The sequence below is a fragment of the Leisingera aquimarina DSM 24565 genome (assembly GCF_000473165.1).
Taxonomy (GTDB): domain Bacteria; phylum Pseudomonadota; class Alphaproteobacteria; order Rhodobacterales; family Rhodobacteraceae; genus Leisingera; species Leisingera aquimarina.
In genome coordinates this window covers 110756-220564 of the sequence record NZ_KI421504.1, presented here as the reverse complement: position 1 = coordinate 220564, position 109809 = coordinate 110756, and the positions used below count along the sequence as shown (strand labels likewise).

The 109809-nt window shown below is 62.4% G+C and carries 113 protein-coding genes and 10 pseudogenes (2 of these 123 only partly in view); 74 read left to right on the top strand and 49 right to left on the bottom strand.

Annotated features, from left to right (window positions below; all coding sequences use genetic code 11):
• From AQUI_RS0104970 to AQUI_RS31805, 5 genes and pseudogenes are all read left to right on the top strand, one after another.
• On the top strand, positions 1–91 hold the 3' portion of the coding sequence (locus AQUI_RS0104970; RefSeq protein ID WP_027256525.1) for a cbb3-type cytochrome c oxidase subunit I. It extends 1370 nt beyond the left edge of the window; 91 of the gene's 1461 nt are visible here — the last part of the coding sequence; the start codon falls outside the window, past its left edge; its stop codon occupies positions 89–91.
• Positions 91–690, top strand: a complete 600-nt coding sequence (locus AQUI_RS0104965; RefSeq protein WP_027256524.1) for an SCO family protein — start codon at positions 91–93, stop codon at positions 688–690. Before AQUI_RS0104970 ends, AQUI_RS0104965 begins: the two co-directional genes overlap by 1 nt.
• Positions 687–1247 (top strand): hypothetical protein, encoded by a 561-nt coding sequence (locus AQUI_RS0104960; protein WP_027256523.1) that lies wholly within the window; start codon positions 687–689, stop codon positions 1245–1247. Before AQUI_RS0104965 ends, AQUI_RS0104960 begins: the two co-directional genes overlap by 4 nt.
• Positions 1248–1253: 6 nt before the next feature.
• On the top strand, positions 1254–1463 hold the full coding sequence (locus AQUI_RS31810) for a hypothetical protein (protein ID WP_245596860.1): 210 nt from the start codon (positions 1254–1256) through the stop codon (positions 1461–1463).
• Positions 1436–2256, top strand: a pseudogene (locus tag AQUI_RS31805) (formate/nitrite transporter family protein). Before AQUI_RS31810 ends, AQUI_RS31805 begins: the two are co-directional and overlap by 28 nt.
• A gap of 195 nt (positions 2257–2451) precedes the next feature.
• Here the strand turns inward: AQUI_RS31805 and AQUI_RS0104950 are convergent.
• The 3 genes and pseudogenes from AQUI_RS0104950 to AQUI_RS0104930 all read right to left on the bottom strand — a co-directional run bounded on the left by AQUI_RS0104950 (position 2452) and on the right by AQUI_RS0104930 (position 4902).
• Positions 2452–2778 carry a hypothetical protein gene (locus tag AQUI_RS0104950; protein WP_156916774.1) on the bottom strand — a complete coding sequence of 109 codons (327 nt, stop codon included), beginning with the start codon at positions 2776–2778 and terminating at the stop codon, positions 2452–2454.
• 154 nt (positions 2779–2932) lie between these two features.
• Positions 2933–3674: pseudogene (locus AQUI_RS29735) on the bottom strand (transposase).
• A 199-nt stretch (positions 3675–3873) separates the two neighbouring features.
• Positions 3874–4902 carry a LacI family DNA-binding transcriptional regulator gene (locus AQUI_RS0104930; RefSeq protein ID WP_027256519.1) on the bottom strand — a complete coding sequence of 343 codons (1029 nt, stop codon included), beginning with the start codon at positions 4900–4902 and terminating at the stop codon, positions 3874–3876.
• Positions 4903–5033: 131 nt separating this feature from the next.
• On the opposite strand from AQUI_RS0104930, the gene AQUI_RS0104925 reads away from it, so the two are divergent.
• The 11 genes from AQUI_RS0104925 (at position 5034) to AQUI_RS0104875 (ending at position 14044) form a co-directional block, all read left to right on the top strand.
• Positions 5034–5219, top strand: a complete 186-nt coding sequence (locus AQUI_RS0104925) for a hypothetical protein (RefSeq protein WP_027256518.1) — start codon at positions 5034–5036, stop codon at positions 5217–5219.
• Positions 5220–5242: 23 nt separating this feature from the next.
• Positions 5243–6388, top strand: a complete 1146-nt coding sequence (locus AQUI_RS0104920) for a TRAP transporter substrate-binding protein (protein WP_027256517.1) — start codon at positions 5243–5245, stop codon at positions 6386–6388.
• A gap of 112 nt (positions 6389–6500) precedes the next feature.
• The gene (locus tag AQUI_RS0104915) at positions 6501–7013 is read left to right on the top strand and encodes a TRAP transporter small permease (RefSeq protein WP_027256516.1); all 513 of its coding nucleotides are present in this window, start codon (positions 6501–6503) and stop codon (positions 7011–7013) included.
• A gap of 11 nt (positions 7014–7024) precedes the next feature.
• Complete coding sequence (locus AQUI_RS0104910) at positions 7025–8353, top strand: TRAP transporter large permease (protein ID WP_027256515.1); 1329 nt, start codon at positions 7025–7027, stop codon at positions 8351–8353.
• A 10-nt stretch (positions 8354–8363) separates the two neighbouring features.
• Complete coding sequence (gene hisD / locus AQUI_RS0104905) at positions 8364–9671, top strand: histidinol dehydrogenase (protein WP_027256514.1); 1308 nt, start codon at positions 8364–8366, stop codon at positions 9669–9671.
• A complete protein-coding gene (locus AQUI_RS0104900) occupies positions 9664–10425 on the top strand; it encodes an SDR family NAD(P)-dependent oxidoreductase (protein ID WP_027256513.1) in 762 nt (253 codons plus the stop codon). Before hisD ends, AQUI_RS0104900 begins: the two co-directional genes overlap by 8 nt.
• Positions 10422–11402 (top strand): alcohol dehydrogenase catalytic domain-containing protein, encoded by a 981-nt coding sequence (locus AQUI_RS0104895; RefSeq protein WP_027256512.1) that lies wholly within the window; start codon positions 10422–10424, stop codon positions 11400–11402. Before AQUI_RS0104900 ends, AQUI_RS0104895 begins: the two co-directional genes overlap by 4 nt.
• 30 nt (positions 11403–11432) lie before the next feature.
• A complete protein-coding gene (locus AQUI_RS0104890) occupies positions 11433–11843 on the top strand; it encodes a universal stress protein (RefSeq protein WP_027256511.1) in 411 nt (136 codons plus the stop codon).
• A gap of 37 nt (positions 11844–11880) precedes the next feature.
• Positions 11881–12387 (top strand): sulfopyruvate decarboxylase subunit alpha, encoded by a 507-nt coding sequence (gene comD, locus AQUI_RS0104885; protein WP_027256510.1) that lies wholly within the window; start codon positions 11881–11883, stop codon positions 12385–12387.
• Entirely contained in the window at positions 12384–12938 is a 555-nt protein-coding gene (gene comE, locus AQUI_RS0104880; protein WP_027256509.1) for a sulfopyruvate decarboxylase subunit beta, read from the top strand. The genes comD and comE overlap by 4 nt, the downstream gene beginning before the upstream one ends.
• Complete coding sequence (locus AQUI_RS0104875) at positions 12938–14044, top strand: alpha-hydroxy acid oxidase (protein ID WP_027256508.1); 1107 nt, start codon at positions 12938–12940, stop codon at positions 14042–14044. The genes comE and AQUI_RS0104875 overlap by 1 nt, the downstream gene beginning before the upstream one ends.
• A 733-nt stretch (positions 14045–14777) precedes the next feature.
• Here AQUI_RS0104875 and AQUI_RS31165 read toward each other — a convergent pair.
• Positions 14778–15122 carry a hypothetical protein gene (locus AQUI_RS31165; protein ID WP_027256506.1) on the bottom strand — a complete coding sequence of 115 codons (345 nt, stop codon included), beginning with the start codon at positions 15120–15122 and terminating at the stop codon, positions 14778–14780.
• On the opposite strand from AQUI_RS31165, the pseudogene AQUI_RS27200 reads away from it, so the two are divergent.
• Positions 15073–15828 (top strand): annotated as a pseudogene (locus AQUI_RS27200) (IS91 family transposase); the annotation flags it as partial. The gene AQUI_RS31165 and the pseudogene AQUI_RS27200 overlap by 50 nt on opposite strands.
• 653 nt (positions 15829–16481) lie before the next feature.
• On the opposite strand, the pseudogene AQUI_RS32420 reads toward AQUI_RS27200, so the two are convergent.
• Positions 16482–17483: pseudogene (locus tag AQUI_RS32420) on the bottom strand (transposase); the annotation flags it as partial.
• Here AQUI_RS32420 and AQUI_RS0104845 point away from each other — a divergent pair.
• Positions 17469–18601 (top strand): IS3 family transposase gene (locus tag AQUI_RS0104845; RefSeq protein WP_156916773.1). Its coding sequence is split into 2 segments (ribosomal slippage): positions 17469–17745 and positions 17745–18601, totalling 1134 coding nucleotides; the frame shifts between segments, so codons are not numbered across the junction. The pseudogene AQUI_RS32420 and the gene AQUI_RS0104845 overlap by 15 nt on opposite strands.
• Positions 18602–18624: 23 nt before the next feature.
• On the opposite strand, the gene AQUI_RS27190 is transcribed toward AQUI_RS0104845, so the two are convergent.
• Both AQUI_RS27190 and AQUI_RS27185 read right to left on the bottom strand, forming a co-directional pair.
• A complete protein-coding gene (locus AQUI_RS27190) occupies positions 18625–18984 on the bottom strand; it encodes a hypothetical protein (RefSeq protein WP_084294284.1) in 360 nt (119 codons plus the stop codon).
• A gap of 219 nt (positions 18985–19203) precedes the next feature.
• Positions 19204–19435 (bottom strand): annotated as a pseudogene (locus AQUI_RS27185) (transposase); the annotation flags it as partial.
• A 144-nt stretch (positions 19436–19579) separates the two neighbouring features.
• On the opposite strand from AQUI_RS27185, the gene AQUI_RS29725 reads away from it, so the two are divergent.
• The 4 genes and pseudogenes from AQUI_RS29725 to AQUI_RS30605 form a co-directional block, all read left to right on the top strand.
• Positions 19580–20146, top strand: coding sequence for an ImuA family protein (locus tag AQUI_RS29725; protein ID WP_084294283.1), 567 nt, complete (start codon positions 19580–19582; stop codon positions 20144–20146).
• A complete protein-coding gene (locus AQUI_RS0104830; RefSeq protein ID WP_027256504.1) occupies positions 20088–21566 on the top strand; it encodes a Y-family DNA polymerase in 1479 nt (492 codons plus the stop codon). Before AQUI_RS29725 ends, AQUI_RS0104830 begins: the two co-directional genes overlap by 59 nt.
• Positions 21563–24946: an error-prone DNA polymerase gene (locus AQUI_RS0104825; RefSeq protein WP_027256503.1), complete on the top strand. Its 3384-nt coding sequence runs from the start codon at positions 21563–21565 to the stop codon at positions 24944–24946. Before AQUI_RS0104830 ends, AQUI_RS0104825 begins: the two co-directional genes overlap by 4 nt.
• Before the next feature lie 339 nt (positions 24947–25285).
• Positions 25286–25515: pseudogene (locus tag AQUI_RS30605) on the top strand (transposase); the annotation flags it as partial.
• Positions 25516–25860: 345 nt separating this feature from the next.
• On the opposite strand, the pseudogene AQUI_RS31795 reads toward AQUI_RS30605, so the two are convergent.
• The 3 genes and pseudogenes from AQUI_RS31795 to AQUI_RS31780 all read right to left on the bottom strand — a co-directional run.
• Positions 25861–27005, bottom strand: a pseudogene (locus AQUI_RS31795) (IS91 family transposase); the annotation flags it as partial.
• Positions 27006–27020: 15 nt separating this feature from the next.
• A pseudogene (locus AQUI_RS32335) lies at positions 27021–27691 on the bottom strand (tyrosine-type recombinase/integrase); the annotation flags it as partial.
• A 256-nt stretch (positions 27692–27947) separates the two neighbouring features.
• The gene (locus tag AQUI_RS31780) at positions 27948–28136 is read right to left on the bottom strand and encodes a hypothetical protein (RefSeq protein ID WP_027256502.1); all 189 of its coding nucleotides are present in this window, start codon (positions 28134–28136) and stop codon (positions 27948–27950) included.
• A gap of 286 nt (positions 28137–28422) precedes the next feature.
• Here AQUI_RS31780 and AQUI_RS31775 point away from each other — a divergent pair, with 286 nt between their 5' ends.
• On the top strand, positions 28423–28581 hold the full coding sequence (locus AQUI_RS31775) for a hypothetical protein (protein ID WP_169730826.1): 159 nt from the start codon (positions 28423–28425) through the stop codon (positions 28579–28581).
• A 604-nt stretch (positions 28582–29185) separates the two neighbouring features.
• Here AQUI_RS31775 and hemC read toward each other — a convergent pair.
• Positions 29186–30145 carry a hydroxymethylbilane synthase gene (gene hemC, locus AQUI_RS0104795; RefSeq protein WP_027256500.1) on the bottom strand — a complete coding sequence of 320 codons (960 nt, stop codon included), beginning with the start codon at positions 30143–30145 and terminating at the stop codon, positions 29186–29188.
• Positions 30146–30342: 197 nt separating this feature from the next.
• Here hemC and hemE point away from each other — a divergent pair, with 197 nt between their 5' ends.
• Both hemE and AQUI_RS31145 read left to right on the top strand, forming a co-directional pair.
• The gene (gene hemE / locus AQUI_RS0104790; RefSeq protein WP_027256499.1) at positions 30343–31377 is read left to right on the top strand and encodes a uroporphyrinogen decarboxylase; all 1035 of its coding nucleotides are present in this window, start codon (positions 30343–30345) and stop codon (positions 31375–31377) included.
• An 85-nt stretch (positions 31378–31462) separates the two neighbouring features.
• Positions 31463–31630 (top strand): hypothetical protein, encoded by a 168-nt coding sequence (locus tag AQUI_RS31145; RefSeq protein ID WP_027256498.1) that lies wholly within the window; start codon positions 31463–31465, stop codon positions 31628–31630.
• Between the two features lie 2 nt (positions 31631–31632).
• On the opposite strand, the gene AQUI_RS0104780 is transcribed toward AQUI_RS31145, so the two are convergent.
• A complete protein-coding gene (locus AQUI_RS0104780) occupies positions 31633–32718 on the bottom strand; it encodes a CaiB/BaiF CoA transferase family protein (RefSeq protein WP_027256497.1) in 1086 nt (361 codons plus the stop codon).
• Positions 32719–32762: 44 nt separating this feature from the next.
• The gene (locus AQUI_RS0104775; protein ID WP_035919801.1) at positions 32763–33623 is read right to left on the bottom strand and encodes a helix-turn-helix domain-containing protein; all 861 of its coding nucleotides are present in this window, start codon (positions 33621–33623) and stop codon (positions 32763–32765) included.
• Positions 33624–33728: 105 nt separating this feature from the next.
• Here AQUI_RS0104775 and pobA point away from each other — a divergent pair, with 105 nt between their 5' ends.
• A complete protein-coding gene (gene pobA / locus AQUI_RS0104770) occupies positions 33729–34910 on the top strand; it encodes a 4-hydroxybenzoate 3-monooxygenase (protein ID WP_027256495.1) in 1182 nt (393 codons plus the stop codon).
• 252 nt (positions 34911–35162) lie between these two features.
• Here the strand turns inward: pobA and AQUI_RS0104765 are convergent, their stop codons facing one another.
• Positions 35163–35837: an NAD(P)-dependent oxidoreductase gene (locus AQUI_RS0104765; RefSeq protein ID WP_027256494.1), complete on the bottom strand. Its 675-nt coding sequence runs from the start codon at positions 35835–35837 to the stop codon at positions 35163–35165.
• Between the two features lie 214 nt (positions 35838–36051).
• On the opposite strand from AQUI_RS0104765, the gene AQUI_RS0104760 reads away from it, so the two are divergent.
• The 11 genes and pseudogenes from AQUI_RS0104760 (at position 36052) to AQUI_RS0104705 (ending at position 45785) form a co-directional block, all read left to right on the top strand.
• On the top strand, positions 36052–36591 hold the full coding sequence (locus AQUI_RS0104760) for an SRPBCC family protein (protein ID WP_027256493.1): 540 nt from the start codon (positions 36052–36054) through the stop codon (positions 36589–36591).
• A gap of 112 nt (positions 36592–36703) precedes the next feature.
• Positions 36704–37663 carry an ABC transporter ATP-binding protein gene (locus tag AQUI_RS0104755; protein WP_027256492.1) on the top strand — a complete coding sequence of 320 codons (960 nt, stop codon included), beginning with the start codon at positions 36704–36706 and terminating at the stop codon, positions 37661–37663.
• On the top strand, positions 37660–38421 hold the full coding sequence (locus tag AQUI_RS0104750; RefSeq protein ID WP_027256491.1) for an ABC transporter permease: 762 nt from the start codon (positions 37660–37662) through the stop codon (positions 38419–38421). Before AQUI_RS0104755 ends, AQUI_RS0104750 begins: the two co-directional genes overlap by 4 nt.
• A 247-nt stretch (positions 38422–38668) precedes the next feature.
• On the top strand, positions 38669–39466 hold the full coding sequence (locus AQUI_RS0104745) for a S49 family peptidase (RefSeq protein WP_027256490.1): 798 nt from the start codon (positions 38669–38671) through the stop codon (positions 39464–39466).
• A gap of 171 nt (positions 39467–39637) precedes the next feature.
• Entirely contained in the window at positions 39638–40594 is a 957-nt protein-coding gene (locus AQUI_RS0104735; protein WP_027256489.1) for a calcium/sodium antiporter, read from the top strand.
• 30 nt (positions 40595–40624) lie between these two features.
• Positions 40625–41404 (top strand): annotated as a pseudogene (locus tag AQUI_RS0104730) (SDR family oxidoreductase); the annotation flags it as partial.
• Positions 41405–41703: 299 nt separating this feature from the next.
• Positions 41704–43605: an excinuclease ABC subunit UvrC gene (gene uvrC / locus AQUI_RS0104725; RefSeq protein WP_425411809.1), complete on the top strand. Its 1902-nt coding sequence runs from the start codon at positions 41704–41706 to the stop codon at positions 43603–43605.
• 71 nt (positions 43606–43676) lie between these two features.
• Entirely contained in the window at positions 43677–44288 is a 612-nt protein-coding gene (locus tag AQUI_RS0104720) for a DUF922 domain-containing protein (RefSeq protein ID WP_027256486.1), read from the top strand.
• 129 nt (positions 44289–44417) lie between these two features.
• Positions 44418–45089 carry a CDP-diacylglycerol--glycerol-3-phosphate 3-phosphatidyltransferase gene (gene pgsA / locus AQUI_RS0104715; protein ID WP_027256485.1) on the top strand — a complete coding sequence of 224 codons (672 nt, stop codon included), beginning with the start codon at positions 44418–44420 and terminating at the stop codon, positions 45087–45089.
• The gene (gene moaD, locus AQUI_RS0104710) at positions 45089–45334 is read left to right on the top strand and encodes a molybdopterin converting factor subunit 1 (RefSeq protein ID WP_027256484.1); all 246 of its coding nucleotides are present in this window, start codon (positions 45089–45091) and stop codon (positions 45332–45334) included. Before pgsA ends, moaD begins: the two co-directional genes overlap by 1 nt.
• A gap of 4 nt (positions 45335–45338) precedes the next feature.
• The gene (locus AQUI_RS0104705) at positions 45339–45785 is read left to right on the top strand and encodes a molybdenum cofactor biosynthesis protein MoaE (RefSeq protein ID WP_027256483.1); all 447 of its coding nucleotides are present in this window, start codon (positions 45339–45341) and stop codon (positions 45783–45785) included.
• Positions 45786–46124: 339 nt separating this feature from the next.
• Here the strand turns inward: AQUI_RS0104705 and AQUI_RS0104700 are convergent, their stop codons facing one another.
• The 3 genes from AQUI_RS0104700 to ubiA are packed head-to-tail and all read right to left on the bottom strand — an operon-like array spanning position 46125 to position 49351.
• Positions 46125–46439, bottom strand: a complete 315-nt coding sequence (locus tag AQUI_RS0104700; protein WP_027256482.1) for a hypothetical protein — start codon at positions 46437–46439, stop codon at positions 46125–46127.
• Positions 46439–48328, bottom strand: coding sequence for an OmpA family protein (locus tag AQUI_RS0104695; RefSeq protein ID WP_027256481.1), 1890 nt, complete (start codon positions 48326–48328; stop codon positions 46439–46441). Before AQUI_RS0104695 ends, AQUI_RS0104700 begins: the two co-directional genes overlap by 1 nt.
• Positions 48329–48388: 60 nt before the next feature.
• A complete protein-coding gene (gene ubiA / locus AQUI_RS0104690; RefSeq protein ID WP_027256480.1) occupies positions 48389–49351 on the bottom strand; it encodes a 4-hydroxybenzoate octaprenyltransferase in 963 nt (320 codons plus the stop codon).
• 12 nt (positions 49352–49363) lie between these two features.
• Here ubiA and AQUI_RS0104685 point away from each other — a divergent pair, with 12 nt between their 5' ends.
• From AQUI_RS0104685 to AQUI_RS0104670, 4 genes are all read left to right on the top strand, one after another.
• The gene (locus AQUI_RS0104685; protein WP_027256479.1) at positions 49364–50086 is read left to right on the top strand and encodes a 16S rRNA (uracil(1498)-N(3))-methyltransferase; all 723 of its coding nucleotides are present in this window, start codon (positions 49364–49366) and stop codon (positions 50084–50086) included.
• Entirely contained in the window at positions 50087–51067 is a 981-nt protein-coding gene (locus AQUI_RS0104680) for a hypothetical protein (RefSeq protein WP_027256478.1), read from the top strand.
• Positions 51064–51591: a hypothetical protein gene (locus AQUI_RS0104675; RefSeq protein ID WP_027256477.1), complete on the top strand. Its 528-nt coding sequence runs from the start codon at positions 51064–51066 to the stop codon at positions 51589–51591. The genes AQUI_RS0104680 and AQUI_RS0104675 overlap by 4 nt, the downstream gene beginning before the upstream one ends.
• Positions 51592–51656: 65 nt before the next feature.
• Positions 51657–53027 (top strand): glutamate--cysteine ligase, encoded by a 1371-nt coding sequence (locus tag AQUI_RS0104670; RefSeq protein WP_027256476.1) that lies wholly within the window; start codon positions 51657–51659, stop codon positions 53025–53027.
• Between the two features lie 50 nt (positions 53028–53077).
• On the opposite strand, the gene AQUI_RS29145 is transcribed toward AQUI_RS0104670, so the two are convergent.
• From AQUI_RS29145 to AQUI_RS0104635, 6 genes are all read right to left on the bottom strand, one after another.
• Complete coding sequence (locus AQUI_RS29145) at positions 53078–53950, bottom strand: DUF805 domain-containing protein (RefSeq protein ID WP_051371820.1); 873 nt, start codon at positions 53948–53950, stop codon at positions 53078–53080.
• Between the two features lie 96 nt (positions 53951–54046).
• The gene (locus tag AQUI_RS31770) at positions 54047–54373 is read right to left on the bottom strand and encodes a fatty acid desaturase (RefSeq protein ID WP_027256475.1); all 327 of its coding nucleotides are present in this window, start codon (positions 54371–54373) and stop codon (positions 54047–54049) included.
• Positions 54374–54731: 358 nt separating this feature from the next.
• Complete coding sequence (locus AQUI_RS0104650) at positions 54732–55124, bottom strand: hypothetical protein (RefSeq protein ID WP_027256473.1); 393 nt, start codon at positions 55122–55124, stop codon at positions 54732–54734.
• Between the two features lie 18 nt (positions 55125–55142).
• Positions 55143–55517, bottom strand: coding sequence for a hypothetical protein (locus AQUI_RS0104645; protein ID WP_156916772.1), 375 nt, complete (start codon positions 55515–55517; stop codon positions 55143–55145).
• 116 nt (positions 55518–55633) lie between these two features.
• On the bottom strand, positions 55634–56170 hold the full coding sequence (locus AQUI_RS0104640; RefSeq protein WP_027256471.1) for a GbsR/MarR family transcriptional regulator: 537 nt from the start codon (positions 56168–56170) through the stop codon (positions 55634–55636).
• Between the two features lie 122 nt (positions 56171–56292).
• Positions 56293–56766 (bottom strand): YHS domain-containing (seleno)protein, encoded by a 474-nt coding sequence (locus AQUI_RS0104635; protein WP_027256470.1) that lies wholly within the window; start codon positions 56764–56766, stop codon positions 56293–56295.
• A 240-nt stretch (positions 56767–57006) separates the two neighbouring features.
• On the opposite strand from AQUI_RS0104635, the gene lfb1 reads away from it, so the two are divergent.
• Positions 57007–57357 (top strand): LIC10280 family protein, encoded by a 351-nt coding sequence (lfb1, locus tag AQUI_RS0104630; RefSeq protein WP_027256469.1) that lies wholly within the window; start codon positions 57007–57009, stop codon positions 57355–57357.
• On the opposite strand, the gene AQUI_RS0104625 is transcribed toward lfb1, so the two are convergent.
• The 6 genes from AQUI_RS0104625 to AQUI_RS0104600 are packed head-to-tail and all read right to left on the bottom strand — an operon-like array spanning position 57347 to position 61399.
• A complete protein-coding gene (locus AQUI_RS0104625) occupies positions 57347–57619 on the bottom strand; it encodes a hypothetical protein (protein ID WP_027256468.1) in 273 nt (90 codons plus the stop codon). The genes lfb1 and AQUI_RS0104625 overlap by 11 nt on opposite strands.
• Positions 57616–58221: a glycerol-3-phosphate 1-O-acyltransferase PlsY gene (gene plsY, locus AQUI_RS0104620; RefSeq protein ID WP_027256467.1), complete on the bottom strand. Its 606-nt coding sequence runs from the start codon at positions 58219–58221 to the stop codon at positions 57616–57618. The genes AQUI_RS0104625 and plsY overlap by 4 nt, the downstream gene beginning before the upstream one ends.
• Positions 58221–59531, bottom strand: coding sequence for a dihydroorotase (gene pyrC / locus AQUI_RS0104615; RefSeq protein ID WP_027256466.1), 1311 nt, complete (start codon positions 59529–59531; stop codon positions 58221–58223). Before pyrC ends, plsY begins: the two co-directional genes overlap by 1 nt.
• Complete coding sequence (locus tag AQUI_RS0104610; protein ID WP_027256465.1) at positions 59528–59911, bottom strand: hypothetical protein; 384 nt, start codon at positions 59909–59911, stop codon at positions 59528–59530. The genes pyrC and AQUI_RS0104610 overlap by 4 nt, the downstream gene beginning before the upstream one ends.
• Positions 59911–60444, bottom strand: coding sequence for a hypothetical protein (locus AQUI_RS0104605; RefSeq protein WP_027256464.1), 534 nt, complete (start codon positions 60442–60444; stop codon positions 59911–59913). Before AQUI_RS0104605 ends, AQUI_RS0104610 begins: the two co-directional genes overlap by 1 nt.
• A 4-nt stretch (positions 60445–60448) precedes the next feature.
• On the bottom strand, positions 60449–61399 hold the full coding sequence (locus AQUI_RS0104600) for an aspartate carbamoyltransferase catalytic subunit (protein ID WP_027256463.1): 951 nt from the start codon (positions 61397–61399) through the stop codon (positions 60449–60451).
• 207 nt (positions 61400–61606) lie between these two features.
• Between AQUI_RS0104600 and AQUI_RS0104595 the strand changes: the two genes are divergently transcribed.
• From AQUI_RS0104595 to AQUI_RS0104570, 6 genes and pseudogenes are all read left to right on the top strand, one after another.
• Positions 61607–62371 (top strand): uracil-DNA glycosylase, encoded by a 765-nt coding sequence (locus AQUI_RS0104595; RefSeq protein ID WP_027256462.1) that lies wholly within the window; start codon positions 61607–61609, stop codon positions 62369–62371.
• 15 nt (positions 62372–62386) lie between these two features.
• Positions 62387–62986, top strand: coding sequence for a metallophosphoesterase family protein (locus AQUI_RS0104590; protein WP_027256461.1), 600 nt, complete (start codon positions 62387–62389; stop codon positions 62984–62986).
• A complete protein-coding gene (locus AQUI_RS0104585; RefSeq protein WP_027256460.1) occupies positions 62983–63603 on the top strand; it encodes a LysE family translocator in 621 nt (206 codons plus the stop codon). The genes AQUI_RS0104590 and AQUI_RS0104585 overlap by 4 nt, the downstream gene beginning before the upstream one ends.
• Position 63604: 1 nt before the next feature.
• Positions 63605–64148 (top strand): annotated as a pseudogene (gene moaB, locus AQUI_RS27165) (molybdenum cofactor biosynthesis protein B).
• A 128-nt stretch (positions 64149–64276) separates the two neighbouring features.
• The gene (locus AQUI_RS0104575) at positions 64277–65731 is read left to right on the top strand and encodes an efflux RND transporter periplasmic adaptor subunit (protein WP_027256459.1); all 1455 of its coding nucleotides are present in this window, start codon (positions 64277–64279) and stop codon (positions 65729–65731) included.
• A 5-nt stretch (positions 65732–65736) separates the two neighbouring features.
• Positions 65737–69132 carry an efflux RND transporter permease subunit gene (locus AQUI_RS0104570; RefSeq protein WP_027256458.1) on the top strand — a complete coding sequence of 1132 codons (3396 nt, stop codon included), beginning with the start codon at positions 65737–65739 and terminating at the stop codon, positions 69130–69132.
• Here AQUI_RS0104570 and AQUI_RS0104565 read toward each other — a convergent pair.
• Together AQUI_RS0104565 and AQUI_RS0104560 are read right to left on the bottom strand one after the other, a co-directional pair.
• Entirely contained in the window at positions 69102–69563 is a 462-nt protein-coding gene (locus AQUI_RS0104565; RefSeq protein WP_027256457.1) for an NUDIX hydrolase, read from the bottom strand. The genes AQUI_RS0104570 and AQUI_RS0104565 overlap by 31 nt on opposite strands.
• Positions 69560–70381, bottom strand: a complete 822-nt coding sequence (locus tag AQUI_RS0104560) for a protein-disulfide reductase DsbD domain-containing protein (RefSeq protein WP_425411832.1) — start codon at positions 70379–70381, stop codon at positions 69560–69562. The genes AQUI_RS0104565 and AQUI_RS0104560 overlap by 4 nt, the downstream gene beginning before the upstream one ends.
• A gap of 81 nt (positions 70382–70462) precedes the next feature.
• Here AQUI_RS0104560 and AQUI_RS0104555 point away from each other — a divergent pair, with 81 nt between their 5' ends.
• Positions 70463–71119, top strand: a complete 657-nt coding sequence (locus AQUI_RS0104555) for a YqgE/AlgH family protein (protein WP_425411831.1) — start codon at positions 70463–70465, stop codon at positions 71117–71119.
• A gap of 67 nt (positions 71120–71186) precedes the next feature.
• On the opposite strand, the gene AQUI_RS0104550 is transcribed toward AQUI_RS0104555, so the two are convergent.
• Positions 71187–72137 (bottom strand): L-threonylcarbamoyladenylate synthase, encoded by a 951-nt coding sequence (locus tag AQUI_RS0104550; RefSeq protein ID WP_027256454.1) that lies wholly within the window; start codon positions 72135–72137, stop codon positions 71187–71189.
• A 142-nt stretch (positions 72138–72279) separates the two neighbouring features.
• On the opposite strand from AQUI_RS0104550, the gene AQUI_RS0104545 reads away from it, so the two are divergent.
• From AQUI_RS0104545 to AQUI_RS0104525, 5 genes are all read left to right on the top strand, one after another.
• A complete protein-coding gene (locus tag AQUI_RS0104545) occupies positions 72280–73983 on the top strand; it encodes an acyl-CoA dehydrogenase (protein ID WP_027256453.1) in 1704 nt (567 codons plus the stop codon).
• Positions 73984–73986: 3 nt separating this feature from the next.
• Complete coding sequence (locus tag AQUI_RS0104540) at positions 73987–75033, top strand: MBL fold metallo-hydrolase (RefSeq protein ID WP_027256452.1); 1047 nt, start codon at positions 73987–73989, stop codon at positions 75031–75033.
• 25 nt (positions 75034–75058) lie between these two features.
• Entirely contained in the window at positions 75059–75511 is a 453-nt protein-coding gene (locus AQUI_RS0104535) for a DUF6173 family protein (protein WP_027256451.1), read from the top strand.
• A 186-nt stretch (positions 75512–75697) separates the two neighbouring features.
• A complete protein-coding gene (locus AQUI_RS0104530) occupies positions 75698–75832 on the top strand; it encodes an aa3-type cytochrome c oxidase subunit IV (RefSeq protein ID WP_027256450.1) in 135 nt (44 codons plus the stop codon).
• A 24-nt stretch (positions 75833–75856) separates the two neighbouring features.
• On the top strand, positions 75857–76474 hold the full coding sequence (locus AQUI_RS0104525) for a hypothetical protein (RefSeq protein ID WP_027256449.1): 618 nt from the start codon (positions 75857–75859) through the stop codon (positions 76472–76474).
• A gap of 40 nt (positions 76475–76514) precedes the next feature.
• Here AQUI_RS0104525 and AQUI_RS0104520 read toward each other — a convergent pair whose 3' ends face one another.
• Both AQUI_RS0104520 and AQUI_RS0104515 read right to left on the bottom strand, forming a co-directional pair.
• Entirely contained in the window at positions 76515–76844 is a 330-nt protein-coding gene (locus tag AQUI_RS0104520) for an AzlD domain-containing protein (protein ID WP_027256448.1), read from the bottom strand.
• Positions 76841–77569: an AzlC family ABC transporter permease gene (locus AQUI_RS0104515; RefSeq protein WP_027256447.1), complete on the bottom strand. Its 729-nt coding sequence runs from the start codon at positions 77567–77569 to the stop codon at positions 76841–76843. The genes AQUI_RS0104520 and AQUI_RS0104515 overlap by 4 nt, the downstream gene beginning before the upstream one ends.
• A 64-nt stretch (positions 77570–77633) precedes the next feature.
• On the opposite strand from AQUI_RS0104515, the gene AQUI_RS0104510 reads away from it, so the two are divergent.
• The 5 genes from AQUI_RS0104510 to AQUI_RS0104490 are packed head-to-tail and all read left to right on the top strand — an operon-like array spanning position 77634 to position 82300.
• Positions 77634–78509, top strand: a complete 876-nt coding sequence (locus tag AQUI_RS0104510; RefSeq protein ID WP_245596971.1) for a formate dehydrogenase accessory sulfurtransferase FdhD — start codon at positions 77634–77636, stop codon at positions 78507–78509.
• Positions 78506–79048 carry a hypothetical protein gene (locus AQUI_RS0104505; RefSeq protein ID WP_027256445.1) on the top strand — a complete coding sequence of 181 codons (543 nt, stop codon included), beginning with the start codon at positions 78506–78508 and terminating at the stop codon, positions 79046–79048. The genes AQUI_RS0104510 and AQUI_RS0104505 overlap by 4 nt, the downstream gene beginning before the upstream one ends.
• Positions 79045–79683 (top strand): molybdenum cofactor guanylyltransferase MobA, encoded by a 639-nt coding sequence (mobA, locus tag AQUI_RS0104500; protein WP_027256444.1) that lies wholly within the window; start codon positions 79045–79047, stop codon positions 79681–79683. Before AQUI_RS0104505 ends, mobA begins: the two co-directional genes overlap by 4 nt.
• The gene (gene mobB / locus AQUI_RS0104495) at positions 79680–80171 is read left to right on the top strand and encodes a molybdopterin-guanine dinucleotide biosynthesis protein B (RefSeq protein WP_027256443.1); all 492 of its coding nucleotides are present in this window, start codon (positions 79680–79682) and stop codon (positions 80169–80171) included. Before mobA ends, mobB begins: the two co-directional genes overlap by 4 nt.
• The gene (locus AQUI_RS0104490; protein WP_027256442.1) at positions 80168–82300 is read left to right on the top strand and encodes a molybdenum cofactor synthesis domain-containing protein; all 2133 of its coding nucleotides are present in this window, start codon (positions 80168–80170) and stop codon (positions 82298–82300) included. Before mobB ends, AQUI_RS0104490 begins: the two co-directional genes overlap by 4 nt.
• Before the next feature lie 149 nt (positions 82301–82449).
• Here AQUI_RS0104490 and AQUI_RS0104485 read toward each other — a convergent pair whose 3' ends face one another.
• The 3 genes from AQUI_RS0104485 to AQUI_RS0104475 form a co-directional block, all read right to left on the bottom strand.
• Entirely contained in the window at positions 82450–83481 is a 1032-nt protein-coding gene (locus tag AQUI_RS0104485) for a hypothetical protein (protein WP_027256441.1), read from the bottom strand.
• Between the two features lie 23 nt (positions 83482–83504).
• Positions 83505–83975 (bottom strand): transcription elongation factor GreA, encoded by a 471-nt coding sequence (gene greA, locus AQUI_RS0104480; protein ID WP_027256440.1) that lies wholly within the window; start codon positions 83973–83975, stop codon positions 83505–83507.
• Positions 83976–84224: 249 nt separating this feature from the next.
• Positions 84225–84605 carry a VOC family protein gene (locus AQUI_RS0104475; protein WP_027256439.1) on the bottom strand — a complete coding sequence of 127 codons (381 nt, stop codon included), beginning with the start codon at positions 84603–84605 and terminating at the stop codon, positions 84225–84227.
• Positions 84606–84703: 98 nt separating this feature from the next.
• On the opposite strand from AQUI_RS0104475, the gene soxR reads away from it, so the two are divergent.
• The 4 genes from soxR to AQUI_RS0104455 all read left to right on the top strand — a co-directional run bounded on the left by soxR (position 84704) and on the right by AQUI_RS0104455 (position 89662).
• On the top strand, positions 84704–85183 hold the full coding sequence (soxR, locus tag AQUI_RS0104470) for a redox-sensitive transcriptional activator SoxR (RefSeq protein WP_027256438.1): 480 nt from the start codon (positions 84704–84706) through the stop codon (positions 85181–85183).
• A 169-nt stretch (positions 85184–85352) separates the two neighbouring features.
• A complete protein-coding gene (locus AQUI_RS0104465) occupies positions 85353–87002 on the top strand; it encodes an electron transfer flavoprotein-ubiquinone oxidoreductase (RefSeq protein WP_027256437.1) in 1650 nt (549 codons plus the stop codon).
• Positions 87003–87138: 136 nt separating this feature from the next.
• A complete protein-coding gene (locus AQUI_RS0104460; RefSeq protein ID WP_027256436.1) occupies positions 87139–88851 on the top strand; it encodes a tetratricopeptide repeat protein in 1713 nt (570 codons plus the stop codon).
• Positions 88841–89662 carry a 4-(cytidine 5'-diphospho)-2-C-methyl-D-erythritol kinase gene (locus tag AQUI_RS0104455; RefSeq protein ID WP_027256435.1) on the top strand — a complete coding sequence of 274 codons (822 nt, stop codon included), beginning with the start codon at positions 88841–88843 and terminating at the stop codon, positions 89660–89662. The genes AQUI_RS0104460 and AQUI_RS0104455 overlap by 11 nt, the downstream gene beginning before the upstream one ends.
• Before the next feature lie 183 nt (positions 89663–89845).
• Here the strand turns inward: AQUI_RS0104455 and AQUI_RS0104450 are convergent, their stop codons facing one another.
• Positions 89846–90844 (bottom strand): polyprenyl synthetase family protein, encoded by a 999-nt coding sequence (locus AQUI_RS0104450; protein ID WP_027256434.1) that lies wholly within the window; start codon positions 90842–90844, stop codon positions 89846–89848.
• A gap of 57 nt (positions 90845–90901) precedes the next feature.
• Here AQUI_RS0104450 and AQUI_RS0104445 point away from each other — a divergent pair, with 57 nt between their 5' ends.
• From AQUI_RS0104445 to AQUI_RS29705, 3 genes are all read left to right on the top strand, one after another.
• The gene (locus tag AQUI_RS0104445) at positions 90902–91117 is read left to right on the top strand and encodes a putative signal transducing protein (RefSeq protein ID WP_027256433.1); all 216 of its coding nucleotides are present in this window, start codon (positions 90902–90904) and stop codon (positions 91115–91117) included.
• Positions 91114–91881: a tRNA1(Val) (adenine(37)-N6)-methyltransferase gene (locus tag AQUI_RS0104440; RefSeq protein WP_027256432.1), complete on the top strand. Its 768-nt coding sequence runs from the start codon at positions 91114–91116 to the stop codon at positions 91879–91881. The genes AQUI_RS0104445 and AQUI_RS0104440 overlap by 4 nt, the downstream gene beginning before the upstream one ends.
• A gap of 235 nt (positions 91882–92116) precedes the next feature.
• The gene (locus AQUI_RS29705; RefSeq protein ID WP_024088941.1) at positions 92117–92290 is read left to right on the top strand and encodes a YdcH family protein; all 174 of its coding nucleotides are present in this window, start codon (positions 92117–92119) and stop codon (positions 92288–92290) included.
• Positions 92291–92414: 124 nt separating this feature from the next.
• Here the strand turns inward: AQUI_RS29705 and yddG are convergent, their stop codons facing one another.
• Together yddG and AQUI_RS0104425 are read right to left on the bottom strand one after the other, a co-directional pair.
• Positions 92415–93278: an aromatic amino acid exporter YddG gene (yddG, locus tag AQUI_RS0104430; RefSeq protein ID WP_027256431.1), complete on the bottom strand. Its 864-nt coding sequence runs from the start codon at positions 93276–93278 to the stop codon at positions 92415–92417.
• Positions 93275–94222, bottom strand: a complete 948-nt coding sequence (locus AQUI_RS0104425; RefSeq protein ID WP_027256430.1) for a transcriptional regulator GcvA — start codon at positions 94220–94222, stop codon at positions 93275–93277. The genes yddG and AQUI_RS0104425 overlap by 4 nt, the downstream gene beginning before the upstream one ends.
• Before the next feature lie 112 nt (positions 94223–94334).
• Here AQUI_RS0104425 and AQUI_RS31140 point away from each other — a divergent pair, with 112 nt between their 5' ends.
• Positions 94335–94484: a hypothetical protein gene (locus AQUI_RS31140; RefSeq protein ID WP_169730773.1), complete on the top strand. Its 150-nt coding sequence runs from the start codon at positions 94335–94337 to the stop codon at positions 94482–94484.
• Positions 94485–94591: 107 nt separating this feature from the next.
• On the opposite strand, the gene phbB is transcribed toward AQUI_RS31140, so the two are convergent.
• The 8 genes from phbB to AQUI_RS0104380 all read right to left on the bottom strand — a co-directional run bounded on the left by phbB (position 94592) and on the right by AQUI_RS0104380 (position 101081).
• Entirely contained in the window at positions 94592–95314 is a 723-nt protein-coding gene (phbB, locus tag AQUI_RS0104415) for an acetoacetyl-CoA reductase (RefSeq protein WP_027256429.1), read from the bottom strand.
• Positions 95315–95502: 188 nt separating this feature from the next.
• Positions 95503–96678 carry an acetyl-CoA C-acetyltransferase gene (locus AQUI_RS0104410; RefSeq protein WP_027256428.1) on the bottom strand — a complete coding sequence of 392 codons (1176 nt, stop codon included), beginning with the start codon at positions 96676–96678 and terminating at the stop codon, positions 95503–95505.
• Between the two features lie 540 nt (positions 96679–97218).
• Positions 97219–98058, bottom strand: coding sequence for an EAL domain-containing protein (locus tag AQUI_RS0104405; protein ID WP_027256427.1), 840 nt, complete (start codon positions 98056–98058; stop codon positions 97219–97221).
• Between the two features lie 128 nt (positions 98059–98186).
• Positions 98187–99119 (bottom strand): sterol desaturase family protein, encoded by a 933-nt coding sequence (locus AQUI_RS0104400; protein ID WP_027256426.1) that lies wholly within the window; start codon positions 99117–99119, stop codon positions 98187–98189.
• On the bottom strand, positions 99116–99514 hold the full coding sequence (locus AQUI_RS0104395) for a hypothetical protein (RefSeq protein WP_027256425.1): 399 nt from the start codon (positions 99512–99514) through the stop codon (positions 99116–99118). The genes AQUI_RS0104400 and AQUI_RS0104395 overlap by 4 nt, the downstream gene beginning before the upstream one ends.
• 122 nt (positions 99515–99636) lie before the next feature.
• Positions 99637–99978, bottom strand: a complete 342-nt coding sequence (locus AQUI_RS0104390; RefSeq protein WP_027256424.1) for a hypothetical protein — start codon at positions 99976–99978, stop codon at positions 99637–99639.
• 90 nt (positions 99979–100068) lie between these two features.
• A complete protein-coding gene (locus tag AQUI_RS27160) occupies positions 100069–100323 on the bottom strand; it encodes a hypothetical protein (RefSeq protein WP_035919797.1) in 255 nt (84 codons plus the stop codon).
• A gap of 170 nt (positions 100324–100493) precedes the next feature.
• Positions 100494–101081, bottom strand: coding sequence for a TlpA disulfide reductase family protein (locus tag AQUI_RS0104380; protein WP_211235994.1), 588 nt, complete (start codon positions 101079–101081; stop codon positions 100494–100496).
• A gap of 22 nt (positions 101082–101103) precedes the next feature.
• On the opposite strand from AQUI_RS0104380, the gene argH reads away from it, so the two are divergent.
• The 5 genes from argH to AQUI_RS0104350 all read left to right on the top strand — a co-directional run bounded on the left by argH (position 101104) and on the right by AQUI_RS0104350 (position 107519).
• Complete coding sequence (gene argH / locus AQUI_RS0104375) at positions 101104–102498, top strand: argininosuccinate lyase (protein ID WP_027256422.1); 1395 nt, start codon at positions 101104–101106, stop codon at positions 102496–102498.
• Between the two features lie 36 nt (positions 102499–102534).
• Positions 102535–102711, top strand: coding sequence for a hypothetical protein (locus tag AQUI_RS31135; RefSeq protein ID WP_169730772.1), 177 nt, complete (start codon positions 102535–102537; stop codon positions 102709–102711).
• A gap of 91 nt (positions 102712–102802) precedes the next feature.
• Positions 102803–102955 (top strand): hypothetical protein, encoded by a 153-nt coding sequence (locus AQUI_RS29700; RefSeq protein ID WP_169730771.1) that lies wholly within the window; start codon positions 102803–102805, stop codon positions 102953–102955.
• A 645-nt stretch (positions 102956–103600) separates the two neighbouring features.
• Positions 103601–104866, top strand: a complete 1266-nt coding sequence (gene lysA / locus AQUI_RS0104355) for a diaminopimelate decarboxylase (protein WP_027256421.1) — start codon at positions 103601–103603, stop codon at positions 104864–104866.
• A gap of 37 nt (positions 104867–104903) precedes the next feature.
• Positions 104904–107519, top strand: coding sequence for a TIGR02302 family protein (locus AQUI_RS0104350; protein WP_035919795.1), 2616 nt, complete (start codon positions 104904–104906; stop codon positions 107517–107519).
• A 65-nt stretch (positions 107520–107584) separates the two neighbouring features.
• Here the strand turns inward: AQUI_RS0104350 and AQUI_RS0104345 are convergent, their stop codons facing one another.
• Positions 107585–108526, bottom strand: a complete 942-nt coding sequence (locus AQUI_RS0104345) for a zinc-ribbon domain-containing protein (RefSeq protein WP_027256419.1) — start codon at positions 108524–108526, stop codon at positions 107585–107587.
• A gap of 222 nt (positions 108527–108748) precedes the next feature.
• On the opposite strand from AQUI_RS0104345, the gene AQUI_RS0104340 reads away from it, so the two are divergent.
• Together AQUI_RS0104340 and AQUI_RS0104335 are read left to right on the top strand one after the other, a co-directional pair.
• Complete coding sequence (locus AQUI_RS0104340) at positions 108749–109426, top strand: cell division ATP-binding protein FtsE (protein ID WP_027256418.1); 678 nt, start codon at positions 108749–108751, stop codon at positions 109424–109426.
• A protein-coding gene (locus tag AQUI_RS0104335) for a cell division protein FtsX (RefSeq protein WP_027256417.1) crosses the window boundary here: on the top strand, positions 109423–109809 show its 5' end (the start). Its footprint extends 513 nt past the window's final position; the window shows 387 of its 900 coding nt (coding positions 1–387); it begins with the start codon at positions 109423–109425; its stop codon lies off the right edge, out of view. Before AQUI_RS0104340 ends, AQUI_RS0104335 begins: the two co-directional genes overlap by 4 nt.

Sequence of the window (109809 nt, the reverse complement as noted above, 5' to 3'; positions counted from 1 at the left end):
TATCGGCACCGCGTTCAGCGTGCTGGTGGTGCTGGGCACCCTGGTCTTTGTGCTGCGCTTCGTGGCACGGCTCGGGCGGAGCGAGAGCTGATGCTGGCCCGTGTTCTCCCCCCGGTTCTCGCCGCTGTCATTGGCGGCGGGATTCTGTGGCAGGCCACAGACGGGGCGCAGGCCTTCACCAGCGAGGCGGCCCGGCGGCTGGATGTTGCCCGGTCGCCCCGCCCGGTCCCCGCGGTGATGCTGGAGGATATGACCAGCCGCCAAGTACCATTGCTGCCGCAAGCGGGCGAGGTTGTGCTGGTCGAGTTCATCTACACGGTTTGCGGCGACATCTGTCAGATCGCGGCGGCGGATTTTGCCGAGATCCGCGACCGGCTGCAGGCGCAGGGAGTAACGGCCCGGCTGATTTCTGTCAGCTTTGACCCGGAGCGGGACACGCCGGAGCAGATGGCCATTTACGGCGATGCCCACGAGGCGGATGGCGCAAAATGGACTGTTGCCCGGCCTGAAGAGAGTGACTTGGACGGGCTTCTGAAGCTGTTCGATGTAACAGTCATCCCGGACGAATGGGGCGGCTACCAGCACAATGCGGCAATCCATGTGATTGATGGCAGCGGCCGGTTCTCGGCTGTCTTTGATACCGATGCGGTGGAGGCGGTGGCCGCCCATGTGCATGAGGTGCAGCCATGAGGATGATCTGCTTGGGACTGCTCGCATTGGCCGAAGCCGTCGCTCTGCAGGAGGCGGCTGTGAGCAATCCGATCCAGCATGTGCTGTTGCAGATGCCCTTGCTAGTGCTGGCCGGTGCCTTAGCGGGCTGGCATTTGAAAGTGCCCCGCCACTGGGCAGTACCGCTGTTGCTGACGGCGCTCACAGCCTTTCTGTTCTGGATGCTGCCGCGCAACGTGGACTGGGCGCTGACGCCTGTGGGAGAGCTGGCCAAACACACCACACAGCCGTTGCTGCTGGGATTGCCCCTGCGGCTGTCCTGGCCCTGGCTTGATCCCATTCTGCGCGGCTTCCTCAAGGCCAATGCGTTGTCGATGCTGGGCGTTCTGGGGTTCCTTTACACCCATGCGCCGGTGCGGATCTGCAATTCCTACCTGGTGTCCGCCCAGCAGGACTTGGGCTTTGCCTTCCTCTATCTCGCCGCGGCGCTGGCCTGCCTTTGGGCCTTCCCGCTGCTGTTCGGACAGCTGCGAAGTATGCCGGTTGGCACGGCGGGGTGCACCAAATGCGGAGTTTGATCTGAAATGGCCTATGCCGATACTGTTCCGGGCTTTGCCAAAGTGGCGCGAAACAAGAGCGCCAGCCTGCGGGGTGATCCGCTGGCCTTTCTGATCCTGGCCCTAAAGGCCGGCGCCTTTGTCGGCGCGGGCATCCTGCTGATCTTCTCGGTCGGGCAGGGGGGGAGGGCGCCATCCGCCCCCTCGTCATGGGCGCAAGCTTCGGCATCGCGCTGACGCTAGTGGTGTTTGCGGGGACCGAGCTGTTCACTGGCCACACCATGTACATGACCCACGGGCTGCTGACCGGACAAAGCGGGTTGGGCGATCTCTTTCGCTGCTGGCGGCCTTGTTCGCAGCAGGCGGCGGCGGACTGATCCTGGGCGCGGGCGAGGACGCGCTGCCGTACAAGGTTGCAGCCAAGAAGATGCACGGAACCGGCGTACAGCTCTTTGCCAAGGCGGTGCTGTGCAACTGGCTGGTCTGCCTTGCCTTATGGTGTTCGGCCCGGGGCAAGGATGACGTGACCAAGTGCATCGTGATCTTCTGGTGCCTCTACGCCTTCATTGCTGCCGGTTTCGAGCACAGCGTGGCCAATATGACGGTGTTTTCGGTGGCGCTGATGTCGGATCACCCGGACAGCATCTCCCTGGCCGGTGCGGCCTATAACCTGGCCTTTGTCACCCTGGGCAATACTTTTGCCGGCGCGGTGATCATGGGCTGGGGCTACTGGCGCGCAGCTTCCCGCCCGCGGGCGGAAGCTGCTGCTGAACCCCGGTCAGCTGCAATTTCCCGCTGTATAGGTGTGACGAGCAAGGTGTGGCGGCAATGTATGGCGCTGCCTTCGGTTTGCTCCCGCATCTTGTGTGAGAGACGTGCCAGGAACGCCGGAGAATTAAGCCCGTATGCACTCGATTTCAAAGCCACGGTAAAGGGCTGCGCCCACCTATTTGGTAAGTTTTCATGTCTGCTTGCTGGAAGGGCGCAATTGCGCCTGCAACATCTGATCCAGGGAACGAAGGTCACTTAATGCTCTGCCCCAAAAACCGCTGCAATTGGAGGGAAACTCCGTTTTCGAAACGCCGCATCGCTGGACTGTGGTGCAGGAAGCCTCCAGCAATGGCATGTTTGCGTTGGGCGCAACGGTTGATTTTGTTGTGATGTCCTAAGCTCATAGTGTCCGTTCACTTCACAATTTTGCCGTTACCTGTGCATTTCTATGCAGCTATACATTTGCGGAGAGGACCGGTAGAATACGGCGGTTGCCTGTTCCCGTAACCAACACTAATTCTCCATACATATCAAAGGCTTCGGATGAACCGCCCGGGGCCTTCTTCGTATTTAGGCCTTCCACACCCGCCGCATGAAGCAACAGCCCAGCCAGATCGCCCTCAAGGGTCAGACCCAGGCCAGTGCCCTCCGCCGCAGGCGGCAGTACGATCCGCTCCACCAGCGCCTCCTTGGCTTCTTCCATGCCTTCGGCGGACCTAAGGCTCCGGATCAGCCGCGACACCCGCTCCCGGTAGGCCTCCGCCATCGACGGGTGAAACACCACCGTGTCCGGTGAGTAGCCCCCCTTGAGTGGTCCAAATTGAAAGTTAGTGCATGGTTGGCCTTTGGTCCATCAGGACGATGGCCTCTGGCGCAGGCGGGTGGTAGCCCGGAGGGTAATCCCCCCATTTTTGCGGGGGCTTGGTCATAGTATTTTACGCGGCCAATCTTAGTTTCTGTGCAGGTGTCATCCCGCCGTTGCCCATGTTGGGGCGTTCGTTGTTGCAGGACCACAGCCACCCGGTGGCAATCTGCTGCACCTCCTCGATGCTTTCGAAGATGTAGGGGCCAAGCCATTCGTGCCGGACCGTCCGCTTGCAGCGCTCGACATAGGCGTTCTGCTGAGGCTTTCCGGGCTGGATGTAGGCCAGGGTGATGCCCCTGTTCTCAGCCCACTCCATGAGCGTTCCGCTGACATGCTCCGGGCCGTTATCGACTCGAATTGTCCTGGGTGCGCCGCGCCATTCGATGATCTGGTTCAGCGCGCGTACAACCCGCTCAGCCGGTAGCGAGAAGTCCACCTCTATGCCCAGCACGTCTCGCTGATGCCGAACGCCCGGCACGCCAGCGCGATGCTGACCCCCTTCATCGCCACCGCTTTCACGGCCAACTCTCGGCGCTGAGCCGACCGTATCATTTTTTTCCAAGAGCCTCCTTCAGCAAGTCGTTCTGCATGCTGACGTCGGCGGACATGCGCTTCAGCCGGCGGTTCTCCTCGGCCATTGCCTTCATCTCGCTGATAAGGCTGGCAACCATGCCACCATACTTGGCGCGCCATTTATAGACGGTGGCGCTGCTCATGCCGTGCTCCCGGCACAGCCCGGACACCGGCACCCCATGCTCCATCTGCTGCAGGATGCCCATGATCTGGGCCTCAGTGAAACGTGTCTTCTTCATCGGAAACTCCTCAGTCATCCTGCCGAGAAAATTCCACTTCCGCATCCCCCTAAGATCGGGGGATTACCCGTTGAGTTGGAGAGATTCATATGAACCGATAAATGTGACGGCGATTCTGGATACTGGTCAGTGTCCACGTGCCAGAGCTGCCGTCAAAAGGCGCGTTTCGATTGCTCGAACCTTTCCTGCGTGATTTTTCCTATGAACAATAAGAGGGCTCTGCCAGTGAGTGGCGGATAACAAGCTTCGTATTAATGCAGACCGACCGGCCTTCCGATTTGCCTTCAACCATTGCTGTAAGTTCGAGCGCCGCCTTGCGGCCCATTTCCCGATGAGGAACATGAACGGTAGTCAGGGCAGGGCTGACAATCCCTGCCAATTCGATGTCATCGAACCCCGTCACCGAGACCTGCTCCGGCACTTGAATTCCCAGTCTGTGCGCCTCGCGCAGGGCACCGGCGGCCAGAACATCGTTGCCGCACATGACCACCGTTGGGCGTGGCGCCAGGGCCATTAGCCGCCCAAAGGCTTCGGCGCCCATATCAATTTCATAAGGCGTTTCGATCAGCGTCAAGGTGGCGGAGTCTAGGCCGTCCGCCTCCATCGCCTGCCTGACGCCTTCCACCCGGCTTTTCGCCCGGTCGTTACCCTGTGTCACCCCCGAGATCATGGCGATCCGCCGGTGGCCGGCCGCAATCACGCTCCGCGCCAGCTCCCCCATGGCGCTTGTGTTGCTGAAGCCGACAGACGGCCGCTGCGCCTCCGGGTCGTAGGACCAGGCAATCAGTGAAGGAACCTGATGGCACTCCAGGTACGCATAGATATCTGCATCGCGTTCATGCCCGATCAGCAGCAGCCCGTCGGCACCGCGGGCAACCAGGGTGCGGATCTGTTCGCGTTCGGCCGCGGGATCATAGGCCGAGCTGGACACCAGCAGCGTATAGCCGTCTTCGCGCAGCTGATCCTGAAAGGCCTGCAAGCCCCGCGCAAAGATCGCATTGTCCATGGTCGGGATAATCGCTCCGATGGTGAAGCTGCGCTTGGCCGCCATCACCCGGGCCGCGAAATTCGGCGTGTAGCCCAGTGATTCGACCGCATGCATGACCCGCTCACGGGTTGCCTCGATCACCTGCTCTGGAGAATTCAGGCAGCGGGAAACCGTGGCGGTCGAAACACCCGCCGCCTTTGCAACATCGTTAAGTGTCGGAGCTGAACGGGTTTTTCCCATGTGATGCCTGCCAATCCTTTGCCCTAGGTCATAACACAAAACGCAGCCGTTGCCATCCACCCATGTAAACGCTTGCATTGTTGATGTAAGCGCTTACAAATGGTGTTGGGATAATAACTCGGGATCTATTGATGTTTCTCTTCGCTGCAGTGGCTGTCTTTGCCGTGTTCTTTACCAATGTCGCCTTGGGCGCCTTTGGCGGCGGCAGTTTTCTGAGTGACGTTGGAGAGATGGTGGTCCTGTTTGCAGCCTCGATCCTGTTTGTGGCTGCAATTCTCAAACGAGAGGCTGACCAGAAAAACAAAAACGGCGGCTGACTGAAATCCAAGGGAGGAAGACAATGACGAATGGCAAGGATGGCCTCAAATCTGCTGAGCGCCGCAATTTTCTGAAACTGGCCTCAACCGGCTCCTTCACCGCCGCGCTGGTGGCCGGTGCAGGCGGCATGCTTTGGTCGTCCGAGGCAGTTGCGCAGACTGCCAAGGAGGAAAAGGAGCGTGAACGCGCGGCAGAACATATCATGACTGTGGCCACGGCATATGTGCTGGGCGCGTCGCGCAGCTATCCGATCATGCAGCTGGACCTCAAGGAGAACATCCAGAACGCCACCAACGGCAAGATCTATGTCAAGCTGGCCCCGGGCGGCCAGCTGGGTGCAGGCGGCGCGCTGGTGCAGAAGGTTCAGGGCGGCACCATCCAGGCGGCACAGCATTCGCTGTCGAACTTCGCGCCTTTTGCCTCTACCGTTGACCTGATCAACATGCCCTACCTCTGCGGCTCCAACCAGCGTTTCACCAATCTGGTGAACTCCGATTTCTGGAAGGCCGAAGTGCATCCCAAGGTGGAGGCCAACGGCTTCAAGGCGCTGTTTTACGTAAATATCGACCCCCGCGTGGTGGCTGTGCGCAAAGGTGGCAATGCGGTGATGTCGCCCGGCGACATGTCCGGTGTAAAATTCCGGGTGCCGGGATCGAAAATGCTTCAGCAGTATTACCGCATGGTCGGCGCCAACCCGACACCGGTGGCCTGGGGCGAAACACCCTCGGCGATCAAACAGGGGGTGGCGGATGCGCTCGACCCGTCCGTCGGCGCGCTTTATGTCTTTGGCTTCAAGGACATCCTCAGCCATGTGACCTTCACCCAGGCGGTCCCGGACAGCCAAGTCTATTCATGCAATCTGGAATGGTTCAACTCCCTGCCTGCCGACGTGCAGGATGGTGTGATGTGGGGCGCTGAACTGACCGCGCATCAGAACCTGGCCAAAGTGCCCTCCGCCCGCGGCTATGCGATGGCAGAGCTTGCCAAAGCAGGCGTGGAATTCCATGCGCTGAACGGCGACCAGCTGGGCGAATGGCAGGAGGCCGGCGGCTACCAACGTAGCGAATGGGATCCCTTCAAGACCGAGCTGGCCGGATCGATGGACAATTTCGCCAAGCTGGAAGAGGCCGCCGGCACGCAGGGCAAATACTACGTCCACGACGCCTGAGCCGGTCAGGGACGCGGGGCCAAAGCCCAGCGCCCTGCCCTTATGACAACAGCCGCCTTCGCAGCAGCCCGCCGGGCTGGCTGCGGGGCGTGCCTGAACCTTGGGAATGGCAATGAACATCCTGCGGACAATAGATAAGAACGCAGAGCGCTGGCTGCTTCTGGTGTTCTACGTGATGCTGGTCATCACCATGGCGATTGAGGTGATCAGGCGCGAGCTGTTTGCCTTTTCCTCGATCTGGGGGGAGGAGATAGTCCGCTATTCCTTCATCTATCTTGCCTGGATCGGCGCCGCGGCTGCGGTCAAGGAACGCGCCCATATCCGGATCGATGTGCTCCTGCATTATCTCGGCCCGCGCCCCAAGGCTCTGATGTATATCTTCGGCGACCTGGTGATGTTCGTGGTTGCCCTGATCGCGCTCTACTGGTCGTTTGAAACGGTTCTGGTCTCCGCCAAATTCGGCTCTGTCAGCCACGGGCTGCGCATCTCCATGGTCTGGTTCCTGATGGCGGTGCCGGCGGGCTTTGCCCTGATGACCTGGCGCCTGCTGCAATCCTTCCTGCGCGACTACCGCAGCCTTCGCGACGGCACCCCCGTCTTCGAAGGCGACAAGCTGTTTGATTGAGGGGCTGAGGCATGCTGTGGAATTCACTCAATCAAACAGTCGAGCTGGGCTGGGACTTCTACCTTCCGGTGATCATGTTCGTAGGGCTGATCGCGCTGGCTGTGCCGGTCTGGGCCGCCATCGGTGCTGCGGCAATCACCATGCTGGTGATGTCGGGCGACCTGCCGCTCAGTGCCATCGGCGAGAGCCTGTTCACCGGCATCGACGCCTTTGCGCTGACAGCGGTGCCGCTGTTCATCCTGACAGGCGACGTGCTGGTCCGCACCGGGCTCAGCAAGAAATTTCTTGATGTTGCAGAGGCGCTGACATGCTGGACGCGCGGCGGCTTCGGCTCTGCCACGGTGCTGGTCTGCGGCATGTTCGCGGCGATCTCCGGTTCTGATGCCGCGGGTGCTGCGGCAGTCGGCCGGATGACCATCAACCGGCTGGTCGAAAGCGGCTACCCGCGCCCCTATGCCTGCGCGCTGGTGGCGGCAGGGGCCTGCACCGGCATCCTGATCCCGCCCTCAATCGCCTATATCATCATCGGCCTGGTGCTGGGCATTTCAGCCTCCACCTTGTTCCTGGCGGCGCTGATCCCGGGCCTTGCGATCCTGGTGTCGATTCTCGTCACCAATATCATCATGAACCGGCTCTATACCTATGAAACCGGCGGCAACATGGGGTTTGGCGAATGGCTGGGCAACCTGGGCCATTCGCTGAAATCCGGCTGGTATGCCTTTATCGTGCCGGGGATCATCTTTTATGGCATCTTCTCCGGCCGCCTGACGCCGACCGAGGCCGGCGCCACCGCAGTTGTCGTCACCATCCTGATGGGCTTCATTCTGGGCACTCTGAAACTGTCGGATTTTCCGGCCATGCTGGTCAGCTCTGCCAAGGTGAACGGGGTAATCCTGCCGATCATCGCCTTCTCCGCCCCGCTTGCAGAGGCACTGGCGGTCATGGGCGTGCCGCAGGGTTTTGTGACCGCGGTAACCGGGCTGACCGATGATCCGTCGCTGCTGATCCTCCTGATGATCTGCATCCTGATCGCCGCCGGCTGCGTGATGGAGACAACGCCCAACATCGTGATCCTGGCGCCGATCCTGAAGCCGCTGGCCGACAACATCGGCATGAACGAAATCCAGTTCTGCATCACGATGATCACCGCGCTGGGAGTGGGGTTCATCACCCCGCCGCTGGGCCTCAACCTCTTTGTTGTCTCCGGCATCACAGGCGAGTCCATCCTCAAGATCGCCGCCCGCGCCGTGCCCTTTGTTCTGACCATGCTGATCGTAGCGCTGCTGATTGCCTACCTCCCGGCACTTTCGACCACGCTGCTTCCTGATATCTACAAGTAGGACCCCCGAAATGACCCGTGAATACCTGAAGAAAGCCGCCCTGACCCCCAAGTCGGATGCGTCCGAGACCCACAAGATTGTCCAGGGCATCCTGAACGACATCGAGGCAGGTGGCGACGCCAAGGCGCTGGAGTATGCCGCCAAGTTCGACCGCTACGTGGGCAATGTGCTTCTGACGGACGAGGAAATTGAGGCGGCTTGCGCCTTGGTGCCGGAAAAACTGAAGGCCGATATCCGCTTCTCCCACGACAATGTGCGCCGCTTTGCCGAGCTGCAGAAAGGCACGATGCAGGATGTGGAAACTGAAATCTCCCCCGGCTTCGTCACCGGGCAGAAGGTCATTCCGGTGGACGCGGCGGGCTGCTATGTGCCGGGCGGGCGCTACAGCCATATCGCCAGCGCCATTATGACAGTGACCACCGCCAAAGTGGCCGGCTGCAAGCACATTACCGCCTGTTCACCGCCACGCCCCGGCGTCGGCGTTGCCCCTGCCATCGTCTATGCCGCCCATATCTGCGGTGCGGACAAAATCATGGCGATGGGCGGTGTGCAGGGGGTTGCGGCGATGACATTCGGCCTCTTTGGTCTGCCCAAAGCCAACATCCTGGTTGGACCCGGCAACCAATTCGTGGCTGAGGCCAAGCGCATCCTGTTCGGTCGCGTCGGCATTGACATGATTGCAGGCCCCACCGACAGCCTGATCCTGGCCGACAGCACCGCCGACGCCCATATCGTCGCCACCGATCTCGTCAGCCAGGCCGAGCATGGCTACAACTCCCCGGTCTGGCTGGTCACAGATGACCGCAAGCTGGCCGAAGAAGTGATGCGGCTGGTGCCGGGCTACATCGGCGATCTGCCGGAAGTGAATTGCGAAAACGCCACCGCGGCCTGGCGCGACTATGCTGAGGTGATCCTCTGTGCGGACCGCGAGGATATGGCGGCCTGTTCCGACGAATACGCGCCCGAGCATCTGACCGTACAGGCAGAGGATCTGGACTGGTGGCTGCAGCGGCTCACCTGCTACGGCTCGCTGTTCCTGGGCGAGGAGACCACCGTCTCCTACGGCGACAAGGCGGCGGGTACCAACCACGTGCTGCCGACCTCGCGCGCGGCCAGCTACACTGGCGGGCTGTCGGTCCACAAATACATGAAGATCGTCACCTGGCAGCGCGCCACCCGCGAGGGTTCCAAACCAGTGGCCGAGGCCACGGCGCGGATTGCCCGGCTGGAGGGGATGGAGGGCCACGCCCGCGCCGCTGATGTGCGGCTGGCCAAGTATTTCCCAAACGAAACATTTGACCTGACCGCAAATGGCTGACCCGCGAGCCCTGTTTGACCTGGCAGGCCGCACTGCCTGCATCACCGGCGCCAGTTCCGGACTGGGGCGGCGGGCGACGGTGGTTCTTGCGGCAGCCGGAGCGCAGGTGGTGGCGGTGGCCCGCCGGTCGGAGGCTTTGGAAAGCATCTGTGCTGAGATCGGGCCAAGCGCGGCTTATGCGGTGGCGGATGTGGCGGACCGCAGCGCGCTGAAGGCGCTGCGGGACACTGTCACGGCCCCCTTCGGGGCGCCGGACATCCTGATCCACGCGGCCGGTGTCAACACGCGTCAACCCGCAGATGAAGTGACGGCAGAGGGCTGGGATCAGACTCTGGCGCTGAATCTTTCGGCGCCCTTCTTCCTCAGCCAGGCCTTGGTGCCGGCGATGAAGGCGCGGGGCTGGGGTAGGATCGTCAACTTCGCCTCGCTGCAGACGGCGCGGGCGTTTCCCGGCGGCATTGCCTATGGCGCCAGCAAAGGCGGCATCGGCCAGCTGACCCGTGCGATGGCGGAAGCCTGGTCGCCCCATGGCATCACCGCCAATGCGATCGGACCGGGGTTCTTCCCGACTGAGCTGACACAGGCGGTTTTCGGCGATGAACCACGTGCGACTCGCAATGCGGCGCAGACCTGCATTGGCCGCAATGGCAGGCTGGAGGATCTCGACGGGCCGCTGCTGTTCCTCTGCTCAGAGGCATCTTCTTATGTGACAGGACAGATCCTGATGGTTGACGGAGGGTTCACTGCGAAATGAAAGCCTTGGTTTATGAAGGGGTTGAGACGCTGTCGTTCCGCGACGTGCCGATGGCGGCGGGCCGGTCAGGCGAACATCTGATCCGCATCCAAGCCTCTGGCATCTGCGGGTCCGACATGCATGCCTATCTCGGCCACGACAACCGCAGGCCCGCACCCCTGATCCTGGGGCACGAGGCAGCGGGTGTGATCGAGGACGGCCTGCAGGCAGGCCGCCGGGTGGCAATAAACCCGCTGGTGACTTGCGGCACCTGCACCGCGTGCGCATCGGGGCGCGAGAACCTCTGCGCCAGCCGCCAGATAATCTCAATGCCGCCGCGCGAAGGGGCCTTTGCCCAGTTTGTGGCAATGCCGGACAGCAACCTTGTCACCGTGCCGGACGAGGTGCCGCTGGAGAAGGCCGCACTGGCAGAGCCGCTGGCGGTCAGCTGGCACGCCGTCCGTCTGGCGCTGGAGGCGCTGCATCCTGAGATGGAACGCCGCGCGCTGGTGATCGGCGGCGGCGCCATCGGACTGGCGGCAATCCTGGCGCTGCGGGCAATGGGGGTGGCGGACGTCGCCATCCAGGAACCCAACGCAGCGCGCCGGGCCTTCCTGGCGGACCGTTGCGGCCAGCAGGCAGTTTCCGAGTTTCAGGGCACGGTGCCGCTGGTGGTGGACGCGGTGGGCTATGCCGCCACCCGCGCTGCCGCCTCAGCAGCCGCCGCGCCCGGCGGAGTGATTGCCCATGTCGGCTTGGGCGAGGACACCGGAGGTTTGGATATCCGTCGCATGACGCTGCAGGAAATCACCTTTATCGGCACCTACACCTATACCGCGCAGGACTTCCGCGACACCGCGCAAGCGATCTTTGACGGCCGCCTAGGCCCGCTGGACTGGCCTGAGCAGCGGCCGCTGTCAGACGGCGCCGCTGCCTTCCGCGACCTGCGCAGCGGCGCGGTGGCCGCGCCCAAGATCATCCTCGACCCCTGGGCCTGAACCCGCGCCCCAAACAAACGGAGATCAACCATGTATGACAATATCCTGGTTCCCATGGCCCTGGATCACGGGGTGTCCGGAACAACGCTGAAGGCCGCCGCCACCCTGTGCAGCCCCGGCGGGCAGATCACCGCGCTGCATGTCTATGAGCCGCCGCACAGTTCGGTCACCGCTTACCTGGACGAAGACACCGTGCGCGAAGGCTTCGAAAAAGCCCGCCAGGCACTGGCCAGTAAAACCGCAGGCCACGGCAATGTCACGGCAGAGATCGTCAAGGGCCGGTCCTACCGCGCCATCGTCGAATACGCCGAACAGCACGGCATGGACTGCATCGTCGTGGGCTCCCACAAACCGGGCCTCAGCGACTTTTTCCTCGGCTCGACAGCCGCCCGCGTGGTCCGCCACGCGCCCTGCGCGGTGCATGTCTGCCGCACCTCCTGACCCCGAAACAAGACTTCCGAAGCAAAGGCAACCGACTATGAATATCGACAAGAGGATCGCTGACGATCTGGCAGCCAACGGCGTCTCCTTCGTCACGACCGTGCCCTGCAAGCAGCTGGCCGGCGTGATCGAGGAGATCGACCAGCGCGACGACATCTTCCATATCCCCTCCAACAAGGAGGATGAGGGCATGGGGCTGTGCGCCGGCGCCTGGATGGGCGGCAAGCGCCCGGCCATCATCATGCAGAACACCGCCATCGGGGTCACCATCAACACGCTGGCGACGCTGATCCAGTACTACCGGATGCCGCTGCCGATGCTGATCTCCTACCGCGGTGAGCTGCGCGAGCCGGTGGCCTGCCAGGTGGAAATGGCAGTGCATACCAAGGCGCTCTTGGCGCAGCTCAACATCCCCACCTACCACTTCCACTGGCAGAAGGACGTCGAGGAGCTGGACAACATCCTGAAATACACCTTCATGTGCAACAAGCCCGTTGCCATCCTGACCGACGCCAACTTCTGGGGAGGCTATGGCGACCAATGATCCGTTCCGAAATCCTGAAAGAGATCGCACCCATCCTGCGCACCCAGCTGGTAGTCTGCAACATTGGCATTCCGTCACAGGAGCTGCATGCAATCGATGACCAGCCCAGCAATTTCTACATGCTGGGCACCATGGGGCTGGCCTCCTCCATCGGGCTGGGCCTGGCGCTGGCGCAGCCGAAACCGGTGATCGTGATCGACGGCGACGGCTCGATCCTGACCAACCTCGGCACCCTGCCCACCATCGGCAACAACGCGCCCGGCAATTACATCCTGATGATCATCGACAACGGCTCCTATGGCTCCACCGGCGATCAGCCGACCTATACCAGCCAGCGCACCGATCTGGCCGCCATGGCCCGCGCCGCCGGCTGCACCCGGGTGGTGGAGGTGCAGGACAAGGACACCGGCCCTGCGCTGGAGGAGGCGCTGGCCAGCGGCGAGGCCACGGTGCTGGTGGTCAAATGCGACAGCGGCAACGCCAAGATGCCGGTGATCACGATGGACCCGGTGGTGATCCGCGACCGCTTCATGAAGGCTGTGGCCGGCTGATGGGCGCAGGCGCCATCCATTCCGCTGAGGACGCCCGCCGCCTGGCCCGGCGGCGGCTGCCCTGGATGGTGTTTGACTATATCGACGGCGCCGCCGGGCAGGAAGCCGGGGCGGCGCGCAACCGCGCCGCCCTGGATGCCATTACCCTGCGGCCCCGCATCCTGCGGGATGTCAGCCAGCGCTCTCTGACCACCCGGATTTTTGGCGCTGAGGCAGACCGGCCCTTTGGGATTGCGCCGATGGGCATGTGCAACCTGTCGGCTCCCGGCGCCGATTTGATGCTGGCGCGGCTGGCCGCGCGCTACCGCGTGCCGCATGGGGTCTCTACCGTGGCCTCCACCCCGCTGGAGCAGATCATCGAGACCGCAGAGGGATACGCCTGGTTCCAGCTCTATTTCAGCGGCGACGGCAGCAGCGCCTTTAAACTGGCCGAGCGCGCCAGGGCCGCCGGTTATCAAACCCTGGTGCTGACAGTGGACGTGCCCGAAGTCGGCCGCCGCCCGCGCGAATTGCGCCATGGCTTCAAAATGCCGTTCCGCATCGGCCCCCGCCAGTTCATCGACTTTGCCCTGCACCCGCGCTGGTCGCTGGCCACCCTCCTCAAAGGGAAGCCGGGAATGGCGAATTTTGAGAGGGAAGGCTACGACTTCGATCGCACCGAAAGCCGCGCCCGCGCCACCTGGGACACGCTGGCACGGCTGCGCGATGCCTGGCCTGGAAAACTGGTGGTGAAGGGTGTTCTGGATGTTGAAGATGCCCGCATGCTGGTTGCGGCGGGCGTTGATGCGATCCAGGTCTCCAGCCACGGCGCCCGCCAGTTGGAGGCCGCACCGGCCCCGATAGACATGCTCGCAAAAATCCGCGCGGCGCTCGGACCGGAGTTCCCCCTGTTCTACGACAGTGGTCTGCGGTCGGGTGAGGACGTCCTCAAGGCGCTGTCCGCCGGAGCGGATTTCACGTTCTTCGGGCGGATCCTGCAATTTGCAATCGCGGCGGGCGGCGAAGCAGGGCTGGAACATCTGTGGGAAGCCCTGGGCGAAGAATTGAGCATCGCTATGGCACAGACGGGGCTGACCTTGTTAACCGGTGGCAGTTTGCAGAGTTAGTACCGACGCAAATCAACTAAATTCCCGCCTATGATAACGGTCTTTAGCAACTTGGGCCTGGCGTGCGGCTCCTGTGTTGCAAGCCTGTTGGCAAGGACGTTGCTTTCGGACAAAGACTTGGCCAATGAGTTGGCCAAACTGAGGCAAAGGTTTAAACTCTTGCCCTTTTGGTATCGTCGGAACGATGCTGGTCCCTTCACGAGAGGCCAAGTGAGAGCGTACCCCAACATCCGAATTTTCGCGTTTTGCAGTATTCGGGCTGAGGCAGGTTGGGCTGGAGCCAGCTTTTTTGTATCGCAGAGCAACGCCCGACTTCGGTAGCGCCTGAATGTCGGCTTCCGGCATCCGATCTGAAAGGCTCGCGTTTGCAGCAATAGTTAATTTCCCGCCCTCCCTGCTTTTCGCTGCAGACGCAAAGCGCGCAAGCACTAAATCGCTCCGCGATAGGGGTTCTGTGTGGCGGGCGTTGCGCTGAACCGGGATGTGTTTCGCGGTTTTCGATGTCGGGTGTGTGCTGTTGGCCGAGGTGATTTTGCCTCGGTTGACAGAGGGTTTTGCCATGACCAAGCAGCCCCCTGCACCGGCGGCATCCCTTCGGGCGCGCATGATCGCGGATAGGCCGGCACGCAATCTCGGACCGGCATCGCCGACCAGCCGCCTGCGGGCCTGCAAGCGGTTTGCCTCCTGGCTCGGGCGATCTCTGGAGACAGTCTCACCGGATGACGTGAAGCACTTACAGCTGCATCTGATCGAGACCGGGACCAGCATTTGCACCCGCAACCAAACCATGACCGGGGTGAAGTTTCTGTTCCGGGTCACCCTGCGGCGGCAGGATCTGGCAGCCGAGGTTTTCCGCCTGAAGGAACCGGTGAAAGTGCCGCTTGTGCTGAGCCGCAACGAGGTCAGGCGCATCCTCGCCATGGCGCCCGGCCTGAAGGCGCGCGTAATGCTGTCGCTCGCCTATGGCTGCGGCATGCGCGCGGGCGAGGCCGTCCGGCTGAAGGTCGGCGACAACGTGCCGGAGGCGCGTCTTCGACACGGCGGGCTCGGCGATGACGCACCACCCGCATGTCCACATGATCGTGCCCCCCTCTCGGCAGATTGCTGCGCAATCGCCTGCCAGGCAGTGGGACGGCGGCCTGTCTGCGGACGGTGCGCGGTGGATCGCCTGCCGCGGGAACTTCTTCCTCTCCGTCCGGGTGCTGTCCCGCCTCTACCGCCGCTTCATCCTCGGCGGGCTTGCGGATCGCGCGGCCTTCGACGCTTTCCTGCAACCGCTGCGCAGGATCGGTTGGGTCGTGTATGCCAAGGAACCCTTCGCCGGACCCAGGGCAGGGCTGGCATACCTGTCGCGCTACACCCACCGTGCCGCGATCTCCAACAGCCGCCTGATCCGCATGGACGGCCGGGGCCTCACCTTCCGCGTCAAGGATTACCGCGTCCACGGCCCCGGGCGGCAAACCAGCATGACCCTGAAGGCCGGCGAGTTCATCCGCCGGTTCCTGATCCATGTCCTGCCCAAGGGGCGGCATCGCATCCGCCACTACGGCTTCTTCGGGAATGGCAACCGTGCCGCCAATACCGCCAGGATCCGGGAACGGCTCGGGGCCGGGCAGTCAGATCCGGGTCTCGCGCACGATGGCACGGCCGGTGACGCCGAGGCACCCGCCCGCGTCCTCGCGCTGCCATGCCCCTGCTGCGGCGGGCACCTGATCATCATCGAAACGTTCCCGCAGGAACACCAGCCCAGGGCGCCGCCAGGAACAGCGAGGGCTGCCGCATGACACGCGCGCCAAAGACCGAAAGTCCAATCGCCGCTGCTCGCGATACCGCTTGCGGCCAATCCGGCATGCCCGCAACCCGGATAGGAGAGGTGAGAAAGTTGCCGAGCCCCGCGAGGTGCGGCGCATGCCCCTCAAAGCTCACAGCATCCATGCAGAAGCTGCCTGCGACGAGCGCAGTTGGCCCAACCTGCAGAACAAGAACCAAGGCAATCAACCGCTTCAAACCCCCATAGAGCCAGCTGGCCTGCCCAATTCCAGCACCGCGATTTCCCGCTTGCGCGCTTCTCCGACGCCAGGCAAGGCCGCGCATCACTCAAACGTCGCGCGTGGCGTCCGAAAAACCTGTAGCGAAGCTGCCGTTAGCTGTGCACTATCTTAGGTTTATATGATTGTGGAGAGGGCAGGTAGGATACGGCGGTTGCCTGCTCCCGCAACCAATGTTTCCGACCAAGCCCCTGCCAACAGCGGGTGCTTCGTTGATTCAGGCTGCCCCAAGGCCAGGATCGGTGCGAGTTCCCCAACAAGTTCAAGATCATGACCGCCGGCACATCGCCCGCACTGAAAACTGCCCGCGATACATGGCCACGAACGCGTATCTCACTTTGCATCCCTGGCGAAATACGCGGTGACTTCCTAAGAAACAGCCGCTTCCGGGGGCCAGGGGCTAATGAATATCCCAACGTTCTGGCGCGTCGCCGCAGGTTGGTCAAAACACGTTGCCGATGACGTTCGTCGTAGGCGGCCGCACCCTGATCCTGGTATGACATCCCGTCCCGAATGGCATTGTAGAACAAAACAGCGATCTTGCGGGCTGTCGCCGTGACCGCCTTCTGCTTGCCGATCCGTGATGACAGCCTCCGATAGAACGCGCCCAAGGCCGTGTCGCTTCGACCGATCGTCGTGGCCGCCAGGCGCAAGAGTGCCGCTGCACGGCTGGAGGACCGGCGTGTTCGCGAGGATAACAGCTTGCCGCCGGAGATCTTGTTTCCTGGAGCCAAACAAAGCCATGAGGTGAAGTGCTTGGCGCTCTTCCATGCCCTCAGGTCCGTGCCGCATTCGGCGATCAGCTTCAGAACCAGTGATGGCCCGAGACCGTGGATCTGTGTCAGATCCATGCCCAGCACCCCGTAGAGAGCAGCCCGCACATCGAAGGCAGGTGCATTGTGCTGCTTGCCCTTGATCCGCGCCTTGGGCAGCGGCGCCAGCTTCCCCCTGGCTTTGATGGTCAGCGCCGCCACGGCGGCCTCCAACTTGCCGTCGCAGTCTTCGATCCTGGCCTTGTAGAAATCGTACAATTCCAATGATTGCGTCAGGGCAAAAACGTGTTCACCCCGGTCATTGCCGACCAGCGCAGCCTTGATCGTGTCGATAGAGGATTTGCAGCGAATATCCCGGAATGCGGCGAGCACCTCCGGATCACGTTCGCCGACGACAATGGCGCGGATGATCCGCATACCCGTCGCGCCTGTGATGCCGGAGACGACATGATGCAACTGAAGGTTCATCTCCATCAGCGCCTTCTGCATGTGCTGGATATGGGCGGCCGCATACTCGGTGAGCCGTTCCCGTTGGTGCATGTCGGCAAGCAAGGTGGCGATCTCGGCGTCGGGCCGGAAACTACCGCGGAGCAGCCCATAGGAATGCAACTGGCGCAGCGGCGGAACTTTACAGATCAGTTTAAAGCCAAGGTTGCGCTTGAGGCGCTGCGCGGTGACAAGACCGTTCAGGAGATCGCAGCGAAGCATCAGCTGCACCCGAACCAGGTCAGCACCTGGAAGCGGCAGGCCATTGATGGGATGGCGGACGTGTTCTCCGGTGGTAAGCAAAGCGGCCCAACGGAAGCGGAGGTCAAAGAACTGCATGCCAAGATCGGGAGGTTGGCAGTCGAGAATGATTTTTTGTCAGAAGGGCTCAAAAGGTGAGCCCCGGCAAGAAGCGCGCCATGATCCGTCGCGATCACCCGAAGCTCAGCATCAGCCAGCAGTGCAAGCTGGTTCAGCTCAGCCGCTCCGGGTTCTATTACACGCCGACCGGGATCAACCCTGACACGCTTGCGATGATGAATGAGATCGACCGCGTGTTCACGAAGTATCCGTTCTTCGGGTCGCGCCAGATCGCGGCATATCTGCGCTGGGAAGGCAAAACTGTTGGGCGCCATCGCGTGCGCCGCCTGATGGCCAGGATGGGTCTTGAGGCGATTTACAAGCGGCCGCGAACCAGCCAGCCGCATCCGCAACACCCGATCTTTCCGTATTTGCTGAGAAAGAAAAAGATCGACCGGCCCAACCAGGTCTGGTGCGCCGACATCACCTTCATCCCGGTGAAGCGCGGCTTCCTCTATCTGGTCGCAATCATGGATTGGGCCACGCGCAAGGTGCTAAGCTGGCGGCTGTCGAACACGATGCACGCGGACTTCTGCGTTGACGCTTTGAAGGAGGCCATCGCCAAATTCGGTCCGCCCGAGATCATGAATACCGATCATGGCTCCCAGCTCACCGGATTGGCTTGGATCACTTCACTGACCGAGGCCGGGGTGCGTATCTCGATGGATGGCCGCGGACGGTACATGGACAACATCTTCATCGAACGCCTGTGGCGGTCCCTGAAACAGGAAGCGGCCTATCTCGAGGAAATCCAGGACGGCTTTCAGGCCCGGCGGGTCATCAGCAACTGGATGGCATTTTACAACACCGAACGGCCCCATTCTTCCCTTGAGCGCAGAACGCCGAAGGAGGCATATTGGCGCGGTCGAGATCAGAAATTGGCGGCATGAAAACTAACCGGATACACCTTAGATCAGCCGCTGACCTGTCCAGAAAACCGGGACCACTTCAGACAGATGCCTGCGCATCGTATCATGGCCCCGCGCGCGGGACCGTGGCGAGTGATCTCGAAGCCATGAGCCTCAAGGATCTCGAAAGCCGGTATCCGGTAAACGCCGGTCGACTCCATGGCCACGCTGGTAACACCGGACGACCGAAACCAGGCGGCAAGGTTGTGCAGATCCCGGGTAAACGTCCCGAAGGCGCGCACCGGCATAGCGTCAGCGTCGGGGTTTACAGCAGCCATGTGCATGGTCGAGCCGATATCAATCGCCGCCGCACAAGGATTGACCATCGTCAGGTCCGGGTGGCCGCCGGTCTTGGGCTTTGTCATGGCATTTCCTCCGTTCAAGGCGAAGGGCGTGGACCATACAAGTTCATCATCTTCCTAACCGGGATCGCCACGACAGCGGCGACACCACTCCCAAATGCGCATCAGCCCATGTGTCACGTTTTTTAACGGGGTCCAGCCCACCAATAAGCCATCGGCAACTGCCCTTCGAGTGAAGCGTATCACAGGCTGTTGCTACCGCGCACAGGCGGGCTGCGGCCCAGAACGGTTTTTTAGGATGTTGCGCTCCTCTGAAGCGCGCCAACTCCTTCTTCAGGCGACGGATCTCGGCGTCCTTCTCAACCTCCCCGGACGATGCTTTCGCAAACTGCCGTTTCCATGCATAGAGGGAGTGCTGACTGACCCAAAGACGCTCTGAAACCTCTTTGACCAGGTAACCCCGCCGGGTAATCTGCACGACAGCATCCCGCTTGAAATCGTCGCTGCTCATCATGGTCTCCTTGCCTCAAAGTTAGGGAAGAAGGCGCCCACTAACCATGGGGCTATTCAAAGCGCCATTTCGCGGCGACTGCACCAAAGTCTGCTTTGATGATATGCTAGTGTTTTTCAATACTGCCATCTGCTGCTAATCTCAGGTATGCACGGCTCTGATATACGTTTTTTTCCTCCAACCAATGCTCGAACCCATGAAGTTAGCGGTGCGGGGGCGTTTGTGTTTGTTTTTACGCTGGCCACAAGGCTGGGCGGAAAACTCCTGTGGGTGCGTGAAGCGTGGGACACCGTCCAGCTCAACCCCAATGGCTTTTCTGATTTCATTGATCCGGCCGCTGTGACCCTTTGTAGTGCCAAAGACCAAAAGGAGGTTTTAGCCGTCGCAGAAAATGCGTTGCGATCCGGGGCCGTCACACTTGTTGTGATGACGCTAAGCCAGCCCATCGGCTTGACCGAAGGGCGGAGATTGCAATTGGCTGCGCGGGATGGAATATCCACCGGGGTGGCAATTATTCCCGAGGGCATGGGCAGCAATGCCGCAGAAACCCGGTGGCGCTGCAGCCCTGCTTATGATGCCAGTTCCCCTCCTCAGGACTCGACATTGCAAAAATGGGAGCTTATTAAGAACAAATCAGGAACATTGGGTGTCTGGAATGTTCGATGGCATACAGCGTCGCGTCGTCTCATTGTGGTTCCCCCGGCTGGCAAGTGACCGGGCTTTACGCCAGCGCCTGATTGATGGCCCCTTTGCGCTGACCCTCAAACAGCAGAACGCCAATCGGATATATTGCTTGAACGGCGATGCCGCGCGGCTGGGATTGCACCGGGGGATGTCCTATGCTGATGCTCGGGCCTTTTGTCCAAGCCTGCAAAGCACCCCAGCTGATCCTGTAAGAGACCAGCAGTTTCTGCATATCCTGCGTCGCTGGGCGACCCGCTATTGCCCTTGGGTGGGGGTGGAAGGTGAGGATGGATTGGTTCTTGACATAACAGGGGCAGCGCATCTTTTAGGGGGAGAACCGGCCATGATCGTGGACATGCGCAGGCGCTTGTCGCGGGCGGGGCTTTCTGTGCAAATCGGGCTTGGGAATACGCGCGGGGCGGCTTGGGCGTTGGCCCATTATGGTGAGGGAATTGCCCCTTCTGATGATATGCTGGGCGCGCTTGAAACCCTGCCCGTGGCTGCGCTACGCCTTGAGGAAAAAACATCTGTTGCACTGCAACGGTTAGGATTGCGCAAGATTGGTGATCTTGCGACAGTTCCGCGCGCGCCGCTGACCCGTCGGTTTGGCCCGGATCTTTTGCTGCGGCTTGATCAGGCGCTTGGCACACAGCCCGAAGAGATCACGCCGCTGAACGATCCCCCGCATTACGGTGTGCGGATAACACTGCCGGAACCGATCGGATTGCTGACAGATGTCATGGCGGGAACCGAACGGTTGCTGATGCAACTTTGCAGCAAACTGAAGGCGCAAGAGATGGGGGCACGCATGCTGTGCATTTCGTTGCGCCGGGTGGATCAAGGTCAGCAACAGGTTGAGCTGCGTCTGGCGCGTCCTTTGCGGGATCCAACACGTATTCTGCGGCTGTTTGAACGGGGATTGGCCGAGGTTGCGGCCGGTTTTGGCATCGATCAATTGCGGCTGGAGGCAACACAGGTCGAAACCCTGCCCGTGCAACAGATCAGCCATGTATCGGACCGCGGCAAAGATAAGCTGGACGATCTGATCACCCGTCTTGGTACACGCATCGGCCTGGACAATATCCAGCGGTTCCTGCCCGCAGATAGCCACATTCCAGAGCGCAGCTTTCTCATTGCACCTGCTGCTTATTCTGAACCGCAAAATGGTTGGGGCGGCGCAAATCCCCGCCCTCTTTGCCTGTTTCGGCCAGAACCGATTGCCGGAATGGGGCCGCACCCGCCAAGCCGTTTTCGTTGGCGGCGCATCTCTTTGACCACGGGCCGTGTCACGGGGCCCGAACGCATCGCGCCGGAATGGTGGCTTGAGGATGAAAACTGGCGCTCTGGTTTGCGGGATTACTGGCGGGTTGAGACGACACAAGGGCGAAGGCTCTGGTTGTTTTATACCCCGCAAAATCCAGGCTGGTTTGTGCATGGAGAATTCGCATGATTGAGGTGAACCGTATGCATCGCCCGGTCGAGGCCTTTTGCCGGGACATGCTGGATGCCCATGCACAGGGGCAGGCCTATGCGGAACTTTGCGTGACGACGAATTTCACCTTTCTGGCCGGGGCCTCACATCCCGAAGAAATGGTGATGCGTGCGGCTGAACTGGGTCTGTCCGCCATTGCCATAACAGATCATAATTCCCTCGCCGGAGTGGTGCGGGCCTGGACGGCGCTGAAAGAGCTGAAGCGTGAGCCGCAAGACGCGGTGCAGATCCGGTCCCAGCATCGGGTCGTTTCGTCTTCTCGGCAAGAGGTTGGGCGACCTGACCCGATTGTGAAACCGACTGCATTTTCACTGCCAAAACTGATAGTTGGCTGCCGTTTGATTTTAGAGGACAGCCCGGTGCATTGGCTTGCTTTGCCCTGTGACCGGGCGGGCTATAAACGGCTGACCCGGTTGCTGACGTTAGGCAAGCGTCGGGCAAAAAAAGGACAATGCGATCTTTACCGCAAAGACATGGTAACCGCTTGCAAAGGCATGATTTTGATAGCCATGCCGCAAGCGGGTTTGGATGAGGTTGCGCCTGATATTCAGGCCATGCGGCGACATTTTTCCAATTACGTTTTTCTGGGCGCGGCGCCGCGGTATGACGGAACTGACCAAGGCTACCTGACGGCCTGCGCCCGGCTGGCGCATAGGGTATCCGCGCCGATGGTCGCAGTCGGTGATGTTTTGATGCACCGGGCCAGCCGCAGGCAACTGGCTGATGTGCTGACCTGCATGCGTGAGCATATCACCATTGATCAGATTGGAACCCGTGCGCTGCCAAACGCAGAGCGTCGGCTGAAATCCGGAGAGGATCTGGCGCGGCTGTTTCGCAACCATCCCGGCGCGATGCGCCGGACGCTTGAGATTGCCAACAAATGCAGTTTTGATCTGGGGGAATTGTCTTATGAGTACCCTCATGAGGATGCGCAGGGTGAAACATCGCAGGCGCGTCTGGAACGTTTAGCCCATGAAGGGCTCCACTATCGTTACCCGGCAGGCCCACCAGAGCGCGCGGTCCAGCTTATGGAAAAAGAATTGGCCTTGGTGAAGGAGTTAAAATTTCCGGCTTACTTCCTGACCGTACATGACATCACCCAATTCGCCAGATCACAGAGCATCCTCTATCAGGGGCGCGGTTCTGCGGCAAATTCCATCCTATGCTATCTGTTACGCATCACCGATGTCAGCCCAGATATGATCGCCATGGTTTTTGAACGTTTCGTGTCAAAATACAGGGGAGAGCCGCCAGATATCGACGTGGATTTTGAACATGAGCGGCGCGAAGAGGTGATCCAGTGGATCTACCGCAAATACGGTCGCCATCGCGCGGGGCTGTGCGCAACGGTGATTCATTTTCGCACGCGGGCTGCAATCCGCGAAGTGGGCAAGGTCATGGGGTTATCACAAGATGTGACTGCGGGCCTTTCCAGTCAAATCTGGGGCATGACCAATGACGGTGTCGATCTGGACCGCATTCGCGAACTTGGCCTTGATCCAGAGGACCGCCGTTTGATGCAGACCATTCGCCTGATTGGTGAGGTGATCGGGTTTCCCCGCCATTTATCCCAGCATGTGGGTGGCTTTGTCATTACACGTGGACGGCTGGACGAGTTATCACCCATTTCGAACGCAGCGATGGAGGACCGTACGGTCATCGAATGGGACAAAGATGACATCGATGCCTTGGGTATTTTGAAGGTCGATGTGCTGGGGTTGGGTATGCTAAGTTGCGTGCGAAAGGCATTCGACCTTTTGCAGCACCATGAGGGTCAGACACATACGATCGCGTCAATCCCGCAAGAAGATTCTGACACCTATGATATGCTGTGCCGTGCTGATGCTGTAGGCGTTTTTCAGGTGGAAAGCCGGGCACAGATGAATTTCCTGCCCCGTATGCGCCCATGTGAATTTTATGATCTGGTGATCGAGGTTGCCATTGTGCGCCCCGGCCCCATTCAGGGGGATATGGTGCGCCCTTATATCCGTCGGCGTCATGGCTTGGAAAAACCAGAACCCTTTGGTCCAGCGTTGGAAAAGGTCACGGAACGGACATTGGGCGTGCCTCTGTTTCAGGAACAGGCGATGCAGATTGCCGTGGTTGGGGCCGGGTTCACCGCCGAAGAGGCGGATCATTTGCGCCGGTCACTGGCTTCGTTCCGGCGCATGGGGACCATTGGCACCTTTCGGGATAAGTTCATCAACGGCATGCTGGAGAATGGCTATAACCTTGAGGTGGCTGAGCGTTGCTTTTCCCAGATCGAAGGCTTTGCCGATTACGGCTTTCCGGAAAGCCACGCGGCGGCCTTTGCGATGCTGGTCTATGTGTCGGCTTGGCTGAAACGCCACCATCCGGCAATTTTTGCCTGTGCGCTTCTCAATTCTCAGCCCATGGGCTTTTATGCCCCGGCCCAGATCGTGCGGGATGCACGGGAACATAATGTTGAAACGCGCGCCATTTGCGTCAACCATTCTGAATGGAACAACACCTTAGAATGCCGCCCGGATGGTGCGCTGGCCCTGCGGCTGGGATTTCGTCAGATCAAAGGTTTCAAGGAAGAAGATGCAAATTGGATCGTGGCCGCGCGTGGCAATGGCTATCCAAACCCAGAAGCGCTTTGGCATCGCGCCGGATTGCGGCCTGATGTGTTGACGCGCCTTGCGGAAGCAGACGCATTTTTCGATCTAGGCCTTGCCCGGCGCGATGCGCTTTGGGCGGTCAAGGCAATCCGTGATCACAATCCGTTGCCGCTTTTCAATGACCCCATTGATGGAGAAGCCATTGATGAACCTCAAATTAACTTACCAACCATGCAATTGGGCGAAGAAGTGGCCGAGGATTATGTCGCAACTCGGCTGAGCCTGCGGGCGCATCCAATGGAACTTTTGCGGCCTGCCCTACCGGGGCTGGTCACTCATGCCGCGTTGCAGGATATCGCGCTTGGTTGTTATAGCGTGTGTGGCTTGGTGATTACCCGGCAACGTCCGGGGACAGCATCCGGCGTGATTTTCCTGACACTTGAGGATGAAACCGGGATCAGCAACGTCGTGGTCTGGCCTAAGGTGTATGAACGCTTCCGCCGTATTGTCATGGGCGGGCGGCTGCTGCAGGTGCGGGGCTATCTGCAACGGGAGGGCATCGTGGTGCATCTGATTGCGCAGGACATTCAGGATATATCTCATAAACTATCTGAACTGAGCCACCCGCTGCCCGATGCCCTGAAAACCGAAGGTCCCCGTACAGATGACACCCCGAAAAAATCCCGTTATCCCACCCGCGCCATGCATCCGTGTGATCAGGCAAAACGGCTGTTTCCAAGCCGGGATTTTCATTAAGCAGCGGTTCATGCAAAGTGCAGCATTCGGAAAAATCGGCTCAATCTGATTATTAGTCAGGTCGCAGCATTTGTTGAAAGCAGACATTGCCGAAACTGCTCTACGGCCCTACGGTTTGCCCAATAGGGGACCCAAAATGAAACTGACAACTGTCGTAGCCGTGGTGAGCCAGAGGTGCATGGTCCGATAAGGGTTTCCATATCCGTTACCATGCGGCCCCGACAGAGTTCGGTTTTTTTGTTTCTAGACCAAAGACTTCATTATGACATGACGGCGTTGTTGCAAAACTCACTGCCTTAGGGATTCACGTCGGAAAACCGATGGGTTAAGAGACACGGCATGACCAAGCCCGAACCTGCTCGCTACCGCACGACGAACTGGAAGTCCTGCAATGAAGCGCTTAAGCGGCGGGAATCGCTGCTGATCTGGCTCGACAAGGATATGGCGTGGCTTGCCGCCCTGGCCGGACGTCCAGGCCGTCCGCCGGTGTTCTCCGATGCCGCGATCCAGTTCTGCCTGATGGTAAAATGCTATTCGGGCTGCCGCTCCGGCAAACGACCGGGATGGTTCAGGTTTCTCGGACGCCACGCGCGACGTTTGAGTGATGCGCGGCCTTGCCTGGCGTCGGAGAAGCGCGCAAGCGGGAAATCGCAGTGCTGGAATTGGGCAGGCCAGCTGGCTCCATGGGGGTTTGAAGCGGTTGATTGCCTTGGTTCTTGTTCTGCAGGTTGGGCCAACTGCGCTCGTTGCAGGCAGCTTCGGCACGGATTTTGTGAGCTTTGAGGGGCATGCGCCGCCTCTCGCGGGGCTCGGCAACCTTCGCACCTCTCCTATCCGGGCTGCAGGCATGCCGGATTGGCCGCAAGCGGTATCGCGAGCAGCGGCGATTGGACTTCCGGTCTTTGGCGCGCGTGTCATGCGGCAGCCCTCGCTGTTCCTGGCGGCGCCCTGGGGCGCCGTTCTGGCGCCATGGTTTCGGCGATGATCAACCGCCCGCCGCAGCAGGGGCATGGCAGCGCGAGGACGCGGGCGGGTGCCTCGGCCTCACCGGCCGTGCCGTCGCGCGCGAGACCCGGATCTGACTGCCCGGCCCCGAGCCGTTCCCGGATCCTGGCGGTATTGGCGGCACGGTTGCCATTCCCGAAGAAGCCGTAGTGGCGGATGCGATGCCGCCCCTTGGGCAGGACATGGATCAGGAACCGGCGGATGAACTCGCCGGCCTTCAGGGTCATGCTGGTTTGCCGCCCGGGGCCGTGGACGCGGTAATCCTTGACGCGGAAAGTGAGGCCCCGGCCGTCCATGCGGATCAGGCGGCTGTTGGAGATCGCGGCACGGTGGGTGTAGCGCGACAGGTATGCCAGCACGGCCCTGGGTCCGGCGAAGGGTTCCTTGGCATACACAACCCAATCGATCCTGCGCAGCGGTTGCAGGAAAGCGTCGAAGGCCGCGCGATCCGCAAGCCCGCCGAGGATGAAGCGGCGGTAGAGGCGTGACAGCACCCGGACGGAGAGGAAGAAGTTCCCGCGGCAGGCGATCCAACCGGTGCCATCCGCAGACAGGCCGCCGTCCCACTGCCTGGCAGGCGATTGCGCAGCAATCTGCCGAGAGGGGGGGGCACGATCATGTGGACATGCGGGTGGTGCGTCATCGCCGAGCCCGTCGTGTCGAAGACGCGCTTCCGGCACGATGTGTGCAGGACGGATGTGAGGCCGGCCCGGGCGCCAAGGTGCTTGGGGCCGGCGGCGATCCGGATCACCGTGTCCGCGCTTGATCGCATCAGCAGATTGCAGATCTCCCGCGTTCGCCAATGTCTCTCGGACCATTGGCGTTCCATTGGCTCACTCTGCCGGGCGATGCCGGCGATTGGCTTCGGCAGCGCGAAGACCAGGTGGAAATACCGCACGGGCAGCAGCTCGGCCTCGCGCGCCGCCAGCCAGGCCTTGGCCGCACCCGCCTGGCATTTGGGACAGTGCCTGTTCCGGCACGAGTTGTAGGCGATGTGATCCTGCGCGCAGTCTTCACATCGCGCGGCATGACCGCCAAGCGCCACCGTGCGGCAGTGCGCGTGCTGCTGCTCCACTCCCCGCCTGACAGTGTGATCCTGCAGCTTCTCCAGCATCTCGTACGGGCTAACGGTGCCGCAAATGGTCTTGGTTGCGGCATGGGGATAGCGCGCTGCCGTGCTGAGCTTTGAATGCCCCGGGAGCAGCTGGATCATCCGAACATCCGTTCCGGCCTCGAGCAGGTGCATGGCGAAGCTGTGGCGCAAGGTATGCAGCGTGGCGGGTTTGTTGATGCCCGCCATATGCTTGGCAGAGGTGAATGCTCTGTTCAACTGGCGTGGTGACAGGGCCAGGATCTTTGGCTTGCCCGGAAATAACCAACCCTCAGGCCGCGCCTCACGCCAATAATCCCGCAGCAGATCCAACAGCCCCGGCGATAGCATCGCTTTGCGATCTTTGCTGTTCTTGCCTTCATCGCCTCCCGCCCGCAGGCCGCGCCGAAGAAGAACCGTAGCGAGACGATCCGAGCGTTAAAGGTGCCGGTCGTCACCCCGGCATCGGTCATGTGAAGCTGGCAGGCCCGCAACTCGTCTGGTGTCGCTGTGTCCGGTGAGCGGCCAATGAACCATGTAAAGTGCTTGACCGCCCGGATATGACCTTGCTGGGTCTTGGCTCCCATGCCACGGGTGCGTATGTCTTCGATCATCCGCTCGCGAAGCGGGGCCGTTATCTCCTCTGTCATTGCAACCTCCTTTGTCGACTGAGAAAGCCCCAATCGTCAGACAGGTCGCAAAAATCGCAAAACGTGCAGCATAAAGGCCAGTTCAGAACGCCAGCAACAAATGCCATCGCCGCGCAAGCGGATTCCTCCTTTCGCCCTCCAATGGATCGTCGCAGACACAATGCACAGTTTGCCGCCATTGTGGCAGCTTGCTGCGAAAGCGCGCTTTTTCCCGCATGGTTGAGTTCATGCCAGGTGCCGCGAATGTTGGAAGTTGCTATGTTGCCGCGCCGTACCGATTTGACGCCTGCCCGTCTTTGAGCTTGGCGTTCATGACCACGATGAGCTTGTGCATGATGACGGTGATGACGGTGATGACGGCCTTGGCGGGTTTGCCGCGTGCCTTGAGACGGGCCGTGAAACCCCGGAAAGCAGGGTTGGGACGCAGAGTAGAAAGGGCGGCCATGTAAAGGCTGGCGTGTGCGTCCCGGCGCCCGCCGGAGACATGTCTGTGCCCCCCGCAGGGTGCTGGAATCCCGTGCAAAGGGCGCAGGCCCAACGATGGATGCAGCCTCTCCCTTCGTCAGGTCGCCCAGTTCCGGCACATACGCCAGACAGGCCGCCGCTGTCTTCGGCCCGATCCCCTTGATGGATTGCATCAGCCTGGATTTGTGCCGGGATGCCGGCGTTGCGGCAATGAGGTCTTTAATCCGTTTGCCCAGGTCATCCATTTCGCGCGACCTGGACCGGACATGACACTGCAGAGAAAGGCGTATTGCTCTGATTTTGGCATGCTCCAAGCGGTTTTGTTCTACCCTGGCAATCTTCGCGAGGTCATCCCGGCGGCGGCGCAGCGCGCGCAATTCCTCGGCTTCCGGGTCAACGGGTTTCCAGAGCCGCACCCCGTCTGATTTCTGAGCAAGCAACGCAAGCATCCAAGCATCTGTTTTGGACGCAAGTCCAAGATATCATGCGAAGTTGCGGGTTCGGGCGCCATGTGACCGATACGGGGGCAACCCGGCATCCGCGCAACGCGAAAGCACATGCCGTTCATAGCCGCCGGATGCCTCGCAGATGGCGAAAGATGCTTCCAGCTTGCCGGCTTGCCGCGGCAGTTTCCTGATTGCGGCAGGAGTGTTGTTAATCATCACTTGCCGGTCATCCGGCGGGGCATGCACCGTCAAACTGGCTTTAGAGGCTTCAAATGCGATGATACGCTCTGGTGCGGGTGGGATGCCTTGTCCATATAGGTATCCTGTTCCTCAATTATGTTCGGCCGCGAAGACCCTTCTACCCTTCCACCGTTCGGATGGGCCGCTATATGGTGTGGCGGGTGGCAAGATATTTGACCGCCGTAAGCTATCCGCTCAGGTCATCGGAGCGCCGGCCACCGCTGCCCCGGTCGGCCAACTGGAGCAGCGACCGCCCCAGCTTCCTTGCACGGGAAAATTGGGGCAATAGCAAACACATAACCCCGGAGCGCGAGGCAGAGCCTCGCAAAGAGAAGGGCGCCGATTAAGCTTTCCAGTCGAAGAAGCCCTTGCCAGCTTTCTCCAGTAGTTTTGCCGCCATCTCCCGGCCCAGCTCCGCGCCGTCTTCCACCGGGCAGGTCCGGTCGTCATTGATCGCTTCGGAGCCATCCGGGCGCAGCACTTCGCCGCGCAGGCGCAGCGTGGGGCCGTCGAGTTCGGCAAGGCCCGCAATCGGAGTCTCGCAGGAGCCGTCAAGCGCCGCCAGAAAGGCGCGTTCGGCTGCCAGGCGCTGGCCGGTTTCATGGTCATGAATTGCGGACAGCATCTCGGCGGCGCGGCTGTCATCTGCACGGCGTTCGATGCCGATGGCACCTTGGGCCACTGCGGGCAGCATGTCGTGTGTCTCGATCGGCGTGGCGGGCACATCGGCCATTGCCAGCCGGTTGAGACCGGCCATCGCCAGGAAAGTGCATTCCGCCACGCCCTCCGACAGTTTGCGCAGACGGGTCTGAACGTTGCCGCGGAATTCTACCGCGTTCAGATCGGGGCGGCGGTTCAGCAGCTGCGCCCGGCGGCGCAGGGAGGAGGTGCCGACCACTGCGCCCTGGGCCAGGTCATGCAGCGACTTCAGAGACGGGGAAATGAACGCATCCCGCACATCCTCGCGCGGCAGATAGGTGTCGAGCGCCAGCCCCTCCGGCTGCGCAACCGGCATATCCTTCATCGAATGCACAGCAATGTCGATGGCGCCCGACAGCAGGTCCTCTTCGATTTCCTTGGTGAACAGCCCCTTGCCGCCCAGTTCCTTCAGCGGCTTGTCCGCTGCGATCAGCGCCTGATTGTCGCCTGTGGTCTTGATCACCACAACTTCGAAAGCCTCTTGCGGCAGATCGAATGCGGCGGCCAGGCGGCTGCGGGTCTCATAGGCCTGGGCCAGCGCCAGCGGCGATCCGCGGGTGCCGATTTTCAGGGGCGAAGCGGGGGAGGGCAGGGTCAGTGTCATAAGAAAAAGCCTTAAATCAGTTTGCGCCCCGGAGGAAACCGGTTTTTGCGTCTCTCACATGCCTGGGGAGGCGGCTTTGATATAGGACAAGGTGCGCGGGGGCAGTGCGCAGCAGATCGCCCCTGCTCTTGACATTCCGCCCTGCAGGCGTGACCTCAGAGAGCGATCTATACGGGCGATTGATAGCGAGGATGACCATGGGTGGACAAAAGAAGCTGCTGCGCGCATTGGCGGGTGAGAAACAGGATGTGCCGCCGATCTGGATGATGCGCCAGGCGGGCCGCTATCTGCCTGAATACCGCGCGACGCGGGCCGAGGCCGGGGATTTCCTGTCGCTTTGCTACAATCCCGAACTGGCCGCCGAAGTCACACTGCAGCCGATTCGCCGCTATGGCTTTGACGCGGCAATCCTGTTTGCCGACATCCTGCTGATCCCGCAGGCGCTGGGCGCGGATCTCTGGTTTGTGACCGGCGAGGGCCCGCGGCTGTCGACCATCACCACGGAAGACGATTTTGCCAAACTGGGCCCCGTGTCTGATATCCACGAAACGCTGAACCCGATTTATGAAACCGTCCGCATATTGTCGCGCGAACTGCCGGCGGAAACCGCGCTGATCGGCTTTGCCGGCGCGCCGTGGACTGTCGCCACCTATATGATTGCGGGCCGCGGCACCCCGGATCAGGGGCCTGCCCACGCGCTGCGCGAGGAAAACACCGCGCTGTTCGAGGCACTGCTGGCACGGATCACCGAGGCGACCATTGATTACCTGTCCAAGCAGATCGAGGCGGGCGCCGAAGTGGTCAAGATCTTTGACAGCTGGGCCGGTTCGCTGAAGGGGGAAGCGTTCCAGAAGTATGCGCTGGAACCCTGCCGTCAGATCACCGCGGCGCTGAAGGAACGCCACCCGGAGACCCCCGTCATCGGCTTCCCGCGCGAGGCGGGCGGGAAATACGTCGGCTTTGCCAAGGCCACCGGTGTGGACTGCGTGGCGCTGGACAACTCGGTCGATCCAAGCTGGGCGGCCGCCAATATCCAGGTGGATGGCTGCGTGCAGGGCAACCTGGCTTCGCGCCACATGGTGACCGGCGGGCAGGACCTGGTGGATGAGACCCGCCGCATCGTCGAGGCCTTTAAGGACGGTCCGCATATCTTTAACCTGGGCCATGGCATCACACCGGATGCAGACCCGGCGAATGTGCAGCTGATGATTGATACTGTCCGGGGCTGCTGACTCTGTCAGGCGCCTACCGGCCTTGTGCCAGGCGGAACTTTCGTGCACTAGCGCATCAATACGCGCCGCGAACGAGGACAAAACGGTGGATTACGGTAAATCTGGAGCACCCAAAATGGGCAAGAACAAACCACGTCACGCCGAACATAATGCCAAGGGCACCAAGAAAAACCCCTTTGGCCAGCAGGCAGACAAGAGCGAACTGCTTAAGCGGATGAAGGCTGCTGCGGATAAGGCCAAGAAAGAAGACTGAGCCTACTTCAGGCCCAGTTCTTCCAAGAGTTCTTCTGTGTGCTGGCCGCGTTCAGGGATGACAGGCGGCACCCATTCCGGTTGATTTGAGAACCGCGGGGCAGGGGCTGCTTGGAGAGCGCCTTGCACCTCTGCCCAGGTCCCGCGAGCGTTCATAGGATGTGCCAGCGCCTCTTCCGGGTTCAATACCGGCGCGACGCAGGCATCCGAGCCGCCAAACAGCTCGGCCCAGTGATCGCGCGGCTGGCTGGCAAAGATCCCCGCAAGGCGGCCGGTGAGAGCGGGCCAAAGGGATTTCTCGAACTGCTGCTGGAGGTCTGCGTCTTCTGCCAGCCCCAGCTTGTCCAAAAACAGCGCATAGAATTTCGGCTCCAGGCATTGCACCGAGACGTAGCCGCCGCAGGCGCAGGCATAGGTGCGGCTCCAATGCGGCCCGTCGAGAAGGTTTGCCCCGCGCTTCACGCCGAAGTTCCCGGTTTGGCGGATGCTCATCAGCAGGTTCATCATATGGGCCGAACCGTCATAGATCGCGGCATCGACGACACAGCCTTCGCCGGTGGATTTGACCCGCATGATACCTGCCAGCATCCCGGCGACCAGATACATCGCCCCGCCGCCGATATCACCCACCAAAGTTGCCGGCGTCAGCGGTGCATCGCCGGGAGCAGAGGTGTACCAAAGCGCACCGGACAGGGAGATGTAATTCAGATCATGCCCCGCCGTCTGGGCCAGCGGGCTGTTCTGTCCCCAGCCGGTCATGCGGCCATAGACCAGAGCGGGGTTCGCCGCATGGCAGGCTTCAGGTCCAAGCCCCAGCCGTTCCATCACGCCGGGGCGGAAACCCTCGATCAGCCCGTCTGCAGTGGCGGTGAGGGCCAGAAAGGTTTCCACATCTGCGGGCTCTTTCAGGTCCAGGGTGATTGACCGTTTGCCGCGGTCCAGCAAGGAGTGTTCCGGTATTCCGGGTGTGTGGCCGGAGTCCGGGCGGTGCACGCAGATCACCTCGGCTCCCAGATCGGCCAGCGTCATCGCGGCGAAGGGGCCGGGACCGAGGCCTTCGACTTCCAGAATGCGGATCCCTTGCAGCATTTCGGCCCCCCTCGTGATGCCCGGCTGGATCAGTCTGCGGCGGATCAGCCGCTTTCAGCAAGCTGCTGGCGGAACTTCCGTGGCGGCAGTCCAGTACCTTTGGCGAAGATCCTGCTGAAGTGGGCGGGATCGGTAAAGCCCAGCTCATAGGCGATCTGCGCAGCGGTCAGATTGGTATAGATCAGCAGCCTCCGCGCTTCGCGCAGGACACGGGCACGGACCAGCGCCGAGGCTGGCTGGCCGGTGGCCTGACGGGCGATGCGGTTGAGGTGGGTTGCAGAGACAGCCAGCTCGCAAGCGTAGTCCGCAAGCGGGCGCCGCAGGCGGAAGTCGCGCTCGACCAGAGCCTCAAACCGGGTAAACAGCGGGCTGGCAGGGGCCTGCGGATCCGTTCCTTGGGCGGCAGCGATGGCGCGGGCCGCCAGCGCGGTAACCGACAGCGCCAGCCCTCGCAGCATTTGCGCGCGGCCAAAGTCCTTGCTGCGGTATTCACGGAACAGGCGCGCAGACAAGCTTTGCAGCCCTTGGGGCAAGGGCAGGACGGCAGGCAGATCCAGCGGCGCGCGCATCCCTTCACCCGGTGCCAGGCTTTGATCCAGAAGATCCGACGCCAAGGTGATCACCCAGCCGCCGGTGCCGTTGCCAAAGTGGAAGCCATGCACCACGCCGCGTGGTACATTGATCAGGCAGGGCGGTGGCAGAGAATGCCTGTTTCCGTCAAGATCGGCCTCTCCGGCGCCGCCGGTCAGCACCAGCAGCTGATGCAGCCGGGCATGGCGGTGCGGCCGCAACTCCCAATCATACAGCTCGGACCGGCTGCGGATGGTCTCCACATGAAGGACATCGGCAAGTTCCGCCGTCTCGCCAAACAGGTTGTAGGTGTCGATGAGGGGCTGTGAGGGCATGTGCGAAATGTACAAGCTTTGGCGTGGTGGGTCCATTCGCAAACATGCAGGCGCAGGGCATAATTCACGCTGCACGCACAGGCCGAACAATATTGGGGAACGCGCATGTCCACGCATCAGACGCAGGTTGTCATCATTGGCGGCGGGCCTTCGGGGCTGCTGCTATCGCAGCTGCTCCATTGCAAGGGGATCCGCTCGATTGTGCTGGAAAAGCACACGCGCGAGTATGTCTTGGGCCGGATCCGCGCCGGCGTGCTGGAACACGGCTTTGTCAATCTGATGCGCGAGGCCGGCTGCAGCGGGCGGCTGAACCGCGAAGGGGAGATCCACGCAGGGTTCCATATTGCCCATCAGGGGCGGCTGGACCGGATTGATCTGGCCAAGCACACCGGCGGTGAGACAGTGATGGTTTACGGCCAGACCGAAGTGACCCGCGATCTTTATGAGGCGCGCGACGTGATGGGCGGGGTGATCCTGCACGATGTGCAGAATGTGCAGCCGCATGCGCTGAAGGACGCGCGCGCCTATGTGACCTGGGAGCAGGATGGCGCGGCCCACCGGGCAGACTGCGACTTCATCGTTGGGGCCGACGGTTTTCACGGGGTCAGCCGCAAATCGATTCCGGCGGAGGTGCTGAAAGAATACGAGAAGGTCTATCCTTTCGGCTGGCTTGGGGTTCTGTCGGAAACACCGCCAGTGGCACAGGAGCTGATCTATGCCCGTCATGAACGGGGATTTGCCCTATGTTCGCTGCGCAGCCGGGTGCTGAGCCGTTATTACATCCAGGTGCCGCTGACAGACCGGGCAGAGGATTGGAGCGACGCAGCCTTTTGGACGGAGCTGAAGCGCCGGCTGCCGGAACAAGTGGCGGGGCAGTTGGAAACCGGCCCGTCGATTGAGAAATCCATTGCACCATTGCGCAGTTTCGTGGCGGAGCCGATGCGGTATGGCAATCTGTTCCTGGCGGGCGACGCGGCCCATATCGTGCCGCCGACCGGCGCCAAGGGGCTGAATTCGGCGGCCTCGGACATTTACTATCTCTACCATGGCTTCCTGGGCCACTATCTGCAGGGCGACAGCACCGCGTTGGACCGCTACTCCGAACAAGCATTGGCGCGGGTTTGGAAAGCGGAGCGGTTCAGCTGGTGGATGACCAATCTGCTGCATCGTTTCCCGCAAGGAACCGAGACCGATCTGCGCTTGCAACGGGCGGATCTGGATTACCTGTTCTCCTCGGAGGCGGCGCAGGCCTCTCTGGCAGAAAATTATGTCGGGTTGCCATATTAGGGGGGCTTGATGCAGGAGCAAGCCTATGCGCTGGCCATGGAGCGGCAGGCTCCCGCGCCTTTGTCATGCATCCAGGATACAAGACAAAGCCTCGGGCGCCGCGCTGGTGCGCGGCGCGGGGCCCGCTTGCAACAAGCCATCCCGGCCGGAACGGCGGCGCCTGGGAGCCGTCCCGATGAAGGCTCAAACCTGGCCCTGCGGTCTGAGAGACACAGACGCCGCTGCAGCGCTTCAGCGGCCCAAGGACCGGCGTCAGCCGGCCGTCAGGGCAGGGGCGGGAGTGCCCCAGGCAACAGTCAGTCTTCGGTTGGCATGGTGCCGGTTTTCAGCCAGATCCAGCAGCGCAGCGCCGAAATCCGCAAAGGAGATCTGCGAAACACCTGCCGCATTCGTCAGCAGCGTATCGGTGCCAAGCTGGTACTGGCCGGTCAGCGGACCCTCTGTCAGCAGCGCGGGCGGGCGCAGGCAGGTCCATTCCACGCCGGTTTCCTGTTCCAGCATGGCGTCTTGCGCCGCGCAGGCTTCGGCAATCAGACGGGAGTCTTCGGGCAGGAAGCCCGGCGCGGTCAGCACCGTATGGCCGCTGCCATCCGCCAGTTTCAGCAAGGCCGCGCCGCCGGTCACCAGGGCAGGAACGCCGGCGTGACGCGCTGCCTGCACTGCGGTGCGGGTCAGCGGAACCAGATCCTCCTCACGGCCGGTCGGTGGACGCAGGGCGCTGATGACCAGATCATGGTCTTTCGCTGCGGTAACCGCGGCCTGCGGGTCCGCCAGCAGATCCAGAGGCAGCGGAGTGACCAAGGGGCTGATTGCGGCAAGAGCCGAAGGGTCGCGCGACACCGCCGTGACGTGGTGGCCGCGCTGTGTTGCGGCCTTAACGGCTGCACTGCCCACATCGCCGGTGGCACCGAAAATGATGATCTTCATTGTATGCTCCATGTTTTATCTTGATGTCGAGATAGCGCGTATAAATCTCGACATCAAGATAAAATCACAAAAATTGACGGTACGGCATTTGCGCGTCTTGTGCCGTCCTGAAAGATGCGGATCAGAAGTGCCAGCCAATAGCCGGCTTGGCAGGGGGCTGCGGTGCGGCTAGGTCTGAAAGGAACCGGAAACGAACGTCAGGGAGGCCTAGCCCATGCAGATGAGTGACCAGAAGGAGATTGCCGCCGATCCCGCAACCGTCTATGCGGCGCTGCTGACGCCGGAGGTGCTGAAGGCCTGTGTGCCCGGAGCGCAGGAGGTCACTGGCACACCGGAAGAGGGGTTCGAGGCCACCGTCACCCAGAAAGTCGGCCCGGTCAAAGCCACCTTCAAAGGGCAGGTCACCCTGTCGGATCTGGCAGAGAATGAAACGCTGACCATTTCCGGCGAAGGCAAAGGCGGTGCGGCCGGCTTTGCCAAGGGCGGGGCCGTTGTGACTTTGGCGCCGTCGGAATCCGGCACGCTGTTGTCATATGAGGTGGAAGCCAAAGTCGGCGGCAAGCTGGCACAGCTTGGCAGCCGCATCATCGACGGGTTTGCCAAAAAGATGGCGGATCAGTTTTTTGCCAATCTGCAGGCGCATCTGGCACCGCAGGAGGAGGCCGAAGGAGACGGGGAAACCCCGGCTGACGGCGAAGCCCCGGAAGGCAGCGGAAAAAAGGGCTGGTTCAGCAAGGTAACAGGCCGCGGCTGAGCCAGCCGATCAGCTCTGCGCAGGCGCACAGGCGCGTCTGCAAGGCGAGGGCTGGCAGACGCGGCACGCCGCCGTTAGGGTGGCCAGGATTTGACAACATGCCGGAGGCACCATGGCGCCCATCCTGTCCATCCGCGAGCTGCGCAAGGTCTATGACGGCGGTTTCGAGGCGCTGAAAGGCGTCTCGCTTGACATTGAAGAAGGCGAGATTCTAGCTCTGCTCGGCCCCAATGGCGCAGGCAAGACGACCCTGATTTCAACGATATGCGGCATCACTACCGCGACCTCGGGCCGTGTCAGCGTTGGCGGTTTCGACAATGTGGCAGAGTTCCGCGCCGCCCGTGCACTGATCGGGCTGGTGCCGCAGGAAATCACCCTGGAGCCTTTTGCCAAGGTGCATGACACGGTCAGTTTTTCGCGCGGGCTTTTCGGTAAATCTGCCGATCCGGCGCGGATCGAGGACATTCTTCGCAAGCTATCGCTGTGGGAAAAGCGGGACGCCAAGATCATGGAGCTGTCCGGCGGCATGAAGCGCCGGGTGCTGATTGCCAAGGCGCTGGCGCATGATCCGCGTATCCTGTTCCTTGATGAACCCACTGCAGGTGTCGATGTTGAGCTGCGCAGGGACATGTGGGAGATCGTGGACGAGCTGAAGGCCGGCGGCGTCACAATCATCCTGACCACCCACTACATCGAGGAAGCCGAAGCGATTGCGGACCGGGTCGGTGTGATCACCGGCGGCGAATTGCTGCTGGTCGAAGCGAAGGAGCAGCTGATGGCCCGGATGGGGCAGAAGCAGCTGGAGGTGCAGCTGACTGCGCCGGTCGGAGCCATTCCTGACGCGCTGGCGCAGCATGAGTTGCAGCTGGTGAATGGCGGCGGGGCGCTGCTGTACACCTATGACACAAGGGCCGAACGGACCGGCATCACCACGCTGTTGAATGACGTCGCGCAGGCCGGGCTGGTGCTGGCGGATGTGCAGACACGGGAATCCAGCCTGGAAGATATCTTTGTCGGGCTTGTTTCGGGGGATGGGGCTTCGGCAGACGACGTTCAGGGGGACGCAGCATGAACTGGACAGCGGTCGCGACCATCTACAAGGCGGAAATGGCGCGGTTCTGGCGCACCTTTCTGCAAAGTTTCATCTCGCCGGTGCTGTCCACATCGCTGTATTTTGTAGTCTTCGGCAGCGCCATCGGCAGCCGGATCCAGGAAGTTGACGGGATCGGCTACGGGGCCTTTATCGTGCCGGGGCTGATCATGCTGTCGGTGATCACCCAGAGCATCTCCAATGCCTCATTCGGGATCTATTTCCCGAAGTTCATCGGCAACATCTACGAAATCCTGTCGGCGCCGATCAATTTCCTTGAGGTGGTCGCGGGGTTTGTCGGGGCCGCAGCCACCAAGTCGCTGTTCATTGGCGTGGTGATCCTGTGCACGGCTTCCTTGTTTGTGGATTTGGACATCCAGCATCCCATAGCCATGGTGGCGTTTCTGGTGCTGACGTGCCTCAGTTTCTCGCTGATGGGGTTTATCATTGGTATCTGGGCGGGGAATTTTGAACAATTGCAGCTGGTACCCCTCTTGGTGGTGACACCGCTGGTGTTCCTCGGCGGCTCTTTCTACTCAATCTCGATGCTGCCGCCGGTTTGGCAGACCATCACCCTATTCAACCCGGTGGTCTACCTGGTCTCGGGTTTCCGCTGGGCGTTCTTCGGTCAGGCGGATGTGCCGGTGCTCTTGAGCCTCTGTGCAATTGGCGGCTTTACCTTGGCCTGCGTGGCAGTGATCTGGTGGATATTCAAAACCGGCTGGCGCATCCGGGCCTGATATGCGGATCTGGACAAGGCCAAGTACTCTCGTCGGCGTCATGCGCCGCGCGGCAGCGCGGCGCCCGGCCCAACGGGAAGGCGGCAGCTGCAAGCTGCTGACCTGACGGGTGGGAGCATTTCCGGGCATTTGACTGGCGCAGGGCAGCGTTGCAATTTTGCCCGCGGCTGTGCGGTTTTTGCATTTCACGCCAATTCCCCGGGCCACGCACCTTGTTTCACCCCGGGCGGCCCTCTACATCGGCGCCATGAGATTTCGCCTGCTTTTCCTGAAAAGACAGCCCCTGGTGGCAGTGGTGCGCCTCAATGGCGCGATCGGCATGCCGGGCCGCGGCTCGCTCAGCGATGCCGCGCTGGCGCCGGTGCTGGAGCGTGCTTTCCGCAAGGGTAAACCTGCCGCGGTAGCGCTGGAGATCAACTCCCCTGGCGGCTCGCCGGTGCAAAGCTCGCTGATCGGTGCCCGCATCCGCCGCCTTGCAGAAGAGCTGAACATTCCGGTCTATGCCTTTGTTGAGGATGTTGCTGCCTCCGGCGGCTACTGGCTGGCGGCCGCCGCAGATGAGATTTGGGCTGATGCCAGCTCGGTGCTGGGTTCGGTCGGGGTGATCTCCGCGGGCTTTGGCGCCCATGTGCTGCTGGCCCGCCAGGGGGTGGAACGCCGGGTCTATACCGCTGGTGAGAGCAAATCCATGCTGGACCCGTTCCGTCCGGAAAATCCCGAGGATGTGCAGCGTCTTAAGGTGATCCTGAACGACATCCATGCCAACTTCATTGATCATGTCACTGACCGCCGCGGGCTGAAACTGAAACCGGGAGAGGACCTGTTCACTGGTGAAATCTGGCTGGCCCGGCGGGCTGAGGAGCTGGGGCTGATAGATGGCATCGGCCATATGAAGCCGAAGATGCAGGAGCGTTTCGGCGAGAAGGTCCGCTTCCGCCGCTACGGGCTCAAGAAACCGCTGCTCAGCCGTTTCGGCATGCAGGTTGCCCAGGATGCACTGGCCGAGATCGAGGAACGCGCCGAATACGCGCGTTTCGGGCTCTGACGTGCTGTTCAAGATCGTTGCGCTCTTTCTGGTGGTGATGGCAGTTCTTGCTATGTTCGGCAAGCTGCGCTTTCCCGGTCAGAAACAGATCAATTCCCGGCGCTGCCCCTCCTGCGGCCGTTTCCGGATCGGCAAGGGTCCCTGTGCCTGCAAAAAAGGAGATCGTGGCAAATGATGCCATGGCTGTATTCGGCTCTGGGGCTGGTGATCCTGCTGCTGGCAGGCGATGCGCTGGTGCGCGGGGCAGTGAACCTCAGCCTGCGGCTGGGGGTGCCTGCGCTGATTGTCAGCCTGACGATCGTGGCCTTTGGCACCTCGGCGCCGGAACTGCTGATTGCCATCAGTGCGGTGCACGAAGGTGCCGATGGGATCGCGCTGGGCAATGTGGTTGGCTCCAACACCGCCAACATCCTGCTGGTGCTTGGCATTCCCGCGCTGATGCGGGCCCTGCACACCAGCGAGTGCAACACCCGCAAAAACTATGTCTTTATGTTGGCAGCTTCGGTGCTGTTCATCGGTCTTGCCTTTTGCGGCACCTTCACCGTCTGGTCCGGCCTGATCCTGCTGGCTGCGCTCTCTGTTGTGCTCGGAATAGCCTTTCGCGAAGCGCGCAATCACCGGCGCAACGGCAAAGGCTGTGCCGCCGATGCAGACCTGGAAGAGATCGAGGAAGCTGATCCGGACATGCCTTACTGGCGCGTCTGCACCTATCTGCTGCTGGGCCTGATTGGCCTGCCCCTGGGGGCTGACCTGCTGGTCGACAACGCTACCATCATTGCCCGCACCTACGGAATCAGCGAAACCGTGATCGGCCTGACCCTGGTGGCGGTCGGAACCTCGCTGCCCGAGTTGGCGACAACCGTGATGGCGGCAATGCGCCGGCAGGCCGACGTGGCGCTGGGCAATGTTATCGGCTCCAACATGTTCAACCTGCTGGCCATCATCGGCATCGCGACATTTATCGGCCCGATCAGTGTGGATTCGGAATTCCTGCAGTTTGATCTTTGGGTGATGCTGGGGGCCTCGCTGCTGCTGGTCCCCTTTGTCTTCTTCAAACAGGACATCACCCGTATCTGGGGCGTTTTTCTTACGGCACTCTATCTGGCTTATATGATCGTCCTGTTCTAATCCTTTCCCTGCAACAGCAGCGGGGAGGCGCAGATGCGGGCATTGGTGACCGGAGCAGGCAAGCGGCTGGGCCGGGCGATGGCGCTGGAGCTGGCCGCGCGCGGGTATCACGTTGCCGTCCATTTTGTGTCCTCGGCGGAGGAGGCCGCGGACACAGCACGGCAGATCCGTGCCCTGGGGCCGTCCGCCGCGGTGCTGCAGGCAGATCTGTTGGATGAAAATCAGACCCAGGCTCTGCTGCCCCGCGCGGCTGAGGCCCTGGGCGGGCCGGTCACTTGCCTGGTCAACAATGCCTCGGTGTTTGAGCGTGACACGCTGTCCAGCGCCACGCGGGACAGCTGGGACCGGCATCTGGACAGCAATCTGCGGGCACCGTTTGTGCTGCTGCAGGCAATGGCCGCGCAGCAGGTACCGCTGGTGCGGGATGTCGGCGGTGAGCCACGTGCCTGGGGACTGGCGGTCAACATGATCGACCAAAGGGTCCGCAAACTGACGCCTGACTTCATGAGCTACACACTGGCTAAGTCAGCACTGTGGACGCTGACGCAGACAGCCGCGCAGGCACTGGCGCCGCAGATCCGGGTCAACGCCATCGGACCAGGGCCAACTTTGCAGGGGCCGCGGCAAAGCCAGGAGCAGTTTGCCCGCCAGCGCGCAGCCACCATCCTGCAGCGGGGCGCGGATGCCGAAGACATCACCGCGGCCCTGTCCTATTTGCTGCAGGCCAAGGCGGTCACGGGGCAGATGATCTGCGCCGATGGCGGCCAGCACCTGGGCTGGCAGACCCCGGACAGTGACGGGCTGGAGTGACGCAAACAGGGGCGAAAACGTCCGTTTCCCCAAAAGTTTTGCACCGGTTCAGGTGCCGTTACGGAAGCGTTACAAAAGTGTCTTTGTTTTCAAAACCTTGACAGGGGTGGTGAAAAATTATCACTAAAAACAGCGCCTTATCAAATCGCCTAATTTTTAAGCATTCGTCCAAAACCACCAAATTATAAGGGAAAAGGCGGGATAGCCCAAAGATATCTCCGTAGTTATCCACAGCTTCGGTGGATTTCCCCGCACTTGATCCGGGCAGGCAAACATTGCAGCCAGCGGCGGGGAATCATATGTCTGGGCACATGACTGACCAGCCCGCTGCCCCCCCCGCGGATTCGCCCGCCGAAACGCCAAGAACCGGCTATGCCGTGATCCAGGATTACCTCAAAACACTGGATGCTTCGCCCGGTGTTTACCGGATGCTGGATGCCGACAGCCGGGTGCTTTATGTGGGCAAGGCGCGCAATCTCAAGGCGCGGGTGTCGAACTACAGCCGCCCCGGCAACAGCCCGCGGATCGAGCGGATGATCGCGCTCACAACTTCGATGATGTTCCTGACCACGCGGACGGAAACCGAGGCGCTGCTGCTGGAGCAGAACCTGATCAAGCAGCTGAAGCCCAAGTACAACGTGCTGCTGCGCGATGACAAAAGCTTCCCGAATATTCTGGTGGCCAAGGATCACGCCTTTCCGCAGATCAAGAAACACCGCGGTGCGCGAAAGCAGAAGGGCAGCTATTTCGGCCCCTTTGCAAGCGCAGGTGCTGTAAACCGGACGCTGAACCAGCTGCAGAAGGCCTTCCTGCTGCGCAATTGTTCGGATTCGATGTTCGAGACCCGCACGCGCCCCTGCCTGCAGTATCAGATCAAGCGCTGCACCGCGCCCTGTACCGGTCTTATCAGCGAAGAGGATTATGCCGGCAGCGTGCGCGACGCCGAGCGCTTCCTGTCCGGGCGGTCCACCAAGATCCAGGAGGAGCTGGCCGAGCAGATGATGGCGGCCTCCGAAGCGATGGAGTTTGAGCGCGCCGCTGCCCTGCGCGACCGGATCAAAGCGCTGACCCAGGTGCAGTCGAGCCAGGGCATCAACCCGCGCGGCGTGGCCGAGGCGGATGTGATCGGCCTGCATATGGACGGCGGCCAGGCCTGCGTGCAGGTGTTTTTTATCCGTGCCAATCAGAACTGGGGCAATCAGGATTTCTACCCGCGGGTGGATGCGGACAACAGCCCGGCCGAGGTCATGGAAGCGTTCCTGGGCCAGTTCTATGGCAACAAGGAGCCGCCGCGGCAGCTGATCCTGTCGGATGCCATTGAAAACGCCGACCTGATGGAAGCGGCGCTGAGCGAGAAAGCTGAGCGCAGGGTGGAACTGCTGGTGCCACAGCGCGGCGAAAAAACCGAGCTGGTGGCCTTTGCCGTGCGTAACGCCCGCGAAAGCCTGGCCCGCCGTATGGCCGAAAGCGCAACCCAGGCCAAACTTCTGCGGGGGCTGGCCGAGGCATTTGGCCTTGAAGGTTCGCCGCAGCGGATAGAGGTCTACGACAACTCCCACATCCAGGGCACCAATGCGGTGGGCGGCATGATCGTGATGGGGCCGGAAGGGTTCCTGAAAAACGCCTACCGTAAGTTCAACATCAAGGGCGATGACCTGGTGCCGGGCGATGACTTCGGCATGATGAAGGAGGTGCTGAACCGGCGTTTTTCGCGCCTGTTGAAAGAGGATCCGGACCGGGACAAGGGCCTGTGGCCGGATCTATTGCTGATCGATGGCGGTGCCGGGCAGGTTTCCGCCGTGGCTGAGATCATGGCAGAACACGGCGTGCAGGATATCCCGATGGTGGGGGTGGCCAAAGGCGTCGACCGCGACCACGGCAAGGAGGAATTCCACCGCACCGGTGAACGGGCCTTTGCCCTGCAGCGCAACGACCCGGTGCTATATTTTATCCAGCGGATGCGCGACGAAGCGCACAGGTTCGCAATCGGCACCCACCGCGCCAAACGCGCCAAAGCGATGAGCACGACACCACTGGACGAGGTGCCCGGCGTCGGTGCCTCCCGCAAGCGCGCGCTGCTGGCGCATTTCGGCAGTGCCAAGGCTGTAAGCCGCGCCAATCTGGCCGACTTGCGGGCGGTGGATGGCATTTCCGAAGCCTTGGCCGAGCGGATTTACGACCACTTCCACGCGCTGGGGTAGGTCCGGCGTTTTGGGGCGGGCCGGTTTCGTGCTATTTCCGGGGGGCAGCCTTTTTACTGCCCGGAGGAATTATGCCTGTATCCCTGACCATGAAATCTGTTGTTTACGACACCTATTCCGTGTCCGGCAAAACTCTGCCGGACATAGCCAAGAGCATCAAAAGCAAGGGGCCGAAGGACCCAAACGATAATAAGAAGGTGGCGTTTCTGACCGCAACCGAGCTGGAATGCCTGACCGCCAAAGGCAAATATGCGGCTGACGGCAAGCCCAAGATCGAAAAGAAAACCGGCTGGTTTGAAGTGAAGGCCAAAGTCTCGGCACTGAAGCTGGTCCTGCACCCGACGGTGCGCTGCCCGAAACGGTCTGTCAGCGGCTTGTCGCCGCGGGCGCTGATTGAATGGTACCGGTTCTATGCGTGCTGTCTGGTCCATGAGGCGCAGCATGTGGATAAGGCCAAGAAGGAATGCGAGAAAATCGCAAAGGAGCTGAACAAGCTGAAGGGAACCGGGCTGGCAGATACCGAGGCAGAGGCGCTGAAACTGGCCAAGGAAGATCTGATGCGGGAAATCAATAACCATATCTTTATCGACCGGGACCGGTTGAACGAGGTGCACCGGAAGTTTGACCATTCCACCCATCACGGCGAAACCAAGGGCGCGCTGCTGGACGCGTCCATAGGGTGAGCGGAGCACGGCCCGCGTGCGTCGGAGGGCAGGTGCCGCAGGTTGTTGCGGCCCATTCCGGTCCGCCCATCGCCGAATTTTGATCAAGCCCGCTTTCCTCTTGCGAAACAGCCGGATAATGTGCGCGGCATGAAGTGGACCCTGCCGAATATCCTCACCCTGATGCGGCTCGTCGCAGCGCCTGGCCTGGCCGTGATGTTTCTGTATTTCTCCCGTCCCTATGCGGACTGGTTTGCACTGCTGCTGTTTGTCACGGCGGCGGTGACCGACTGGTTTGACGGTTACCTGGCACGGGCTTGGAAGCAGGAAACCAAGATGGGCGCGATGCTGGACCCGATCGCCGACAAGGCGATGGTGGTGATCGCGCTGATGATCCTGGTGGGCTATGCTGCTGAACACTGGACCCCCTGGCTGGTGCTGCCCGCCACGGTGATCCTGTTCCGCGAGGTTTTTGTCTCGGGCTTGCGCGAATATCTAGGCGACACGGCCGGCACGCTGAAAGTGACCAAGCTGGCCAAGTGGAAGACCACCGCACAGATGATCGCAATTGCTACGCTGTTTTCGCAGGGGATCTTTGAACATTACCTGGTGATGTCATCGTTCGGCATGGATGATCAGATCTACTCCCAGATCATCGCCGGAGAGATGGAAGATCTGTTCGGTCTACGCTGGAAGGAGGCAGGTGTGATCTGGACTGGGCGCTTGGGCTTGTGGCTCTTGTGGATTGCTGCAGCGCTCACCCTGATGACTGGCGCTGATTACCTGCGCAAGGCACTACCGCATCTGAAGGAGGCCCATTGATGGATATTCTCTATTTCGCCTGGGTGCGCGAACGCATCGGCCTGCCGCGCGAGCGGGTGGAGACGTCGGCAGCCACCGTAGCGGACCTGGTAGAGGAGCTACGCGCACGCGAAGACCGCTATGCGGCTGCCTTTGCTGATCTCTCTGCCTTGCGGGTGGCGCTGGACCAAGAGCTGTCTGAGTTCGATGCTCCGCTGAAAGGGGTGCGCGAAGTTGCCTTTTTTCCGCCGATGACCGGGGGCTGAAGCTGTGCGGATCTCGGTTCAGGATGTCCCGTTTGAATTGGGTGCCGAAAGCGACGCCTTTGCGGCCGGCGTCCAGGGCGCCGGCGCCGTAGTGACCTTTACCGGCGTGGTGCGGGATGCCGATCAGGGCGGGCTGAAGGCGATGGAGATCGAACATTATCCGGGCATGACCAAAAAGGCGCTGATGGCCATCGCGGAAGAGGCCATGAAACGCTGGTCGCTGGCGGATGCACTGGTCATCCACCGCCATGGCCGCCTGACTCCGGGCGAGCGCATCATGATGGTCGCAACCGCCGCCCGCCACCGCAAAGATGCGTTTGAGGCGGCGGAATATCTGATGGACTATCTGAAGTCCCGCGCGCCGTTCTGGAAAAAGGAAATCCTGGCCAGCGGCGATTCTGATTGGGTGGCGGCCAAAGATGCCGACGAGGACGCCCTGAAGCGCTGGTGACCCGCAGAACCGGAGGCAGGGGCTCCTGCCAAGTGTTCAATCATCAAGAGATGATCCCTGCCTGTTGGGTCCGGCACCAGGCGTTGCCCGGCGCAGCCCGGTTGCAAGCGGCGGCGGGCCAAGGAGGCCGCAGGCCCCAGCGAAGCGGCTTGTCCTTGACGCGCCTAATTCAAAGACAATTGAAAACTGTCTGAATGGGCAGACTTGCCCATCCAGGCCTTCTCAGCAGGAAGGCAACCGCCGTGCGTCAGCACGGCGCTACGCCCAAGACTGCTCAGACGGTGCTGGCGCAGCCAGCGCGGGCTGCAGGCGCGGGAGTGCTCCGCCCTCTGCAAGCATTCAGTGGGGGATCTGGTTTCGCAGCTCTTCGGCCTCACGGCGGGCCTCGCGCAAACCATCCATCGCAGCCCGCAGTTCGGCCTCGGTCTGGGTCAGCTGGTTGGTCAGCTCCGCCTCGCGCTGCTGCAAATAGGTGATCGCCTGATCGCGGGTTTCCTCCGCCTCATGCAGCTCCTGGCTCATCCGGTCGAGGTCGGCCACATCGCTTTGCCGTACACGGGTGAAGCGGTGCACCAGCCAATTGGCGAACCAGCCCAGGGCAAAGGCCGCGAACAGGATGATCGCGGTGGTGATGATGAACTCTGTCCTGTTCATTACTCTGTGGTCTCCTGTGCGTCTTCTGCGCTTTCGGCGGCTTCTTCGCCGTTGCCCGTCCCGGCGGCGTCTTCCGCGGCCGCAGGGCGGATCAATTTGAATTCAATACGGCGGTTGGATTCGCGGCCGTCTTCGGTTGAGTTGTCAGCAATCGGCTCGCTTTCGCCATAGCCCTTGGCGGCAAAGGTGGAGGTGACCACCCGGCGCGCCCGCAGCTCGTTCAGCACCGACTGAGCTCGCGCCTGGCTCAGGTTCTGGTTCATCGCCTCGCGGCCCTGGCTGTCGGTATGGCCCTGGATTTCCAGCCGTACCGGGCCGCAGCGGCCCAGTACACCGGCGATCCGGTCCATGGTTCCAGTGCTTTGTGCCGCGATGGTGGCCGAGCCGGGTTCAAAGGCAATCTTGGCCTCGCTCTGGGCGCTGGCGAGCTGCGCCTCGCACAGTTCCGGCGGCAGCGGTTTGTCCTTGGGTTCGGGCGGCTTTTCATAGGTGATGTCGAGGCCGTAGGTGTCAGCCTCGCCCAATTTGGCAGAAAGGAAGCGGGCAATCTCAGCCGGCGCGTCCTTGCGGTAGCTCATGCCGCGCAGTTCCAGATTGCCAGGGGTTACAGTGACCGCGCCGCGCTGCAGATAAGAGAGCGCTTCCAGTGCGGCCAGCACCCGCACCGGCCAATCCGCAGGCAAGTCGGCGACTACACGGGCGGCTGTGTGCACGTTGTCCGACCCGAACCGCGCCTTGGCATAGCTGTCGGCAACCGTGCGCTGTGCCGCATCGGTAAGGCGTCCGCGCAGTTGCACCTGGCCTTCGGGGCTGAGTGTCGCAGTGAATTCAGGGATGCCGCCGGCGTCTTGGGTTTCCGGTACAGGCAGGACCGCATGCAGCGCAAAGACCCGGGGCAGGGCGTTTTCCAGCTCGCCGGCCACATGGTCGAACAGCGCGTTTTCGGTGCCTTCTGCGGCGACCAGGGTGATATCCGCATTGGCGATGGTCACCGCGCCGCCGCCAAGCTCCGCCAGGCCTGCAATGCTCAGTTCCGCCGCGCGGGCCCAGTTGGGAGAGGGCACGCCCATGCCTATCACGCAATCCGCCTCATCCTGCAGCCCGGCCTTGCGGGCGGCGGCCAGAATGCGGTTGCGGCTTTCCTCGCTCTCGGCGGAGCAGGCATCGAATTCTGCGCCGTCCGGTCCCAGCAGGAAGCGCAGGGTGAAGGGGGTGATCACCGGGCGCGGTGCCGCGATATCGAGCGCCAGCCGCATGCCGGGAGGGGCCTTGCGGCCGAGCTGTTCTTCCAGCTGGGCCTTGGCCTCTTCGCTGTCGGAAATGGCGGTGACCGAGACCTCCCCGGCCGCAACCGAGATCTTGGCACGGGGCAGCAGCTTCAGTGCCTCCACCGCAAACAGCATAGACTCCTGCCAGCCGTCAGGGATTGTGTATTTTGCGGTTTCCAGCAGATCGGCCACGTTCTCAGGGCCTGCCAGCGTCTCAAGCTCCTTGACGAGCGCCGTGCGGCCGGACCCTGCGGGGATCAGCCCGATAATCGAGATGCCGCTGTCATTGCGCAGAATTTCGGCAGAGAACCATGGCGGTGCCAGGCCATCGGCGGGCGGCACCTCGAGGCCGTCGAGGATCCGCGCCGCATCGACAACCGTGCCGACCAGTGATTTGACCGAGAACCGCGTCGCCTCATCCGGAGCGGTGCCTTCCAGCAGCACCTGCAAACCGTCGGCAGTCACCTCAGCCCAGGTGTAACCGCCATCATCCAGAGCCCGGCGCACAGCCGTTTCTGTGCTCCGTTCTACAGCGGTGACGGCAAATCCGGCGGCAACAAGGCTCAGCCCGGCAGCGGCGGCAAAGGCCAGGCCCGGGATCAACAGCTTAGACAGGCGCATATGGCAGAACATTCCCAGTTTGCGTTACAGGCTCTTACCCTGCGCAGGCGCCCGGTTCAATCATGCGAACATGGCCAGCACAAAGAAGATCAGCGGAATCAGGCCGGTATCGCGGTTGAGACGGAACAGTTGCAAGAGCCTTGGCGCGTTTTCCGCGTCAAAGGCGCGCAGCTGCCAGGTCAGGTGCCAGCCCATCGCCCAGGGAGCTGCCAGCGCCAACACAAGGGCCAGCACCGAGGCGCTGTCCTGCACTGCTAGGATCACCGCCAGCGCCATCAGGCTGACAAAAGCCACGATGAACCGGCGCAACCACATCGGGGTTTGCGTACCAAAGAGACGGGCGGTGGATTTCACTCCGATCAGCGCGTCGTCCTCAGTGTCCTGATGGGCATAGATGGTATCATAAAACAGCGTCCAGGCGATGCCTGCCAGATACAGCAGAACCGGTGGCCAGCCCATGGTGCCGGTATGCGCCACCCAGGCCAGCATCGCGCCCCAGTTGAAGGCAAGACCCAGAAACACCTGTGGCCACCAAGTGAACCGCTTGGCAAAGGGGTACACAGCGACGGGCAGCAGCGACAGGATGCCCATGGCAATGGCCGCCTGGTTGAAGGTCAAGAGAATCGCAAGGCCCGCCAAGCATTGCAGCCCCATCCAGGCCAGCGCGCGCTTGACCGTGACCTGCCCCGAGGGGATCGGACGCGAGCGGGTGCGCTCTACCTGGCCGTCAAAGTTTCGGTCGGTGATGTCATTCCAAGTGCAGCCCGCGCCGCGCATCAGCCAGGCGCCGCCGGCACATCCCGCAGCGATCCACAAGTCCTGCCAGCGCGGGCTCTGATCCGACAGAATGGCCAGAGCCAACCCCCACCAGCAGGGGATCAACAGCAGCCAGGTGCCGATCGGCCGGTCGGCGCGGGAAAGGCGCAGATAGGGCCGCGTCCATTCCGGCGCATATGTGTCGACCCAGTTTCCACGGACCGCATCCGCAACCTGACCCTCTGGCGCTGGCTTCTGGCCTTGCATATGTAGGACCCCATGAGTGCAAAAATCAGACTGTATGTAGAGCACCCTTTGGGGGCAGGGCAATCGGTTCCCTTGGATCGTGATCAGGCGCATTACCTGTTCGGGGTGATGCGGCAGGCCGCGGGCGCCCATGTGGCGCTGTTTAACGGCCAGGATGGCGAGTGGCTGGCCGAGATTGCCGAAGCCGGCAAACGCGGTGGCACGCTGCTGTGCCAGGAGCAGACCAAACCGCTGCAAATGCCTCCGGACCTGTGGCTGATGTTTGCCCCGATCAAGAAAGCGCGCACCGATTTTATTGTCGAGAAGGCGGCCGAGATGGGCGCGGCCCGTATCCTGCCGGTGCAGACCGAATTCACCAACTCCGAACGCATCCGTCAGGACCGGCTGCAGGCCCATGCGGTCGAGGCGGCGGAACAATGCGGCGGCACCTATGTGCCGGAGGTGGCGGAGCTGCAAAAACTCTCGCGCCTGCTGGATCAATGGCCGGAAGACCGGCAGTTGATGTTCTGCGACGAGGCCGAAGCGGGCAACGTGCAACTGGCGGCCGAAACGCAAAAAGACGTGCCTTGGGCCATTCTGATCGGCCCTGAGGGCGGGTTTTCGGAAACCGAACGCAAACGTCTGCACGCGCTACCGCAGTCCCATGTGGTCAGCCTTGGTCCCCGCATCCTGCGAGCGGACACGGCAGCGGTCGCGGCGATGACCCTATGGCAGCATACGCTGGGAGACTGGTAAGTGAATGGTTTCACGCAATTCTTTGCACAAAAGCGGCCGAAAGATGCAGGACGGCAGTTGACGCGGGTGCAGCGTCAGGCAAATCTGAGGTGGCCTCGCCAGCAGGCGCTTCTGGGTTCAGCCCTCAGAATTTCTCCCGAAGCATCTGTTTTTCGGGGCGAGCGGGAATCCCGTGCGGTGGTCGTCAAAAAGTTCTGGGAGCTGGAAAGCCGGCGCGCTTTTGTCGGTCAGACCACGGCGGCACTGGACAGACTTGCCTCGCTTGGACCGCATCCGGCGTTTTCCTTCAATGAACTTTTGGCCACTTCTGGGCATCTCGGGCTGGTAATCGCGAGCTTTGAAGACGGGACGCCGGTTGACAAGCTGCTAGAAGAACCGGACGTCAACGGCAGGCAGTTGATCAAGCGCTGTTGCGATTGGCAGCATTGGGCAGAACAAGGGGACTTCGTTCAAACCGGGCTGAACACTGACGGTCTCGCTGCCGAGATCAACCAGATTTTGCAAAACCGCGTTCAACACCGCGATGCCGGGTTGCTGGTTGAACTCGGCCGCGCTTTGCTTGACATGCTGGGTGGGCTGGCAGGAAGGCCAGTGCTGAAAGCGTCGGGTCATCCCGATTTTGCTCCGCGCAACTTTATCATGCGCGAAGACGGCATCCTATCCGCGGTAGACATTCACCGCGTTGGAAGGTTTGTAAAAGCTCGCCAGTCCGCAATGTTTCTGGTGTCAAAGGACTTTCGGGAGATGGAGATTTCCCGGCCGTTATTGTTCGGGCTGGACCGGCAGGAGCTGCGGCAGTTCCTGACCCACGGCACTGTTCCTGCCCAAGAAGTCAATTCCCTGCTGATTTTCTTCATCGGGCTTACATACTTTACCATGTACGCTAGAAATCCGGGCAAGCCACGAAAGATGCGGGTCAGGCGTCGAAGAATCCGTGTGTTTCTGGCTCACCTCCGGCAAGGCAAAAGGATATCGAGATGAGCTTCATTCGCCCCGAAGCCCGCGCAGCCCTTTGGCAATGGCGTGAGGTCCTTGCCGCGGCATTGATGTTCCTGCTGGGGCTGAAATGGGCCTTCTCCGAAGCTGGATTTACAGCTATCACCGGCTGGGCTTTTGTGGCCACTGGTCTGGTGGCAGCTGTTATCGGCGCGCAGCGGATGCGCTTCCGGCGCGGCACCAGTGGCCCCGGCGTGGTGCAGGTGGACGAAGGGCAGATCGCCTATTTCGGGCCGCTCACCGGCGGCGCCGTGGCAGCTTCGGAATTGGAGCGGCTGGCGCTGGATCAATCCTCCAAACCGCCGCATTGGCTGCTGGAGCAACCTGGCCAGCCGCCGCTGGCAATCCCGGTTAATGCCGAAGGTTACGAGGCGCTGTTCGACGTCTTTGCTGCTCTGCCGGGGCTTAAAACCGAACGGATGCTGACGGAATTGCGTCGCCGCGGCCCTCACCAGGTCGTGATCTGGGAGCGCTCCTCCAGCCGCCCCGAACATCAGCGCCTGCATTGACACCGGCGGTGATTCCGCCCACGACTGACCCTTCATGACAGACCTAACAGGACGGAGTGCCAGGCATGTCCATTCCCCAGTCCGGCGGCGGACCGATCGAACGCCACGAACAGCTTGCAGAATATCTTGCTGACGGCTGCAAACCCAAGGAAGACTGGCGCATCGGCACCGAGCATGAGAAGTTCGGCTTCTGCAAAGATACGCTGAAGCCGCTGCCTTATGAGGGCGAACGCTCAATCCTTGCGGTGCTGACAGGTCTGCGCGACGGCCACGGCTGGGCGCCTTTGACCGAAGGCGATAACCTCATCGGTCTGACCAAAGATGGCGCCAATATCAGTTTGGAACCCGGCGGGCAGCTGGAACTCTCCGGCGCGCCGCTGGAAACCATTCACGAGACCTGCGACGAGGTGAACGCCCACCTGCGCGACGTGAAGGATATTGCCGACAAGATCGGCGTCGGCTTCATCGGCCTGGGCGCCGCCCCTGTGTGGCGCCATGAAGACATGCCTCTGATGCCCAAGGGCCGTTACAAGCTGATGGACGGCTATATGCAGAAGGTCGGTACCATGGGCACCACCATGATGCGCCGTACCTGCACCGTGCAGGTGAACCTCGATTTTTCCTCCGAGGCCGACATGGTGCAGAAGATGCGTGTTGCACTGGCGCTGCAGCCGGTGGCAACCGCGTTGTTTGCCAATTCACCGTTCCTCGATGGCAAACCCAACGGCCACAAATCCTGGCGCGCCCGCGTCTGGCGCGATCTGGACGCCGACCGCACCGGCATGCTGCCGTTTGTGTTCGACGCGGGCTTCGGGTTCGAGGCCTGGGTGCAATACGCGCTCGATGTGCCGATGTATTTCGTCTACCGCAACGGCGAATACGTGAACGCGCTGGGCATGTCGTTCCGCGACTTCCTGAAGGGCGAGCTGCCGGCGCTGCCCGGCGAGACCCCGACGCTCAGCGACTGGGCTGACCACCTCACCACCGTTTTCCCTGAGGCCCGCGTGAAGAAATTCATCGAAATGCGTGGCGCCGACGGCGGCCCCTGGCGGCGTCTGTGCGCGCTGCCTGCGTTCTGGGTCGGCTTGACCTATGATCAGTCGGCGCTGGACGCCGCCTGGGATCTGGTCAAGGGCTGGGACGCGGAAACCCGTGATGCGCTGCGGGTTGCGGCCTCGGAACAGGGGCTGCAGGCCAAGGTGGGCAGTATCGATATGCATGAGCTGGCGCGTGAAGTGGTGGCAATTTCGGAAAGCGGCCTGAAAGCCCGGCACAAACCCGGCGCGGGCGGGCTGGTGCCGGATGAGACACATTTCCTGAACGCACTGAAGGACAGTCTCGACAGTGGCAAGGTTCCGGCGGATGAGCTGCTGGCGCGCTACAATGGCGCCTGGGGCGAAGACCTGACACGCATCTACGGCGAGTTTGCCTACTGAAGAAAGAAGGCCGCGTCGGTGACGCGGCCCTCTTTTATGCCGGTGCGGGCTCAGCCGTTTGGTTTGCTTAGCACCCGGCTTTGATACAGCTCTCGGACCTGTGCCTTGCGTGCGGCCTGTAGCATTATTTGCTCTTCATCCGTGCGCTTGGTCAGATAGGCATAGCCTGCATAGGCGTTGTGCCCGTGTCTGGAAGATCCGCGGGCAGGGGTCTGCACGGGGCTGGTGCCATGGATGCTGTCGCTGCGATCAGACGGCAGCAGCATGAAGTAGAGATGCAGCAACAGGGCGATGAATGGGCCAAGCCCGAACAACATAATCTGAAACAGGTATTGATAACCGGCCACTGGGTTATGCGACGCCATGGCGCCGGTCTGGTCCAGCACGGCACCCGGATCCGCCTGCGCCGCGCCCCCCAGCATGGCCTCCAGCACCGGGCCCCAATTCACCGCATTGGCAATGGCTGCCATATTGAACAGTGCATCCCAGAAGCCACCCGACAGGGAGGCCGTCACGGCACCGGCCACCATCAGTCCGGGGCCGAGGCCGCTGGAGTCAGCCATCGGCAGAGAAGTCAGCAGACCAAAGCTCATCACCACGCCCAAAGTGAAGGCGGTGAAGGGCAGTTTGACCCATTTTCCACTGCGCCCGGCGTCATGCAGCCTGCGTACAGTCAGCGACAACCGGGGGATGAAGGTGAACAGGAACAGCCCGATCGAACCATAGTGGAACGGGTTGAGCGGCGGCACCTCGCGGCGCAGCAAATGAGCCCAGACTTCGGAAGCATCCCCCGGCAGCATCAGGAAAATGCACAGCCAGACCGTCGGGATGATGCACCAGTACTCCAGTCGGGTGGCGCGGCCGTTAAAATCAAGGAACTTGAACGTAAAGCTTTCAAAAGCGGAGATAATTCGGGAGATCATTGGAAGCCTGTTGTGAAGAAATCTCCTCTGAGTTGCGCTTGGAATCGGGCTGAAATTGGGCCGCCGCCTGACAAAAAGTGGGATACCAGCCGCCGTTCAGTCTCCGTTCAGCCAAGTTAGTACCGGCAGGCGGCTCGCGGCGTAGCCGGGCACCTGGGTATCCAGCCGTGCCGCCAATTCCGGCAGGCGGCAGACAGGCACTTTCGGGAACAGATGGTGTTCACGGTGGAACAGCATCAGATAGGCGGCCTTGGCCAGAACACCGCGCTGGCTGCGGGCGGCCTGACAGGTATTTTTAGTGCCCTGGTGAGTGATCCAGGCCGCGAAGAAGGCGGTCATGCATTGCGCCGCCGCCGTTGCCGCAAGATGCAGCAGCAAGAACCGCTGGCCGCTCCACAGGAAAGCACCGGCCAGCAGTGCCACGCAGATCCCGTCCCGCAGGATCCGTTGGCGCCATTTGGACCGCCCTGTCCCCAGCAGGCACGTATCAGATCAAGCGGAAAGCGCGGCCCGTAGCGCAGCACTTGGCCTGCGCTCATATGCCCGCAGTGGCCCTCGATATCGCTGGGGCCCATGGCGTGGCGATGGTGCTGCATATGGCTCCAGGCGACCGAGCAGTTGCAGCCGCACATCAGCGCGCTGAGACTGTGCAGCACTGCAATGTCCCAGCGCTGACGGCGGGTGACTGGCAGCAGATATTGCCAGATGACAGTGCGCGGGGCCGATTCACGGGAAACAGGCGGGCGCATGGCGGTCTCCTTTTTTGAAACGGGGCAGGGGATCAGGCCGGTTGTTCAGCCGCAGATTCCGGTTCGGGCGTACGGGCTTGAGCCTCCCGTTTGGGCTGGTCCGCCAGCAAAGCTTCACGAACCACAGCCCGCAGGGTGGCAACGGCATGAGAGAAGCCGAGGCCAAGGCAGATCGCCGCCAGGCCAAGCGCAGGCAGCAGGCCCAGGAAATCCATTTCCAGCAGCGGGATTGCGGCGCCAATCAGGATGACGCCGCCAAGACCCACCATGGCATAGCCGGTGGCGATGGTAACCGCGCCCGCCCTGGCTGCGCGTCCTGATCGCGGGCAGTCCCCCAGCAGGGTTCCGATCCGCAGGATCATCAGAGCCATCGCCAGCAGCATCAGCATACCAAGGCCCAGGTAAATACCGATTTCAATCAGCATGATGTTTTCCTTTCGGCGTCAAATGGTCTGTTTGTAGAAATCGCGTTCCAAGCGTTCGTAGATTTTGCCGCTGACCGCGCCCCAAAGCGGCGCAAAGAGGCTGCCGAACACTAGAAAGACGCTGGTGCCGTCGAAGTTTCCCCCAGCCGCAAACGCCAGGAGGAAGATCGGCGTGAAGATCAGCAGTTGTGTCTTAAAGGCCAGCAGGGCCCATTTTCCTGGTGTCGGACGATTCCGGGCCATGTATGCGAGCATGACGGGAATGCCGATCACCAGGTAAAGCGGGCCGCCAATCAGCGCTGCAAAGGGCGGGATCATGAGGAGCGATGCTCCGAGCAAGCCTGTCACCAAAGGCGTCCCAACCATGGCGACGGCGAATGCAATCGGATCCACCAGGTAGCGGCCCGGGCTGACATGGCATGAAAGATTTTCCCTTAGTTTCAGTTATTTCTGTCATAAGAGAAATACTTTCGCAAAAATTTTTAAGTCATGAGAGCTTTGGGCCGAATTTACTCCTGTTTCTTCACACCGGGCAGGAACTTCGTCACTTTGGCGCCCAGTTTCAGCACCGCCAGATGCACCGCGCGGGGCAGGCGGGAGAAATCCATGTACCAATCGTCAAACATCCGCATCACCCGCAGGGTCTCGCCCATGCGGTCCTTGACCGCCTTGGGGGTGCTGTCGGCCTCAGCCCCGTGCATCACTTCATCCAAGGCGCACAGGGTCGGGGCAAACTCGCGCTCGCGCCGTGCCGCGATCACCGCATCTACCAAGTCGAACATGTCCCGGATCGAGGTGAAGTGATCGCGCCGGTCGCCCAGCTGGCGGCTGACCTTGACCAGCCGCTGCGCCTGCAACTCTTTGAGCCCGTTGGAGACATTGGATCGCGCCAGCCCCAGCACCTCGCAAATCTCGTCCGCCGTCATCGGATCAATGGAGATATGCAGCAGCGCATGGATCTGCGCCACCGAACGGTTCACCCCCCAGCGGGACCCCATCTCGCCCCAGTGAAGGATAAAGTTCTGCATTGCGGGGGTCAGTTTCATCACGGAATCCTGAAGTTTCTGTAATAACAGAAAGTTGGGAATCCCAAGTCGTGTCAAGTCAACGAAAATGCCGACGGCAGGTTTCCCTGCCGCCGGCTGTTCGCTTGTGAGTGATGTGAAGCTTACTGCTGCAGCGCGGCCGGGTCTTTATCCGCGATATCTTCCCAGTTTACATCGGCCTTCTCGATGAAGCCCGGGATGTCGCCTTCCCAGCGGGTCTGAATGTCTTTGGCGAGGTTCAAATACAGTTTGTCGTCGACGATCTTCCAAAGCGTCGGATCGCCGTCGAATTTAAAGCCCATGGCCGCGCCAAATGCGCAGTAGCCGCCGTAGGCTGGCAGGTAGGCTTCGGGGTTCTTTTCAAATTCAGCTTTGTTTTCTTCTGAGGCAAACCGGTACATCGCGTCATTATGGAGCGCGGTGATTTTCCAGTTGCCCGGTGTCGGTTCTCCAGCGGTGAAATACGCAACCGGGTCGTATCCCTGCAGCGCAAGGCCGGTTGAGGAGGCATTGAGTTCTACACCGGCAGCCATAGCAGAAGTCGCCAGAGCAACCGAAAGCGCCACACCGCTCACCAGAGCTTTTACTTTGTTCATGGATCCCGTCCTTTCAATACCGGCCGGGACTGCAGAGAATTTGCGCCCGGCTGGTGTTTCATATTGCGTGCCGCGGTATGCTGCGGGTCACGGCACTGATGTGGAGGACCGGGCGATCACGTTCAAAACAACTCAATTTGAATGTGCATCAGGCGGTGGCTCCCTGTGCATTCATGCGCAGAATAGGTGACAGCACCGTCTGAGGCGGGCAGGGTGAACGCAGGTAAAATGGAGATAAGGATGACACAAGCATTACCCAGCCGCCGTGCGGTTCTCAGCGGGCTGACGGCTTTGGCCCTTTTGGCAACTCCCGCCAGCGCGCAAAACGTCAGCGGTGTTTATCGCGCGGAAGGGCGTAATCCCGACGGCAGCAGCTATACCGGCACCGTAGAAATCCAGGACAACGGCGGGACGATAGAGATGCAGTGGCGGATTGCCAGCCAGTCCTATTCCGGCAGCGGCTCGCGCAATGGCGATGTGGTCTGGGTGAACTGGGGCCAGACGCACCCGGTGGTCTATGTGCGGATGCCCAGCGGCGAGCTGCACGGCACCTGGGGCAATGGCCGCGCGCTGGAACGGCTCATTCCGTGATCTGAAGGGCCAGCACAAAACGGATCACTTTTTCCTCGGGCATTTCGCAGGGTTTCAGCAAGGATCCGGATGTCAGCCGGTACAGGTTGAGGCTGATGTAGTCCCCGCCGCCGCGTTCCCAGGCTTCCAGTTTTTGAGCCTTGCCGCAGGCCAGATCCTGGCGGGTAACTGAGTAGCGCCGCCCAGCTGCAGTACCGCTAAAGGCACCCAAAGGCAGCGCATCAAAAGCGGCCAGAAACGCATCCAGCCTGCCGCGGCTCACTTCTGGCCGATCCGCGGCTCCGTGCCTGCACGCAAACGCGCGATATTGGCCGAGTGACGGATAAATACCACTGCCGCCAGCAGCAGTGCCAGAACCGCAACCGGCTGATAACCAAGAACCAATGCCCAAACGGCACCTGAGGCTGCCGAAACCAGCGCGCCCATGGATGAAATCCGGCTGGCCGCCGCTGCCGCCAGCCATGTGAGGCAGCAGGCAATACCCACCGGCCAGGCCAGCGCCAGCATCAGGCCCAGGAAGGTGGCAACACCCTTGCCGCCCTTGAACCCCAGCCAGACCGGGAAACAATGGCCGAGGAAGGCCATCAGCCCTGCCGCCTGCGCCGCGTCCTCGCCAGCCAGGGAGCGCGCCAGCAGCACCGCCGCCGCGCCCTTGCCGCCATCCAGGATCAGCGTCAGTGCCGCGGCGGCTTTGCTTCCGGTGCGCAGGACGTTGGTGGTGCCGATATTGCCGGATCCGATTTCGCGCAGGTTGCCCAGCCCGAATGCTTTGGTGACAACCATGCCAAAGGGCACCGATCCCAGGCCGTAGCTAATCACTGCCCAGAGGATAAGAACGGCGGCAGAACTTTCCAATTCAGGCATCAGTCCCTCCGGTAGACGGGTTCGCCCGCCACATATGTCGCCTCAACCCGGCCCTGCATCCGCTGGGTGTCAAAAGGTGTGTTCTGCGACTTGGAGCGAAGCTTGAACCGGTCGAGCACAAAGGGCACATCCGGATCGAACAAAACCAGATCCGCCGGGGCGCCTTCTGCCAGGCGGCCGCTGTCCAGCCCCAGCCGCTTGGCCGGGTTCAGCGACATGGCGCGGAACAGGGTTGGCAGGTCCAGCAGTTCGGCATGATACAGCCGCAGCGCCGCGGGCAGCAGGGTCTCCAGTGCAACGGCACCAGCGGCGGCTTCTTCAAACGGCAGCCGCTTGCTTTCTTCGTCCTGCGGCGTGTGCATCGAGGAGATGATGTCGATCAGCCCGGTCCGCACAGCCTCAACAACCGCCAGCCGGTCGTCTTCGGAGCGCAGCGGCGGCTTTACCTTGAAAAAGCTGCGGTAGCCGGCCACGTCCAGCTCGTTCAGGGTCAGGTGGTGGATCGAAGTGCCCGCGGTGATGTCCAGCCCATTGGTCTTTGCGCGCTCCAGCGCAGGCAGGGCGCGCGCTGTGGTGATCTGGTCGGCATGATATCTGGCGCCGGTCATTTCCAGCAGCGCAATATCGCGGTCCAGGCCCATCCGTTCCGCCATCGGGGAAACGGCCGGCAGCCCGTAGAGTGCAGCAAACTTGCCGGAAGTTGCAGCCGCTCCGGCACTAAGCACGGGCTCCTGGGGGTGGGCAATGACCAGGGCCCCGCAGGAGCGGGCATAGGTCAGGGCGCGCTGAAAAACTTTGGTATTGCCGGCCACATGGTCGCAGTCGGAGAAAGCGACGGCACCGGCATCCATCAGGAAGCCGATCTCTGTCATCTCACGCCCTTCGCGCCCTTTGGTCAGCGCCGCCATCGGCAGCACGTTCACCGGCGTATCCGCCTGGGCGCGGCGGGTGACGAATTCCAGCGTTTCCGGGCTGTCGATGGCAGGTGTTGTGTCAGGGCGGGTGACGATGGTGGTGACACCGCCCGCTGCTGCTGCCAAACCCGCCGACTTATAGCTTTCCTTGTGCCGTTCGCCAGGTTCGCAGACCTTAACGCCGATATCGACAATCCCCGGCGCCAGGCACTTGCCGCCGCAGTCCACCTCAGTCGCATCTTCCGGTTTGACCTTATGCGCACGCAGCAATCGGGCGGGATCGGCGGCGTTTGTTTCAATCGCCGCGATGCGCCCGTTCTGCACCAAAACCGCGCCAGGCGCATCGGTGCCAGCCTCGGGGTCGATCAGGCGGGCGTTGGTGAAGAGTGTGCTCATGCCTTGGCTCTTTCAATTGCGTTGAGGGTCGCGGCCGGGTCGGCCTGGTATTTGATCAGATGCTTGTCGCCGGTTTCAGTGATCACTTGCACATAACTGCCCATGGTTTTGACAGCTTTGATCTGTGGCAGAGGAAGGCTGCGCCCTGCGGGGCCGGAGAGGGTGTCTCCGGCCAAGGTCCAGACCACCGCTAGTTCTTCGCTCGCCATATACCAGCCACGCAGGGCAATGGCGGCCAGCCCGCCCACCGCGCCGGTCCAGATGTGCGGGCTGTCCAGAAACCATAGCACCGCCATCGCGCCGCCCATGCCAATCGCTGCCATCCAGGCGTGCGTGCGGATATAGGCGCTGCGGTTTGGGGTGAAAATGGTCTCTGCCATCAACCCGCCAATACCCAGACCAACAGTGCGGCCAGCAGCATCACCACGGCAAACAGGGCTGCGCCAATACGGCGGGCCTGCGCGCGGGCTTGCCGCGGGGAGAGTTTCGGGGCGGAATGGGGCTTGGCGCTTTCGGCGGTTGCGGGCGGAGCGTTCCAATCGGTCTGCCGTTCGCCGTATGTGCCCATCAGGGTGATCTGCTCTGCCGGGGTCAACCGGGTTTCGGCACCGTCAAAGGCGCGAGAGCGGATCAGCAGCACATGGCCTTCCAGCGCCTGCAGCATCTCGCGGTCTTCCTCGACCTGCGCCCGCGGCACACCGCAGCCTTCGGTCAGATAACCGGTCAGGCCGATGTCCTCCAAGTCGGTGACCGGGAAGATCTCCACCTGGTCCATGTCCAGCACCTTGATCCCCAGCACCTGCGCCAGCGCGCCGGGTTCCTTCAGGAATGCCGCCTGCTCAGACCGCATGTCGAGTGCAAACAGCCGGATCACGCCGCGCTCGCCGGCGGGGATATGGATCACGCCCTCCACCTCTTCAGCCCGCTTTCGCCTGGCGTTCGGCGCGCAGGTTGCGGGCCAGAAGGTCCATCGCCGCCATCCGCACCGCGACACCCATCTCCACCTGCTCCTGAATGACCGAGCGGTTGATGTCGTCTGCGAGGGTGCCGTCGATCTCAACACCGCGGTTCATCGGGCCGGGATGCATGACGATGGCGTCGGGCTTGGCCTGCGCCAGCTTGTCGGCGTCGAGCCCGTAACGGTGGTAGTATTCGCGCTCGGACGGGATAAAACCACCGTCCATGCGTTCTTTCTGGAGGCGCAGCATCATCACCACGTCGACGTCTTTCAGGCCCTCGCGCATGTCGTCATAGATCTCGGCGCCGAATTCTGCGAACTGGCCGGGCACCAGCGTCGGCGGGCCAATGAGGCGGATGCGGTTTTCCATCTTGCCCAATAGGATCAGGTTCGAGCGGGCGACGCGGGAATGGGCAATGTCGCCGCAGATGGCAATGTTGAGGCGATGCAGCCTGCCTTTTGAACGGCGGATAGTCAGTGCATCCAGGAGCGCCTGGGTTGGATGCTCGTGCTTGCCGTCGCCGGCGTTCAGCACAGCGCAGTTCACCTTTTGCGCCAAGAGGTCCACCGCGCCGGAGTGCGGATGACGCACCACCAGAAGGTCCGGATGCATCGCGTTCAGCGTCATTGCGGTATCAATCAGGGTCTCGCCCTTTTTGATCGAGGAAGCCTGCATCGCCATGTTCATCACATCAGCGCCAAGGCGCTTGCCTGCCAGCTCGAAACTCGCTTGGGTACGGGTGGAATTCTCGAAGAACATGTTGATCTGGGTGAGCCCCGCCAGAACGTCTGAATGCTTTTCCGGGCGGCGGTTCAGGGCGACGTATTCGTCGGCCAGATCAAGAATCGCGGCGATCTCATGCGGTTTCAGCGGTTCGATGCCAAGCAGGTGGCGGTGTTCGAAGGACATGAGGGTAAGCTCCGCTTGATTTGCCGGTTCTTATAGGCGGGGTGCGTGCGTGCGGCAAGGCGGTGCGGCGGTTTGTGCACGTTGCGCAGGCGAGGGGCCGGCCCCTCGCGCTCCCCGGAGTATTTTTAAAAAGATGAAACACTTGAATTTGCAAGATGGCCGCGGAGAGGTGTTCCGCTTGGGCTGCGGGCGGAGTAGCTTGAGCGCATGGAATCGGCATTGGATTACTGGAGCGCCCGGGCGCTGTTGGAGTGGCAGGCGGAGCTTGGCGCAACCGAGGCGCTGTGCGACGCACCCGTTGACCGCTATGCGCTGGAGCAGGCTGTACCCAAGCCGAAACCGGGCGCGGCCCCCGCGCCGCCGCTCAAGCCTAAGGAAGCGGACCCTGTTGATGTGGCCAGGAAGGCCGCCAAAGGGGCCGCGTCCTTGCCTGCGTTGCGTGATGCCTTGGCAGGGTTCAGCCATTGCGAACTTAAGCGCGGGGCGCGCAATCTGGTGTTCTCGGACGGGCAGACAGGCGCGCGGGTGATGATCATCGGCGAGGCGCCGGGCCGCGATGAGGATCTGCAGGGCAAACCGTTTGTGGGCCGTGCCGGGCAGCTTCTGGACAAGATGCTGGAGGCGATCGGCCTCTCACGTGCCGAGAGCGTCTACATCACCAACGTGCTGCCCTGGCGGCCGCCGCAGAACCGCGATCCGCTGCCAGCAGAGATCGCCATGCTGGCCCCGTTTTTGGAGCGGCATGTGGCGCTGGCAGAGCCTGACGTTTTGGTCTTGATGGGCAATATCAGCTGCCAGGCAGTGCTGGGCAAACGCGGCATTACCCGGCTGCGTGGGCAATGGAATCAGGCCTGGGGCAAGCCGGTGATGCCGATGTTCCACCCCGCCTATCTGCTGCGCCAGCCGCAGCAAAAGCGGCAGGCCTGGGGTGATCTTCTTGAGCTGAAGGCACGGCTGGGCGCCCTGTCCTGACGGAGGAGGAGTCTCGTGAAGATTCTCGCATTTTCAGATCTGCATCTTTCAAGCAGCCACGCGGTGGAAATCGTGGCTGCCAGCGCAGGTGCTGATCTGGTGATTGGTGCAGGTGATTTTTGCAATATGCGCCTGGGACTGGACCGGGCTGTGGCGATGCTGGCTGGGTTGAAGGCGCCGATGGTGGCAGTGCCCGGCAATGGTGAAAGCGCTGGTGAGTTGCGTGCTGCGGGGTTTCCCGGCACAACAGTGCTGCATGGAGAGGGAATTGATTTTGAGGGCCTGCGTCTGTTCGGCCTGGGCTATGGCGTGCCGCAAACACCTTTTGGCAGTTGGTCTTGCGACCTAAGCGAAGTTCAGGCGGCAGCGATGCTGGCTGCCTGTGATCACGCGGATATTCTGATCTCCCATTCACCGCCCAAGGGATTGGGGGATGTAACTTCGGGCGGGCTGTCCGTCGGCTCCACGGCGGTCAGGGCCGCGGTGGAGCGGATCCAGCCGCAACTGCTGCTCTGCGGCCATGTGCATGATTGCTGGGGCTGTCGCGGCAGCATAGGCAGGACGCAGGCGGCCAACCTGGGTCCTTCGGTGAGCTGGTTTGAGGTGAAGCCATGATCGATGCGGTAACTTTGCTCGCTTTCATCCCGGCAGCGCTGGCGCTGAACCTGACTCCGGGTGCGGACATGATGTTCTGTCTTGGCCAGGGGCTGCGCTCGGGCCGCAGAGCGGCAGTGGCGGCAAGTGCCGGGATTTCTGCGGGCAGCATGGTGCATGTGTCCCTGGCCGGGCTGGGGCTGGGGGCGGTGGTTTCCGCGATGCCTGCGCTGTTTGATCTGATCCGCTGGGCGGGTGTGGTCTATCTGCTGTATCTGGCCTGGGGCGCCTTGCACGGGGGGCTGGCGGCGGAGGGGCTGCCACCGCGGCGCGGAGCCGGCGCTTTTCGCAGCGGGCTGCTGGTCAATCTGACCAATCCTAAGGTGATCCTGTTTGTGCTGGCCTTTGTGCCGCAATTCGTGAGACCCGAAGCAGGCCCGGTGCTGGTGCAGTTCCTGGTCTTCGGGTTGATCCTGGCCGCCGGCGGTTTTTTCATCAACGGGCTGATTGGCGTTTTTGCCGGCCAGGCCGGGCAGCAGCTGACCGGCTCGCCGGTGTTTGCGCGCTGGCTCGGCCGGGTATCGGCCGGAATTTTTGCAGGGCTGGCCGTGCGGCTGGCGATTATGGAGAGGGCGTGAAATGTCCCGGATTGACGAAAGCATGGAATTCATCCCGGTCCGCATTGCGGTGCTGACGGTGTCGGACAGCCGCAAAATGGAGGATGACCGCTCCGGCCAGATTCTGGTGGACCGGCTGCGGGACGCAGGCCACACTCTTGCCGACCGCAAGATCATTCCCGACGAACGCGCCGAAATTGCCGCACAGCTACGCGCCTGGATCGCCAACCGGGAGGTGGATGTGGTGATTTCAACCGGCGGCACGGGGCTGACCGGGCGCGATGTCACGGTGGAAGCGCACCGGGATGTCTACGAGAAAGAGATCGAGGCCTTTGGCACCGTCTTCACCCTGGTCTCGATGCAGAAGATCGGCACCAGCGCGGTGCAGTCGCGCGCCACCGGCGGGGGTGGCGCGCGGCACCTATCTGTTTGCGCTGCCCGGCAGCCCCGGCGCCTGCAAGGACGGCTGGGATGAAATCCTGTCAAAACAGCTTGATTACCGCCACCGGCCCTGCAATTTCGTGGAAATCATGCCCAGATTGGAGGAACATCTGCGCCGGAAGTAACCCTGCGCGGCGTGTAACCTCGTAAACCCGTGCGGAAAATCGTATATTCCCAAGCGGGCACAAGGCATTTGCGCCTTGGCCGGCCGCAAGGGCGGTCCCGGCAGCGTCCGCCACCGGAAGGGAGAGACATGCGCTTTTTGCGTCAGAGTGTGACCGGGGTGTTCCTGGCGGCCATAACGGTGGCGCTGCTGCTTTATGCCGGGCAACTGATTTTCAGTGCGATTGATGCGCAGCTGAATGCAGAGAAAAAGACACCGCCAGTGCGTGAGCGGGTGTTTGCGGTCAACGTGGTGACAGCTGATCTGCAGACCGTAGCGCCTGAGCTGACGGCCTTTGGCCGGGTGGAAAGCCGCCGCACGCTGGAGCTGCGCACAGCTGTGGCAGGCCGGGTGGTGCAACTCTCTGAGGGGTTCGAGGACGGCGGCGCGGTCCGTGCCGGTGAGGTGCTGGTGCAGATTGATCCGGCGGATGCGCAGGCCGCGCTGGACCGGGCCGAGGCCGACATGATGGATGCCCGCGCCGAGGAACGCGATGCCGGCCGGGCGCTGATCCTCGCACAGGACGAATTGCAGGCCACTCAGGACCAGGCGCAGCTGCGCGAACGGGCCTTTCAGCGGCAAGTGGATCTGCGGCAGCGCGGTGTCGGTACCGCCGCAACGGTGGAGACAGCGGAGCTTGCAGCGGTGCAGGCGCGCCAGGCGGTGATCTCGCGCCGCCAGGCCGTAAGCCAGGCCGAGGCACGCGTGGATCAGGCTGCCACCCGCGTGGCCAGGGCGCAAATCGCATTGGACGAAGCGCGGCGTGAGCTGGACGATACCACGATCATGGCGGGTTTTGACGGGACCTTGCAGGCAGTGAGCCTGGTGCAGGGGCGGCTGGTCTCGGCCAACGAAAAACTGGCGGATCTGGTTGACCCGGATCTTCTGGAGGCGGCGTTCCGGGTGTCCACCGCGCAATACGCCCGGCTGTTGGACGCCGAGGGCCGTCTGCTGCGTGCGCCGGTGCGGGTCTCGCTCGATGCGGCCGGCGCGGATCTGAGTGCCGCCGGGCAGATCTCCCGTGCCAGCGGGGCGGCTGGCGATGGTCAGACGGGACGGCTGATCTATGCCCGGCTGGAGGCCGCGCCGGGGTTCGAACCTGGCGATTTTGTCACCGTCAAGGTAACCGAGCCGGAAGTCAGGGCCGTGGCCCGTGTCCCGGGTTCGGCGCTGGGCACGGATGGCTCTGTCCTGGTGCTGGGCCCTGAGGACAGGCTGGAGGCGTTGCCAGTTGAACTGGTGCGCCGTCAGGGCGATGACGTTCTGATCCGCGGTTCGGGGCTGGAGGGGCGAGAGATCGTCACTGGCCGCACGCCGCTGCTGGGCGCGGGCATCAAGGTGCGCCCGCTGCGCCGGGGCGCCGCAGCGCAGGCCCTGCAAGAACTGATTGAGCTGAGCGATGAGCGACGGGCACGGCTGGTTGCTTTTGTCGAGGGCAGCAGTGTGATGCCGTCCGGATTGAAGGAGCAGATGCTGCAGCAGCTGGCTGAGGCGCGGGTGCCCGCGCAATTGGTCAACCGGATCGAATCCCGGATCGGAGGCTGAGCGTCATGGTCCGTAAGCTCCCCCGGCCGGCCCGCGGGCTGTTCAGTTATTTCACCCGCCACCGCACCGCCGCGAACCTTCTGCTGGTGATCATGCTGGTGCTGGGCGCGGCAGCGATGCCCAACATGCGGGCGCAGTTCTTCCCGGATGTGATTGTCGAGCGCGTCACGGTCACGGTCGAATGGGAGGGCGCAGGCCCCGAGGATGTGGACAGTGCCATCGTGCAGGTTCTGGAACCTGCGCTGCTGGCGGTGGACGGGGTGGAGGAGACATCATCAACCTCGCGCGAGGGGCGGGCAACTCTGACGCTGGAGTTTGAGCCGGGCTCGGACATGGGGCAGGCGACGGATGATGTGCAGGCGGCGGTCGATGGTATCACCACTTTGCCGGAGGAGGCGGAGGAACCGGAAGTGCGCCGCGGCGCCTGGCGCGACCGGGTGACCGACGTTGTGATCTCTGGCCCGGTGGCCGCCGGGCAGCTGGGTCTGTTTGCGGATGAGCTGGTGATCCGGTTGTTTGAGGCGGGCGTCACCCGGACCACTATCCGCGGCGTGGCTGCACCTGAGACAATCGTTGAAGTGCCCACTGCCAAGCTGATGACACATGACATCACCATGCGCGAAGTTGCCGAGGTGATTGCGGCAGAGGTCGATGCCGATCCGGCAGGCGATGTCAGCGGCGCCAACGCGCGGGTGCGCACCGGCAGCGAGAAACGCAAGCCCGATGAGCTGGAAGCCATTGTTCTGCGCACCAATGCCGACGGCTCGGTGCTGACCATTGCCGACGTCGCACAGGTGCGGGTCGAGGGGGTGGACCGCAACCGCTCGTATTTTGTGGATGACAACCCGGCAATGTCGATCCGGGTGGACCGCTCGGACCAGGGCAACGCGATCCGCCTGCAGCATCAGGTGCAGGAGGTGGTGGCCGAAATGCAGGCCAGCCTGCCGCAGGGGGTGACAGCACAACTGATCCGCACCCGCGCGGGACGCATCACCGACCGCCTGGATATTCTGATCGACAATGGCTTGATGGGGCTTGCCCTGGTGCTGTGCTTGTTGTTCCTGTTCCTCAACACCCGCATTGCCTTCTGGGTGGCAATGGGCATTCCGGCCTCGATGTTTGCCGCCGTGGCGCTGATGTATGCCGCCGGGATCACCATCAATATGGTCAGCCTGTTTGGCCTGATCATCACTCTGGGCATCGTGGTGGATGATGCAATTGTGGTGGGCGAGCACGCCGATTTCAGGGTGCGGCGGCTGGGTGAAAACCCGGTGCAGGCCGCCGAAAATGCGGCCCGGCGGATGGCAATGCCGGTTTTTGCGGCAACGCTGACCACCATCATCGCCTTCTTTGGCCTGACCTTGGTGGGCGGGCACTTTGGCGAGCTGATCCGCGATATTCCTTTCACCGTGATTGCGGTACTGGCGGCCTCGCTGGTGGAATGTTTTCTGATCCTGCCTAACCACCTGGCCCATGCGCTGACCCATGCCCAGGCGCGGCATTGGTATGACTGGCCGAACCGGATGGTGAACCGCGGCTTCCGCTGGCTGCGCGACCATGCTTTCCGCCCGTTCATGGGGCTTGTGGTTCAGGCCCGCTATGCGGTGCTGGCAGGCGCGTTGGTAGTTCTGGCTAGCCAGGCGGCGCTGTTCATCAACGGCGAAGTGAAGTGGCGCTTTTTCAACGCGCCTGAACGCGGCTCCGTGACCGGCAATTTCGCCATGGTGGAGGGCGCCAGCCGGGATGACACCCTGGCGATGATGCAGGAAATGCAGCGCGCCACCGAGACGCTGGGCGCGGAGTATGCCACCCGCTTTGGCCGCAACCCGCTGGATTTCGTCATGGCCGAGGTGGGCGGCAATGCCGGCCGTGGACTGGGCGGTGTCGAGGCCAAGGATAGGGACCTTTTGGGCGGGATTTCGATTGAATTGATCGACGCCGACCTGCGCCCTTACTCCAGCTTTGCCTTTGTGGCCGAGCTGCAGGAACGGGTGGCGCGGCATCCTATGGTCGAGACGGTCTCTTTCCGCAGCTGGCGGTCGGGTCCGGGCGGCGACGCGCTGGACGTGCAATTCTCCGGCCCCGGCGTGCAAGTGCTGAAGGATGCCGCGGAAGACCTGAAAACCGCGCTGCTGCGCTTTCCTGAGGTTTCCGCCGTTGAGGACAATCTGGCCTACGACAAAGAGGAGGTGATCCTTGACCTCACCCCGCAAGGCCAGGCGTTGAACTTCACCATTGGCAGCCTGGGAAAGGCATTGCGGGCGCGGCTGAATGGAATTGAGGCCGCGACATACCCGGACGGGCCGCGCAGCGCCAAAATCCGGGTGGAACTGCCCGAAGATGAGCTGACCGCCGACTTCCTGGAGCGCACGCTGATGCGGGCGCCAAGCGGGATCTATGTGCCGCTGGCCGATATCGTCTCGGTCACCCAGCGCACCGGGTTCTCCACCGTGCGGCGGGAAAACGGCATCCGGGTGATCAGTGTTTCGGGCGATATCTCCGAAGACGACCCCGCCCGGGCTGAAGCTGTGATGCAGGCGTTGCAGGAGGACATCCTGCCGAAGATCGCCAGCGAGCGGCAAGTGGAATGGACACTGTCCGGGCTGGCTGAACAGGAGCAAACCTTCCTGCAGGAGGCAGGCACCGGGCTGATCCTGTGCCTCACCGGTATCTACCTGGTGCTGTCCTGGATTTTTGCCAGCTGGACCCGGCCGCTGGTGGTGATGGCGATCATTCCCTTTGGCCTCGTCGGCACGATTTGGGGGCACTACATGTGGGAGGTGCCGCTGAGCATGTTCACCGTGGTGGGGCTGCTGGGCATGACCGGGATCATCATCAACGATTCCATCGTGCTGGTGACGACCATTGACCAATACGCGCAAGACCGCGGGCTGGTGCCGTCGATCATTGATGCGGCGGCGGACCGGCTGCGGCCGGTGATGCTGACCACGATGACAACTGTTCTGGGGCTGGCGCCCCTGCTGTTTGAACGCTCGCAGCAGGCGCAGTTCCTGAAGCCAACAGTGATCACGCTGGTTTATGGCTTGGGCTTTGGCATGTTCCTAGTATTGCTGGTGGTGCCTGCGCTGGTGGCAATGCAGCGGGACCTGTCACGTCCGATGACCGCGCTGCGCCGGGCCTTGCGGCGCGGCGCCGGGGGGCTGCGCTGGCTGGTGCTGGGTACATCCCTGGCACAGCTTGGCTGGCTGGTGCTGACGCTGGGTTGGGCGATGGCCACGGGTGCGTTGCATCCGCTTCTTCGGATGCTGCCATCGCTGGCAGCGATGGAACCGGTACGGGCCGGGCTGCTGGCCTTTATCTCCGGTGCCTTGGTGCTGGCGCTGCTGGCCTATCTGGCCGGAGGCGTCGCCTACCGGTTCAGCGCCCGCCAGCGGGTCTGAGCCAGCCGGGCCACATCCGCGACCTGTACAAGCAGTTGCAGGCCACGGGTTTCGATCTCTGCAATCGGGACCCATTCGGCCTGTTCGGCGTCATCATCCGGCACCGGTTTGCCACTGATGTATTCGCACAGGACTACGGTCAGCAGATACTGGCGCTGCGCCGTGCCTGCCGCATTGCGGGAGATCGCATCCACATTTGTAAGGTATTCCAAGGGCCGGGCAATAACCCCGGTCTCCTCCTGCAACTCTCGCGCGGCGGCCTGCAGGGCCGTCTCGCCCATCTCCACGTGGCCGCCGGGAAACCCCCACCAGCCCGCATTCGGCTCCTTGCCGCGCTGCACAAGGATCACCTGATCCTGACCGTCCAAATGACAGCAGACCACGGCAATTGTGCCCAAGACCGGACGCTGAGAGCAATTGGCGGTGCTCATCCGGCGCTGCAGCCCTGGATGTCCACCGCGTGGTTCTGTCCGAGCACCGTGATCCGCAGTTGCGAGCGATCTATGGCATAGGCGTTGCCGTCAGCAGGCAGGAACTCGGTCTCAGCCACCAACAGCCCGCCTTCGCGGCGGGTGCTGGTTTCACCGGCGTACAGCTTGGGATTGCCGGATTCAATCACCGCAACCTCGTCACCGCCGGCGGATGGCATCGAAATCCGGGCGGTGACCTTCATCCCGTATTCAGACGGGCGCAGGCTGCAGGCGGCGCTGCGCACACCGGCTTCGTTGGCCGTCCAGGGCCTGCTTGCCAACGCGGCGGCAATCGCCGGGTTGCGGCCAGCGCCGCTGTCCAGCTGATGATCAAAGCTCAACTCGGCCGGCACGCAGACATCCTTGCAGACACCCAGCTGCATCCGGCCCTTCAGGCGCACCGGCTTGCCCGGTTTTTCCGGGGTGATTTCCACTGGCAGCACCAGCTGATCGTGATAGCCGATGGTACGAAAACCGGAGGTCTGAAAAACCTCAGGCGCAGGCCAGGTGATCGACAGCCCGCCGACATTGCGCGCCCCGCGCCAGGAAAAGCTGGGCGGAATGCCGGCATCGCCAGGCGCGCGCCAATAGGTCTTCCAGCCCGGCTGCAGTTTGATCCGCAGCGCCCCCATATAGGTGCCGCGCGGGGTCATGCCGCCGTCCAGCACCTCAATCTGCACGATCCCGCTATCAGCGGCTCCGGCAAAGGCCGGGGTGCCCGCAGTCACGGCAAGCAAAGCCGCCAGGGCGGCAGCGGGTATGTTCTGCATTAGTCTCATGCCCTGATACATGCGCTTGGCAGCAGGGTTTGCCAAGTCACGTTCCGGTCATTGTTCTGGAGTAATGGCAGGTTTGCGGCAATTTTGCCGGAGGCTTCACCAGGTCGAACCTTTGCGCCCCTTGCGTGCGGGCCGGGGGGGCGTCATGGTGGAGGGAGGCAGCAGGAAAGACGGAAATTCATGGATCTGACTGGCAAGCTCTTGATTGCAATGCCCGGAATCGGCGACCCGAGGTTTGAGCATTCAGTGGTTTTCCTGTGCTCCTACGGCGAGGAAGGGGCGATGGGGCTCATCGTCAACAAACCTGCGGACGGGGTAGCGCTGGGGGATCTGCTGGAGCAGCTGGACTTGGGCGAAGAGGGCAGCGCGGCTGCGGCATTGCCGGTGCGGTTCGGCGGCCCGGTGGAGACCCAGCGCGGCTTTGTGCTGCACACGCCGGATTACGAATCGGACGTGAGCTCGCTGAAGATGCCGGGCGGGTTCTCAATGACCGCAACTTTGGATATTCTGGAAGACATCGCATTGGGGCAGGGGCCGGAGCAGCTGCTGGTGCTGCTGGGCTATGCCGGCTGGGGGCCGGGTCAGCTGGAAGCCGAGATTGCGATGAACGGCTGGCTGACGGCCGACGCCAGCCCGGATCTGGTTTTCAGCCTGGCGGATGACAGCAAGTGGGAAGCATCGCTGAAAACCCTCGGAGTCGATCCGCTGACACTGTCAGCCAGTGCAGGCCACGCATGAGCGCCGGATGAAATGCACTGCGCTGTCTCAAGCGGGCGGGAGTGTTTCGGCCGGGTGCCCAGGCGGCTTAATCCCTTGGCGCAGCGGCGCGGCGGAGACGGTCATTGATGGCGGCGCCCAGTCCCTGTTCTGGAACCGGCGCAACGGCGATGGGTTGGCCAAGCGCGTCCAGACGGTGCAGATGGCCAAAGAGATTGGCGGCGGCCTCAGTCAGGTCTGCGTTGGCGGAGAGGTTCAGATCGCCTCCGCCGGGGCCGAAACCAAGATACAACTCTCCGTCCTCTGCTTTGGCGGCGTTCAGCCGGACTGGCGCGCCCGGGGCGTAATGGGACAGCAGCTGGCCCGGGGCGGTCAGCGGGTCTTGCACGTCGCGCACCGCCAGTTTGCGGCCCAGCACCGCCTCGATCTCTTCCGCGGCCAACCCGCCGGGGCGCAGCAGCATCGGATTGGAACCGGCAAGTCCGACTATGGCTGACTCCAGCCCAACACCGCAGGCGCCGTCATCAAGGATCGCGGCAATGCGCCCGTCCAAGCCTGCCTGCACATGGGCCGCCGTGGTCGGGCTGATCTTGCCGGATGGGTTGGCGGAAGGAGCGGCCACCGGGCCGTCCAATGCCTGCAGCAATGCCTGGCCAGCGGGGTGGGCCGGTACGCGCACCCCCAAAGTTTCCAGCCCGGCAGTGACCAGCGGCGAAATCCCGTGGCCAGCACGCAGCGGCAGCACCAGGGTCAGCGGGCCAGGCCAAAAGGCGTCGGCCAGCAGCTCTGCCGTATCGTTCCACTGAACATAGCGCTGTGCCGCCTCGGCCGAATGAACATGCGCGATCAATGGGTTGAAGGAGGGCCGGCCCTTGGCCTCATAGATTGCGGCCACCGCCGCGCCCTGCCGGGCGTCGGCGCCAAGGCCATAGACCGTCTCGGTCGGGAAAGAGACGAGTTTGCCTTCCCGCAGCAGTCCGGCGGCGCGGGCAATGCCGGTTGCCGTGGCGGCAAGGATTTCGGTGCTTTGCAGGGGCATTCCGGGTGACGCGGCGTTTTGGTTGATTGAAATGAGCGTCCGATTAGGTAATCGGTCAAGCCAACGACCATAATAGGCCCGTGCCGGGAAGCCAAGGCTACCCGTGCCAGGACGCCCCTTAAAAGACCGCCAGAGGACGCCCATGACCTTCCGTGCCCCCGTTTCCGAGTATGAGTTTCTGTTGAACCATGTTGTCGGCTATGATGCCATCCCGGCCACAGGCCGCTTTGCCGAGGCCACATCGGATGTGGTGAGCGCCATCCTTAACGAGGCAGGCAAGATGTGCGGCGAGGTGATGGCCCCTTTGCAGCGGAACGGCGATCTGACCCCCGCCTATCTGGAAAACGGCGTGCTGCGGACCTCGCCCGGTTTTGGCGATGGGTTCAGGGCTATCGCAGAGGGCGGCTGGATCGGCATGAGCGCGCCGGAGGACCATGGCGGCATGGGGTTGCCGCTGACCGTCGCCACCGCGGTGAACGAGATGATGGCGGGCGCCTGCCTGTCGCTGCAGCTAGCGCCGCTGATGAGCCAGGGCCAGATCGAGGCGCTGGAGCATCATGCTTCGGATGCGATCAAGGACCTGTACCTGCCCAAGCTGATTTCGGGCGAGTGGTCCGGCACCATGAACCTGACAGAGCCGCAGGCCGGTTCGGATGTAGGCGCGCTCAGCTCCAAGGCAGTACCGAATGGCGATGGCACCTATGCGGTCAGCGGCCAGAAGATCTTCATTTCCTGGGGCGACAATGATTTCTGCGGCAATATCTGCCACTTGGTGCTGGCGCGGTTGCCGGACGGGGTGCCGGGGACCAAAGGGATTTCTTTGTTTCTGGTGCCGAAGCTCTTGCCAGATGCAGATGGCAATCCGGGCAAAGCGAATGGCCTCAAGGTCGTCAGCCTGGAACACAAAATGGGCCTGCACGGCTCCCCCACCTGCGTGATGCAATATGACGGCGCCACTGGCTGGCTGGTCGGCGAGGAGCATGGCGGCATGGCGGCGATGTTCACCATGATGAACAACGCCCGGCTTGGCGTGGGCGGGCAGGGTGTTGGTGCGGGCGAAGGCGCCTATCAGCACGCGCTGGCTTATGCGCTGGAGCGCAAGCAGGGCCGCACCGCCAGCGGCTTCATTGCCGACCACGCCGATGTGCGCCGGATGCTGATGGAGATGAAGGCGGATCTGTTTGCCTCCCGCGCGATCCTTTTGGCCTGTGCGCAGGCGATCGATATGCAGACTGCCACTGGCGACAGCGGCTGGGCGGAGCGCGCGGCCTTTCTGACACCAATTGCCAAGGCCTTTGGCACTGACACCGGCATCCGGGTGTCTGAGACCGGGGTGCAGGTGCACGGCGGCATGGGCTTTATCGAGGAATCCGGCGCCGCGCAGTACTGCCGCGACGTGCGGGTGACCGCGATCTACGAGGGTACCAACGGCATCCAGTCGATGGACTTGGTCGCGCGCAAGATGATGGATGGCGGCGAGATGGCCTTTGGCCTGATTGACGAGATTGAGGAGCAGGCCGAACGTGCCCGCGCCACCCATCCGAACATGGCTGAATCCGTCTGGCAGGCCTGCGAGAGCCTGCGGGAGGCCACCGAATGGCTGGTATCCCAACAGGATATGCAGGACCGCTTTGCCGGTTCGGTGCCGTATTTGCGGGCCTTTGCCCGGGTGCTGGGCGGGCACTACCATCTGGCCGCGGCAATGGCGGACCAGGGCGGTCCGCGCGAAAAACTGGCGCGGTTCTATATCACCCGGATGCTGCCCGAACATGCCAGCCTGCTGGCCCATGCACAGGCTGGCGCTGCGGGCACCTTTGCCCTCAGCCTCGAAGAACTGGCAGGTTGATCTGTGACTGATATCCCCGACGTCTCGCCCCGCACCCCGTGGGAAGAACCGCCCGCACAGGGCGAAGCCATTGAAGTGGCAGAAGGCGTCCTTTGGATGCGCCAGCCGCTGCCGATGAAGCTCGACCACGTCAATGTCTATGCGCTGGATGACGGTGACGGCTGGACGGTGATCGATACCGGGTTCAACACCCGTAAAAGCCGCGCGATCTGGGAAAGCCTGATGGCGGGACCTTTGAAGGGCAAACCGGTGACACGCGTTGTCGGCACCCATCACCACCCGGACCACATCGGCCTGGCCGGCTGGTTTCAGAGCGAACACGGCGCCGAGCTGGTCACCACCCGCACCGCCTGGCTGTTTGCCCGGATGCTGACCCTGGACGTGCAGGAGGCCTGGCCTGAGGAAACACTGGCCTATTACCGCAGTGCGGGTATGGACAAGGCGTTTTATGAAAAACGCGCCAGCGACCGGCCCTTTAATTTTGCCGACACGGTGCACCCGATGCCGCTGGGCTTCACCCGCATCAAACAGGGGGATGCGATCCGCATGGGCGGGCGCGACTGGGATATGCACATCGGCAACGGCCACGCGCCTGAGCACGCGACCTTCTGGAGCCGCGATGACAATCTGGTGATCACCGGCGATCAGATCCTGTCAACCATCAGCCCCAACATCGGCGTTTACGCGACTGAGCCGATGGCGGATCCTTTGGGCGAATGGCTGGAGGCCTGCGAACGCCTGTCGAAACTGGCGCGGCCCGATCATCTGGCCTTGGGCGGGCACAAGCTGCCGTTCACCCGGCTGCCGTTGCGGATGCAGCAGCTGATTGGCAACCACCACGGCGCGCTGGAGCGGCTGATGGATCACCTTTGCGTGCCGCAGACTGCCGCCGATTGCTTTGCACCGCTGTTCAAGCGCACAATCGGCGAAGGCGAGTACGGGCTTGCGCTGGTCGAGGCGGTGGCTCATGTAAATCATCTGTACCACACCGGCCAGGTCGACCGCTGGAAACGCGATGACGGCGCTTGGCTCTATCAGCGCAAGGGGTGACGCGCCCCGCAAGAGGGGAGACACCATGAGCGACGAGATTTCGACCAGCGCCGAGGCGGCAGAGGCAGCGGTTCTGCCCTGCGTGCATGAGGTTCATGCCGATCCCGAGGCCTGTGCAGGCCTGCGCAAGGTTCCGGAAAAGTTGCAAAAGCAGGATGCGGCCAAGAGCCCGGCGCGCTGGGCGTATGAGCGGCTGATTCTTTATATCCAGAATTTCGAACAACAGCTGGACGCCGAACACGAGGTTGCGATGGGCTTTGCCGGCGGCAATGCAGGGGTGCTAAGGATCGAAGGAATGGGCTATTACGATCCCGACATCATCACCTTTTATGGCAGCGAAGGCCCCGGCGCCCGCACCCAGCTGGTGCAGCATGTCAGCCAGCTCAACGTGATGCTGCGGGCGGTGCCCAAGGCGCAGGAAGAAGCCCCGGCCAACCGGATCGGCTTCCGGCTCGCTTCAGATCTGGAGCAGGAATAAGTTCCGGACTGGGCGCCGGGCGATTCGGTTCAGCTCCGGTGCCGGCCCGGACGGGGGCCTGGTTTGCTGGCGATGCTGAGGAACACACCGCGTATTTCTGACAGATGCGCGCGATTGACGTGGTGACAGAGGATTGCAAATCCAGTAATCACTAAGAAAATGCACGTGAATTGAGGAATAACTCACATGGCTGAACATCAGCACGGCACCATGGACACCGCGGTTCAGGAAAAAGTCTATACCGGCTTTCTGACCTTTATTACCCGCTCCTGCATTGCCCTGATCGTCTTCGCGCTGTTCCTGGCGGTTTTCGCCACCTGATTTCCGGTCCAAGGAGCACGCGCCTTGCGTAATCTGCTGTGCCTTGGCGCGGTTCTGCTCGCGCTTGCGGGCTGCGCGGCGCCGCAGCAGCCCAATGCGGATGCCGAAACCCTGGCCAAGGTGGCCTACCGCCAACCCGGCCCCGCGACGCTCACCCTCTACACGATGATCAACAATCGCACCGGGCGGGGCGGGCACGCGTCGCTGATGATCAACGCGTCGGAACGGGTGATCTTCGATCCCGCAGGCTCGTTTTACGCATCGGTCGTGCCGGAGCGGAACGACGTCCTTTTCGGCATCACCCCGGCAGTCGAGAAAGCTTACCGGGGCGCTCATGCGCGCAGCACCTTCCATGTGGTGGTGCAGCGGGTTGAGGTGACGCCGGAGCAGGCTCAGAAAGCCTATCAGCTGGCAGTGACCAACGGCCGCGTGCCGGGGGCCTACTGCGCGCAGGCCACTATCGGCATCCTTCAGCAGATCCCCGGCTTCGAAAACCTGGACCGCACCTTCTACCCGGAAAAACTGTCCGCCCAGTTCGGCCAGCTGCCGGGGGTGGTGACGGAACGCTACTACGAAAATGACAGCGCCGATCTGCAGGCGGGCATCACCAAGAGCGACGCCGCGCTGAACGCTGCTGAGTAACCCTTCCGCCCGGGAACAAGCCGAAAGCGTCGGGCGAGCGTCAGGCGGCGAGGTACAACAGCAGCAGCGACAGCCCGCCGGTGCCCAGGCCCAGAAGCACATTCCGTGTCAGATAGCCGACGGCAAAAGTCGCGGCAGCGGCTGCAAAATGCATTGCGCTGGGGTCGCCGCCCGTTGGCGCGGGCCAGACCACCAGCGGCGCAACCAGCGCCGGGATGATCGCCACCGCCGTGTAGCGCAGATGCCGCATCAGCCAGGGTGCAATCGGCTTGCCACCCATAAAGCCGATGAAGGCAAACCGCAGGGCATAGCTGCCCAGGGCAAGCCCCAGGATCACGATCCACAAGATGGGGCTGGGTGTACCGCTCATTTCGTGCCCTCTGTTTTGATATTCTGCCGCTCCAGCCACAGTTCCGCTTGCGCACCTGCGATCATGCCCGCAATCCCGGCTACGATCAGCCCCAGATTATAAGGCAGGGCGGCGGCCGGCAGCGATGCAGCCACCGCCACGAAACAGGCCGCCACATGCGCAGGCGTGCGCAGCATCGGTCCGATCATTGCCAGAAACGCAAGCGGCAGCACGAAGTCCACGCCCCAGCTCTCCGGGATACGGGTGCCAACCAGCGCCCCCAGCGCGGTGGCAATGACCCAAGCCGGGGTGATCAGGCCGTTGGTGCCAAAGAAGTAGGCCACCCGATGCGCCAGCGGCATCTCCGGCTCTTGTTCGAACTGCACGACCGACAGCGCATAGGACTGATCGACGATGAAATAGGCGGCAATCGCCCGCTGCCACATCGGCGCATCACCCAAGTACGGTGTCAGCGAGGCCGAATACATCGCCATCCGCAGGTTCACAGCCAGCGCCGAAATCAGGATGATGATCAGCGGTGCGTTCTCCTGCATCAGCTGCAGCGCGGTGAACTGGGCGGCGCCTGCAAAGACCGTCAATGAGAAGGCAAAGGCCTCCGGCACAATCAGCCCGGCCTCCGCCGCAAGCACCCCGAACAGGAAACCAAAGGGCGAGGCCATGAACAGAAACGGCGCGCTGTCGCGAAACCCCTTCCAGAAGGCCGATTTGGTGGTGGTGATTGCCATCTGCACGTCCTAGATTGCGTGCAACCGGCCTACGGCGGTGGCAGAAGGAATGCAATTGGTGAGTATGGATATCACGTCAGAATATCTGATTGCCCCCGGTGTCGCAGACCCGCGGCTGACCCGCGCTGTCACCGGTGTTGATCAGAATGGCGAAGCCAGCGACATCTCAGTGGTCGAGGAGCGCCCGCTGACCATCTTCCTGAATTCCCAGGAAATCGTCACCGCAATGACGATCGGCGATTACCCGGAATACCTGGCGCTAGGATTCCTGCGCAATCAGCGGATGCTGCAGGACGGGGATGAGGTCACCCGCGTCGAATATGACGAGGATCTGGAAACCGTGGTGGTCCGCACTGCAGTGGAAACGAGCCATGAAGAAAAGCTGAAGAAAAAGACCCGCACCTCAGGCTGCGCCGTGGGCACCGTCTTTGGCGACATGATGGAGGGGCTGGAGGACGTGCGCCTGCCTGAGGTGCAAGTGAAGACCTCCTGGCTCTACACGCTGGCGCATAAGATCAACCGCACACCTTCCTTGTACCTTGAGGCCGGCGCCATCCACGGGACTGTTCTGTGCCGGCAGGACCGTCCGCTGGTCTATATGGAGGACGTCGGTCGCCACAACGCGGTGGACAAGATCGCCGGCTGGATGCTGTCGGAGCAAGCCGGGGCCGCGGACAAGATCCTTTACACCACCGGGCGGCTGACCTCCGAGATGGTGATCAAGACCGCGATGATGGGCATCCCGGTGCTGGCGTCGCGCTCGGGCTTCACCGCCTGGGGCGTGGAGATCGCCCGCGAGGTTGGCCTCACCCTCATCGGCCGGATGCGCGGCCAGCGGTTCATCTGCCTGTCGGGCGAGGAGCGGCTGGTGCGTGACGTTGATCCGGCTAGCGTGCCGGTTGAGGATAACAGGCTGCGAAGAAAGGGAGCGGATAGGTGAAGGCAGAAATCACCTTGAGCTATCGAGTGTCTCAAGAACTCTATAGCTCAGCAGTGGGGCAAAGAGCGGCCTATTTCACGAAATCAAATCGATCCCTCAAATACCTTAGAACTATCGGAAATATCGCGTACTGGATCGTGGTGTTCGTACTGTTGGTCGTTTTTGTTCAGGCTGTGCAAGCCGAGACCAAAGCTCATTTTGCAGCCCTTGGATTTTTTGCGGGTATGTTCTTTGTCGGAGTGGCTTTGTGGGCGCTCATCTTTTGGACGGAACGCCAAATATCTAAGCGTGCAGCAGAAATCGAAGTCAAGCGCGGTACAACGCACACAACCTTCAGTTCTGAGGGGATAAGTTACTGCAACGACATTGAGCAATACCGATTGTCGTGGCTCGGCGTTGATGGTGCTATTGAACTCGATGGCGGAACGGGAGTCATCTATGGGCCCGGCTTTTTACCGATCCCTGACGATGCTTTGCCGGAAGGTATGTCCTCAGACGACTTTCGAAAGAGAATAGAAGAATGGGTTGCTGCTAAATGACCAAACCTCTCGGCGTAATCCTCGCAGGCGGCCTCGCCACCCGGATGGGCGGCGGCGACAAGGGGCGGCTGCAGGTCGGCGGCCAGAGCCTGCTGTCCCGCGTGGTGGACCGTCTGTCGCCGCAGGTCTCTGGCCTGGCGCTCAACGCCAATGGCGATCCGGTGCGATTTACCGATCTGGGCTTGCCGGTTATTGCCGACTCGATCGCGGGCTTTGCCGGCCCTCTGGCAGGTGTCCTGGCGGGCCTCGACTGGGCGGCAGAGCAGGGCGCGGACTCCATCGTCACAGCCGCCGCCGATACGCCCTTCTTCCCGCAGGATCTGGTCGCCCGCCTGACTGCCGCATCCGAGGGCATGGCGCAGCCGCTGGTCCTCGCCACTACGCCGCGCACCGGCGAGGAAGCGCTGAAGTCCGGCGGCGGCAAGCGCATCAACCGGCATCCGGCCTTCGGCCTCTGGCCCGTCGCCCTGCGCGGCGACCTGCGCGCGGCACTACAGGGGGGCTTGCGCAAGGTGGTCATGTGGACCGACCAGCATGGCGGCCGCGAGGCGCTGTTCGAGGCCGATCCCTTTGACCCGTTCTTCAACATCAACACCCCAGAGGATCTGGCAAAGGCCGAGGCGCTGCTGAAATGAAGATCTACGGCGTCACCGGCTGGAAGAACAACGGCAAGACCGGGCTGATGGAGCGGTTGGTCGCCGAGTTCTGCACGCGCGGGCTGACGGTCTCGACCCTGAAACATGCCCATCACGCAACGGACGTCGACCAGCCCGGCACCGACAGCTACCGCCACCGGCAAGCGGGTGCCTCCGAAGTCGTGCTGGCCTCACCCAATCGCGTTGCGATTATGCAGGAACTGCGCGGGGCAGGGGAGCCTTCGTTCACGGAACTGCTGTCGCGCTTGCGTCCTGTGGATTTAATCCTGGTCGAGGGGTTCAAGCGCGAAACCCACCCCAAGATCGAGGCTTACAGAACCGCCGCAGGCCAGCCGCTGATTGCGCCGGATGACCAGACCATCCGGGCCGTAGCCAGCGACGTGCCGCTGCACCTGGACCGTCCGGTGTTCGATCTGAACGGTACAGCAAAGATCGCGGATTTCATCCAGTCGGAATTGGGGCTTTGACCGGCTTTGATACCTTTCTCGCCATCGACTGGTCCGCCGCCAAGCGCAAGCCCCGGCGCCCCAGCAAAGACGCGATTTGGCTGGGGGTGGCACGCGGCGGAACTGCGGAAAGGCAAATTTATTGCCGCAGCCGGCAGGAGGCAGAGGCTTGGATCAGCAGCTTCCTCGATGAGGAGCAGGCCGCGGGGCGGCGGATTCTGGCAGCGTTTGACTTTCCTTTCGGCTATCCGCGCGGATTTGTGCGCCGGATTACCGGATCGGATGACCCCTTTGCCCTTTGGCAGTGGCTGGATGAGCGGATCTCAGACTCTGAAGACGGAACGAACAACCGGTTTGAAGTCGCCTCCGAAATGAACCGGCTGTTTGCCGGCTCTGGTCCGTTCTGGGGTAAGCCGGATGAGGCGCGCTGGCCAGATATTCCCTACCGCAAAGTTGGCATAGTCTATAAGGAAGTGGCGGAACGGCGCAGCGCGGATTTGGCGGCCAAGGCGGCCTCGTCCTGTTTCCAGCTGTTTTTCAACCCGACAGTTGGCAGCCAGACCCTCATGGGGCTGCCGGTTCTGCAGCGGCTCCGGCTCCGGCACGGGGCGGCTGTCTGGCCCTTCGAGAACATTGCGAACGCGCAAATTGTGTTCGCGGAAATTTGGCCAGGGTTGATCGAACCCGCCGTAAAGGCTGCGATGGCTGTTGCCGGCCGGGAAGAAATCCGCGACCGGGTGCAGATGCGGCTGTTGTCGCAAGCGCTCAGCCGGCTGCCGGCAGAGGAGCTCGCCGGAATGCTGGCTGCTGTACCTGAAGACGCACAAGAGGAAGCTTGGATATTGGGCACCGGATACGAAGACCGCTTGAACGCGCTGGCGGCCAATGAGCTGGATGGGCTGACACCGCCGCCGCTCAGCAACGATTGCTTTGCCTTGCCTGCGGGCGTGGACTGGACCCCGGTCGATGACGCGCTGGCATTGCTGCGGGGCAGGCTGGGGCCGGTCACCAGTGCCGAAACCGTGCCGCTGTCAGCCGCTTTGGGACGGGTGCTGGCAGACCATGCCGTGGCCAAACGCTCCAACCCGCCGCTGCCCAATACGGCGGTGGATGGCTACGGCTTCGCCGGCGGCAGGGCGGTAGGCCCGCATGTGCTGCCGCTGGTGCAGGGCCGGGCTGCCGCCGGTGTCCCATATGAAAGCATTGTGCCCGCAGGCAGCGCCATCCGCGTATTGACCGGCGCCGCGTTGCCGGACGGCGTGGATACGGTGATCCTCGAGGAGGACGTGAACACCGACGGCGCCCGTATCGCCTTCAACGGCCCGCTGAAACAGGGGGTAAATACCCGCAAGGCTGGTGAGGATGTTTGCGCGGGAGACGGCATCCTGCCCGCAGGCCGGGTCATAACACCCGCCGATCTGGCGCTGGCCTCCGCTACCGGGCTGGCGGAACTCACTGTGCGGCTGCCGTTGCGGGTCGGTGTGCTCTCCACCGGTGATGAGCTGGTCGAGGCAGGAGAACCCGCAGGTAAGGGGCAGATTTTTGATGCCAATCGACCGATGCTGCTGGCGCTGATCCGCCAACTGGGATTTGTACCGTTTGATCTGGGCAAGGCCGCGGATGACCGCGAGGTCTTGCGGGCGCATCTGGACGGCGCCGCCAAACAGGCTGATGTTATCCTGACCTCGGGCGGTGCCTCGGCCGGGGACGAGGACCACATGTCGGCACTGCTACGCGAGGCGGGAGCGATGCAGGAATGGCGCATTGCGCTGAAGCCAGGCCGCCCGCTGGCGCTGGGCATGTGGCAGGGCACACCGGTCTTCGGGTTGCCGGGCAACCCGGTGGCTGCACTGGTCTGCACGCTGATCTTTGCCCGACCCGCGATGGGCCTTATGGCAGGCGCAGGCTGGCAGGAGCCGCAGGGGTTCACCGTGCCTGCCGCCTTTCAAAAACGCAAGAAGCCGGGCCGCCGCGAATTCCTGCGGGCACGTGTACGGGACGGCCGCGCGGAGGTGTTCAAATCCGAAGGCTCCGGCCGCATAAGCAGCCTGAGCTGGGCCGAAGGGCTGGTGGAGCTCGGCGACGGCGCCGCAGAGGTCAATCCCGGTGATCCCGTGCGCTTCATTCCTTACAGCAGCTTCGCCATGTGAACGGGGCGCTCCCGCCCGCGGCCCGGCGCATCGCAGATGCTTGCCCGCCGTTGGGTTTGGCGCCGCGCAGAAGCGCGGCGCGGAGGCGCTGACTTTTCACCTTTGAGAAAATACTCGCGCCGCAGGCAGCAGCCCGATGGGCCGCCCCCTCAATCGAAGGTTCCGGCCACCCGGCCCAGCAGCATGAAGGCGCGGGCGGTGCGGGTGTTGCCGAGGGCGGAAATCTCGCCGTCGGTCGCTTCAGCCTCAAACTCCGCGAACATCTGATCAAAGCGGCGCAGGAAATGGTGCGCGGCATCGCGGAAAATCGGATCCTGCTTCATCCGTGCCGCTGTCAGCGCCAGCGAGGTGCGGTCGCGCACGCCGCCAAGGGGGGCCACAGCCCGGCCGCGCGTACCTTGGGCAAACTGGCGCCAGATCTCAGGGCGGGCCATATCAGGGCGCAGATCGTCCATATATATGCCGTCCTGGCTGAGCAGGGTCAGCACATCCTGTGCAGCCTGGATCACCTGGGCAGCCTTGCGGTCCTGCAGGGCGGCGCGCAGGGCGGCGAAACCGTCCTGATCCTCCGCCGTTTCCGGGAAGTTCAGCGCCCGGATGAAATGTTCTGCGGGCAGCGGCGGCGCGGCAGCCTCGGCCTCGGTTCCCAAAGCCAGCGATCCTTGCTCGGCAGCCGCCAGTTCGGCCGCTTCAGCAGGGATTGCCGGGCGCACCGGATTGCGGCGGCTGGTGTGGAAGGTGGCCAGAGCCGTTTCTGTCTTGCGGGTGGCCTCGGCGATTTCTTCCAGCCGCTTGGCCATCGACGGCTCGGCCACTGCGGCATGCTGCTGGGCCTGAGAGAGATAGGTCTGGCGCAGCCCGTCAATCGCCGCCTGCAGCTGCTCGCTTTCCTCGCGCATCACCCGGGCCGAGCGCGCGGCAGAGGCCGCAACCCACAGCATCGCCAGCGGCAGCACCAGAGCCAGAACGCCGGTGATCAAGTCGGCCCATTGCGACAGCCCGGAATCCGGCGGCGCAAAGACAAAGAGCCCGACCGCCGCCAGAAGCCACAGAGCGCCCAAGGCAATGGCCGCCAGCTCGGCACCGCCCAGCCCATTGCCCGAAGGTCCGTCAAGGCGCCGCAGCGGGCGGTTGCCGGCGGGGTTCGGATTGGATCCGGGACTGCTGCTGGAGCCTGTCATGAACACTCGTTCTGTTTTGCGGATCAGGAATAGACGATCTTGAGGATCTCATAAGCACGCTCACCGCCGGGAGTGCGCACTTCCACACTGTCGCCTTCGTCCTTGCCGATCAAGGCACGGGCAATCGGCGATTTGATGTTCAACAAGCCTGCCTCGATGTTGGCCTCGTGTTCGCCAACGATCTGCCAGGTCTTTTCTTCGTCGGTGTCCTCGTCCACCACGGTCACTTTGGCACCGAACTTGATCGCGCCGGACAATTTGGCCGGATTGATCACATCAGCCAGCGACAGGAGGCCTTCCAGCTCCTTTACACGGCCCTCGATAAAGGACTGCTTTTCACGCGCCGAATGGTACTCGGCGTTCTCCGACAGATCGCCTAGCTCGCGGGCTTCGGCAATTGCCTGAATGATCGCCGGGCGTTCGACGGATTTCAGGTTCTTCAGTTCGCTTTCCAGCGCGGCGTGACCCGCAGGGGTCATCGGGATCTTTTCCATCAGATTGGTCCAGGTCGCTATTATGGTTTTTCTTGTCAGTATGAAAACCGCAGCCCCGCAGCATGAGCCGCGGGGCCTCCGGTCCGGTTGACAATTACCTGACCCAATCCTGCACCCGATTTCAAGTGCGCGCAGGGCTTACCGGCATGCAATTCCGCCTAAGCAGGCGGATTGGCGGAGTTTTCCACAGAATTGCGCGAAAAAATGCCGCGCAGGGGCAGCCTCGGCAGCCCCGCTTGGCATAGAATATCAATCATATTGCACCGCCTCGTATTCGATGCCGTTCTCGTCATGAAAGTAAAACCGGCGGCCCGGCTCATAGTCGCCGTGGTTCATCGGTGTGAAACCTGCGGCCTTCACCGCGGCTTCGGTTGCGTCCAGATCCTCGACGATCACGGCCAGATGGTTCAGCCCGCCAACGATGCCATAGCTCTCCGGCGCTTTGCCCGCGGGTGTGCGCGGCGTGTAAAGCGCAAGATAGCTGGTCTCGCCGCCGGTATGCACGGTGTAGCCGCCATTCTTGGCTTCTCCCTCCCAGCGCACATGCCAGCCGAAAACTTCTTTCATCCATTTTGCTGTGGCATTGGGGTCGGCCACGGTGACGTTTGCGTGTTCCAGAACTGCGCTCATTGGAAATCTCCTTTTCGCTCAAGCAAACCTGTTGATACGACTCACCGTAATTCCTAAACCTAACTTTAGCTCAAGGATTTTCTTCAGGGAGTTATGCCATGCCTTCATCCGCCGGTATCTCCATCGGCTATCTGGCCGACCGCACCGGGCTCGCCGTGTCCGCCATCCGCTATTACGAGGCGCAGGGCCTGGTGGAACCCTGGCGCAATGCAGGCGGGCAGCGGCGGTTCCACCGCGCTGACATCCGGAGGATGAGTTTCATCATGATTGCCCAGCAGTTCGGCTTTTCCTTGCCGGAGATCCGCGGGTTCCTGAAAAGCCTGCCGGGCAGCCGCACCCCCACCAAGGACGACTGGGCCTGCATCTCGGAAAGCTTCCGCAGCCATTTGGACCAGCGAATCGAAACTTTGGTGCGACTGCGCGACAATCTGGACGGCTGTATAGGCTGCGGCTGTCTGTCGCTTCCGAATTGCAAACTTTACAACCCGCAAGACCAGGCCTCACAGAAGGGGCAGGGACCCAGATATCTGATGGGAGACCGGCCCGAGACAGAGACCGCGGCGGAAAATGATCCTTGAGTGACGAAAATGGACGCACTTTTTGTCTCAGTTGCCTGTTTTACAGGTGTTTGACGCGGAGTTTGGATTGACCGGCAGGCCTGCCAAACGCTAAGCAACCGCGAAATAATATTGCGCCCACGCACCATTGTGGGGCCGGTAGCGAACAAAAGCCAAGGAGCGCCGCAAAATGGCCGAGATTGAACGCGAAGCGATGGAATACGACGTAGTGATCGTCGGGGCCGGCCCTGCCGGCCTGTCTGCGGCCATCCGTCTGAAACAGCTGGACGCCGACCTTGAGGTCGTGGTCCTGGAAAAAGGCTCGGAAGTGGGCGCGCATATCCTGTCCGGCGCTGTTTTGGACCCCTGCGGCCTGAACGCGCTGATCCCTGATTGGAAGGCAAAGGGCGCACCGGTGAACGTGGAAGTCAAGGAAGACAACTTCCTGATGCTGGGCGAAGCCGGCCATGTCCGCATCCCCAACTTCCCGATGCCGCCGCTGATGAACAACCACGGCAACTACATCGTTTCGATGGGCAACGTCTGCCGCTGGATGGCGGAACAGGCCGAGGAAATGGGCATTGAGATCTTTCCGGGCATGGCCTGTTCGGAACTGGTCTATGGCGAAAACGGCGAAGTGAAGGGCGTTGTTGCGGGCGAGTTCGGTAAGAATCCCGACGGCACCCCCGGCCCGTCTTATGAACCGGGCATGGAACTGCACGGCAAATATGTCTTCATCTCCGAAGGCGTGCGCGGCTCGCTGGCCAAGGAAGTGATCAACAAATACGATCTGGCGGCCGGCAAGGACGTTCAGAAGTACGGCGTCGGCATGAAAGAGATCTGGGAGATCGACCCGGCCAAGCACAAGGAAGGTACCGTCACTCACACCATGGGCTGGCCGCTGGGTTCCAACGCGGGCGGCGGGTCGTTCATCTACCACCTGGACAACAATCAGGTCTACGTGGGCTTTGTGGTGCACCTGAACTACAAGAATCCGCACCTGTTCCCCTACATGGAATTCCAGCGCTTCAAGCACCACCCGGTGGTGGCTCAGCTGCTGGAAGGCGGCAAGCGCGTGGCCTATGGCGCCCGTGCCATCACCGAAGGCGGCTATCAGTCGATGCCGAAACTGGTTGCACCCGGCGTGGCGCTGCTGGGCTGCTCTGCGGGCATGGTCAACGTGCCGCGCATCAAGGGCAACCACAACGCGATGCTGTCCGGCAAGGCCGCAGCCGAAGCCGCCTATGACGCGATCAAGGCTGAGCGTTCGGGCGACGAGCTGACCGCCTATGAGGCCGACGTGCGCGACGGCGCCATCGGCAAGGACCTCAAGATGGTTCGCAACGTGAAGCCGATGTGGTCCAAATGGGGCCTCACCGCGTCGCTGGCCTTTGGCGGCCTGGACATGTGGACCAACAACCTCTTTGGTTTCTCTTTTTTCGGCACCCTGAGCCACGGCAAGAACGACGCCGAGGCGACCGAGGAAGCCTCCAAGCACAAGCCCATCGACTACCCGAAACCCGATGGCGTGCTGTCTTTCGACCGCCTGACCAACGTGTCTTTTGCGATGACCAACCACGAGGAAAGCCAGCCCTGCCACCTGCAGCTTGGCAACGCCGACACTCCGATTGCGGTCAACCTGCCGAAATTCGCGGAACCGGCGCAGCGCTATTGCCCGGCGGGTGTGTATGAGGTGGTCGAAAAAGACGGCCAGCCGGAGTTCGTGGTGAACTTCCAGAACTGCGTCCACTGCAAGACCTGCGACATCAAGGATCCGTCCCAGAACATCACCTGGACCACGCCGCAGGGCGGCGACGGACCGAACTACCCGAACATGTGATCGGAAAATCAGCTTTTCGGCGCGGATTCGCCGGAATTTATGGGGCGGCCCTCGGGCCGCCCCATTGCGTGTTGACGGGCACCGCACTACGCTTTCTTACAAGAGCAAAGAGCAGTAAATCGTAAGGGGGTCCCGCGTGCCCGTATCCATTCTTCGCACCCTGACAAGTGCGGCCCTGGTGGCCGCCGCCGTGCCTGCCGCGCAGGCGGAAGGGCTGGCCGGCTCATATCTCGCCGGACGGGCCGCAACCTATGACAGCGATTTTGCCGCTGCAGCACTCTATTATACCCAGGCTCTGGCACGCGACCCGCAGAACCCGCTTCTGATGGAAAACGTGGTCTTCGCGCAGCTCGCCATGGGTAAGGCCGAACTGGCAGTCCCGGTTGCTGAACGGCTGCTGCAGGCCGGTGCCCGCAGTCAGGTTGCCAATATCATTATTGCGGGCGGCCATGCGGCAGAGGGTGATTTCCAAGCAATTCTGGACCGCGACGCCGAACAGGAAGCGATCCACCCGTTGGTGGATGGACTTCTGGAAGGCTGGGCGCATATCGGCACTGGGTCAGTGTCCAGCGCGCTTAAGACATTTGAGCGGCTCGCAGAAGACGGCAGCCTGCAGCCCTTCGTGCTTTATCACCGGGCGCTGGCGCTGGCATCGGCCGGCGACTATGGTGGCGCCGAGGCGCTGTTTGCCGCAGAGGATGGGCGCCTGGCGACCCTTAGCCGCAGGGCGGCAGTTGCACGGGTGCAGATCCTGTCGCAGCTGGGCCGCAACGATGATGCTCGCGAGGCGCTGAAAGCGGCCTTTGGCAGCCGCCTGGATCCTGGGCTGGAAGCCATGGATGCACAGCTCGCCGCCGGAAAGATCCTGGCCTATACCATCGCTCCCGGCCCGCGGGAGGGCATCGCCGAGGTGTTTTATACTCTCGGCGCGGCACTGAACGGCGATACGGCCAACGACTATGTGCTGATGTATGCCCGCATGGCGGCCTCGCTGCGCCCCGATCATGTTGACGCCATCCTGCTCAGCGCAGGCCTTCTGGACCAGCTTGGCCGCTACGAGCTGTCGGTTGCGACCTACAAGCAGGTGCCCAGCAGCCATCCCGATTATCACGCCGCTGAAATGGGCCGCGCCGAAGCCTTGCGCCGCGCCGCCAAACCGGACGCAGCAATCGAAGTTCTGGAACAGCTGGCGCGGGACTTTCCGGAGCAACCCAGTGTTTATGTCAGCCTTGGCGATCTGCTGCGCCAGCAGGAAGACTACGCGGGTGCTGCCGGAGCCTATGACAAGGCGCTGGCCAACACATCCGAAGACTCTGGCACTCGCTGGTTCCTCTATTATGCCCGCGGAATCTGCCATGAACGGCTGGATCAATGGGACCAGGCCGAGGCCGATTTCCGCGCCTCGCTGGAGCTGGACCCGAACCGGCCGCAGGTGCTGAACTACCTGGGTTATTCGCTGGTCGAAAAAAGCAGCAAGCTGGACGAGGCGCTGGACATGATCGAGCGCGCCGTCGCGGCACGCCCTGATTCCGGCTTCATCGTCGACAGTCTGGGCTGGGTGCTCTACCGCATGGGCCGGTTTGACGATGCCGTCGCCCATATGGAACGTGCGGTGGAACTGATGCCGGTGGACCCGGTGGTCAACGACCACCTGGGCGACGTCTACTGGGCTGTAGGCCGCGCACGCGAGGCAGAGTTCCAGTGGAAGCGGGCGCTTTCCTTCATCGACCCGGAGGACACCGATGGCGAAGCCGACCCCGAGCGCATCCGCCGCAAGCTGGAAGTGGGCCTGGACGCCGTGCTCGCCGAGGAAGGCGCGCAGCCGCTGAAGGTCGCCAATGGCGGCTGAGGTCTTTGCACCTGCCAAGATCAACCTGACACTGCATGTGACCGGCCGCCGCGCCGACGGCTATCACTTGCTGGATTCGCTGGTGGTCTTTGCTGATACCGGGGATCTGCTGCAGCTTGATCCCGGACCTGAGCTGGCTCTGGAGGTCTCCGGCCTGTTTGAGGGCGGCGTGCCTGCGGATCAGCGCAACCTGGTTTGGAAAGCCGCTGCAGGGGCAGGCTGGACCGGCCGGATCAGCCTCAACAAGCATCTGCCCCATGGCGCGGGCATTGGGGGCGGTTCGTCAGACGCCGCTGCGGTTCTGCGGGCACTTTCCAGGCAGGGGTGCGGCTTTCCCGATGAATTGCCGCTGTCGCTTGGCGCCGATGTGCCGGTCTGCATGGCCGCCCGCGCGGCCCGGATGCAGGGGATCGGCGAACAAGTGACGCCGGTGGACCTGCCAGAGCTGCACGCGCTGCTGGTTAATCCCGGGGCACATGTCCCGACCGGGATGGTGTTTTGCGAACTTGCCTCCCGCAGCAATCCGCCGATGCCGCAGGACATTCCGGCTTTCGCCGCCGCCGCAGACTGCGCCGCGTGGCTTGGCGAACAGCGCAATGACCTGGAAGCGGCGGCCATCCGCGTAGCGCCGGAAATCGAACGGGTGCTCTCGGACCTGCGCAGCTCCCGCAACGCGTTGCTGGCCCGCATGTCCGGCTCCGGTGCCACCTGTTTTGCACTTTACCCCTCAAAGAAAGCCGCGCATTTGGCAGCCTATGAGATCGGGGCTGAACATCCCGATTGGTGGTGCAGCGCGGTCACTTTGATCTGAAACACCGCGCGCGGCGGAGTACGGGCACTCCCGCCTGCAGCGCGGCGCATCAAAGATGCTTGCCCGCCGTTGGGCGCGGCGCCGCGCGGGCGCACAGCGCGGTGCCGCTCTGCCGCTTCTTTCTGCTCCTAAATACCTCCGGGGGGGCGGAATGGCCGAGGGGGCAGCCCCCCCTTTACCCGGTCAGCTCAGCCGCGAAACCACATAGTCGGCCAGATCGCGCAGCATGGTACGGATCTCGTGATCGGGCAGGGCGTCAAGTGCTGCCCTCGCCTTCGCCGCCCAGGTATTTGCATCCGCGCGGGTGGCCTCCAACGTGCCGTATTTTGCCATCAGCGCCAGTGCCTGCTCCAGGTCGCCGTCCTGCTGCTTGCCCTTCTCGATGGTGCGGGTCCAGAACGCGCGCTCTTCATCCGTGGCCTGCGCCACCGCCTTGATCACCGGCAGGGTCAGCTTGCGTTCGCGGAAGTCGTCGCCGACGTTCTTGCCGGTGGCCTTGCTGTCGCCCTGATAGTCCAAAAGGTCATCAGCAATCTGAAAGGCAATCCCCAGCGCGTCGCCATAGTCAAACAGCGCCTTCACCTGCGCTTCCGATGCGCCGGCAATCACCCCACCGACTTCGGTTGCCGCCGAAAACAGCGCCGCGGTCTTGCCGCGCACCACTTGCAGATAAATATCCTCGCCTGTCTTAAGGTTCGACGCCGCCGTCATCTGCAGCACCTCGCCCTCGGCAATGGTTGCCGAGGCATTGGCCAGGATGTCCAGCACACGCAACGAGCCGGTCTCCACCATCAGCTGGAAGCTGCGGGCAAACAGATAATCCCCCACCAGAACCGAGCTTTTGTTGTCCCACAGCAGGTTCGCGGTGGGCCGCCCGCGCCGCTGGGCGCTTTCATCAACCACGTCGTCATGCAGCAGGGTGGCGGTGTGGATGAACTCCACCGTGGCCGCCAGCTTCAGGTGATGATCGCCCTCGTAGCCGCACATCCGGGCTGCGGCCAGCGTCAGCATCGGCCGCAGGCGCTTGCCGCCGGCCTCGACCAGATGCGCCGTCACCTCGGGTATGCGCGGCGCATGCTGCGATGCCATCCGGGTCCGGATCAGCACATTCACAGCATCCAGCTCTTGGCTCAGCGTGGCGGCCAGCATTTCATGCGGCTTCCTGGTCATCACTTGGTCCATCACTTTCCCGCTCGCAAGGCTCGACAAGGCCGGGGCCTTGCCCTTAGATCCAATCTCATGAAAGAGCTTCTGCGCAGCACCGATCCGACGATCATGGCCTTTGCCTCCGCCCTTCTTGAGGGTGAGGATATAGACTGCTTTCAAATGGACGTAAATATGAGCATCCTGGAAGGCGGGATCGGAATTTTCCCGCGCCGCCTGATGGTGCGAACCGATGACTACGAGGATGCGCTGGTGGTGATGCGCGACAATGAAATCCCGCTGGGCCAATGAACGCATTTGCGGAAGACGCGCTGAGCTGCAACGGGGTTCTTGGCGGCAGAGTGCAGCTGTGGCAGCCCGCTAAGGGCTACCGCGCAGGGGTTGACCCGGTTCTTCTGGCGGCAGCGGTTCCTGCACGGGCTGGGGAGGCGGTGCTGGAGCTGGGGTGCGGTGCCGGTCAGGCCTTGCTGTGCCTTGCGGCGCGGGTGCCGGATCTGCATTTGGCGGGGATTGAGCTGCAGCCGCCCTATGCGGAACTGGCCCGGCGAAACGCGGTGGAGAATGGTCAGGCTATAGAGGTGTTCGAGGCCGATCTTTCCGCGCTGCCGCAGGTGCTGAAACAGCGCCAGTTCCAGCATGTGATCGCCAATCCGCCCTACTACAAACCGGGTGCCCATAGTTTGGCGCGCGATGCCGGCAGACAGGTCGCTCTGGGGGAGGGCACGCCGCTGGCAGACTGGATCACAACCGCTGCCCGCCGTCTGGCACCCAAAGGTTATCTGCATATGATCCAGCGGGCGGACCGGCTGCCGGATATGTTGGCGGCCTGCAGCGGCTGCCTCGGCTCTATGGAAGTGCTGCCGCTGGCGCCCCGCGCAGACCGCGCCGCGGAACTGGTGATCCTGCGCGCGCGCAAAGGCGGCCGGGCGGATTTCCGGCTGTTTGCGCCGCTGATTCTGCATGAGGGCGCCAAACACGAACGGGACGGAGACAGCTACCGGCCGCAAATCCGGGCTGTTTTGCGCGACGGGGCGGCTTTGTCCTGGCCGGGATAAGCCGGACCGCCGAGAGGCGCAAACTTAGGTGCAGTGCGCTGAGGTTTCAACCCTTGCGAACATGATGCAATCGATATTCTGCCGGAATGCGCCGCCGCCTGCGGTAAAATGCGCGGCGCATGGCCGATATGAAAATTTCATGACAAAAATACTGCGGCTGCGGCGTGACAGACGTAAAAACTTGTGGTCCACTCCTTGGTGTCAAACACATCTAGCTCAAAGAAGGAGGGTTGCCATGAGCCTTAGCTCGCATCTGACCGAACTTAAGAAGAAGCACGAGCATCTGAGCATGGAAGTGGAACAGGCCCAACGATCGCCCAGTACCGACGGACTGGAAATCGCGTCAATGAAAAAGCAAAAGCTCAAGCTGAAAGAAGAGATTGAGCGCCTGACGACCGAACTGGTCTGAAGAGTTCCCGCCGGGACGATCCCGGCAACACGGTTCGGAGGGCCTGCCCGGTGCGGCGGCCCTCTTTTCATTTTCTGAGATTGCTATTCATTGTGCCAGCCATCATTGATGGTCAAATTTCAAGTCAGCCGCGGGCACTGGCCCGTGCCGCAATCAGCGCCCCGCCGGTAATCAGCGCCGCCGCCAGTGCCAGCCCCCATGAAGCCGCCGCGATGCCCGCCAGCACCAGGACAAGCGTCGACAGCAAAGGCGCCGCATAAGAACTGGTGCCGAGCATCTGAATGTCGCCCTGCTTGACGCCAATGTCCCAGACATAAAACGCCAGCCCCACAGGCCCGAGGCCCAGCAGCAGGGTTGAAACCCAGCCCAGCGTGCCCGCAGGCCAAACCGTCTCCTCCAGCGCGAAATGCAGCCCCCACGAGGCCACGGCGGTGGCCAGGCAGAAAACAGCAACCGAGCTGGTCGGTGCCTTGCCCACCAGCCGCGACAGTACCGAATAGCCCGACCAGGTCAGCGCGCAAAGCAGCGCCAGGCCGTAACCGGGCAGATACTGCGCCCGAAACCCTTCACCGCCTCCCGAGATAATGGCCGCCGCCCCGGCAAACCCCAGTGCCGCGCCGGCAAGATGCCCCGCTTTCAGCTTCTCACCGGGCAACAGACCGGAAAACAGCACAATCAACAGGGGCCACAGATAGGCGATCAGCCCGGCCTCTGCTGCCGGTGCAAGCCGCAGCGCCGAGAAGTACAGCGCGTGGTAGCCGAACAGCCCCAGGGTGCCGAAGATATAGACCCGCAGCGGCACATGGCGCAGGTGTTTGAGCTTGCCTGCGGCGGCGGTCCAGATCATCCCCAGCGTGCCGCCGATGGTGAAACACAGCGCATTCAGCAGCAGCGGTGGCGTTGGTTCGGACCCCACGGTCAGCACCGCCAGCAGTGCCCATAGCAGCACAGCGATAAAGCCGATGGCGGTCGCGCGGGTCTTGGTCATGGCGGCGGGATGTCCTCGACAGGAATGATCTCAAAAGCCTCCGAGACGTAGGCGGTTTTATCAATCTCGGCAACAAACCAGTCCCGGAATGCTGCGATCTGCGGCCGCGTCTCGGTGCCGGGCGCGCAAAGAAACCGGAAATGCGCCTTGGTCTCAATTGCGGTCTTGAACGGGGCCACCAGCCGGCCTGCGTGCAGATCGGTGACCGCCATGCCACGCCGCCCCAAGGCCACGCCGGCCCCCGCGGCAGCGGCGTCAATCGCATGGTCAGCCTGCGAGAAATGCGACCCATGCGTCGGTGTGAAATCAATGCCTTGAGTGCGGAACCATGCGGGCCAATCGCAGGGCGGGTCCAGAAAATCTATGGATTCGTCAAAGATCAATGGCGCCTCCATCAGGCTTTCGGGTGAGGTGTACTGCTCTGCCAGCTCTGGAGACATCACCGGCGTCACCCATTCCGGCGGCACCCGCAGCACATAATACCCTTCATCCGGGCCATAGCCGAACCGGATCGCCACATCGACGTCATCGCGGACAAAGTCCAGCATCCGCAGGGTGGCCGAAAACCGCAGGTCGATCTCGGGATGGGCGCGTGCAAATTCATACAGCCGCGGCGCCAGCCATTTCGCCGTCAGCCCCGGCCCGGCTGTTATTGTCAGCGTGGTGTTGTCCTGCAGCCGCCGCACCGAACGCCAGGCGGCGGTCAGCGCCTCGAACCCTTCCGCCGCTCCGGGGGCCAGAGCCTTGCCCGCCTCGGTCAGTTCCACCGCGCGGTTCAGGCGGCGGAACAGCGGCTGGCCCAGATGCTCCTCCAGCGACTTGATCTGAAACGACAGTGCAGCGGGGGTCACGTTCAGCTCTTCCGCCGCTTTGGCAAAAGACATGTGGCGGGCAGCGGCATCAAAGGCGCGCAGAGCGGTGAGGGGCGGTAGGCGGTCAGACATTTCACACAAGTACAGCTTAACTGAACCTCTGCAAAGTCTCGTTTGTGCGTTTGACGGAACGTCCTCATATTGAATGCAGGTAAAGGATACTGATCCGAAAAGGAGGCCGAAGATGCTGGAATACTCTGCTGATGCCGCCGTGAAGTCTGCCATGGCCCGTGCCCATGCCGAACGCGGTCAGGTGCTGAAACAGGCCTGGACCTGGCTGTTTGGCGCGCGGCCTGTGCCAGCCCTTCGTCCCAAGGTTTCCCGCTGGGCCTGAGCGCGCTCTGATTTCAGAAAAAGGCACTTACGGGATAGAAAAGGGCCGGTCCATCAGGACCGGCCCTTGCCGTTTCTTCCGATACGAAAGATCAGAGGAAGACCCGTTTAGACAAAGAACTGTGCGCCGTTGGCCGATATGGTCGAGCCGTTAATGAAGCCCGATTCGTCGGAGGCCAGGAAGGCCACGCAACGGGCGATCTCTTCCGGCTCACCCAGACGGCCGGCCGGGATCTGGCCAATGATGGACTCGCGCACTTTTTCCGGAACCGCCATCACCATTTCGGTGGCGATATAGCCGGGGCAGATAGCGTTGGCGGTGATGCCTGCGCGCGCGCCTTCCTGGGCCAGCGATTTCACGATACCCAGATCGCCCGCCTTGGTCGCAGCATAGTTCACCTGGGCGAATTGGCCCTTCTGGCCGTTGATCGAGGAGATTACGACAACGCGGCCGAACTTGCGCTCGCGCATGCCGGGCCAGATCGGGTGAACGGTGTTGAACACGCCGGTCAGGTTGGTGTCGATCACTTCCTGCCACTGCTGCGGCGTCATCTTGTGGAACGGCGCGTCGCGGGTGATGCCGGCATTGGCCACCACGATGTCGATCGGGCCCAGGTCCGCTTCGACCTTGGCAATGCCGGCGGCGCTGTCTTCATAGCTGCCAACATTCCACTTATAGGTCTTAATGCCGGTTTCGTCGGTAAACTTTGCCGCGGCTTCGTCATTGCCGGCGTAAGTGGCGGCGACATTGCAGCCCTGCGCCTTCAGCGCTTGGGAAATTGCTGCGCCGATGCCGCGGGAACCGCCGGTGACGAGTGCAGTACGTGCCATTCAAGAATCCTCCAGTATTAGTCTCTTGGTAATCTTGCTACAGTTTTCATTTTGCGGGCGCAACAATATTGCGTGGTGATCTTGCTGCGATGCCGCGAGAAAATTGTCGCACCCATAGTATATACTTGTTTTGTAAAAGAAAAAGGACGCCGCAGGGGCGTCCTTCACTTTTTGCGGTTTTGTGCCCGTTACGGGCGTTCAACGCACAGGGCAACGCCCATGCCGCCGCCGATGCACAGGGTCGCCAGGCCTTTTTTGGCACCGCGGCGTTTCATTTCGAACAGGAGCGTGTTCAGCACCCGGCAGCCCGAGGCGCCGATCGGGTGGCCGATGGCAATGGCGCCGCCGTTCACGTTCACAATCGACGGATCCCAGCCCATGTCCTTGTTCACCGCACAGGCCTGGGCGGCAAAGGCTTCGTTGGCTTCGACCAGGTCCAGGTCGCCTACGGCCCAGCCGGCCTTTTCCAGCGCTTTGCGCGAGGCATAGATCGGGCCGACGCCCATGATCGAGGGATCCAGGCCTGCAGTGGCATAAGACGCGATGCGGGCTAGTGGCTCGATGCCGCGCTTTTCGGCTTCATCGGCGCTCATCAGCAGCGTGGCGGCGGCGCCGTCGTTCAGGCCCGAGGCGTTGGCGGCGGTGACGGACCCGTCCTTGGCAAAGGCCGGACGCAGTTTCTGCATGGCTTCCATGGTGGCGCCGTGACGGATGTATTCGTCCTGATCCACCACAATGTCGCCCTTGCGGTGCTTGACGGTGAAGGCGGCGATTTCATCTGCGAACTTGCCGGCTTTTTGTGCCGCTTCCGCCTTGTTCTGCGAAGCAACAGCAAACTCGTCCTGCATCTCGCGGGAAATCTGCCACTGCTCGGCCACGTTCTCCGCGGTCTGGCCCATGTGGTAGCCGTTGAAAGCGTCCCACAAACCATCGCGGATCATGGTGTCGATGTACTTCATGTCACCCATCTTCTGGCCCGCCCGCAGATGCGCGGCATGGGGGGAGAGGGTCATGTTTTCCTGGCCGCCGGCGGCCACAATAGAGGCGTCGCCCAGCATGATGTGCTGCGCACCCAGTGCAACGGCGCGCAGGCCCGAGCCGCAAACCTGGTTGAGGCCCCAGGCGGCGCTCTCCTGCGGCAGGCCTGCATTGATATGGGCCTGACGGGCCGGGTTCTGGCCCTGGGCGGCGGTCAGAACCTGGCCGAGAATAGTTTCCGATACTTCGGATTTGTCCACACCGGCCCGCTCCACCACGGCCTCCAGAACGGCTGCGCCGAGATCGTGGGCAGGGGTGCTGGCGAATGAGCCGCCAAAGGAGCCGACGGCGGTGCGCGCGGCGGATGCGATTACAACATTGGTCATTGATTTGGGTCCTCTGCCATCAATTCAGGTCTTCCGGGGGGCCTCTGCGTGCCAGATGTGAAATCGAGCGCGCAAGAATCTTCCCCGTATCCTCCGGGTGCCGACATAATCTATTGCTGCACGTGCAGCAATTGACAGGGTGTCTCAGGGGGGGCAGCAGAGTCAACCGCCAGAAACGCACTGCGGCACAGGATTCGCGTCAGCCGGACGAGATCTTTCCGCAAAGCAGCGAAACGTCACGCAAATGGCATCACCAACCTGGCCTTGAGAATACAGAAATTGCAGGGCTGTCAGGACAGGGATAATCTAGGCCAGGGGCAATCAAGCCTGAGGCAATGATGTGAGTACGATCGGGACAGCGCGCTATGACGTTGCCCGCCAAGGCTGCGGGTTCGCGGCGCCTCCGCCTGGCTGGGCAGACAGGCGTCCTGTCCCTAACTGCACCCTAATAGATCCGTGCCCTGCGAAGGGGGCGTCCTGTGATCATTTTGGCCAGCCTGATTTCCGCGATCATCAGCGGTATCGGTTCCGCTGGCGCGCTCAACTTGCCTCCCGGCGCTGCTTCATGTTCTCAATCCAGGGCGGCGAGACGGAAGGGGCGCCAAACAGGTAGCCTTGCAGGCAATCAACTCCGTTTTCTACCAGAAACTCCGCATCCTCCTGGCTTTCCACCGATTCCGCGACAGTGAACATATCGAATTGCTTGGCGATGCCGACCAGAGCGCGCACAACGGACTGGTTGTCATGACTGACGTGAATACCGCGCACGAATTGGCCGTCGATCTTGACCGCGTCGAAGAAGAACTGGCGGAAATGGCCGATCGCGGTGGTGCTGGCGCCGAAATTGTCGAGCGCAAAGGCGATCCCGTGCTGCTGCATCCGCCCCATGAAGTCTGTGACCAGTTCCGGCGCCGCCATGGCTGAGGCTTCGCTGATTTCCAGAACCAGCCGTTCACCCAGCTTCGCGTCGCGTTTCAGGAACCGGTCCAGCACCTTGGACCAGCGCTGATAGCCGATGGAGCGGGCCGACATGTTCACAGACAAGCGGATCTGCGGGTATTTATCCAGCGCCCGCAATCCATGCTGCAGGGCCAGGCAGTCCATCTCGCGGCCGATTTCCTTGTCCTCGACCACATGCATGAATTCGCGGGCGGGAATCACCCGGCCGGTCGGATCCAGCACCCGGATGTAACCCTCGTAGAACGCCACCCCATGCGGCGCCATGGCCTGCATGATGGGCTGATAGGCCAGCACGGTCTGATTGTGGCGCACCGCATCTGCAACCATGTCCAGCGTAGAGCGGTCGCGGCCGATTACCGCCGCGTTCAGCGGGTTTTCAGAGCCTTCAGGTAAATCTGCATTGTCGAGGGGTATGTTCATGTGCTGCTGGGACCCTGTTCCGGCAAAGTTGTGACACAGTATGATGCTCCCGGCAGTTTCACGCAAAAGGGTTGAAGCGGAATTAAAGTTCGAATTTGAATGATGTTCTGGTTGAGGGTGATTGTGCCTTAGTTGCCAAAGCCGGGAGTGCCCGCGTCCTCGGGGTGGCGTGCGAGATGGTCTGCCTTGATCCCGGCTGAGGTGCTGCGGCTGCCATCGTGGCTGTAGCCCGGCGGTGCAAGAGCATAAAGCAACCGCTGTTTCCAGGTCAGGCCGGGCCGGGCCATGTCCTTGAAAATGCCCGCCCATTCATGAAAGGCCACCCGCAGCGGATTGAAGCTGGCGATGTTGTGCACCAGGCCGAAATCGGGGCGGTCGTGATCCTGCTCGGGAACAAATGTGCCGAACATCCTGTCCCAGAGGATGAACACGCCGGCGTAGTTGCAATCCAGGTAGCGCGCATTGCGGCCGTGATGCGCGCGGTGGTGGCTGGGGGTGTTCATTACCGCCTCAAACCAGCGCGGCAGCCGGGTGATGGCCTCGGTGTGGATCCAGAACTGGTAGATCAGGTTCAGCCCGCCGCAAAACAGCACCAGCGCCGGGTGAAACCCCAGCAGCACCATCGGCGCCTTCACGATCATTATAAAGGTAAAGGTGCCGGTCCAGGTCTGCCGCAGCGCGGTGGTCAGGTTATAATGCTGGCTGGAATGGTGGTTCACATGGCTGGCCCAGACCCAGCGCACCCGGTGGCCCAAGCGGTGCACCCAGTAATAGCGCAGATCGTCCAGCACAAAACACACCAGCACGGCCCAAAGAGAAGTGCCCATGTCCAGCGGCGTGATCTGCCAAAGCAGCATCAGGAGCCCCCAGGCGACAAAGCCCAGCAGCAGCCCTTCGGCAACGCTGCCCGCGCCCATGATCAGCGAGGTGACGGCATCGCGCGTCTCATACCGCCCGCCGCGTTTCTTCAGGGCGATCCACAGGAGTTCGGCCAGAATGGCGGCGATGAAGAACGGCACCGCCAGCTGGGTCACGTCAGGATAGGATATCTGTCCGGTCATGCGGCCTCCTCGGCGGCGGCGATCAGCGCCTGCCAGTGTTCGCGCTCGGCGCTTGTCAGTGCCAGAGTCAGGCCCGGAGCGCTGAAGTCGTTGAAGTCAAACTGCAAACCGGCCGAAACCGGGGACACAGCCGCGCCGTTCAGATGCCGGGCCACGGTATCGGCGCCAAAGGACCAAACCAGGCCCGCGCCGCTTTGGGCTGCGATCAGCGCGGCATGGCCGTCTGCCGCGGGCCGCACTTGGCGGATACTGTCGCCGGGGCAATGCCGCAGCCAAGCATCGCGCGCACTGGCTTGTGTCAGCACGGTGCGTTCTGACCGTCCCGTCAGATGCAGAATTGCGGCAATTGCGGATATCCCGCCCGCAACCAGGGCCAGCAGCAGTTCAAGCGGCATTGTCTCCTCCCGCAAGTTAGACTGGCGGGCGGGCTGACAGCTGTCAAAGGTGGCGTGGGGTCAAGCGGATCTTGCCCGGCCGGCAGGGCAGGGACTGTGAGCCGCCCGCGGGCGGGTCTTGCCTAAACCGCCGCTGCTGCGCGTTTCGGTGGTGCCAGGACTTGCATTTGCACCACTTGCTCGACAAAGGGCACCAGCCCTTCGGGCCCCGACGTGCGGTCCTTCAGATGGATGCAGACATCGGGTCTGAGCGCGGCAATGATGCCAATCAGGTCGCCGCGGATCTGATCGTCCAGGCCGGCCCCCATGATTACGCATTCGATGCGCGGTTCCGTTTCCAGCTGGCGCACCACTTCGGGCTGATCATGCGCGCCCAGCCATTGGATTGGCAGATGATCCAGCTCCTCTGCGACATTTCCGATCACATGCGGCAGCTTGCCAATCAGTAACACAACAGGTTTCATTTCACTCTCCACCCTATGCCAGGGCGCCTCTTCGGGCCGTCCCTCGGTTTACAGGTAGTGCAAAATCCTGCCGGGTCAGGGGAAGCGTTGTCAGAATGAGTAGGTGATAGCCCTGCCTTTACCCTTGTCACGAGTGAAGGTCACCGTGTTGCCGTCCACCGAAACGGACAGACAATTCTCAGGCAGCTGTTTTTGCCCAATAAAGACATTTCTGCAGAAAAAGCGCTTGTTCCAAACCCAGGCGCCAACGATCTTCTCGCCTTTGGGAGAAACGCCCGTCAGTTTTCCGTCCGCGCTGGCGAGAACCCAATGATCACCAGCGACAAGTTTCTTGCAGACGATCATGGTTAAGAAGTCTTTTTTGCTTCTTGATGGCTCCAGCGCTCACGGGCGCGGCGGCTGCGATGCAGAGTGCTGCGGCACATGCAGTCAGATGCGGGATTTTCATGGGGGGTCCCTCCCGGTATACTTGTAAACAGAACGCCGGGAGAGTCTGCCAGATCAGGCTGCTTCTTTCAATTGGAGGCTGCGGCGCTGTCCGTTTGCTCGCCAATCATCGCCTGAACAATCGCCTTGGCGCTGTCCGAGTTCCACTCGGCATCGCCCAGCAGCCGCGCCACTTCCTTGCCGTCGCGGTCCAGGAGCACCGTGATCGGCAGGCCGATCACCGCCATCTCGCGGGCCAGGGCCTGTTTCGGGTCCTGGTGACGGGGCAGGTTGCTGATGCCGTTCTCGTCAAAGAACTTCTGGATGCCCGCGGGCGAATTGCGCCCGGTGGCAATGGTTAGCACCTCGAAATCTTCGCCGCCGAACTCCTCCTGCAGCTCGGAAAGCTGCGGCATTTCCTTGCGGCAAGGGGCACACCAGGTGGCCCAGAAGTTCAAGAGAACCACTTTGCCCTTGTAGTCTTCCAGGCTGGCGGTGCCGGCGCCGTCGGCCAGCTCAAACGCGGTTGCGGACACATCCCGCGGCTCGGAATGCACGACCAGGCGCCGGAGGCTGTCTTCTCGCAGGGCCTCCAGCTGTGCCTGATCCGCCGCAGCCGCGGCATTTGCACCCAAGGCGAGGGCCATATAAAGGGAAAGCTGACGAAACAGACGCATTTTATCTCCGGGGTTCCACACCATGACAGATCAATCCTCGAACCAGATGTGGGGCGGCCGCTTTGCCGCAGGTCCCGACGCGATCATGGAGGCGATCAATGCCTCGATCGGGTTCGACAAGCGGATGGCAGCACAGGACATCGCAGGCTCAAGGGCCCATGCGGCAATGTTGGCCGCAGCAGGCGTTATTACGGATAATGATGCCGAAGCCATTCGGGAAGGGCTGCTCACCGTTTTGTCAGAGATCGAGGGCGGAACCTTCCAGTTTTCGACGGCACTTGAAGACATCCACATGAATGTGGAAGCCCGCCTGAAGGAAATCATCGGAGAGCCCGCAGGCCGTTTGCACACGGGCCGCTCGCGCAATGATCAGGTGGCGACCGATTTCAAACTCTGGGTGCGTGACCAGCTGGATGCGGCTGAATCGGGTCTCTTGGCGCTGATCCGCGCGCTTCTGTCACAGGCTGAGGCGGGGGCGGATTGGGTGATGCCGGGCTTTACCCACCTGCAGACCGCGCAGCCAGTGACCTGGGGCCATCACATGATGGCCTATGTGGAGATGTTCGGCCGTGATCTGTCCCGGGTCCGCGATGCGCGGGCGCGGATGAACGAATCGCCGCTGGGCGCGGCGGCGCTGGCGGGCACCTCCTTCCCGATCGACCGCGAGATGACCGCAAAGGCGCTGGGCTTTGACCGCCCGGCGGCAAATTCGCTGGACGCAGTGTCGGATCGCGATTTTGCGCTGGAGTTCCTGTCCGTGGCTTCGATCAGCGCCGTGCACCTGTCCCGTTTTGCCGAAGAGCTGGTGATTTGGTCCTCGGCTCAGTTCCGTTTTGTCACCCTGTCCGATCGGTTCTCCACCGGTTCGTCCATTATGCCACAGAAGAAGAACCCCGACGCGGCCGAACTGATCCGCGCCAAGGTGGGCCGGATCTTTGGCGCCAACACCGCGTTGATGATGGTGATGAAGGGGCTGCCGCTGGCCTATTCCAAGGACATGCAGGAAGACAAGGAACAGGTCTTTGACGCGGCCGACAACTGGATGCTGGCGCTGGCGGCGATGGAAGGCATGGTCAAGGATATGACCGGCAACCGCGAGAGCCTGGCGGCGGCGGCAGGCTCGGGCTTTTCCACCGCCACCGACCTGGCAGACTGGATGGTCAGGGTGTTGAAGGTGCCGTTCCGCGATGCCCACCATGTGACCGGCACGCTTGTGGCCATGGCCGAAAGCCGCGGCTGTGATTTGCCGGACCTTTCGCTTGCAGACATGCAGGGTGTTCACGAAGGTATCACGGACGACATCTTCTCTGTGCTTGGCGTTGAGAATTCAGTAAACTCGCGCATGTCTTATGGCGGCACCGCGCCCGCGCAAGTGCGCGCGCAGGTCGCCCGCTGGAGGGAGATCCTGGCGGGCTGAGACCGCAGGGGCTGGGCAGCAGCAAGGAGGCTGAACATGCGTAATTTGGGTTTTGCTTTGTTCGGGCTGGCGGTTCTCACCGCCTGCGGCGTGGACGGCGAGCCGGTGCAGCCGACACTGAACGCCGGTGTCGGCATCGGTGACAGCGGGGTCCACGTGGGCGGCGCTGTCGGGCTGCATAAGGGGCCGGTCAGCGTCTTCCTGGGGTTCTAGACGCCTGCGCCCTTGACGCTCCAGTGTTGAAACACCACTTCGGAGCCGCCTCTGCAAGCTGCCGGGGCGGTTTTTACTTGGGGATATTGCGATGAAAGCTGCCGTTGTTTTTCTGGCCCTCTTTGGCCTTGCGGCCTGCGATGCCGCCGCGCCGGCGGCCAATCCGCCGCAAAAACATGAACCTGCCGAAACCGGTGTCTCGGTGTCCGGATATGGGCGGGTCGGGGTGTCCCATACTTTTTAGAAATGCAGTATTCTGCAGCCCGGGCTTGCGCCCCGTCCGGTTGCTGTCTGCTGCTGTCCGTTCTGTATCTGATGCGCTGAACTTCAGTGGTTAGGAATGGCGGCGGCTCCAAGAGGCGGAGGCGGGACGGGAGGTTCCTCCCGCATTCTAAACGTTGTCTCTGCGTGCCCTCGCCAAAGAGCCCTGTTCCATAATGCCGGGGATGCCAGGCCCGGTGGCGATCGCGATCAAGCAGGATCATGGCAGAGCGGGTTTAAAATGCGGTGAGGCAAGCGCGCGCCGGATGCGCAACGCCTTGGCGTTGCATCCCGGTGCTGCGGTTGCGCAGTGAGTATTTTGAGAACGATGAAGAGGCGGACTCGCGTTTCATCTTTTTTCAAATACTCGAAACCTGCCGCTGGCCCAGCCCGGGACGCTAGCCGGGTCATGGCGGGGCTGGCAGGGAGGTCTTCCGGTACCGCCGTTTTGCGGCCCTCGACCGGCCAGTGGAGCAAGACGGCCCCGCCGCGCTAGCGCGGCGCCCGGCCCAACCGGCGCGGGCGCATCTTTGATGCGTCTGCGGTGGGCGGGAGCGCTGCTTTGTTTCGGCCGCGGCCCGGGCGGAATCATTTGATCCATCTGCCCCTTTTGCCCTAAACGCGGCACATGGATCATTTTCTCTACCGCGACGGCGCGCTTTTCGCCGAAGACGTTCCCATCTCCGAGATCGCCGCGGCGGTGGGCACTCCGTTTTACGTCTACTCGACCGCCACTCTGCTGCGCCACTTCCGGCTGTTCGACGAGGCGCTTGAGGGCACTGAACACCTGGTCTGCTATGCGATGAAGGCGGCGTCCAACCAGGCGATCCTCAGGACCCTGGCGCAGGCCGGCGCGGGCATGGATGTGGTGAGCCAGGGCGAATACCTGCGCGCCAAGGCGGCAGGGGTCCCGGGAGACAAGATCGTCTTTTCCGGCGTCGGCAAGACAGCAGAGGAAATCCGCGTGGCGCTGAGCGGTGGCATCCGCCAGTTCAACGTCGAATCCGAACCAGAGATAGAAGTGATCAGCGCCGTGGCGCAGGAGCTGGGCACCGTGGCGCCGGTCACCATCCGGGTGAACCCGGATGTGGACGCCAAGACCCACGCCAAGATCGCCACCGGTAAATCCGAGAACAAATTCGGTATCCCGATTGCCCGCGCGCGTGAGGTCTATGCCCGCGCCGCGGCCCTGCCCGGGCTGGACGTGGTGGGGATCGACGTCCATATCGGCTCGCAGCTGACCGACCTGGAGCCGTTCCGGCTGGCCTACCAAAAGGTGGCGGAGCTGACCGAGATCCTGCGCGGCGAAGGCCATGATATCCGCCGTCTGGATCTGGGCGGCGGTCTGGGCATTCCTTACGAGCGTTCCAACACCGCGCCGCCCTTGCCGGTGGAATACGGCAAGATGGTCAAGGAGACGCTGGGTCATCTGGGCTGCGAAATCGAGATCGAGCCGGGGCGGCTGATTGCTGGCAATGCGGGCCAGCTGGTGTCCAAGGTGATCTATGTGAAATCGGGCGAGGGCCGTGATTTCCTGATCCTGGATGCGGCGATGAACGATCTGATCCGCCCGGCGATGTATGAGGCGCATCACGATATCGTGCCAGTGCAGGAGCCTGCGCCAGGTGTTGAGAGCCAGCCCTATGACATCGTCGGCCCGGTCTGTGAGACCGGCGACACCTTTGCCAAGCAGCGCGATCTGGCGCCGCTGGCGGCGGGGGATCTGGTCTCCTTCCGCAGCGCCGGTGCCTATGGCGCGGTGATGGCCAGCGAGTATAACTCGCGGCCTTTGATCCCCGAAGTGCTTGTGCATGGGGATCAATTTACGGTTATTCGCCGGCGGCCGGACTATGAAGAGATGATAAACCGCGATACCATTCCGGAGTGGCTCTGACGCGATCCGGCGCGGGCCATCAGATCGTGAGGCCCGTATGTCCCTGTTCCGCCGAGATGACCGGCAGGCTGATCCGGTCCTGAAGCGCCTGCGCTGGCCTGTGCTGCTGACGCAGTCCGGACTTGTGGCCGAACGCGCGATGCGGGCCTTCTGGCCGCTGGCCTCGGTGCTGATGGCGGCGCAGGCGGCGCTGATGCTCGGTCTGCATCTGCTGCTGCCGGAAACAGCGGTTTGGACCGGTGCAATCGTTATTGTTGTGGCTGCCGCAGCTGCCGCAGGCTGGGGTGTCTGGGGGTTCCGCTGGCCCGCCCGGGGCGAGGCTTTGGCACGTCTGGACGAAACCCTGCCGGGGCGGCCGGTTTCAGCGATGCTGGACACCCAGGCCGTCGGGGCAGAGGATGCCGCATCGATCGCCTTGTGGAACGCGCATCAGCGCCGGATGGCTGAGGCCGCGGCACGGGCGCGGGCGCCTGCACCGGATCTGAACGTTGCCGCAGCGGACCCTTATGCGCTGCGATACGTTGCGGGGCTGTTTCTGGCGGTGGCGCTGTTGTTCGGGTCGATCTGGCAAGCAGTTTCGATCAAGGAGCTGGGAGCGGATGGCACAGCCGCCCTCAACGGTCCGGCCTGGGAAGGCTGGGCAGAGCCGCCTGCCTATACCCGCCTGCCGGTTCTGTATCTGAACGATCAGGCCGGGGGCATCTTGAAACTGCCGGAAGGCAGCCGCGTCACGCTGCGGTTTTACGGCGAGGCGGGGGCGCTCAATCTGTCGCAGAGCGTCACAGGACAAAGCGCAGAACTGCCGCCGGACTTGGACGATGCGATCGAATTCGACGTTACTCGCAGCGGCTCCGTCTCAATCGATGGCCCCGGCGGACGCAGCTGGCAGGTGAAGGTGGTCCCGGACCATGCGCCCAAGGTGGCGGTTGCCGGCCAGCCGGAGCTGGAGAACGACGGCTATACGACGCTGGCCTTTGCGGCCCGCGATGACTATGGCGTCGCCGCGGGCCAGGTCCGGATTGCACTGGACCTGGCTGCAGTAGAGCGCCGCCACGGGCTGGCCGCAGACCCCGACCCGCGTGAGGCGCTGGTGCTGGACCTGCCGCTGCCGCTGTCCGGTTCGCGCAAGGAGTTCACTGAAAAGCTGATCGAGGATTTTGCCCGGCACCCTTGGGCCAACCTGCCGGTGGTGTTCACGTTCTCGGCGGTGGATGAGGCCGGGCAGTCCGCGGCGGCTGCCGGCTTTGGCACCGAACTTGTCACCCGCCGTTTCTTTGATCCGCTGGCGGCTGCGGTGATCGAACAGCGCCGGGATTTGTTGTGGGCGCGCGCCAATGCGCCGCGGGTGGCGCAGATCCTGCGCACCCTGTCGCACCGCCCCGAAGGCCTGTTCCGCGACTATGGCGATTACCTGCGGCTGCGCACCATCCTGCGGCGATTGGAAAGCTATACTGTGCAGGGCAGCCTCGCGGAGCTGCAGCAAGCAGAAATCACTGCGGCGCTTTGGGATCTTGCGATCCAGCTGGAAGAGGGCGACGTGGGCGACGCGCTGGAGCGGATGCAGCGGGCGCAGGAGCGGCTGAGCCAGGCCATGCGCGATGGCGCCAGCGATCAGGAAATCGCCCAATTGATGCAGGAGCTGCGCGAGGCGACCCAGGACTATATGCGCCAGCTGAGCCGGCAGGCAGAGGCGAATGGCGAGGTGATGGAGCCGGGCGAGATGCCCGAGGATATGATGACCCTCAGCCAGGATGACCTGCAGGCGATGATGGACCGTATTCAGGAGCTGATGGAGCAAGGCCGTATGGCCGAAGCCGAGCAGGCGCTGCGCGAGTTTCAGGAAATGATGGAAAATATGCAGATGACCCGCTCTCAGCAGGGGCAAGGCAGCAACGAGGGCCGGGAGGCGATGGAGGGGTTGGGGGAAACCCTGCGGGAACAGCAAGGGCTGTCGGATCAGGCATTCCGTGACCTGCAGGAACAGTTCAATCCCGGAGCCCGCAGCGGCGAGAGCCAGGGCAACGAAGGACGTGACGGCGGTCTGGGCCGCGGCCAGAGCCATCAGGGCGGGCAGGGCGGCGACAGCGGCCAGGACGGGCAGGGCAGCGATGGTGCCAACAGCCGCAATCCCGAAGGTTCCGGCCCCGATGGCCGCGAGCAGCAGGGTGCGGGCGGTTCGCTTGCAGATCGCCAGCAGGCCCTGCGCCGGCAATTGCAGCGCCAGCAGGAGGGGTTGCCCTATCTGGATGGCGAGGCCGGCGATGCCGCCCGCGAAGCGCTGGACCGGGCCGGCCGGGCGATGGAGGGCGCAGAAGATGCGCTGCGCGGCGGTGATATGGCCGAAGCAATTGATCAGCAGTCAGAGGCCATGGAAGCGCTGCGCGAAGGCATGCGCAACCTGGGCGAAGCGCTGGCGCAGCGCGAAGACAGCCAGCGCAATGGCCAGGGGCAGCCTTCGGCCACGGCACGGGGCGAGCGGCTGGACCCGCTGGGCCGCAGCAACGGATCGGTAGATGATGGCGGGAAGGTGGGAGACGGCAATGCCTACCGCCGCGCCTGGAATCTGCTGGAGGATATCCGCCGCCGGGCAGGAGAGCGTGAACGCAGCGAGCGGGAGCGCAATTACCTTCAACGGCTGCTGGACAGGTTCTGAAGCCCGGCTGCCAGCGGCAACCGGATATCTGAAACTTCAGGACAATGGATGGAGCCGGGATGGTGCTACTGGGCGCTGGTAAGGGATCTGATCTGGCCATCCAGCCAGAACCGCGCCTGATCCACCCAACCGACATAGCTGCTGAGTGCCGGATCCGCCTGCGGCAGTTTTTCCGAGATCAGCGGCGCGTTGTCATAAACCATGACCAGCACCAGCGCGGCAATCACCGACAGCGAAAACCCGCGGGCGAAGCTGCTTTTGCGCTGCACCGGCGGCTCTTCCGAGGCCGCCTGCGGTGCAGGGGCTGCACTGCCTGCAGAGCGCAAAGTCGAATTGATTTCCTCGATATCTGGCAGCAATTCCTTGCGCGAACCGGTTTCAGCAGCGGCTAGCTGGCGCGGGTCTTCGCCACGGATTCGGGCCATCCTGTCGCGGGCTTGGCGGCTGCGGCGGGCGGCCTCGTCCTCGGGTGTTGCGGCGTCCTCCAGCCCCAAATCAGGTTGCGTTTCCAGGCTGTGTCCCTCTGCCGCCCGCAATGAGGCTTCGCGTTCGGCTTCTTCGCGCAGGATATCGGACAAGGCGGGATCCAGGGCACGTGTTCGCTGCGGCGCTGTTGCCGCCGCGAGTTCGTCGTCAGCGCCCCCGGTTTCGTCAGCGTCAGGCTGGCCGTCCGGATCAACGTCCTCGCTGCTCTCTCGCGGTCCAGCTGCGGGTTCTGGCAGGCCTTGCGGCGCGGAGGCAGCGCCTGGGGGGGCGTCCGGGGTTCCAGCAGGGACGTCCTTCGGCATGTCCGGCTCAGGGATGTCTTCTGCCGCTGGCGAAGGTGCAGTTTCGATTTCAGCCGCGTCGGGTGTTTCGACCTCGGCAGCACGTGCTGCAACAGCCCCCGCAGCCGCCTGAAACCAGGTCTGGCCGCAATTGGAACACTGCACATCCCGGCCTTCGTCTGGGATCACATCCTCGGGCACTTCGTACTGGGCTGCACAATTCGGGCAGGTCAGGCGCATCATGCTCTCCTCGGCACCATCCCGCCGGCCGGCAGGCGGCAGGTTGTTTTTCAAGGGATTATATGCGGCCTGGCGGTCCGGTGAAAGAGTCAATTGCCGTAGCTGCCTCAGCCCGGCGGCGGCGGGGGTTTCCCGGCAACAGAGCCCCATTGAAACTGCCGGCCCCATGGGGCAAAACAGCCGGGCGCTAACAGCCAAAAAAGGCGCGTTCAGGGGGCAGCAGTGATCGAGCTGGAGAATGTGAGCTATAATTACGGCGGCGGCGAGCTGCTGGATGCGGTGTCAGTGCAGCTGGCGCCAGGCTCTTTTCATTTCTTGACCGGCCCATCCGGCGCAGGCAAGACAACGCTCTTGAAACTCTGCTATGGCGCGCTGATGCCGACCTCCGGCCGGGTGCGGGCCTTTAATATGGATGTGAAGGGTCTGGACCGTGACCAGATGGCCCATCTGCGCCGCCGCGTTGGGGTTGTGCACCAGGATTGCCGGTTCCTGGATCATTTACCGGTGATAGAGAACATCGCCCTGCCGCTGCTGGTCTCCGGGCGGGAGCTGACGCATGAGGAACCCAACCTGCGGGAGCTGCTGAATTGGGTCGGCCTGTCCGAGCGCGCCCATGCGCTGCCGCCGGAATTGTCGGGCGGCGAACGGCAGCGGGCGGCGCTGGCCCGCTCAGTCATCCTGTCGCCGGATGTGATTATCGCGGATGAGCCGACGGGCAACGTGGACTGGGAAATGTCGCAACGGCTGCTGCAGCTGCTGCTGGAGCTGAATCGGATGGGCAAGACCATTCTGGTGGCGACCCATGATCTGTCGCTGATCCGGGCCGCCAAGAACCAAGTGCAGGCGCGGGTGTTGCGCATCTCCAACCGGCAATTGCAGCTTGCGGGGGCGGACCTATGACCGAGGGCAAACTGCGCAAACTGATCCTGGGCGATACCCAGGCCAACCGGGTGGTGCCGCCCAGCGGTTTTACCGCCCATCTGACATTATTTGTCTCCGGCGCGATGGCCTTTCTTGCGGTTTTTGCGCTGGCGCTGTCGATGGCCTCCGGGCGGCTGGCAGACCAATGGGCTTCGGAACTGGCGCGGGCGGCAACCCTGCGCATCAACGCCCCGGCAGAGCAGCGCGCGGCACAGACCGAGGCGGCACTGGAAATCCTGCGCCAGACACCGGGCGTGGCGACCGCCCGCGCGCTGTCGGGCGAGGAACAGGCAACCCTGCTGGCGCCGTGGTTCGGTTCCAGCCTGCCGGTCGGCAGCCTGCCGCTGCCGCAGCTGATCGAA

What these genes read in the sequence shown, in the direction of transcription:
- AQUI_RS0104965 (WP_027256524.1), top strand. Translation starts at nt 91, where the DNA reads ATGCTGGCCCGTGTTCTCCCCCCGGTTCTCGCCGCTGTCATTGGCGGC.
- AQUI_RS0104960 (WP_027256523.1), top strand. Translation starts at nt 687, where the DNA reads ATGAGGATGATCTGCTTGGGACTGCTCGCATTGGCCGAAGCCGTCGCT.
- AQUI_RS31810 (WP_245596860.1), top strand. Translation starts at nt 1,254, where the DNA reads ATGGCCTATGCCGATACTGTTCCGGGCTTTGCCAAAGTGGCGCGAAAC.
- AQUI_RS0104930 (WP_027256519.1), bottom strand. Translation starts at nt 4,902, where the DNA reads ATGGGAAAAACCCGTTCAGCTCCGACACTTAACGATGTTGCAAAGGCG.
- AQUI_RS0104925 (WP_027256518.1), top strand. Translation starts at nt 5,034, where the DNA reads ATGTTTCTCTTCGCTGCAGTGGCTGTCTTTGCCGTGTTCTTTACCAAT.
- AQUI_RS0104920 (WP_027256517.1), top strand. Translation starts at nt 5,243, where the DNA reads ATGACGAATGGCAAGGATGGCCTCAAATCTGCTGAGCGCCGCAATTTT.
- AQUI_RS0104915 (WP_027256516.1), top strand. Translation starts at nt 6,501, where the DNA reads ATGAACATCCTGCGGACAATAGATAAGAACGCAGAGCGCTGGCTGCTT.
- AQUI_RS0104910 (WP_027256515.1), top strand. Translation starts at nt 7,025, where the DNA reads ATGCTGTGGAATTCACTCAATCAAACAGTCGAGCTGGGCTGGGACTTC.
- hisD (WP_027256514.1), top strand. Translation starts at nt 8,364, where the DNA reads ATGACCCGTGAATACCTGAAGAAAGCCGCCCTGACCCCCAAGTCGGAT.
- AQUI_RS0104900 (WP_027256513.1), top strand. Translation starts at nt 9,664, where the DNA reads ATGGCTGACCCGCGAGCCCTGTTTGACCTGGCAGGCCGCACTGCCTGC.
- AQUI_RS0104895 (WP_027256512.1), top strand. Translation starts at nt 10,422, where the DNA reads ATGAAAGCCTTGGTTTATGAAGGGGTTGAGACGCTGTCGTTCCGCGAC.
- AQUI_RS0104890 (WP_027256511.1), top strand. Translation starts at nt 11,433, where the DNA reads ATGTATGACAATATCCTGGTTCCCATGGCCCTGGATCACGGGGTGTCC.
- comD (WP_027256510.1), top strand. Translation starts at nt 11,881, where the DNA reads ATGAATATCGACAAGAGGATCGCTGACGATCTGGCAGCCAACGGCGTC.
- comE (WP_027256509.1), top strand. Translation starts at nt 12,384, where the DNA reads ATGATCCGTTCCGAAATCCTGAAAGAGATCGCACCCATCCTGCGCACC.
- AQUI_RS0104875 (WP_027256508.1), top strand. Translation starts at nt 12,938, where the DNA reads ATGGGCGCAGGCGCCATCCATTCCGCTGAGGACGCCCGCCGCCTGGCC.
- AQUI_RS31165 (WP_027256506.1), bottom strand. Translation starts at nt 15,122, where the DNA reads ATGTGGACATGCGGGTGGTGCGTCATCGCCGAGCCCGCCGTGTCGAAG.
- AQUI_RS27190 (WP_084294284.1), bottom strand. Translation starts at nt 18,984, where the DNA reads ATGACAAAGCCCAAGACCGGCGGCCACCCGGACCTGACGATGGTCAAT.
- AQUI_RS29725 (WP_084294283.1), top strand. Translation starts at nt 19,580, where the DNA reads ATGCACGGCTCTGATATACGTTTTTTTCCTCCAACCAATGCTCGAACC.
- AQUI_RS0104830 (WP_027256504.1), top strand. Translation starts at nt 20,088, where the DNA reads ATGTTCGATGGCATACAGCGTCGCGTCGTCTCATTGTGGTTCCCCCGG.
- AQUI_RS0104825 (WP_027256503.1), top strand. Translation starts at nt 21,563, where the DNA reads ATGATTGAGGTGAACCGTATGCATCGCCCGGTCGAGGCCTTTTGCCGG.
- AQUI_RS31780 (WP_027256502.1), bottom strand. Translation starts at nt 28,136, where the DNA reads ATGGCCGCCCTTTCTACTCTGCGTCCCAACCCTGCTTTCCGGGGTTTC.
- AQUI_RS31775 (WP_169730826.1), top strand. Translation starts at nt 28,423, where the DNA reads ATGACACTGCAGAGAAAGGCGTATTGCTCTGATTTTGGCATGCTCCAA.
- hemC (WP_027256500.1), bottom strand. Translation starts at nt 30,145, where the DNA reads ATGACACTGACCCTGCCCTCCCCCGCTTCGCCCCTGAAAATCGGCACC.
- hemE (WP_027256499.1), top strand. Translation starts at nt 30,343, where the DNA reads ATGGGTGGACAAAAGAAGCTGCTGCGCGCATTGGCGGGTGAGAAACAG.
- AQUI_RS0104780 (WP_027256497.1), bottom strand. Translation starts at nt 32,718, where the DNA reads ATGCTGCAAGGGATCCGCATTCTGGAAGTCGAAGGCCTCGGTCCCGGC.
- AQUI_RS0104775 (WP_035919801.1), bottom strand. Translation starts at nt 33,623, where the DNA reads ATGCCCTCACAGCCCCTCATCGACACCTACAACCTGTTTGGCGAGACG.
- pobA (WP_027256495.1), top strand. Translation starts at nt 33,729, where the DNA reads ATGTCCACGCATCAGACGCAGGTTGTCATCATTGGCGGCGGGCCTTCG.
- AQUI_RS0104765 (WP_027256494.1), bottom strand. Translation starts at nt 35,837, where the DNA reads ATGAAGATCATCATTTTCGGTGCCACCGGCGATGTGGGCAGTGCAGCC.
- AQUI_RS0104760 (WP_027256493.1), top strand. Translation starts at nt 36,052, where the DNA reads ATGCAGATGAGTGACCAGAAGGAGATTGCCGCCGATCCCGCAACCGTC.
- AQUI_RS0104755 (WP_027256492.1), top strand. Translation starts at nt 36,704, where the DNA reads ATGGCGCCCATCCTGTCCATCCGCGAGCTGCGCAAGGTCTATGACGGC.
- AQUI_RS0104750 (WP_027256491.1), top strand. Translation starts at nt 37,660, where the DNA reads ATGAACTGGACAGCGGTCGCGACCATCTACAAGGCGGAAATGGCGCGG.
- AQUI_RS0104745 (WP_027256490.1), top strand. Translation starts at nt 38,669, where the DNA reads ATGAGATTTCGCCTGCTTTTCCTGAAAAGACAGCCCCTGGTGGCAGTG.
- AQUI_RS0104735 (WP_027256489.1), top strand. Translation starts at nt 39,638, where the DNA reads ATGATGCCATGGCTGTATTCGGCTCTGGGGCTGGTGATCCTGCTGCTG.
- uvrC (WP_425411809.1), top strand. Translation starts at nt 41,704, where the DNA reads ATGTCTGGGCACATGACTGACCAGCCCGCTGCCCCCCCCGCGGATTCG.
- AQUI_RS0104720 (WP_027256486.1), top strand. Translation starts at nt 43,677, where the DNA reads ATGCCTGTATCCCTGACCATGAAATCTGTTGTTTACGACACCTATTCC.
- pgsA (WP_027256485.1), top strand. Translation starts at nt 44,418, where the DNA reads ATGAAGTGGACCCTGCCGAATATCCTCACCCTGATGCGGCTCGTCGCA.
- moaD (WP_027256484.1), top strand. Translation starts at nt 45,089, where the DNA reads ATGGATATTCTCTATTTCGCCTGGGTGCGCGAACGCATCGGCCTGCCG.
- AQUI_RS0104700 (WP_027256482.1), bottom strand. Translation starts at nt 46,439, where the DNA reads ATGAACAGGACAGAGTTCATCATCACCACCGCGATCATCCTGTTCGCG.
- AQUI_RS0104695 (WP_027256481.1), bottom strand. Translation starts at nt 48,328, where the DNA reads ATGCGCCTGTCTAAGCTGTTGATCCCGGGCCTGGCCTTTGCCGCCGCT.
- ubiA (WP_027256480.1), bottom strand. Translation starts at nt 49,351, where the DNA reads ATGCAAGGCCAGAAGCCAGCGCCAGAGGGTCAGGTTGCGGATGCGGTC.
- AQUI_RS0104685 (WP_027256479.1), top strand. Translation starts at nt 49,364, where the DNA reads ATGAGTGCAAAAATCAGACTGTATGTAGAGCACCCTTTGGGGGCAGGG.
- AQUI_RS0104675 (WP_027256477.1), top strand. Translation starts at nt 51,064, where the DNA reads ATGAGCTTCATTCGCCCCGAAGCCCGCGCAGCCCTTTGGCAATGGCGT.
- AQUI_RS0104670 (WP_027256476.1), top strand. Translation starts at nt 51,657, where the DNA reads ATGTCCATTCCCCAGTCCGGCGGCGGACCGATCGAACGCCACGAACAG.
- AQUI_RS29145 (WP_051371820.1), bottom strand. Translation starts at nt 53,950, where the DNA reads ATGATCTCCCGAATTATCTCCGCTTTTGAAAGCTTTACGTTCAAGTTC.
- AQUI_RS0104650 (WP_027256473.1), bottom strand. Translation starts at nt 55,124, where the DNA reads ATGCTGATTGAAATCGGTATTTACCTGGGCCTTGGTATGCTGATGCTG.
- AQUI_RS0104640 (WP_027256471.1), bottom strand. Translation starts at nt 56,170, where the DNA reads ATGAAACTGACCCCCGCAATGCAGAACTTTATCCTTCACTGGGGCGAG.
- AQUI_RS0104635 (WP_027256470.1), bottom strand. Translation starts at nt 56,766, where the DNA reads ATGAACAAAGTAAAAGCTCTGGTGAGCGGTGTGGCGCTTTCGGTTGCT.
- lfb1 (WP_027256469.1), top strand. Translation starts at nt 57,007, where the DNA reads ATGACACAAGCATTACCCAGCCGCCGTGCGGTTCTCAGCGGGCTGACG.
- plsY (WP_027256467.1), bottom strand. Translation starts at nt 58,221, where the DNA reads ATGCCTGAATTGGAAAGTTCTGCCGCCGTTCTTATCCTCTGGGCAGTG.
- pyrC (WP_027256466.1), bottom strand. Translation starts at nt 59,531, where the DNA reads ATGAGCACACTCTTCACCAACGCCCGCCTGATCGACCCCGAGGCTGGC.
- AQUI_RS0104610 (WP_027256465.1), bottom strand. Translation starts at nt 59,911, where the DNA reads ATGGCAGAGACCATTTTCACCCCAAACCGCAGCGCCTATATCCGCACG.
- AQUI_RS0104600 (WP_027256463.1), bottom strand. Translation starts at nt 61,399, where the DNA reads ATGTCCTTCGAACACCGCCACCTGCTTGGCATCGAACCGCTGAAACCG.
- AQUI_RS0104595 (WP_027256462.1), top strand. Translation starts at nt 61,607, where the DNA reads ATGGAATCGGCATTGGATTACTGGAGCGCCCGGGCGCTGTTGGAGTGG.
- AQUI_RS0104585 (WP_027256460.1), top strand. Translation starts at nt 62,983, where the DNA reads ATGATCGATGCGGTAACTTTGCTCGCTTTCATCCCGGCAGCGCTGGCG.
- AQUI_RS0104575 (WP_027256459.1), top strand. Translation starts at nt 64,277, where the DNA reads ATGCGCTTTTTGCGTCAGAGTGTGACCGGGGTGTTCCTGGCGGCCATA.
- AQUI_RS0104570 (WP_027256458.1), top strand. Translation starts at nt 65,737, where the DNA reads ATGGTCCGTAAGCTCCCCCGGCCGGCCCGCGGGCTGTTCAGTTATTTC.
- AQUI_RS0104565 (WP_027256457.1), bottom strand. Translation starts at nt 69,563, where the DNA reads ATGAGCACCGCCAATTGCTCTCAGCGTCCGGTCTTGGGCACAATTGCC.
- AQUI_RS0104560 (WP_425411832.1), bottom strand. Translation starts at nt 70,381, where the DNA reads ATGAGACTAATGCAGAACATACCCGCTGCCGCCCTGGCGGCTTTGCTT.
- AQUI_RS0104550 (WP_027256454.1), bottom strand. Translation starts at nt 72,137, where the DNA reads ATGCCCCTGCAAAGCACCGAAATCCTTGCCGCCACGGCAACCGGCATT.
- AQUI_RS0104545 (WP_027256453.1), top strand. Translation starts at nt 72,280, where the DNA reads ATGACCTTCCGTGCCCCCGTTTCCGAGTATGAGTTTCTGTTGAACCAT.
- AQUI_RS0104535 (WP_027256451.1), top strand. Translation starts at nt 75,059, where the DNA reads ATGAGCGACGAGATTTCGACCAGCGCCGAGGCGGCAGAGGCAGCGGTT.
- AQUI_RS0104530 (WP_027256450.1), top strand. Translation starts at nt 75,698, where the DNA reads ATGGCTGAACATCAGCACGGCACCATGGACACCGCGGTTCAGGAAAAA.
- AQUI_RS0104520 (WP_027256448.1), bottom strand. Translation starts at nt 76,844, where the DNA reads ATGAGCGGTACACCCAGCCCCATCTTGTGGATCGTGATCCTGGGGCTT.
- AQUI_RS0104515 (WP_027256447.1), bottom strand. Translation starts at nt 77,569, where the DNA reads ATGGCAATCACCACCACCAAATCGGCCTTCTGGAAGGGGTTTCGCGAC.
- AQUI_RS0104510 (WP_245596971.1), top strand. Translation starts at nt 77,634, where the DNA reads ATGGATATCACGTCAGAATATCTGATTGCCCCCGGTGTCGCAGACCCG.
- mobA (WP_027256444.1), top strand. Translation starts at nt 79,045, where the DNA reads ATGACCAAACCTCTCGGCGTAATCCTCGCAGGCGGCCTCGCCACCCGG.
- mobB (WP_027256443.1), top strand. Translation starts at nt 79,680, where the DNA reads ATGAAGATCTACGGCGTCACCGGCTGGAAGAACAACGGCAAGACCGGG.
- AQUI_RS0104485 (WP_027256441.1), bottom strand. Translation starts at nt 83,481, where the DNA reads ATGACAGGCTCCAGCAGCAGTCCCGGATCCAATCCGAACCCCGCCGGC.
- greA (WP_027256440.1), bottom strand. Translation starts at nt 83,975, where the DNA reads ATGGAAAAGATCCCGATGACCCCTGCGGGTCACGCCGCGCTGGAAAGC.
- AQUI_RS0104475 (WP_027256439.1), bottom strand. Translation starts at nt 84,605, where the DNA reads ATGAGCGCAGTTCTGGAACACGCAAACGTCACCGTGGCCGACCCCAAT.
- soxR (WP_027256438.1), top strand. Translation starts at nt 84,704, where the DNA reads ATGCCTTCATCCGCCGGTATCTCCATCGGCTATCTGGCCGACCGCACC.
- AQUI_RS0104465 (WP_027256437.1), top strand. Translation starts at nt 85,353, where the DNA reads ATGGCCGAGATTGAACGCGAAGCGATGGAATACGACGTAGTGATCGTC.
- AQUI_RS0104455 (WP_027256435.1), top strand. Translation starts at nt 88,841, where the DNA reads ATGGCGGCTGAGGTCTTTGCACCTGCCAAGATCAACCTGACACTGCAT.
- AQUI_RS0104450 (WP_027256434.1), bottom strand. Translation starts at nt 90,844, where the DNA reads ATGGACCAAGTGATGACCAGGAAGCCGCATGAAATGCTGGCCGCCACG.
- AQUI_RS0104445 (WP_027256433.1), top strand. Translation starts at nt 90,902, where the DNA reads ATGAAAGAGCTTCTGCGCAGCACCGATCCGACGATCATGGCCTTTGCC.
- AQUI_RS0104440 (WP_027256432.1), top strand. Translation starts at nt 91,114, where the DNA reads ATGAACGCATTTGCGGAAGACGCGCTGAGCTGCAACGGGGTTCTTGGC.
- AQUI_RS29705 (WP_024088941.1), top strand. Translation starts at nt 92,117, where the DNA reads ATGAGCCTTAGCTCGCATCTGACCGAACTTAAGAAGAAGCACGAGCAT.
- yddG (WP_027256431.1), bottom strand. Translation starts at nt 93,278, where the DNA reads ATGACCAAGACCCGCGCGACCGCCATCGGCTTTATCGCTGTGCTGCTA.
- AQUI_RS0104425 (WP_027256430.1), bottom strand. Translation starts at nt 94,222, where the DNA reads ATGTCTGACCGCCTACCGCCCCTCACCGCTCTGCGCGCCTTTGATGCC.
- AQUI_RS31140 (WP_169730773.1), top strand. Translation starts at nt 94,335, where the DNA reads ATGCTGGAATACTCTGCTGATGCCGCCGTGAAGTCTGCCATGGCCCGT.
- phbB (WP_027256429.1), bottom strand. Translation starts at nt 95,314, where the DNA reads ATGGCACGTACTGCACTCGTCACCGGCGGTTCCCGCGGCATCGGCGCA.
- AQUI_RS0104410 (WP_027256428.1), bottom strand. Translation starts at nt 96,678, where the DNA reads ATGACCAATGTTGTAATCGCATCCGCCGCGCGCACCGCCGTCGGCTCC.
- AQUI_RS0104405 (WP_027256427.1), bottom strand. Translation starts at nt 98,058, where the DNA reads ATGAACATACCCCTCGACAATGCAGATTTACCTGAAGGCTCTGAAAAC.
- AQUI_RS0104400 (WP_027256426.1), bottom strand. Translation starts at nt 99,119, where the DNA reads ATGACCGGACAGATATCCTATCCTGACGTGACCCAGCTGGCGGTGCCG.
- AQUI_RS0104395 (WP_027256425.1), bottom strand. Translation starts at nt 99,514, where the DNA reads ATGCCGCTTGAACTGCTGCTGGCCCTGGTTGCGGGCGGGATATCCGCA.
- AQUI_RS0104390 (WP_027256424.1), bottom strand. Translation starts at nt 99,978, where the DNA reads ATGAAACCTGTTGTGTTACTGATTGGCAAGCTGCCGCATGTGATCGGA.
- AQUI_RS27160 (WP_035919797.1), bottom strand. Translation starts at nt 100,323, where the DNA reads ATGATCGTCTGCAAGAAACTTGTCGCTGGTGATCATTGGGTTCTCGCC.
- AQUI_RS0104380 (WP_211235994.1), bottom strand. Translation starts at nt 101,081, where the DNA reads ATGCGTCTGTTTCGTCAGCTTTCCCTTTATATGGCCCTCGCCTTGGGT.
- argH (WP_027256422.1), top strand. Translation starts at nt 101,104, where the DNA reads ATGACAGATCAATCCTCGAACCAGATGTGGGGCGGCCGCTTTGCCGCA.
- AQUI_RS31135 (WP_169730772.1), top strand. Translation starts at nt 102,535, where the DNA reads ATGCGTAATTTGGGTTTTGCTTTGTTCGGGCTGGCGGTTCTCACCGCC.
- AQUI_RS29700 (WP_169730771.1), top strand. Translation starts at nt 102,803, where the DNA reads ATGAAAGCTGCCGTTGTTTTTCTGGCCCTCTTTGGCCTTGCGGCCTGC.
- lysA (WP_027256421.1), top strand. Translation starts at nt 103,601, where the DNA reads ATGGATCATTTTCTCTACCGCGACGGCGCGCTTTTCGCCGAAGACGTT.
- AQUI_RS0104350 (WP_035919795.1), top strand. Translation starts at nt 104,904, where the DNA reads ATGTCCCTGTTCCGCCGAGATGACCGGCAGGCTGATCCGGTCCTGAAG.
- AQUI_RS0104345 (WP_027256419.1), bottom strand. Translation starts at nt 108,526, where the DNA reads ATGCGCCTGACCTGCCCGAATTGTGCAGCCCAGTACGAAGTGCCCGAG.